Origin of the sequence: Vibrio proteolyticus NBRC 13287 (genome assembly GCF_000467125.1) — a bacterium.
Lineage (GTDB): Bacteria > Pseudomonadota > Gammaproteobacteria > Enterobacterales > Vibrionaceae > Vibrio > Vibrio proteolyticus.
Genome location: NZ_BATJ01000009.1, coordinates 57,672 through 173,014, shown reverse-complemented (window position 1 = coordinate 173,014; position 115,343 = coordinate 57,672). Strand labels below are relative to the sequence as shown.

The following is a 115,343-nucleotide window of genomic DNA, read 5'->3' as shown; positions in this document are numbered from 1 at the left end:
CATCGACTGCATCGCGGTCAGCATGCTCGCCAGTCTATGGTATTGCAGCGTGCCCGTACGCTGGCCGAGCGGCTAGGCAGTACGTTTGAACTGGGCGGCGTGGAGGAAACTCTGCTGGCTCAGGTGGCGGCGACCGCATTTCCGGATCGGGTCGCGCAAAGACGGCGTGATACCAGCCGCTATACACTTGCCAATGGCCATGGTGCAGAGCTGCGCGACGACGACCCTTTGGCCCGTCACGACTGGCTGGTGGTGATCGACCTGATGCGCGGTCAGAGCAGTACCAGTCAGATTTTTCTTGCCCTCGGAGCAGATATCATCGCGCTTGAGCAGCATCTGCCGGCGTTATTTAGTGAGCATGAGCAGGTGGAATGGGATGAGACGCGCGGTCGTCTGAGTGCCCAGGCTCAGACGAAGCTGGGCTCGCTGGTTGTGCGCACCCGTGAACTGCCCCAGCCCGGCGCGGAAAAAATGACCGAAGCTTTACTTAACTATGTTCGTCGCCACGGCCTTTCGGTATTAAATTGGACCGCCGAAGCCGAATCACTGTTGGCACGGGCCCGCTGCGCGGCTGAGTGGCTGCCGGAAGAGGCGTGGCCAGAGATGGATGAGGCGACATTATTGGCAGAGTTGGAGGCATGGCTTGAGCCCTACATGCAGGGTATCGCGTCACTAAAACAGTTGGCTTCACTACCGGTTGCATCTGCGCTGCAGGCGCGGCTGGGCTGGCCGCTCAATCAGCAGATTGATGAGTGGTTGCCGACGCACTGGTGTCTGCCGACCGGCAGTCACAAAGCGCTGCATTATCAACCTGGCCAGGCGCCGATGTTGTCCGTGCGGATGCAGGAAGTGTTCGGAGAACAGGACTCGCCCACGGTGGCCAAAGGACGTCAGCGAGTGGTGCTGGAACTGCTGTCACCGGCGCAACGTCCTTTACAACTGACTTCCGATCTGGCTGGCTTCTGGGCTGGCACATACAAGGAAGTCCAGAAAGAAATGAAGGGTCGCTACCCGAAACACGTCTGGCCGGATGATCCGGCGAGCCATGTAGCGACAACCAAAACCAAACGACAATTGAATTCATGACGACGAAGAAAACACCGGCTGCGAAAAAGCGCACCAACAAACCGACGGCTACCCGTAAATCCCGCAAACGTCCGCCGAAGAAGCCGGGAAAACATCGCTGGCTGAAAACCATCTGGAGCATCGGCTGGAAGCTGGCTCTGGCGGGGATCGCGGTGGCGATCTTTGTGGGGATTTACCTTGATACTATGGTTCGTCAACGGTTTGAAGGGCAGCTGTTCAGCCTGCCCACCGTAGTGTACGCCCGTATTCTGAACCTTGCTCCCGGTGATGACATCTCTTTACAAGAGGTCAGAAACGAGCTGGACGTACTCAACTACCGCAAAGTGCGCCAGCCGCACCACCCGGGTGAGTATTCGTCGTCGTCGAGCAAAATTGAGTTGATCCGTCGTCCGTTTGAGTTCTCTGACGGGCCGGAGCCGGAGCGTCATGTGATGCTGTCATTTGATGGCTCGGGCTTGCAGCGCATTCGCTCGCTGGAGCGCAATGGTGATTTAGGTTACCTGCGAGTTGAGCCGAAGATGCTTGGTATGCTGGAAAAAGAGGATGAGCAGCGCCTGTTCCTGCGTCGTGATCAGTTCCCGGAAGTGATGATTGATGCATTGCTGACCACCGAAGACCGCGACTTCTATCAGCATGACGGTGTGTCTCCGGTGGCGATCGCACGGGCCCTGGTGGCCAACCTGAGAGCGGGACGCACGGTGCAAGGCGGCAGTACCCTGACGCAGCAGTTGGCGAAAAACATCTTCCTGTCTCGTGACCGCACCTTGTGGCGTAAGCTGCAGGAAGCGTATATCGCGCTGATCATCGATTACCGCTACAGCAAAGATCGCATTCTGGAAGCTTACCTCAATGAAGTGTATCTGGGGCAAAGCGGTGGTGAGGCGATCCACGGTTTTGGTCTGGCATCACGCCTTTACTTTGGTCAGCCAATTCAGGAACTGCGCATTGATCAACTGGCGCTGTTGGTTGGCATGGTCAAAGGACCGTCTTATTACAATCCGGCCCGCTACCCGGAACGGGCAAAAGAGCGCCGAGATTTGGTGCTGCGTCTGATGATGCAACAAAACATTCTCACGGCGTCAGAATTTGAAGAAGCCGCTAGTCGCCCGCTGGATGTGCAAAAGAATCCGCGTATTGCCAGCCGTCAGCCCGCGTATTTCCAACAGCTGCAAATTGAGCTGAAAGACAAAGTCGGCTCAGCGTTCCAGTCTGATACTGGCCTGCGGGTGTTTACGTCACTGGATCCTGTCTCTCAGCATGAGCTGGAAAAAGCGATCGCGGCCAAAGTACCTCAACTGGAAAAAACGTCCGGCAAAGGGCTGGAAGCTGCGGCGATCGCTGTGGATCGTCACACTGGTGAGATCCGTGCCATGGTGGGCGGCAAACGCGTGGGGTACGACGGTTTCAACCGCGCGCTCAATGCCAGTCGTCAAATCGGTTCGTTGGCCAAACCCGCGGTGTACTTGACCGCGCTGGAGCAGCCGCAAAAATTCAATCTGGCCACGACACTGGAAGATAAGCCACTGACACTGAAAGGCAGCCAGGGTAACAGCTGGACGCCACGTAACTATGACCGCCAGTATCGGGGCGACGTGCCGTTGTATCTGGGCTTGGCGAAGTCACTTAATGTGCCGACGGTACGGTTGGGGATGCAACTGGGCATTCAGAATGTGATGGATACGTTTGAGAAACTGGGGGTGAATCGTGAAGAGATCCGACCGGTTCCATCCATGTTCCTGGGGTCGTTTTCACTCACGCCGTTTCAGGTGGCACAGATGTATCAGACTTTAACTAACTCAGGGCAAAAAGCGCCACTGTCGGCCCTGCGCTCGGTGTTGGATCTGGACGGCAATGTGCTGTACCAGTCGATCCCGCGGATGTCACAAACCGTTGACCAACAGGCGGCCTGGCTGACCACTTATGCGATGAAACGCGGCGTGCTGGAAGGCACTGGTCGCTACCTCAACAGCCAGTTTGGCTGGGCGGCTCTGGCCGGCAAAACCGGAACCAGCAACGACACCCGCGACAGTTGGTTTGTCGGCATCGACGGGCGTGAAGTAACCACTGTCTGGGTCGGACGCGATGATAACAAGTCAACCAAACTGACTGGATCAAGCGGTGCGCTGCGTGTGTATGCCGATTATCTGCAACATCGGATTCCGGAAAAACTGGTGTTGCCATGGCCACAAGGGATCAGCACTTTTGGCTTTGAACCAACCGGAAAAGGCGGCCTGGAGCTGAGTTGTGACGACAAATTCAAGTTACCGATGTGGGACGCCGACGGGGCGATGAAGAAAAGTTGTGAAAATCAACCGGCACAATGGCTGAAAAAGATATTCAGTTGGTAAAACGATCGAGTAATATCTAATCTATTCATACTCAAGGATATTTAGGGCTTCGATGTTGCGTCTTCCTTTTCTGTTTACTCTGATCCTGTTGGTCAGCTTTTCTGGCGTGGCGGCAACCGCCACGTCCGACGTCACTCAGCAAGGCGTGAAATCGCGGCCCAAAATTGCAGTGGTGCTGGCAGGTGGCGGGGCCAAAGGAGCAGCGCACATAGGGGTATTAAAAGCGCTGGAAGAGATGCACATTCCGGTGGACATTGTGACTGGCACCAGTATGGGGGCCTACGTTGGCGGCTTGTACGCCACCGGCATGAGCGCGGATGAGATCGAAAGTTTTCTCTATTCGGTTAACTGGAACGACGGCTACCGCGACCGGGTTGATCGCAGTGAGCGCCGGGTGCGTGATAAAGAGTATGAAGACCGATATCAACTGACCACGGATCTTGGCATTCGCTGGGGCGAAATCCGTGCCTCACGTGGGGTCGTTCAGGGACAGAATATGTTGCGTATTCTGCGTGAAACCACCGGTAATCTGCCGCCGTTTCAATCTTTTGATCAACTGGCGATCCCTTACCGCGCGGTGGCTACCGACATTCTGGAACTGCAACCTGTGGTGATGGACAAAGGTTATCTGACCGATGCCATGATGGCCAGTATGTCGGTCCCTGGAGCGTTGCCGCCTTACGAGGTCAACGGCCATATGCTGGTGGACGGTGGGGTCACCAACAACATGCCGGTCGACATCGCGCGTCAAATGGGCGCCGACATCATCATCGCGGTCGACATCAGCTCCGATTACAAGAGCGCGGATGATTTCACTAATTTCTTTACGGTCGCCGATCAGCTTTCTAATTATCTGGTCCGCCGCAGTACTCAGCAACAGGTCAAAAAGCTTGCTGACCAGGATGTACTGATCCAGCCGGATGTGGGCGGTTACAGTACCACCGATTTTTTCATCATGCCGGAAGCGTACAAACGTGGTTATAAGGCGGCTAATGATGCCAAGCAAGCCTTGTCTCGCCTGTCGTTGTCGACGGCGGATTATCAGAAATACCTCGACATCAAAGAGACCGTCCGGCGTGGACTGGTGTATATCGACGAAGTCAAACTCGACAAAATTTCGATCAATAACCAAACCCATTACACCGATAACTTGCTTGAAAACCGGCTGGCGCTGAAAGAGGGTAAGCAGTATTCGACCGAAGAACTGGAGCAGAGTGTACAGAACCTGTATGCGCTTGACCGTTTTGAGTTGGTCACCTACAAGTTTGATCAGCGCGACGGTGAAAATATCCTCAACGTGGATGTGAAAGAGAAATCCTGGGGGCCCAATTACATGGACTTCCGTTTCTTTCTCGAAGACGATTTTGATACCGAAAGCCAGTACTCTATTGGTGTCACCACCAATTTCACCAACCTCAACAGCAGCGGCGCTGAGCTGCGTCTGAATATGGACATGGGGTCGAACAAGCTGTTTGAGACGGAGTTGTATACGCCGCTGATGTCAGGGCAAAAACTCTTTGCCACTTTGAAAGGCCGCTACACCAATCAAGTGACCAATATCCCGATCGATGTGGAAGACCAAACCGTCAGTGATCGAGGACTGGACGCGGTCAAAGACTTCTTACCGGTGACTTACAAACAGTGGGTCGGAGAGGCGGCACTGGGCTACCAGCACCGTTTATGGAGTGAATTTAAAACCGGTGTACGTTATACCGATGGCGAGGCGGAAGTGTCCAATCTGGCCTCGTTTGGCAGCTTCGATTACCAGCGTACCGGCGTATTTTTCAACTATCGTATCGATACCCTGGATGACTTCAGCCTGCCCACCAAAGGGATCTATCTGGACTTAGACTATGTGGTTTCACACGCTTGGGTCGGAGACGGAACTTATGAAGAGGAAGGCACAACGTATGAAACCAATGTAAAGTTGATTGGGGCTAAAAGCGTGGGCCGTCATACTTTAGTGGGCAACGTGGATGCCGGTTTGATCGAGAGTCTCAATTCTGACACTCTGATTGAACCTCAGCAACTGGGCGGCTTCTTGCATCTGTCTGGCATTCCGCGCAACAGCCTCGCCGGAGAAAACAAACTTTACGGCAATATGATCTACCGTTATCGCTGGTTTGATAATGATTTTGGCCTGTTCAGTTCGCCCCTCTATCTGGGCGCGTCGCTGGAATACGGCGGCGTATGGTCTGAGTCCGGACTGTCGTTGTCTGAGTTGCCGATGTACTTGGCGGGCTCCGTGTTCGCCGGGATCGATTCTCCGATTGGCCCAATCATGTTTGGCTATGGTCGGACCGAACGCAACTATGATTCCATTTACCTGATCATCGGAACGACGTTCGATTGAGCAGGGAAGTAAAAAACGGGTGGCAGCCGGATCTCACCTGGTGGGATTCTTAGCAATAAAGCATGCAAAATCATAGAACTTTAGTCTTAAGTTGCTATGTTGGTCAAAATGATGAGATTTTAATTTATCGTTAATTTTGCTATTCTGTCGCCCACAGTTTGGCCTCTCTGGCGCTGTCTCTCAATCAAAAATTGAATGAAAGCATGGCAAGGAGAGCCAAGTTTCCAAGGATGTTCACTCCTCTTTTGTCTACTAAGAACAGTCATAAATGAGGAGGAACCGCAATGAGAGGAAAAAGTCGTGCTTGAAGCCTACCGTAAACACGTCGAAGAGCGTGCTGCCGAAGGAGTTGTCCCTAAACCCCTGGACGCAGAGCAAGTTGCTGGACTTGTAGAACTTCTGAAAAATCCCCCGCAAGGTGAAGAGGACTTCATCCTTGAACTACTGGAAAACCGAATCCCACCAGGTGTTGATGAAGCTGCTTACGTGAAAGCCGGTTTTCTGGCGGCGGTCACCAAAGGCGAAGTCTCTTCTCCTCTGGTCAGCCCGGAAAAAGCGGCGCAACTTCTGGGTACCATGCAGGGCGGTTACAATATTGAGCCGCTGATTTCCCTGCTGGACATCGACGCTCTGGCGCCGATCGCAGTGAAAGCCCTGTCACACACCCTGCTGATGTTTGATGCCTTCTACGATGTGGAAGAAAAGGCCAAAAACGGCAACGCATTTGCCCAACAAGTCCTGCAGTCTTGGGCCGATGCCGAATGGTTCTTGTCGAAACCAAAACTGGACGAAAAAATCACTCTGACCGTATTTAAAGTCACCGGTGAAACCAACACCGACGACCTGTCTCCGGCTCCGGATGCCTGGTCTCGTCCTGATATTCCAGTGCACGCTCTGGCGATGCTGAAAAACGAACGTGAAGGTATCGAACCGGATCAGCCAGGCACCATTGGTCCGATCAAACAGATTGAAGCGCTGAAAGAAAAAGGTCATCAACTGGTTTACGTCGGTGACGTCGTCGGTACTGGCTCATCGCGTAAATCGGCGACCAACTCTGTGTTGTGGTTTATGGGCGATGATATCCCATATGTCCCGAACAAACGCGCTGGCGGTTTTGTTCTGGGTGGTAAGATTGCACCTATCTTCTTCAACACCATGGAAGATGCGGGTGCGCTGCCTGTCGAGCTGGACGTATCGAAAATGAACATGGGTGACGTGATCGACGTATACCCATACGAAGGCAAAGTATGTAACCACGAAACGGGTGAAGTGCTGGCTGAATTCAAACTCAAGACCGACGTGTTGCTGGATGAAGTGCGCGCCGGCGGCCGTATTCCTCTGATCATCGGACGTGGTCTGACGGACAAAGCGCGTCAGTCGCTGGGTCTGGAAACCAGTGATGTGTTCCGTCTGCCTGCTCCGGTTGCAGACTCTGATGCCGGCTTTACGCTGGCGCAGAAAATGGTTGGCAAAGCGTGTGGCGTTGATGGCATCCGTCCGGGCACCTATTGTGAACCTAAAATGACCACGGTTGGTTCTCAGGACACCACCGGTCCGATGACTCGTGATGAACTGAAAGATTTGGCATGTCTGGGTTTCTCTGCGGATCTGGTGATGCAGTCGTTCTGTCACACCTCGGCTTACCCGAAACCGGTTGACGTCAACACTCACCACACGTTGCCTGATTTTATTATGAACCGTGGCGGTGTTTCACTGCGTCCGGGCGATGGCATCATCCACTCGTGGCTCAACCGCATGTTGCTGCCGGATACCGTTGGTACAGGTGGTGACTCGCACACCCGATTCCCTCTGGGGATTTCTTTCCCGGCAGGCTCTGGTCTGGTGGCGTTTGCAGCCGCAACCGGCGTGATGCCACTGGATATGCCAGAGTCGATTCTGGTGCGCTTTAAAGGCAAGCTGCAAGCCGGCATCACACTGCGTGATTTGGTGCACGCGATCCCGTACTACGGTATCAAGCAAGGTCTGCTCACTGTTGAGAAAGCGGGTAAGATCAACGAGTTCTCTGGTCGCATTCTGGAAATTGAAGGTCTGGAGCACCTGACGGTTGAACAAGCATTTGAGCTGTCTGACGCGTCGGCCGAGCGTTCTGCTGCGGGCTGTACCGTTAAACTGTCGGAAGAATCGATAGCCGAATACCTCAATTCCAACATCACCATGCTAAAGTGGATGATCTCGGAAGGTTACGGCGATCGTCGTACCATTGAGCGCCGCATCAAAGCAATGCAGGAATGGCTGGATAAGCCTGAGCTGATGGCAGCGGACAAAGACGCTGAATACGCGCACGTAATCGAAATCGATATGAATGAGATCAACGAGCCGATTCTGTGTGCGCCGAACGATCCGGACGACGCCCGTCTGCTGTCTGATGTACAGGGTACCCAAATCGACGAGGTGTTCATCGGTTCTTGTATGACGAACATTGGTCACTTCCGTGCGGCAGGGAAACTGCTGGACAACCACAAAGGTCAACTGGAAACCCGTTTGTGGGTGGCTCCGCCAACCAAGATGGATAAAGACCAGCTGATTGAAGAAGGTTACTACGGCATCTTCGGCCGCGCTGGGGTGCGCATTGAAACTCCGGGCTGTTCACTGTGTATGGGTAACCAGGCACGTGTGGCGGATAAAGCGACGGTTATGTCGACGTCAACGCGTAACTTCCCGAACCGTCTGGGAACCGGCGCGAATGTCTTCCTGGCGTCAGCGGAACTGTCAGCGGTAGGTGCCATTTTGGGGCGTATTCCGAATGTGGACGAGTACCTGCAATACGCAGAGAAGATTGATGCGACGGCTGCGGATACTTACCGTTACCTCAACTTCCACCTGATGGACACGTACACCAAGAAAGCGGAAGAAGTGATCTTCCAAGAGCCGGCGTAAGCCAGCGTGATGACGTGATGAGAAAGCCGCTGATTGTTTCAGCGGCTTTTTTTATCTGAGTCAGTTCATGGTTGGCTCGCCATGTGCCACACTGCTGCGACATTGCGTGCCGTCAGCTCGACGTTGCTCCGGGCCTGGGCCAGTGCGGTGGGTAAATCCACGGCGCCGTTAACTACAGAGAACAATGCATCAATGCCGTGTTGATGCACTACGTCACAATCGGCGGAGAGCGAACCGGCAATACCAATCACAGGCCGCTGGAAACGTTTGGCACAACGGGCGACCCCGATCGGTGTTTTACCGTGAATGGTCTGACTATCAATACGGCCCTCGCCGGTGATGACCAGATCGGCGTCTTTGACCACAGAAGCCAAGTTCACCGCTTCCATGACGATTTCGATGCCAGGACGCAGATGTGCGTTGAGCAGGCCCAACAGAGCGGCGCCAAGCCCACCTGCGGCGCCAGCGCCCGGGATGTGCTGGACATCTTTGCCTAACTGGCGGCGCATCACCCGCGCATAATACGCCAGGTTGTCATCGAGACGGGCGACCATCGCTGCGGTGGCCCCTTTTTGTGGACCGAACACTTGTGAGGCACCTTTGGGGCCGCACAGTGGGTTATCGACATCGCAGGCCACATCGAGTCGGACCTTCTTCAGGCGCGGATCCAGACCGCTGACATCAATGCGGACCAGTTTTTCCAGTTCACCACCGCCATGCCCCAGAGGTTGATCTTCGCCATCAAGCATCCGGATACCCAGCGCCTGTACCATACCGAGCCCGCCATCGTTGGTGGCGCTGCCACCAATACCGACAATAATGTGTTCAACACCGCGATCGAGTACCGCGGTGATCAGTTCGCCCGTGCCGTAGGAGGTCGTGAGCAGTGGGTTGCGCTGCGCGACGGGCACCAGGTGAAGGCCGGACGCGGCCGCCATTTCAATCACGGCGGTTTTGCCGTCACCGAGTAAGCCATAAAAGCCGTCTACCGGTGTACCCAGCGGTCCCGTCACCGTGTGTTGAACAATCTGACCACCGGTCGCATCCACCAGTGACTGCACGGTGCCTTCACCGCCGTCTGCCATGGGCAGTTTGACGTAATCCGCATCTGGCAGAATCTGACGAAATCCAGTTTCAATCGCACAGGCGACGTCCATCGCCGTCAGACTTTCTTTATAAGAATCAGGAGCAATTACAATTTTCATTTTCGACCTCACGGCTTAGACAAACAGACCAAAGACACCAAACATCATCACTGAGACAAATGCGATCATCAGACCGACCAGAGACTCATACGGGATCAGTTTGAGTCGCTCGCGGATATCCATATGTACCGCGCCGCCCGTCGCATGGAAAAAGCTGCCGTGTGGCATGTGATCCAGCACGGTTGCACCTGAATGAATCATCGCGGCACCGGCGAGCGCGGGGACGCCTAGCTCCAGAATCGTGTGGCTGAACACATTGGAAGCCACCGCGGTTCCTGCTGTGGTTGAAGCGGTAGCCAGCGACATCATGGCGCCCGAAATAGGGGCAAGTAAGTAGGACGGCAGACCAGAGGCGGTCAGCACGTCAATCAGGCCGCTCTTTAATCCGGAGTTGGCGATGATGCCTGCCAGGGTTCCTGTCCCCAGCAGCATCACGGCCACTGGCGCCATGCGGGTCAGGCCGGATACGGCGAAATGGTTGGTGTCATTGAAGCGCCCCATGACCAGCGCGCCAATCAGGCCACCAAGCGGCAGGGCGATCAGCGGATCAACATTGATCCCGGCAATCGGACGCAGCGCCAGCAGCGTTATGGCGATCAGTGGCGCCACGATGGCGGCGCCAAAGCCAGGCAGGCGCGCATGATCGACGGCGATGACTTCGTGCTCGGCTACTTTAGAGCCTTTATGGACCAGACGCTTGGCGATGATGTAGGCCAGCAGCATGCCGCACAGGCCTGGAATGACGCCCGCAGCCATCACTGAGGTCAAAGGAACGTTGAAAGCATCCGCCGCCGCGATTGCGTTTGGGTTCGGAGACATGACGTTGCCGGCTTTGCCGCCGCCAACCATTGCCAGCAGAATGGCGGTTTTGGAAATGTCGGCACGGCGGGCGATGGCCAGTGCAATCGGCGAGACGGTGATCACTGCCACATCAACAAACACGCCGACGGCGGTCAGGATCATGGTTGCCAGAGCCAGTGCCAACAGGGCGCGGGTTTCGCCGACTTTCTTGACGATGGTTTCCGCGATGGCGGTGGCGGCACCGGACTCGATCAGCACGCCGGCCAGTACACCGGCAGCCAAGATGCGCAACACGGCGGTCACGATACCCTGAGCTCCTCCTATCATTAGCGCGACCGTATCGGTCAGGGAGACCCCGCCAACGACGCCGCCAACCAAGGCCCCAATGATCATGCCGTAAGCAGGGGGAACTTTCTTTAAAATCAGCGCAATGGCGACCACAAGTGCGGCCAGGGCGCCTAATGTAGAGACTTCAGTCATGTTCTATTCCACACAGATTATAAGCGTTATTTTTTGAGCGAATATAAAGAGGGAAGCGTTGAACGTCTTTAGTCAGAATGCCAAAAAATGCCTGCCTGATGAGGCTTTGTTTTGTGCGCTTGCACAAAAAGATGAGTTCAGGCAAACAGTTTTAGCGACAGATAAAGCAATAAAATATCATCTAATTTATTGATATTTAATGAGGTTATTTGTGATGCCCTATCCAGTCGGTAGCGTAGAGTATTACGGTGAATGTGCAGTTGCTGACATGTCTGAGCGGCGTCACAATTTAGAGCAAAATACGCTGTTAAGGTTTTTGTCAGTATGCCTTTGGTGTCGTATTCTCGCAGCCGGTCATAGGGTTGGCGTAACTGCTGTGCTTTCCAGGGCGTCTGGAGCACATCATTCATCATAACCGGCAGTTTATGATCCTGATAGAAGAACACTTCTCCTGGCTGACCATGGATACTGCGCAGGGTGAGTTGCGCAGTATCAAAAGATTTTGCCAGACCATCAACGCCACTGAAGTAGTCCCCCAACGCCATTTGAATTGAAAAGTTGCCGGCACTTTTAATGCGTTTGAGCAGTTGATTGATACGACGGGTTTCTGCGCTTTTCGACCAACCCTCCTTGGTCAGAGTGATCGGCTTAAGCACCACGACCTGATTGTCTGATACCGACAGAATACCCACCAGATTATCGCGTTCGGGGTATTCCAGCAGATGCACCAATTGCTGCAGGTGTTCGAGCGATAAGGTGTGATCTTGTTCAGGCACCACATTGACAATGGCGGCCACTCGGGGTTGTGACAGATCCAGCCCGAGCCGCTCGGCGATCGAGACCAATTGAGCGTCATCAAGGCTGGAGCCTTGGATCAATTGCATCACCAGTTCTTCCCGGTGACGTTTATTCCATTCGATCTGCGACATCAGTGCTGCCTGTTCGACGATGAGTTCGGCGGTCATTTTGACCAGCTCACCATAATGGCGTACCTGCTCGGGGCTCCCCGATACGCCAATCACGCCGATCACTCGCTGATGGTAGAGGATCGGCAGGTTGATCCCGGGCTTCACCCCTTTGAGCTTGAGCGCGGTGGCGTGATCGATCTCCACGACCCGACATTCGGTGATCGCCAGGACGGCGCCCTCATGCTTGTGATGCAGGCGCTGACGATCTCCCGAGCCAATGATCCGCCCTTGATCGTCCATAACATTTACCGAGTGAGGGATAATCTTCATGGCACGTTCGACAATTTGGCGTGCAATCGTTTCGTTCAGCTGCATGGTTATAGTGGCGTGTTGAATCAGATCACTCGATAATAGCAGCAATCTACACCCCGCATCGACAGAGAAAAGATGGACTTCGTATTTAAGAAGAACGCCCTGGATGGCAGTTATTACTGCCAGTGTTCCATGGGACACGAAATTGTTGGCCGTTGGCTACAAGAAGAGATTGGTCACGAGATGGCCCGGATTGAACAGGTGATGGCCTTAGTGGCACAGGCCAGAACCGCGCCGGGTGGTGAGCACCGGCTGCTGGGACGGGAAATCAGCCTGCTGATCAGCGCCGATGAAGTGATCATAGAAGACAATGCACTGGCTCTGAGTGAGTCAGAAGTGCTTCCGGAAGAGTTTGAACTCTATGACAGCGAAAGTGTTGGCTGCTGTGGTTTGGAAGATTTTGAACAATTGATCCGTCAATGGCAGGCATTTATTCACGGCTAATTTGCACAGTCGTGGTGAAATGGGCACCGACTGCCTTATTTTTGGGAACGGGCTGCACCTTATTGGTGCGGCCTGTTTTGTTTTTTATCACTAGTAGATATCAAAGTTTATGTAAAACAAAGAGTTAAAAAGTTGGCACGCACCTTGGATTATTCCCTGCGTAAAGGGACTACAGCTGCAGAGAGGATGCGATGAAACTGATTAACGCGATTATCAAACCCTTCAAACTGGACGATGTGCGAGAAGCTCTGGCGGACGTTGGTATTGAAGGTATGACGGTATCGGAAGTGAAAGGCTTCGGCCGTCAAAAGGGGCACACAGAGCTCTACCGTGGTGCAGAATATCAAGTCGATTTTCTCCCCAAGGTCAAACTGGAGATCGCGACTCAGGCCGATAACGTCGACCGCGTGATTGAGGCCATCACTAAAGCCGCCCAGACCGGCAAAATCGGTGACGGGAAAATTTTTGTTTACGACCTCTCACAAGCGGTGCGGATCCGTACTGGCGAGATGGATGCGGAAGCACTTTAAGATTTCAAAGGATTGGAGAGTATCACTATGGAACTTGCAACAACGGTAACGGAGTTACGTTACGCACTGGACACGTTTTTCTTCCTGATTTCAGGGGCGTTAGTTATGTGGATGGCCGCTGGCTTTGCCATGCTTGAAGCGGGTCTGGTGCGTTCAAAGAACACCACAGAAATTCTGACTAAAAACTTTTGCTTATACGCGATTGCCTGCACTATGTACCTGATTGTCGGCTACAACATTATGTACGTCGACAATGGTGAAGGGGGCTGGCTACCATCACTGGGAACCTTAATTGGCACTCAGGCTGACGGCGCGGATCATTCTCTCGAGTCGGATTTTTTCTTCCAGGTTGTGTTCGTCGCAACAGCGATGTCGGTTGTCTCTGGCGCGGTGGCTGAACGCATGAAGCTGTGGACCTTCCTGGTGTTTTCAATGGTATTGACGGCGTTCATTTACCCGATTGAAGGCTACTGGACCTGGGGCGGCGGTTTCTTGTCTGAAGCGGGTTTTAGCGACTTTGCCGGTTCCGGAATTGTGCACATGGCGGGGGCGGCGGCGGCGCTGGCTGGGGTACTGCTGCTTGGCGCGCGTAAAGGTAAATATGGCAAAAACGGTGAGATCTACCCCATTCCGGGCTCAAACATGCCGTTGGCAACACTGGGTACGTTCATCCTGTGGTTTGGCTGGTTCGGTTTCAATGGCGGTTCTCAGCTGATGGTATCGGATTTTGAAAACGCGACCGCCGTCGGTCAGATATTCCTTAATACCAATGCCGCAGCGGCGGCGGGGTCGATTGCTGCTCTGCTGGTGTGCAAAACCACTTGGGGCAAAGCCGACCTGACGATGATTCTCAACGGTGCGTTGGCTGGCCTGGTGGCTATTACCGCGGATCCATTGTCACCAAGCCCGCTGTATTCAGTGGCAATCGGTGCGGTATCGGGTGCGCTGGTGGTCTTCAGTATCGTGGCGCTGGACAAGCTGAAAATCGACGATCCGGTGGGCGCCATTTCGGTGCACGGTGTGTGTGGTTTCTTCGGTCTGATGGTGGTGCCGCTAAGTAACGCGGATGCGAGCTTTGGTTCACAACTACTGGGTGCGGTCGTGATCTTTGCTTGGGTGTTCGGTACCAGCTTACTGGTGTGGGGCGTACTGAAAGCGACAGTGGGTATCCGTGTGTCGGAAGAGGAAGAGCTGGAAGGCATGGACATGCATGACTGTGGTGTCGGTGCGTATCCGGAGTTCGTCACAGCCAAGTAATGTTTAGTTACAAAATACTCAAAAAACCTGCCGACCGAGGCAGGTTTTTTTGTTTTGTGTCATTGTTTTCATCGGTTTCATGCATATAATAACGCAACTGATAAACGTTATCATTACGATGCAAAGGATTTTAGCAATGAAAAAACTGCTCGCTCTTTCAGCGCTGGCATGCGCTGTAACAGCACCGGCTGCGATGGCCGCTGAAGAAGTCAACGTCTACTCATACCGTCAGCCATTCCTGGTTGAACCTATGTTTAAAGAGTTCACCAAAGAAACCGGTATCAAAGTCAACGTGAAGTTTGCCAAGCAGGGCATTGCTGAAAAACTGGCTCAGGAAGGCGAATACAGCCCGGCTGATGTATTGTTGACTGTCGATATCAGCCGTTTGGCGGATCTGTCTAACCGCGGTCTGGTACAGCGTGTTGACAGCGACGTGATTGAAGCGAATGTACCGGCGCAGTACCAGGACAAAGAAAACCAGTGGTTTGCGCTGACGACTCGTACGCGCAGCGTGTATTCATCACGCGACCGTATGGGCAAACTGGGCGATGATTTCACTTACGAAGATCTGGCCAAGCCAGAATTCAAAGGCAAAATCTGTACTCGCAGTGGTAAGCACCCATACAATGTTTCTCTGGTATCGGCGATGATCGCTCACCACGGTGAAGCGGAGACTAAGACTTGGCTGGAAGGTGTGAAAGCCAACCTGGCGCGCAAACCTCAGGGCAACGATCGTGCTCAGGTAAAAGCGATCAAAGAAGGCCTGTGTGATGTGTCACTGGGTAACAGCTACTACCTGGGTAAAATGATCAACGATAAAGAGCAGAAAGCGTGGGCTGATGCGGTTTACATTAACTTCCCGAACCAGAACACCACAGGTACGCACGTAAATATTTCGGGTATGGCGATGGCTAAATACGCACCGAACCGTGAAAACGCGCTGAAGCTGATGGAATTTTTGACGGCTGACACAGCGCAGCACATGTACGCAGAAGTGAACTTCGAATACCCGGTTAAACCAGGTGTGAAACGTTCTGATCTGGTTGCATCGTGGGGCGATTTTAAAGCTGACACCATCTCCCTGGACGATATCGCTTCTCACCACGAAGCGGCAATTCGTCTTTTGGATGAGGTCAAGTTTGACCTTTAATTGAAATCAGGGGTATAACTGTACCCCTGATGATTAAAGGGACATGAGATGTATTTGCAACCGCATTTATGTGTCATCCAGCCTTGCTGTAATTAGGCGAATGAAAGAAAAGAACCTCTTATGGAAAACCAGTAGTGTGGGCTTAGCCCTGCTGCTGGTTTTGCCGATCTTAGCGATCTTCTACACCGCACTGGGCGACACGGATGATATTTTCTCACATCTGATATCGACCGTGATGCCCACCTATACCTTCAACACAGTCGCTCTGGCGCTCGGGGTGATGGCGTTGAGCCTGCTCTTCGGTATCCCAAGTGCCTGGCTGATGGCGATGTGCCGCATGCCGGGTGAGCGCGTGCTGCAGTGGGCGCTGGTGTTACCTCTGGCGATGCCAGCCTATATTGTCGGTTACATCTATACCGACTGGTTTGACTTTGCCGGACCAATCCAGATCTGGCTGCGTGACATCACGGGCTGGGGGCCAGGGGAATACTGGTTCCCGGATATCCGCACTTTGCCCGGTGCTATTTCCGTGCTGGCATTGGTTTTGTACCCGTATATTTATCTGTTGTGTCGCGCCGCCTTCATGGAGCAAAACGTCTCTTTGTTGCAGTCTGCCCGTTTGCTCAAGTGCTCACCGTGGGAAAGCTTTTGCCGTATTTCCATGCCGTTGGTGCGTCCGTCCATGGCGGTGGGCTTGTCATTGGTGGCGATGGAAACCATCGGTGATTTTGGTACGGTGAATTACTTTGCGGTCAACACCCTGACCACTGCGGTTTACGATACCTGGATGGGCATGTCGAGTCTGACCGCGGCTGCCAAAATTTCCGCTATTATGCTGGTGTTTGTGATTGCTTTGCTCAGCGCTGAGCGATACAGTCGGCGACGACAGAAGCTGTTCCAGAGTCAGTTCAGCAGTCATGAAGATTTTCGTTATACGCTGCATGGCTGGCGCAAGTGGCTGGCGGTGATCTGGTGCTGGGGCATTGTCAGTGCGGCATTCATTCTGCCACTTTTGCAGTTGTGCAGTTACGCATATACCTATTTTGCCCAGAGCTGGACTGCAGAGTTTCGCCAGTACGCGCTCAACAGCTTGCAGGTCTCAACACTGGCGGCGCTGGTGGGGGTGGCCGTGGCACTGGTGGTGAATTTCTTCCACCGCCTGCAGCCACAGCGGCTTAGTCTCGCCTCGATGCGCTTTTCATCGATGGGCTACGCAGTACCGGGTACGGTGCTGGCGATTGGTATCATGGTTCCGGTACTGGCGATGGATCATCTGGTCAACGACGTGGCCAAAGCGATGCAATGGGGACGGCCGGGGTTGATCTTCTCCGGCTCGATGTTTGCTCTGGTGTTTGCCATGGTGGTGCGTTTTGCCGCCGTGGCGATTGGCAGTATCGAAAGCAGCCTGAGCAAAGTCTCTCCGTCGCTGGATATGGCGTCACGGACCATGGGCTGCAACGCCAATCAGATGTTGCGCCGGGTGCACTTACCGCTGATACGCCGTGGTGCACTGATTGCGGCATTGTTGGTGTTCATGGAATCGATGAAAGAACTCAATGCGGCGTTGCTGCTGCGCCCCTTTAACTTTGAAACGCTGGCGACATACGTTTATAACTATGCGTCGGATGAGCATCTGGAGCTGGCAGCAATGCCGGCGGTACTTCTGGTTCTGGTGGGCCTCATCCCACTGGTTGTCGTAAACCGTTCACTGGAGCAACCTCACTGATGAGCTGTGCACTGTCGATTGAAAATCTTACCTGTAAGTACGAAGAGCAAACGGTTCTGGAGGCTTTGTCGCTCGATGTTTGTCATGGCGAGATCGTGTGTCTGCTCGGCGCCAGTGGTTGTGGTAAAACCACGCTGCTGAAAGCCATTGCGGGGCTGTTACCACTCAGTGCCGGTGTGATGAAACTCAATCAGAGCGTCATTGATGACGGACAAACCTGGCTGGCACCGGAAGCGCGCAATATCGGTATGATCTTTCAGGATTATGCGCTGTTTCCCCATCTGACGGTGGCGCAGAACATTGCGTTTGGCCTCAAAGGCAACAATGCGAAAATGCAGGCGGATAAAGTGTCGGAAATGCTGGGCTTAGTCCACTTGAGTGGTTACGAAGAACGGTATCCGCATCAGTTGTCCGGCGGCCAGCAACAACGGGTGGCCATAGCCCGCTCACTGGCTTACAAACCTGATCTATTGCTGCTTGATGAACCGTTTTCCAACATCGATACCCAGGTTCGTCATGAACTGATTGCGGAAATTCGCAAAATTTTCAAACAGCAGGGGGTGACGGCGATATTCGTAACCCACAGTCGTGAAGAGGCGTTTGCCTTTGCCGATAAGATGGCGGTGATGAATCACGGCGTGATCGAACAGTACGGTACGGCTGCAGAGCTGTACTATCAACCGTCAAGCAAGTTTGTGGCTGATTTTCTCGGCGGAGGCAGCTACCTGAAAGCGACTCGTTACTCGGACACTGAATTTGAAACTGAACTCGGTTTAATTGAAGCCACAGCGCAAACTGAGATCACCCCTGGCCAGGGGTGTGAGTTGCTGCTCAGACCACAGCACATCCAGGTGGCGCGTGCAGAAGAGAGCAGTATCCGGGTCGTGGAACAACAGTTCATGGGCGATCATTGCCGCTACGTGATTGACGTGAATGGCGGGAAACTGCTCGCAACGTCCTCCCAGCCGCTGGCAGTCGGAATGCCGGTTACGGTGAAAGTCGATACCCAGGGGGTGTTGGCATTCTGAACCCAACAGCCCGGAAAAACCGGGCTGTGTGGTTTGTTTAGCGCAGAGATAAAAACGCTTTCATCTGCGCCAGCACTGACTCGGCGCTGGCCTTGTCTTCCATTTCTGCGAAGATGCGCAGTAACGGTTCCGTGCCTGAGAAGCGGGCAATAACCCAGCCGCCGCAGCGAAAATATACTTTTGCGCCATCGTCATAACTGACGCGCTCTACCTCATAACCAAACTCAGGCAATAACTTGTCGACATAAATTTTGTTGTACAGCGCCTGTTTCTGATCAGGTTTAAAGGTGCAATCGCCTTCGGCGGTATAGGCGTATCCGTAACGCTGGTAAATTTCTCCCAACAGTTCAGACAGCTTCTTCCCGGTCACCGAGATCATTTCCACCAGCAGGCTGGAGGCAAACACGCCATCTTTGCCTTTGATGTGGCCACGAATGGTGAGTCCGCCTGAACTCTCACCGCCGATCAACGCGTCATCGGCTTCCATTTGAGAGCTGATATGCTTGAAACCGACCGGAACTTCAAAGCTGCGTTCACCATGGTCGGCGGCGATTTTATCCAGCAGGTGGGTGGTGGCGATGTTGCGTACTACAGAGCCTGACCAGCCTTTGTATTCCAGTAGATAGAAATACAACAGGATCAGCACTTCATTAGGGTGAATAAAGTTGCCTTTTTCGTCAATGATACCAAGGCGGTCAGCATCCCCATCGGTGCCAATACCAATATCGTAACCCTCTGCCGCGACCAGATGTTTCAGTCGGTAGAGCGTGGCAGCGCTGGGCGATGGCATCAGGCCACCAAAATCCGGATTCTTGCCATCGTTGATCACGTCGACATCGCAACGGCCGTTGATCAGCACGGTCTGCAGGGCGTTTTTGGCCACACCGAACATCGGGTCGATCAGCACCCGCAGATTGGCGTTTTTGATCGCTTCAATGTCGATGAAGTCGATGATCGAGTCCACAAATTCGTTCATCGGATTGATCGGCACGATATGCCCTTGTGCCACGGCGTGTTCAAACTCGCTGCTGCGTACATCCCCAGCACGCAATACGGCAACCTGTTGCTCGATTTTCTGTGTGATCACCTCATCGGCGTCCCGACCTCCGTCGATAAACACCTTGATGCCGTTGTAGTCTGCCGGGTTGTGCGAAGCGGTGATGCAGGCGGAATAAGCACATTGCATCTGCTTGGCTTTGAACATCACCACCGGAGTCGGCACAAATTTATTGATGAAGCTGACGGTGATCCCGTTACCAGCCAGCACTTCAGCAAACCAGCGTCCAGCCTTGTCGGACAAAAAACGCCGGTCGTAGCCGATAACAAAGCCCCGCTCAGCGACCTGCTCCTGATGAATGATGTTGGCCAGCGCCTGCGCGACCAGGCGTACATTGTCTTTGGTGAACTCTTCGCCGATAAAGGCGCGCCAGCCACCGGTTCCAAACTGAATCATGTTGCGTCCCTCACGCAAGCGGGCGCCCCAACAGCGCCCAGTATTATTAACCGAGTACCACAACCACCTGGTTGTCACTGCCTTGAGCCTGTGGCGGAATGCGGCCCTGAATTGGCGCCCCGTTGAGAGTGATCGACTTGACGCCTTTGCTGACATGATCAGGGTTCTCGACCTGAATATGGTAAGTGGCGCCGCGCCATTGACGTGTCACTTCAAAGCCTGGCCAGTCCGATGGAATACACGGGTCGACACTCAGACCAGTGAAGCCGCTCTGTACGCCGAGAATGTAGTTAGTGACAGCGAAATACGCCCAACCAGAGGTACCGGTCAGCCATGGGTGGTTGGCACGGCCGTGATCCTGATGGTCGCGGCCCATAATGAACTGCACATAGGAGTAGGGCTCTGCGATACGTTTTTCGATGATGTCATTCTGATTGTATGGATTGAGCGCGTCATAGAACTTCATCGCTCGGTCACCGCGTCCCAGCTTGGTTTCTGCCACCCATGCCCAAGGGTTCGGATGCGAGAAAATCGCGCCATTTTCTTTCACGCCCTGGTACACGCGGGTGACAAAGCCGATGTCATCATTCGGCGTCGAGAACGATGGGGCATTAAGGTGCAGACCGTAGGGCGAGAACAGGTGTTCATCCACCGCGTCCATGGCTTGTTCGCCCCGCTCCTGAGAAGCCAGCCCGGAGAGCACGGCTAAGGTGTTGGATTCCAGATGAACTCGGCCTTCCTGTTGCTGCGCGGTGCCAATCTTGTCTCCGTTCTTGGTCAGGCCACGGATGTACCAGCCACCTTCGTCGTCCCATAAGTGGGTTTCACATGCCTCACGAACGTTGGCCGCCATCTCAGTGTAAGTGTTTACGTCTTGGTCTTTGCCTAGGAACTTCGCCAGATCAATGAATTCCTGCAACGCCCAGAAATGCAGGAATGACACCATTGAAGACTCGCCACCGCCAAGGTTGAGACAGTCGTTCCAGTCGGCGCGCAGGCCTTTGCAGATTCCGGTTTGGCCCACGTATTCAGCGGAAAAATCCAGTGCGGCTTTCATGTGCTCGTACACGCTGGCTTCGCCGCCGTCAGCGTAAGGAATCATCTGGTCAAAGAACGACGTTTCACCGGTCTCCATCACGTATTTACAAATGGTCGGGATCAGCCACAGGTGATCGTCCGAGCAGGTGTCTTTGATGCCGTGGATCTTGTCTTCATCTGACGGTGTCGGGACCACTGTCGGCGATTTGGATGGGGCCACGTCTTCTTTCTCCGGATCGAACCAGTCTGGATCAAACAGGTGTAACCCGTAACCGGCTTTCACCTGACCACGCAACAAATCCACGATACGCTTGCGTGTCATCTCCGGGTTGGCATGCGGGACGGATATCGCGTCTTGCGCGGTATCGCGGTAACCCAGCCCCGTGCGCCCACCGACTTCAATAAAAGAAGCAAACCGCGACCAAACCACACAGGTTTCTGCCTGATACAGCGTCCAGGCGTTGATCATGGTATCAAGCCCTTGGTTAGGCGACTTCACCTGAAACTTAGCGCAGCGCTCGTCCCAGTGAGCTTTGATCGCCGCAAATGCGGCATCGATGTTCGCAACGTCTTGGTAATGTTCACGCAGACGCTCGCCGTTGCCTTTTCCTATTCCCAGAATGTAAGCAAAACGGATCTCTTCACCCGGCTGGAGAGTGAATTGCTTGTGCAATGAGCCACAATGGTTGTAGCAGGTTTGGGCGCTGTTGGAACAGCGGCCTTGTTCCACCGCCAGTGGGTTGGCTTCGTCGCGGTACAGACCGAGGAAGCGGTCGCGCTGACCGTCATACGAATCCGGATCAAACGTCGACGCCAGATAGTAAAAGCCCTCAAAATCGTCGGTGTTGTAATAGAGGTCGTATTCGATCAATCCCGGGCGGTACGCGGTGCCGGCGGAGTACAGTGACATCTGATGATTCTGGTTGTCGGACTGAATGTGGCTGAACGAAAACTCCACAAACGAAAACGCACTGATGGTGCGCACCTGATCAGAGGTGTTTTTAATCACGACGTCCCAGATTTCCGCGTCTTCGCCTTTGGGTACAAACAGGGTTTTACGGGCATGAATGCCGTTGTAGTCGCACTGGAATTTGGAGTATGAGAGGCCGTGACGTATCTGATACTGCGCCTCGTCGAGACTTTTGGCGACCGGTTGCCAGGAGATCGACCAGTAATCGCCACTGTCATCATCACGCAGATACACATAGTGTCCGGGACGGTCAAAGGTGGCGTTTGGGCGGAATTTGGTTACCCGGTTGTATTCCGGTGAGTTATAGAACGAATAACCGCCTGCGTTGTGAGAGATCACGGTACAGAATTTTTCGGTGCCCAGATAGTTGGTCCAGGGTGCCGGAACATCCGGGCGGGTAATGACGTATTCACGATTGTCATTATCGAAATAGCCGTATTTCATTGTATTTTCCTTTTGCCTGAGCCGCCTGATGGCGGCTGCTCAATGCGAGTAAAACGGGTGAGTGTACGCACTCGAAGCGATGTCGTTACTTCCACGGAGTTCGGTAGCCGATGCTTTGCTTGTCCAGCAATGGAAGATGGCCTTTAAGCCGCGACAGATAGTCTTGCCAGTCGCGCTGGGGTTTGTCGGTCCAGCAGGCTTCGGCCAGTGCGGTCAGACGCGGAAACAACATGTAATCCATGCGTGGCTGGTCGATAACCAATTCACACCACAGTGCACACTGAATGCCCAGGATACGTTTGCGGAGCGGATCGCTGTCCGGGATGTCTGCCAGCGGTTCATACTGATAGGCGGTTTGCAGTGGGATGACCGCTGCCCAGTCAACCCCGGGCTCTTCCGGTGCGTAATCCTGTGCCATATCCAGGTAGGTCGATTGACCGGGTTGCAGAATGACGTCAAACCCTTGTTTGGCGCAGTTCAACGCGGCATCTTCGCTCAGCCATGAATAAATCACGGTGTCCTTGCTGACTTTGTCGCCGTGCTGTGCTTCTTCCCAGCCCACCATGCGTTTGCCAAGCGATTTGAGCTTCTGCTCGGCATAGCGCAGCAAATGGCCCTGTAGCTCTTTGGCATCGCGGTAGCCGTGTTGCTCCATCAGTGCCTGACATTTCGGACTGTCTACCCAGACCCCGTTTGGCACTTCATCTGCGCCAATGTGTACCCAGGGGGATGGGAACAACTGCGCGACTTCTTCCAGTACCTGGTCGAGAAACTGATAGGTGCCGGGCAGGGCAGGGTTGAGCACGTTGTCGTTGTAATGCTGTATGCTGCGGTATTGACTGCGGTCCGCCTCATCTACCAGCAGCTCAGGCAGGGCTTTGATTGCGGCGCGGCAGTGACCAGGGACATCAATTTCAGGGATCACGGTGATTCCGCGCTCGGCGGCGTACGCGACCACCTGACGGATCTCATCCTGGCTGTAAAACCCGCCGACTCGTTGGGTCAACTGGTTGAACTGAGGCTGCAGAACCTCGTTCTGACCCCGCCAGGCGCCGAGCCTGGTCAGCTCTGGAAACGCTGTGATCTCGAGGCGCCAACCTTCATCGTCGGTCAGATGCCAGTGAAAAGTGTTGAACTTGTAGTGAGCCAGTTGATTGATGAGACGTTTGACCCGCTGCGTCGGTGCAAAATGACGTGCGCAGTCCAGCATCATGCCGCGGTAGCGAAAGCGTGGTGTGTCTTTGATTTTGACGTACGGCACTCTGGTGCAGTCCGGCTGGGTTTGCACCAGTTGCAACAAGGTGGCACTGGCATGAACAAAGCCACTGGCAGAGCCAGCTTCGAGCAGAATGCCCGTCGAGCCGACCGTCAACTGATATTCCGCTTCGTCCAGCGTCGGATTGGTGCGATATACCAGGTCGCCTTTACCGATGGGACTGAGCGACAGATCATGTAAACGGGTGAGTTCCTCTTGTAACCAGACTGCGGCGTTTTCCGCTAAGCGAGACTGAACCGTGATTTGGCTGTTGCTGGCGAGGGGATAATAGCCTTCAAATTGCTCAACGTTGTTCGGCCTTGGCAGCAGCGCCAATGTGGCGGTGTCTGTTTCTGGTATCTGGCTGCGCTCCCGGTAGGGAGTGGCCAGTGCGAGCGGGGTGACCGTCACCGGATAGTGCTGATCGCCCACACACAGCAACGCATCTTTCAGCCCATCGGTGTAAAAACGCAGCGGAGCGGTGTTGATACTGAATTCGCAGTAAAAGTGCTGGTTGGCGGGCAAAGTTTGGACAGCGGGTGTCAGCGTGCAGAAGCTGCCGATCTGTTCGATACTGCCCGGCGCGACGCTATCGGGCAGAATGAAGCGATCCACAATAAATTGCAGCGTCCAGTGATGCAGGTCCTGATCACTGAGATTGTGCAGGGTCAGACCAAAACGGCAGTACTGTTTGTGCTCTGACAGCACTGCCAGGTCCACTCGATAATTCATACGTAACGTCCTAATAGAGGTTATGCTCGGGTTTACCGGCCATCATCAGTGCGCCTTCAATTGCGTCGGCTTGTGGCGCGACAATCCATTGCTGAACGGGCGGCGACAGCCAGGCCAGAATCCGTTCAGCGATGCTGCCCATCAGGCAAATGCGCACGGCCCCTTTGCGGTTGAGAGCCATGAGATACATTTCAATGTCGGCGGCGGTTTGTTTGAGCATATCGATAGCCAGCTCATCGCTTTGGCCTGCGTATTGAAAAATGGCTGGGGAAAACTGACCGTAATCACGTGGCAGAGCGGCTTTCGACCACTCAACGATTTGATCGATGTCCTGATCAAACTGCGCCATGACGTGATCGCACAATGGTGTTTTGGGCCGGATACCGTCTTCTGCCAACAACACTTGCTGGATAAGCCGGAGTCCCATGACGGCCCCGCCGCCCTGATCGGAAATGGGAAACTCCCGCCCTCCGACCACGGTCTGCTCACCGTTGTGTAACAGGATGCCGCACGAACCGGTGCCGGCGATCATGATGGCCCCGCTGTCACCTTTGTGTGCGCCCAGGCAAGCCCCGTACGCGTCGGTGTTGAGTGTCAGGCTGGCAAACGGGTGAGAAGCGGCCATCAGAGCATGCCAGGATGCCCGGTGTTCGGCGCCCGCCAGTGCCAGGCCAACGTGCATTGCAGGAAAATCGCTTGGTGTAAGGCCACCTTGGCGCGCCGCCTGAGTGATGGCCTGCGTGATCGATGTCATGGCAACGTCCACGCCGAGCATGATGTTGGCGCTACCGCTTTTGGCTTCGCCGATCAGGTGGCCGGCCGCATCGCGGATACGTGCACGGCACGAGGTGCCTCCACCATCGATCCCAACCCAGTATGTTGTCATGCTTGTTGCTCCTGTTGTGGTGTGTTTAGGTCAACTAATTGGCTGATGATTGCCAGCAGGTACCAAGCGCCATGCGGAATCCATTGCTCGCCCCAGCGCCAGTTCTGCAGCAGGTCATCTTTTTGTCCCGGCGGATTGAAGGCAATGTCCTGTTCATCGTCAAACCCGGCGGTGATGCCGTTGCAGAGCCCACCTTTGGCGTTATAAAAACCATACGCGGGCAGATAGTCAGGATTATTACGTCCGTGTCCGTCGAGCATGCACATGTCATACGGGTTCAGACCGACAATCCAGTTGAGCGCGTTGTGCGCCAGTGAACGCATCTGCTGGTCGAGTGGGGCCGCCAGAAAAGGTTGAGCGCGCAGCGCCATGACTGCGAGCGAGGCGAGGCGGGCGTTTTCTCCCTGCCACCAATAACCGCTTTCGTTGCGATGCGCGACAAAGAAGGCGCTGCGTTTGTCGCCGTCCACCGGTTTCACATACTGACGCGGATAGCCAAACGGGTTGTTTACTTCCTCGCTGATGGTGTGCTCAAACTGACAGGCCTGTTGAACGGTTTGCCGGATTGGCTGTTGATATTGACGGTCGTCCTCGATAGCAAGGTATTCACACAGCGCCAATACCGGAAGGCCCGCTTCTGCCGCGTGAAAGTAAGGGCGACTGCCATCGTGATTGGCGGACCAGAAGTGGTGGAAACGTGCGTCACTGAGCTGACGCGCGGCTAATCGCTGTGCCCACTCGCGGCTCTGTGCGAGGTAACGGTGGTCTGAGGTGGTGCGGTAAAGCTCGACTGCGGCAAGCAACGCACAGTATTCATCAATGATGTTTTCCGTACCGTCGTTGAGGTAGTCAAGGTTGTGCTCTTTGAGGTGCCAGTAGCCGCGCTCGGCCCGTTCAAGGTAGTCTGTCTGACGGTATTCGCTATGGGTATCAAGACGTGCCGCAGCCGCCAGTGCCGCCACTGCCACACCGCCGCCCTGACGGAAACCGGCCTGAAAATCGTCTGATTTATGCCCAAGCTGAGTCGCGTAGGCACAGATCTCGCGCTGTTCGATGTCTTTGCTCCACTTGTCAAAAACCGTCATGTAGAAAAAGCCGTTCGGATTTTGCATTCGCACCAGAAAGTCGGCACCAAACAGCGCTTCGTCGATCAGCCGAGTGCGAGAGAAGGGAGCGACATCGACTTGTCCGTTCAGCAGTTCCAGCCCTTTAAGCATGTTCCACACCACCATTGGGATCTGCTGAGGGTTGAGGTAGTTGGCGTACGACAAGTGACTTAAATATTTGCTGACATCGCCGGAAGCGTCGTACCAACCACCGTGCACATCGACAGTGGATGATGTGCCCAGCAGCGGTACTTGCTTATCCTGGGCATCAAAAATGCCGCTACAGCGCTGTGACTTAAAGTAGTGTAAGACGTCGGAGAACGTTTGTTGCATCAGTAACGCGTGACCAATTTCAAATACGGCAGAACGGCTCTCTCCTACGCGCAGGTAATACTGTCCCGGTGCCGTTATGCCGGAGAAATCAATCTGATAGAAATTGCCCTGATGCCAGTTGTCTACACTGCCGGTCGCGTGCAACGGACACTGCTGCACCGTTTGATGCGTGTGGGCATCAAGCAAAACTGCAGTCGTTTCAGGCAGGCTGGCCTGCCGAGTCATCAGAATGGCCTGTTTCGGGCCGTGCATTTCGTAACCAATGTGGTTGGTCAAAAGCTGCATGCAAAATCTCCGCTAATCTGGGTTATCGCGGCGGCCAGGTGACCCCGGTCCGCTGGAGCTTAGTTTTCGTATAAATAACAACGCACAAAGTGGTTGTCGGACAATTGCGTGACCGCAGGCAGTTTTTCGCGACACTTATCGCTGACGTGCAGGCAGCGCCCGGCAAATGGACAACCGACCGAGTCGGGGGTCCAGAGCGGGATTTCACCTTTGTTGCCTTTGAGCTTTTCGTGGATCGATTTGCTCGGATCCGGCACCGCAGACACCAACAACTGGGTGTAAGGGTGCTGCGGCGCATGGATGATCTCTTCCGTGTCTCCCCATTCGACCATATGGCCGACGTACATCACCGCCAGATCTTCGGCAATGTAGCGCGCGGTGGCGATGTCATGAGTGATGTAAAGCAGCGACATCTGCTTTTCAAATTTCATCTCTTCCATCAGGTTGAGCACCCCGGCCCGGATCGATACGTCCAGCATTGACGTGGGTTCATCGGCCAACACGACTTCTGCGCCGACGGCGATGTTGCGCGCAAGATTAACCCGCTGACGTTGTCCGCCGGACAGCTGGTGCGGGTATTTGGCGGCGGTTTCTTTGGGTGGGATCAGGCCAACTTGTTCCAGCAAATCATGCACCCGCTCCTCGAGCTCTTTTTTGTTGCCTGGCTTGATCTTTTTGTGGATCAGTAATGGGCGGGCGATGTGGTGGAAAATATTGTGCGTGGGGTTCAGCGAGCCAAACGGATCCTGCCACACCATTTGCACTCCTTCGCGGTAGTGCATCAGATCGGCCTTGGCACTGATGGTTTGGATGTCACGCCCTCGGTACTCAATCGCGCCTGAGGTCGGGGCATACATTTTGGCGATCATCTTAGCAGTGGTGGATTTGCCCGAACCGGACTCACCTACCACGGACAAGCCGCGGCTTTTGTACATTTTGAATGACACGTCGTTGATCGCCCGCATCATAGGTTGTTTGAGGGCGTTGCTGTTGATGGGAAAATCTTTCACTAAGTTTTTCCCTTCGATCAGTAACTCACCAAATTCATTGCTCATAATTGTCTCCGGAAATCGTAATACGGCTGCTGGTGGTGGTTGATCTAGAGTTTCGTATGAGCAATTGGCTCACCGTACAGGTGGCAATTGGAGAAACGGCTAGGCTCAATCTGACGCAGTGTAGTCGGCACACGCGTACAGGCTTCATGCACCCGATCGCAACGGGCCTGAAAGCGACAACCTTGTGGAATATCCAGCAGGTTCAATGGGTTACCCGGAATACCGGTCAGTTTGGTTTTCGGCCCCGTCAACGGCGGGAACGAGCTACCCAGTCCTTTGGTGTAAGGGTGATACGGGCTTTCCAGAATTTGTTTGGATGGTGCGATTTCGATCAGTTCACCGGAGTACATGATGCCAATGCGATCGGAGAACTCGACCATCAGTGACAGATCGTGGGTGATGAATAGGATCGAGAAGCCGAACTCTTCTTTGAGCGCATAGATCTTTTGCAGGATTTCACGTTGGACCACCACATCAAGGGCGGTGGTCGGTTCATCCATGATGATCATTTTCGGATTGAGTGCCAGGGCGATCGCGATCACCAGACGCTGGCGCATTCCGCCGGAAAACTGGTGCGGGTAGTCGGTCAGGCGGCTTGGGTGGATATCGACGATTTCCAGCAGGCCTTCCGCCCGGCGTCTGGCTTGTTCTCGGGTCATGTCGGTATGGCGCATGATCACATCGCAGAACTGCTCTTCCATCGTCAGTACCGGGTTGAGCGCGTTCATTGCACTTTGAAAGACCATCGACATTTCGCTCCAACGAAACGATTGCATGCGCTGATCGCTGTATTGCAGGATGTCTTCGCCGTTGAAGATCACCTGACCGCCGGTAATGAATGCGGGTGGCTTGTGCAGGCGCATCAGGGAAAAGGCGACGGTCGATTTTCCGCAGCCGGACTCGCCAGCCAGGCCAAACACTTCACCCGGTGCGAGGTCAAAGCTGACGTTATTGCAAGCGCGTACGTCCCCCGCATCGGTAATGTAGTCCACGCAAAGGTTGCGGATTGATATCAGTGGTGCAGTCATCGTTATTTGTCTCCGCTCCAAAGTGCATTTTGTGGGGGTAATTCAGGTTCACGTTGCTGATGATCTTGCTTGGCCAGTTTTTTCCAGCGCTTCATGCCTTTATGTGAACGCAGTTGCGGGTTGGCGATTTCGTCTACCGCGAAGTTGAGCAGTGCCAGACCTGTCACCAACAAGGTCAGTGCCATACACGGGGCCAGCAGTTCCCACCACGCGCCGATTAACATCGACGATGAGGTCTGAACGTTGTAGAGCATGATGCCCCAACTGACGGTGTTCGGGTCACCCAGGCCCAGGAAAGACAGGGTGGCTTCCATCATGATGGCGTACATCACTGAGCCGATGAAGCTGGCACCGACAATCGAAATCAGGTTGGGCAGAATCTCGACAAAGATGATGCGCCACGAGGATTCACCCAGAACTTCGGCGGCTTTGACAAACTCTTTTTCGCGCAGTGCCAGTGTCTGCGAGCGAATCACCCGCGCGCCCCAGGCCCAGGACATGCAGCCAATCACCAGAGTAATCGTCAAGGGGCCGGCTTCGCCAATAAAGGCGGCAACCACAAACAGCAATGGATACTGAGGGATCACCAGCATGATGTTCATTGCGGCGGTCAGCACATCGTCGACCCGCCCGCCAAAGTAACCAGCGGAGACGCCGATCACCGTGGCAAGAATACAGACGGTGATACCGGCGCCAAAACCGACAGCCAGAGACACGCGTGCGCCGTAGGCGACCTGAGACCACACATCACGGCCCATGCGGCTAGTGCCGAGGAGGTGATCGGCTTTTTTCGACATGCTCAGGGTGCGCCGGTCAGTGGCGAGGTTTTCGGCAACCCAGCCATCGGGTGAAGCCTGAGCGGCTTTGACCACAAAGCCCGGGTATTCGTGCGGGTTGCCGGTGCGTTTGTCCGGCGCGTGTTTGGTCAGCAGTGGCGCCGCCAGCGCGATCAACAGAAACAGCCCGATAATGATGGTTCCGGTCAGGGCCATCGGGTTACGCCAGATGAGTTTCAGAAGATCTTTCATGATTACTTGCCTCCTTTGCGCAGGCGTGGGTCGAGCACGACATACAGCATGTCGGCCACCAGGTTAAAGAACAGCATAAACAGGGTCATGATCAGCAGTTGTCCCTGCAGTACCTGATAGTCACGCGCGTTGATGGCGTTGAACAGCACCGAACCAAGGCCCGGGTAGTTAAAGATGATTTCGATGATCAATTGACCGCCAATCGCCATCCCGAGTGACATCGACAGAGCGGTGACACTAGGTAGCAGGGCATTACGCGCTGCGTAGTTGAACACCACGCGGTTTTCGCTCAGGCCTTTGCCTTTCGCCATGGTGATGTAGTCTTCGGCCAGCAGGTTGATCATGTTGTTGCGCATGTTGACCAGGAAGCCACCAATTTGCACGATGGCCGCACAGAACAAAGGCAACACGGCGTGGTACGTGACGTCTTTGATGAATGCCCAGTCTGTCCAGTCTGGCGTTGTGCCGGCGGTGTAAGCGTAGCCGGTCGGAAACCATTTCAGGCCGATGGCGAAGATAAACATGGCCAGCATGGCGATCACCACCTGAGGAACCGCTTGTAGAATTAACATCCCCGGCGTGACAAACGCATCGTATTTACTGCCGCGTTTCCAGGCGGCGAAAATACCGAGTATGGAACCAATGGAGAACGACAGCACCACCGCCGTCCCGGCCAAAAACAGTGACCAGCCGAACGCGCCGCCGAGCAGCGTATTCACAGACAGCGGATAGAATTGAATGGAAGTTCCCAGCTCCCAGCTGAGAATGTTTTGCATGTAGGCAAAATATTGCATCCAAATTGGACCATCGACGAAGCCCAGTAGTTGTTTCATCGCTTCGATGCGCTCCGGCGTCACCTGGACTGATGCGTTGGCAAACATCATGGTCACCGGATCTCCGGGCATGGCCCGCGGAATAATAAAATTCAATGTCGCTGCGACCAGCAGCGCAATGGTATAGAACGACAAACGTCTTAAAAAGTAACCCATAACTCACACCTTACTCACCCAGATAGTTTCCCTGCTTCTGGTTTCAGGTCGCTCCCAGCGAAATTCAGAGCGAACAATCCCCTGACGACGGGCGCCACTAACTTACTGCCTGTGTTGGGGATTTTTATAGGCGGCGTACGGATGCACGCCGCATAGACTGACGTCTGGTTATTTGACTGGTTTCAGATCCAGTACGTGCAGCAGACGCTCAGGGATACCAGCCCAGATGTTTGGACGGCCCTTCGGATTTTCCTCGTTCCACCAGCCGGTGAAACGGGTGGTGTTGTACTGATACATATATGCCCCAGACATCACAGGAATGGTCACCTGGTCATTCGCGATGATGTCTTGAATGCCGTGGGCGATATCCAGCTGTTTGTTCTTATCGGCTGTTTTGTAGAAACTGTTCAGCAGACCATCCAGCTTGTCGTTTTTGTAGAAGTGCATCGCGAAGCGAGGCATACCGTCACCTTGCTGCAGTGCGGAGTTGTACGCACTGTTCCAGTAAGTGTACGGGTCTGCACCGTGGAAATAGTTGGTGTACGCTACGTCATAGGTGCCTTCCAGCATCGCCTGGTTGTACACCGAGAAGTCTGGTGTACGCGCTTTGGCTTTGATGCCGACTTCAGCCAGTTGCTCCACTGCCAGTTGAACGGTGTTATTGAAGTCCGTCCAGCCGTTTGGCGACTGAATCAGTAACTCGAACGATTTGCCCGATGGTGTTTCGACAAAACCGTCACCATTGGTGTCTTTGAAGCCTGCTTGGCTAAGCAGCTTCTTCGAACCTTGTGGATCGTAGGAGTTAAATTTCTTGAACTTGGTGTGGACGGCTTCGTTCGACCAGCTTTCGAACGCGTAACCCAACCCTGATGCAAAGTCGTTCACCGTACCGCCGCCGTAGAACGCAATATCGATGATGGTCTGACGATCCAATGCCATTGAGAAAGCACGACGGAAATCTACGTTAGTCAGCGCTTCGCGTTTGGCAGGATCCGGGTCTTTAAAGTTGACCATGAAGGCCTGAGTGCCTGATGGCGGATACCAGTAGTGGTGATTCGGGCTGGCTGCTGCGTAGGTGCGGTCGATATCCGGGATGAACGACGAGGTCCAGTCCAGCTCACTGTTGACGACTTTACCCAGAAACTGGTCATTGTTGGCAATCTGAGGGACGCGCAGACAGTCGACTTCCAGGTTATCGTTGTCCCAGTAGTGTGGGTTGCGGCACTGAATGTACAGTTGCGAAGTGAAGGTGTCGATTTCTGTGAACGGGCCTGAACCGACCGGATTTTCATTGGTGAATGTGGCCGGATCTTTCACGTCTTTCCAGATGTGCTGCGGCACAACCGGTACCTTCGATATTTCGTAAGGAACATTGGAGTTGGCTTCAGTCAGGGTGAATTTCACCTGATAGTCATTCACTTTTTCTACGCTGGCGACCCAGGAGTTAATGCCGCTCTGATCCAACTCAGGTTTCTCTTTCACCAGGTTGAATGAGAACACCACGTCATCCGCGCTGAACGGTTTGCCGTCAGACCATTGTACGCCTTTACGAATATCAAACGTCACGCTTTTCAGATCGTCGGCCATCTTAAAGTTTTCCGCCAAACGGAAAACCGGGGTATTGCCGTGCATTTCATTGAACACCACCAGAGGTTCGTAAAGAAAGTCGGTTGTGGTGTGCAAGTTGGTTGCACCTAAATACGGGTTAAAGTTACGGACAAACGTCGTAAACTCTTTCGGGTGAATTGTCAGTTCACTGCGCTCCGCTGCGTTGGCGACCGAGGCAAAGCCCGTGGTTGCCGTCGCAATAATCGCGGTGGCGAGTGCTGTTTTTTTAATATTGGCAAGCATAGCTGTTCCTTACTATTTGCTTTCATTTCACTGTTGGATTCGAACGCCATCCCACGATGGCCATTCTGCAAAACCTACCTCATTGGGCGCCGACATTCCGGAGGAGAACATCAGCATGAGTGGCCTGTAGGCCTTGGCTGAGAGTAAGAAAACACCCTGACAAGAAAATTATCAATTTCCTTTCCCGTTAAAACCGTTAAAACATGGCGTTGACCCGTCGAAAACGTTAAAACAGTGCCGTTTGGTATAAAATATCACCAAATTTTGTCTTTGAACTCAGTCGCAACTCTTTGATATAGTCTTGTGGTAAGTTAGTGTTTACTTACATTGTTTTTGTCTTATATCAATGGTTTGTATTAGCTTGTCTATTAATGAGATCTCACTCACTGGCCTCAAAAGGTGTTAATTTACGTTAGGAAATTAAATCTGCCGTTCTGTTGTGATTCGCTTCGCAATATCCGGCAAAGGTTTCGAGCTGCGGTGAAATTAAGTGCGTGTTGTCGATTTTAGCGTGTCCGTAGCGCGTTGAACAACCGGATATCGAGGTGTTTATTTGTGATGAGAAATAATAGCGGCAGCAGGTTTTAGTCACAGTTTTGCTAAGGTGGATGGCGATGGTCAGGCGTCGTCTGGGACAAAGAAAGCCCGCCATGTCGGCGGGCTAGAGATTGAGGGCTTAGCTGGACAGCAGGTGCTGGAGCCGGTCACGTAAGGTTTCGATGTGGCTGCGATCCGGGCTTTGTTCCTGACAGTGCTCCAGAATGTAATCCAGTGAGCTGAGTACCGTGCGCCAGCGCGGTGTTTTCGGCAATGTTTCAATCCGCAGGTATTTGTCTAACGTCCGGGTTTGAAGGGTTGAGCGGTCCAGATACACACGCCAGAGCCCACTTTGCTCAGCAAAGGCGAATTTGTTTTCACCGGTCACTCGTTCCCAGTAATCCAGTGCACAGGTCATGGCATCGACCAGGATTTCACGCATGATTTCCTGCTTGGACAGATTCTCTCCGGAAACTTTATCGGCCAGGCGGGTGAACTCGCCACCCAGCTCTTTCAGTTGCTGTAGCTTGGCTCGGTCACCTTCAAACGCGTAGCTTGAGAGTGCTTCTATGGCGGTCTCCAGATTGTGGATCCGCGCGATGTTGACACCGCCGCCGACGTTAAAGATGTAAATGTATTTGAGGCCAGAGGCTTCCGGTAAGCGCAGAATGTCAGCCGAGACATGTTGACGGACGTCTTCCACGTAAATATCGATGGTGCCGCAGTAATGATCCTGAGCGATCTCGGTGTATTTGGGGGCCAGCAGTTCGTCACTTTGGGAGCGTTTGAGCTGTTCCTGAGTGCGTTTAAACAGCTTGGCGGCGGCGTCGTTGGCAAAACGGATCTTACCGTCTTCGCGTACGCAAATGATGGCTTCCGGCGCCGACTCAAGCTGCTCCAGCAAGCGGCCCTGTGTTTCCAGTAGGCTGGCTTCGACCATTGCCCGTTTTTTCAGCTCTTGTTGCAACAAACCGTTTTCAACCCGGCGCATTTCCGCTTTACTGGCGGTCAGGTGCGCGTCTATCCGTGCCGCCAGCTCCTGTTTATTGAACGGTTTCGACAGATAGTCGTTGGCACCGGCGTCAAAGCCGCGCAGTTTATCGTCGGCCTGATTCAGTGCCGTGAGCATGATGATGGGCAGTGCTGCGTGATCGTATTGCTCACGCAGTTTCTCACACACCTGGTAACCGCTCAGTCCTGGCATCATGATGTCGAGCAGCAACAGCGCTGGTTTTTCTTTCTCGATCAGATCCAGTGCTTCGTAACCGTCTTTGGCGCTGCGTACCCGGTAGCCTTCCAGGCGCAGAAAGCTGTCCAGCACTCGGACGTTGACCGGTTCGTCATCGGCGATCAACAGCAACGGTCCATCCGGGTTCTCCGGCAGAGTACCTGGCTCGGGCAAATCCAGCTCTGGATTGTCCGGTACTTTAAAGTGTGCGGCGCCAGCGTGGCTGACCTCCGCGATTTGTTCTGGCGAGGCCAGCGGCAGGGTAAAGCTGAACGTCGTGCCGACCATCGGCTGGCTGCTGACGTACAGAGCACCATCCATCAGTTCGATGAGCTGGCGACTGATCGACAGCCCCAGCCCTGCGCCTTGTCGGTAGCGACTGGCGTCATTGCCCGCCTGAATCAGCGGCTCGAAAATGTGTTCCAGCTGTTCGGCCGGTATGCCCTGGCCAGTGTCGACCACCTGAACGCGAACATTGTCGTCCACAATGCTGGATGAGATAACAATTTTGCCCTCGCTGGTGTACTTGATGGCATTGCCGACCAGGTTATACAACACTTGTTCCAGTCGTTGCGGGTCGGCGCTGACCCAGATATGACTGTCTTGAACCTGATTGATGATGCGTATCGACTTGTTGCCCAGCAGATGGGCTGACAACTCCAGCACCAAACGGGTAGAACTGGCCAGATCGACGGCGGTCGTGTGTATGTCCAGGCTGCCGTAACGCATTTTGTGATAGTCCAGCAAATCGTCGACCAGATTCGCCAGACGCTGACCACTGCTGATGATAATATCGAGCTGGTATTTATGATCGGCCGTGATGGGACCATTGGCTCCGGACGACAAGGCTTCGGCGATACCCACCATGCCATGCAGTGGTGTACGCAATTCATGGGATGTGGTGGCAAGGAACTCATCTTTCAGTTTGTTGGCCAACTGCAACTCATGGTTCTGCTTTTTGATCAGGTGCAGGTTGTCTTCCAGCTCGCGATTTTGCTTCTTGATCAATTGAATCTTGTCGCGGATCGAGCGCTGCATGCGTTCAAAACTGACTGCCAGCCGGCCAATTTCATCTTTGCGTTCGGTGTTGATCATGGTGACGTCCAGATCGCCGGCAGAGACTTTTTCAGCAGCCCAGGTCAGTTTGAGCAGTGGCGAAGTAATGAAATTGGACAGGTAGTGTGAGGCAACCACCACCAGCAGCAAGGCGCTCATCATCGCAACCACAAACACCGTTTCCAACTGGTTGACCCGGGCAAACGCCACTTTCTCAGGCACTTCAACCACTAATGCCCAGTTGAGCCCTTTGATTGAAATCGGCGCGTAAGCCGCGATTTCGTTTTCGCCATCGGTGTTGGTATAGGTTCCGACTGCGGACTGACCACGCAAGGCCAGATCAATCACTTCGACACTCTTATTAACTTCATCCTGCTGATACGCCAGCGTGCGGCTGATGTGGTCATCACCGACCAACAGCGTACGCATGTCGTTGTTCGGTTTGTCGGCGATCAGCTTGGTGATACCGTTACTTGGCAAACGGAACAGAGCGTAGCTGTGCAGATAGCCCTGTTGAATAATCGGGGCGCCCAGCCAGGCCACTGGCTGACCGTCACGAGCAGAGAAGTCAGAGAACACCACCGGCGTAAAATCTTCGTTATTCTTGCGCTTTTCACTCACCAGTTCTTGCAATTGGTGAAATGTCTGGCCGAGATTGTCATCCTTAAAAACACCGCTGAGCAGGTTCGTGCCGTAATAGCCATATTTGTAGATGGAATAGGTGACGTTGCCATCGCGATCGACCAGCAAAATATCATCGAAGTCTGAACGCTTGAGCAGTTCCAGATAGGCCCAGTGGTAGCGTTTGTGCAGCAGGCGATAGCGCTCGCTGCCGTTAAAGTTACTCGATTGTGGCAAAATGGAGGTCTGAACCTGATCGCCTGAGCCGGGAATGTAACGTTGCTGGGCGTGTTGACGCGCTTGCTCAATATCTATGCCCAGGTTCTGGAACGCATTGACCAAACCGTAGAAACGCCCGCCACTGGCGTACGCCAGTTCAGAGCGAACGAAGCCCATCACTTCCGATTCTTTGGCATTGAGATAATCAATGACCTGCTGTTGTTTGCTGTCCCGGACGGAGAGGAGGTGAGAGGTACTCTGCTCCTGCAGATCTTTACTGTGCGATTGGAGAAAGAACAGGGCGGTGATGGTGAGTGGCGTGATGCTCAACACCAGAAACGCCAGCATCAGGGTATTTTGCAGGCGTTTGAATCTTTGTTTACGATACAACCTGAACATATGTCACTTTTATAGGTGAGGCGAAGACGTCAGTCACGTCAAAGCTGAATGAAAAAACAGAAACCTAAAGTGACGAAACTAACGAGTTTTTTTACTTTGACAAGTAAGTCCACCTCAAAGCGTGTGCACCAACGCAGTTTTTCCTCTTCCGGGGACGAAAATGCCCGGTTTCAGGTGAGAAACCGGGCTGGAATGGTTATTTTTGTGCGTGATAAATCGCGAACTTGGTGGTCTTATTTAGCGTCTCGCAATTACCGAAAGCCTGCTCAATGAGCGGCGGATATTTGAGGAAGCTATTGGCGACAATATAGAGCTGGCCGTTTGAGGTCTGATGCTGAGGGGCATCGGCCAGCAGGGTTTCGGTCGCGCTGTAACTGGTATCCAGCCCCGCATGAAAAGGGGGGTTACTGACAATATAGCGGTAATCACGCGCCGTATCCGAATAGACGTCGGAGGCAAACACACGACCTTCCAGTTGGTTGGCTTGGAGTGTGGCCTGACTGGATGCCACGGCCAACGCACTGATGTCACACATTTCCAGTTCAATGTCCGGGTTCAGTTTGGCCATTACGGCCCCGAGGACACCGGCACCACAACCGAAATCAAGTACTTTGCCGTTCAGGGACGGTAAAGTATCCAGCAACAGCTGACTGCCAATATCAAACTCACCGTGGCTGAACACACCCGGCAGGCTACGAATGGTTAGGGAGTGCTGCTGGTATTGGACCTGATAACTTTTAAACCAGGCGTCTAGCTGAAACGCGGCAGGCATCTCCAAGCACTGACCCCAGTAAAACGAGCAGCGCCGGGCAGAATCATATTTGTTGATTGGACCATAGGGCTTGAACATTTTTTCAATGCTTTTCACGCCGCTGCGGTTTTCTCCCACCACTACGATTTCGGTTTCCGGGCCCAGTTTGGCCAGCAGCATAGCCAGCAGAAAGTCGGCCTCCGCTTTGGCTTTCGGCCAGTAGAGCAGGATCATGTCAGCTCCGGTTTCTGCGGTCAGTTCAGCACCAAAGTAGCTGTTGAGCTGTTCGTAGGCACGGATTTGGCGATAAAAACCATAGTTGGTGGTAAAGACACTGACCGACGCGCAATGCTGACGCAATTCCAGCGCAAACAAATCTTCGACTTCGCCGGCCACCAACACGTGTTTACCTTCGAAGTACGCCAGTTGTCGCTGGGCGATTTGGCTGGGGGCAATATAAGCTGACATGAATGATCCCGGAAAAAAATGACGGCAGATTCTCTCACAATCTGCCGTCGGCTTGAAGTCGTATGACTCAGCTGTTGTCCTGTTGGTCGAGGAAGTCTTTGAACTCCTCATCATAGATGTTAAACAGCACCATGGTGATGGCGAAGATCAGTGGACCGTAGATCAGGCCAATCAGCCCAAACAGATGGATGCCGCCCAGCAGAGAGAAGAAAATCAGCAAGGTGCTCATTCCGGCGCTGCCTTGCATCAAAAGCGGGCGCAGCAGGTTGTCGATTGAACCGACAATGGCAATGCTCCACACCGCCAGGAAGATAGCCCAGGTTGTGTCCCCGGTCAAAAACAGGTACGCGGTCGCCGGTATCCAGATCAACGCGGTGCCGACCACCGGAATGAACGATGCGAAGCCCATCATGGTGCCCCAGAACAATCCCGGAAAACCAGCCAGCCACATGCCGATGCCACCCGCCAGCCCTTGGGCGATGGCGGTCAGAAACGAGCCCATCACTGCAGACTTGGACACTTGTTCTATCTCATCCAGCAGTTTGTCTTCCTGGCTACGCGACAGCGGCAGGATATGACGAATGGAGCTGATGATATGCTCGCGATCACGCAGCAGAAAGAACAGCACAAACAGCATCAGGAAAAAGTTCATCAGGAAGTTAGTGGCGTCGCCGAGTATTTTGGCGCTGATCCCGACCAGATTGGTGCCGAGGGATGTGGCCAGTTGGGCGGCTTTCTGGGCAATTTCCTGAGGTTTGATGGCATCAAATGGCAGGTAATTGTTGATGACTGATAATCCTTTCACCACCCAGGGGTGTTGAAAGATCTCCTGGATTCCGCCGCCGGTGACCCAGGCGTAAAGGTTTTGTGAAAACAGCGAGCCTTGCTGCACGATGGCGGCAAACACAAACAGCAGCGGGATGACGATGATAAAGGTGAGGATCACACAGGAGATCAAAGCCGCGATGTTACGGTGATTCGGCATTCTGGCTTCCAGTCCGTTGTGGATTGGTATCATCAGCATCGAAATGATGAACGCCATTACAATCGAGTTGATATAAGGTTCTACCAGCAGGTAACAGGCGATTCCGGCGGCCACCAGGGCGACGACCAACACCCAGTGGCTGGAGGTTATTTTCACTTTTTCTGACACAGACGTTGTCCATTTATCACGCGTTATGGGAGTATAATGACGTTAAAACCTAGTGTTATCAATGGAGAAATGTTGCGATGGGCTGCTGTAGTGATGATAAAAATTGCGCTGGACAACGTAAAAAGCGTCGCCCTTTTCCTTGGTTTGGTGCCATTCTGGTTCTGCTGGCGGTGCTGGTGGTATTGAACTGGCAAGGATAATAAAAAGGCTGCATATCAATGCAGCCTTGTTGATGGGAGCTGAGTGTCAGCGATTACGCTTCCTGCGCCAGAACGGCAAAGCAGCGGTCGGCCGCTTCCAGGGTGGCGTCGATCTCTTTCGGGCCGTGCGCCAGAGAGGTGAAGCTGGCTTCAAATGCAGACGGCGCCAGATAAACCCCGTGGTCGAGCATCAGGTGGAAGAAACGTTTGAAGCGATCGATGTCACATTTGGTGACGTCTTCATAACAAGTGATGGTATCTTGATCGGTAAAGAAGAAACCGAACATGCCGCCAACCTGGTTGACCACCAAAGGAATGCCGTGTTTGTCGGCCAGCGCCTTGAAGCCTTCTGCCAGTTGTTTGGTTTTCGACGCGAGACGTTTTTCATTGCCTTCTTCTTTTAGCAGCGACAGACTGGCAAAGCCGGCGGCCATAGCAACCGGGTTGCCTGACAGCGTGCCTGCCTGATAAACCGGACCAGTCGGTGCGATGTACTGCATCACGTCTTTGCGTCCTCCAAACGCCCCGACAGGCATTCCGCCACCGATCACTTTACCCAGAGTCGTCAGATCCGGTTTGATGTCGTAGTAGGCCTGAGCGCCGCCCAGTGCGACACGGAAGCCGGTCATCACTTCATCAAAAATCAGCAGTGCGCCTTCTTCATCACAAATTTGACGCAGTCCTTGGTGGAAGCCTTCAACCGGCGGGATACAGTTCATGTTGCCGGCGACCGGTTCAACGATGATACAGGCGATTTCGTCTTGGTTGGCCTCAAACAGTGCGCGCACGGAGTCCAGATCATTAAAAGTGGCGGTCAGCGTGTACTTGGCAAAATCTGCCGGAACACCCGGTGAGCTTGGCTGACCGAGCGTCAGGGCACCCGAGCCGGCTTTCACCAGTAGGCTATCAGCGTGGCCGTGATAGCAGCCTTCGAACTTGATGATTTTATCGCGGCCGGTAAAGCCACGAGCCAGACGTATCGCACTCATGGTCGCTTCTGTACCGGAGTTCACCATACGAACCTGTTCCATGGAAGGCACCAGCTCTGATACCAGCTCTGCCATGGTGACTTCCATCTCCGTTGGTGCGCCGAAGCTCAGACCGCGTTGTGCGGCTTGAATCACGGCGTCACGGATCACGGCGTGGTTATGGCCAAGAATCATGGGGCCCCATGAACCGACGTAATCGATATACGCTTTACCATCAGCATCAAAAATCAAAGGGCCGTCGGCACGTTCGATAAAAATCGGTGAACCACCGACGCCGTTGAACGCGCGTACCGGTGAGTTGACGCCGCCAGGAATGGTTTCCTGCGCCTTCTGATACAGTTCTGCTGATTTGGTCATTGGAATATCCTCTTTTGATTGCTCGGACCAAGTTGGCGGGCATTGTAACGCTACCCGAGCGAACTAGAAACGCCTGACGCCACATTCTAATCACTTTTTGTGCGTAATCTGAGCGTGACTCAGTGTAAAGTTGCGAATTGCGCGATAGTAGTGGCGAATACTTGAACGCTAAGGTCAGGTATTGGATAATCAACTATTATCGAAATATAGAGATAGACCCGCAGATGGCCGTCAGGCCCTCGCCAGCGGGCTCTGACACGAGTGAGAGAGGTCGTCGTGAGCGAAGTAAATGTACCATTGTCCTTTTCTGATGCAGCGGCAACGCGCGTAAAAGCGCTGATTGCTGAAGAAGAGAATCCGGAACTGAAGTTACGTGTATACATTACCGGTGGTGGTTGTAGCGGCTTCCAGTACGGCTTCACCTTTGACGAAAGCGTCAATGAAGGCGATACGACTATTGTTAACAGCGGTGTGACCTTAGTGGTTGACCCGATGAGTCTGCAATACCTGATCGGGGGTGTGGTGGATTACACTGAAGGTCTGGAAGGATCGCGCTTTTTTGTCAACAACCCGAATGCAACCACAACCTGTGGCTGTGGAGCGTCGTTCAGCGTGTAAATCACAGTAGCCACTTGTTGAGTGACGGGTAGGGGACACTGCCCGGCTCTGTGTGCCTGATTGTACGCGGGGCTGAATAATTCTAAAAAAGGTACTCACATAAGGATGTTGTATGCCTGGAATCAACAACGGTGGCTATTGGTCTCAGAAACCATGGCTGGTTTCTGCTGCCTTGGTTTTTTTTCTTTGCCTGTGGCTCGGGCTCGGTTCTCTCTGGGCGCAGGATGATGTCGACACTTCAGAGCAAGTCCAAACCATTCCACTGGCAAAAGTGGTCTATCAGACCTTTCATGCCACGCCCACTCATAAAATCATCAATCTTTATGGCCGCACTGCGCCCGATCGCCAGGCGACACTGGGAGCAGAGATTGCCGGAAAAATTGTCTCACTGGCGCTGAGAAAAGGCAGCCGGGTGGAACAAGGTCAAGTGATCGCACACATCGATCCGGCGGATCTGGATATTCAGTTCAGCCGCGCGCTGGCGATGCTGAAAGTGCGCGAAAAAGAATTCAATGCCGCCCGAGCGCTGAAAAACCGTGGCTTGCAGGGGGAAGTGGCGTTTGCCACGGCTGAAGCGCAACTGGCTGAAGCGAAGGCGATGGCCAGCAATGCCCGATTGGCGCTGCGTAATACCCAGGTACGGGCACCCTTTGCCGGTATTATCGACCAATTGCTGATTGAAACTGGCGATTTTGTTGCGGTGGGCGATCCGGTGGCGACCCTCATCGATCTCGACAAAGTGGTGATCGAAGCGGACGTCAGTGAACGTCATATTCAATATTTGCAGCCCGGCCAAGCAGCTCAGATACGCTTTATCGATGGGGAAAACCTCACGGGCCGTTTGCGTTACGTGTCTCGGGTGTCATCACCGGCCACCAATACGTTTCCGATCGAAATTGAAATCGACAACCCTGAGCAGCGTATCCCGGCCGGGGTCAGTGCAGAAGTGGCGATTAGCCTCAACGATCAACTGGCGGTGAAAGTCACGCCGGCGATGCTGGCGCTCGACGAAGCGGGTAACCTTGGGGTTAAAACCTTGCAAGATAACGTGGTGCATTTTGTTCCGATTCAGTTGGTGAAAGCCGAACAGGATGGCGTCTGGCTAGCAGGTCTCGGTGAAGTAGTGGATATCATCACGGTGGGACAAGGGTTTGTTCGCGACGGTGATCAGGTTATTGCTACGCCGCAACCCCGCTCTGATCAGAGCTGAAGGAGAGAGTATGTACTCACTGATTGATGCTGCTCTGTCGCGTACTCGGACCATGCTGACGCTGCTGGTGTTCATACTGGTGGCCGGTGTCATCACCTATCTGACTATCCCCAAAGAGTCGAGTCCGGACATTACTATTCCTATCATCTACGTATCGGTCACTCATCAGGGGATTTCACCGACCGATGCCGAGCGTCTGTTGGTACGCCCGATTGAACAGGAGCTGCGTTCAATCGAAGGAGTAAAAGAGATGACCGCCACGGCTGCCGAAGGTCATGCGTCGGTGATGCTGGAATTCAACGTCGGTGTGGATCTGACTAAGGCAATGGCGGATGTGCGCGAAGCGGTGGATTTGGCCAAGCCCAAGTTACCGGCCGACAGCGATGAGCCCACCGTGAATGAAGTCACGCTGGCTTCAGAAGAGCCGGTGTTGTCGGTGGTGCTGTATGGCACCGTACCAGAGCGGACCATTGTTCAGATTGCCCGCCAGTTACGCGACAAACTGGAAAGTTATCGCCAGGTGCTGGAAGTTGACATTGCCGGCGATCGTGAAGACATCGTCGAAATTGTGGTCGACCCGCTGCTGATGGAAAGTTATGGTTTGGATCAGGGGGATATTTACAACCTGATAGCCCTGAATAACCGGGTCGTTGCTGCCGGTTTTGTCGATACTGGTTACGGGCGTTTCTCGGTGAAAGTTCCGTCGGTATTCGATTCTTTGAAAGACGTGCTGGAGCTGCCGGTCAAAGTGGATGGCAAACAGGTGATCACCTTTGCTGATGTGGCGACGGTGCGGCGCTCATTCCGCGATCCGGAAAGTTTTGCCCGTCTGGACGGCGAGCCAGCGGTGGTGCTGGACGTGAAAAAGCGCGCCGGCGAGAACATCATTGAGACGGTTGAATTGGTCAAAGCCGTGATTGCGCAGGGGCGTGAGCAGGCAGAATGGCCGTCTAATTTATTGGTGAAATACACCTGGGATCAGTCGGATGATGTCCGTCTGATGCTCAACGACCTGCAAAACAACATTTTGTCGGCGATTATTCTGGTGGTGGTGGTGATCATCGCCATCCTTGGGGTACGCACTGCGCTGCTGGTCGGGGTGTCGATTCCGGGGTCATTTCTGACCGGCTTGCTGGTGTTGTCTGTGTTCGGGCTGACCGTCAACATTGTGGTGCTGTTTTCGCTGATCATGGCGGTCGGTATGCTGGTGGACGGGGCGATTGTGGTGACTGAGTTCGCTGATCGGCGAATGCAGGAAGGAGTGGACCGTACTCAAGCCTACCGCGATGCCGCCAAGCGCATGGCCTGGCCCATCACCGCCTCCACTGCGACCACGCTGGCCGCGTTCGCTCCGTTGTTGTTTTGGCCGGATATCACCGGTGAGTTTATGAAATACCTGCCATTGACGCTGATTGCTACGCTCAGTGCGTCATTGGCGATGGCGCTGTTGTTTGTTCCGGTATTGGGAAGTCTGATTGGCAAACCCCAGCACGCCACCACAGAAAGCCGACAGCAAATGGTGGCGCTGCATGACGGCGATTTTACTCAGGCAACCGGTCTGACCCGGCTCTATTACCTGACCCTATCGGTAGCCATCCGCCATCCGTTGAAAATTCTGCTTGCGGCGATCGTGATGGCGATAGGGGTGGGTTTTGCCTACTCGAAAGCCGGTTTAGGGGCGGAATTTTTCCCGGAAGTGGATCCTCCGTTTTTTAACGTGAAAGTGCGCTCTTACGGCGATCTCTCCATTCGGGAGCAGGATGCGATCATGCGTGACATTGAGCAGGTCATGCTTGGTCACGACGAATTTGAGAGTGTTTATACCCGCACCGGGGGCGACGATGAAATTGGCCAGATCCAGATCAAACCGGTTGACTGGCAGTATCGGCGTAAAGTCAAAGCGATTATCGACGAGCTGAAACAGCAGACGGATCAGATACCCGGTGTGGAGATCGAGTATAAGTTTCCCGACGCTGGTCCGCCGGTGGAGCACGATTTGGTGATCGAAATGAGCGCGCGCGATCTGGATAAACTCGATACCGCGGCCAAGCAGGTGCGTCACTGGGCAGACAATAACCCTGCACTGACTAACGTGAGTGATTCCTCTAGCAAAGATGGCATTGACTGGCAGATTGACATCCGTCGCGATGACGCCTCGCGTTTTGCTGCTGACGCCACCCTGGTTGGTAACACGGTTCAGTTTGTGACCAACGGTCTGCGCATTGGTGACTACCTGCCGGATGATGCCGATGAGGAAGTGGATATTCTGGTGCGTTATCCGGAAGACAAGCGTGATATTGGCCGTTTTGATCAACTGCGGGTGAAAACCCCGGCTGGTCTGGTGCCCATCACCAATTTTGCCAGCATTGTCCCGGAGCACAAACAGCACACCATCAAACGTGTCGACGGCCAACGGGTGATCAACATCAAGGCAGACATGGTTGAAGGTTACAATCTGGCGTTGGAGCTGCCGAAAGTCGAACAGGCGTTGAGTGAGCTGGGGCTGGCCTCTGGGGTGACGTTTAAAATTCGTGGCCAGAATGAAGAGCAGGAACATTCCTCGGCCTTTTTGCAACAAGCGTTTTTGGTTGCTCTGGTGGTGATGGCACTGATCCTGATCACTCAGTTCAACAGTTTCTATCAGGCATTTTTGATCCTGAGTGCGGTGCTGTTTTCCACCGTTGGGGTTTTCCTGGGGCTGCTGATTTTCCAGAAACCGTTTGGCATTATTATGTCCGGGATTGGGGTGATTGCGCTGGCGGGGATTGTGGTCAACAACAATATCGTATTGATCGACACCTATAACCAGATGCTCAGTCGTGGGCTGGACAAACGCGAGGCGATTTTGCGTACCGGCGTGCAGCGCTTACGGCCTGTGCTGCTGACAACGGTGACAACCATCCTCGGTCTGCTGCCGATGGTGCTGGAGATGAACATTGACCTGATCAATCAGAAAATAGAGTTCGGCGCTCCCAGCACCCAGTGGTGGTCGCAACTGGCGACGGCGGTGGCGGGTGGGCTGGCGTTTGCGACGTTGCTGACGTTAGTGCTGACGCCTTGTCTGCTGATGCTCGGCCGCAGTCCGGTTCAGCAAGCGATGCCTAGTACGGAGCTTAGCGAATAAAAAAGCCCGCAACAGCGGGCTTCGTTCAGTTATTGGCGTACAGTAACTGGCTGTAGCGTTCAAGCTTTTCCAACCGGTTTTTTGCGTTGGCGATGAAGGTCGTCTTCGCTTGTCCGGTGAGTGATTTAGCCTGAGGCAACTTGACCGTACGGGCATTCTGATGGACGCCGTTGACCAAAAATTCGTAGTGCAGGTGAGGACCAGTAACCCGCCCGGTGCCACCCAGCGTACCAATGGTCTGGCCCTGCTTGACCCGCTGACCTGTTTTGACCAGACGTTTGGTCAGGTGCAGATACTTGGTCATGTAAGTGCTGTTGTGGCGGATGAACACGTAGTTGCCGTTAAACTGGTTGTAGCTGGATTTTTCCACCACACCGCTGCCCGCTGCCCAGATTGGCGTGCCAACCGGAGCGGCGTAATCGGTTCCGCGGTGCGGACGAACCCGGCCCGTGACCGGATGGAGGCGACGCGGATTGAAATTCGAAGAAACGCGACGAAAATCCAGTGGCGCACGCAAGAAGGCTTTTTTCATTGCCCGGCCATTCTCATCGTAATAATCGCCGGTTTTGTCATCCAGGATCGCTTTAAAGGTGTCGCCCTGGTTGGTAAAGATCGAGGCAATGATTTTTCCACGCCCAATCACTTCGCCTTCCACGACTTTCTCTTGATAGAGAATACGGAAATTGTCGCCCTTACGGATATCGAGAGCAAAGTCGATATCCCAGCTGTAGATACCGGCCAGTTCCATGATTTGGTTGGGCGTTAACCCGGCGCTGATCCCCGCATTCCAGAAGTTGGAGGTGATGTCGGCTTCGGCGTAATTGTATTGGTAATAGACTTCTTTGGTGTCCAGTCGGCTCAGGTAGCCCGAATCGGATTTGGTGATGACAAAGTTTTCGTATGAGCTGATCGGACGTTTGATCTGCAACAGTTCATTGTTCTGATCGAAACCAAACAGCAAGACATCACCCGGGCGTAAGCGGGTCAATTGCTTTTCGATTTCTTCACTGCTGGTGGTGAGCTCGTACAATGTCCGGGAAGATAAACCGACGCGCTGGAACACCAACGCTGCACTTTCTCCGGAGCCAACGGTGTGTTTTTGCCAGCGCAGCGCAGCCGTCGGCGTCATCACGCTGCCTGGGGCGAGCGCTTCAGCGTCTATCGTCAGCGGATAATGGCGTCCGACTTCAAGTGTGCCTTCATCACTACGCAGGTCTTGAGGATCGGGTAAAAACAGTGCAATGACCATCAAAGCACTGAAACAGGCAATTAATGCTCGGTGCATCCATGGAAGTCGAGCGAAGATAGACAACATCTTAAAGTTCGTTCTGCAATTAATTAAAGAAAATAGTGGGCTCTTTAGTCTAACTGGTTTCAAAAAGCATCGCTATTCAAGTAATATGTCGAACTAATAAATTTTTGCCAAATCTGTGGGAGTGAACAAGAATGGCGAGTATTGAAGCAGCGCTGGCCGAAATTAAGCGTGGTGTGGAAGAGCTGATTCCAGAAGAAGAGCTGATTGAAAAACTGAAAGAGGGTCGTCCTCTGCGTATCAAATTAGGTGCCGATCCAACCGCACCTGACATCCACCTTGGTCACACTGTGATCCTGAATAAACTGCGTGCATTTCAGGAACTTGGTCATGATGTTACATTCCTGATTGGTGATTTTACCGGTATGGTCGGCGATCCGACTGGCAAAAATACCACACGTCCGCCGCTGACGCGCGAAGATGTGCTGCGTAACGCTGAAACCTACAAGCAACAAGTGTTTAAGATTCTGGATCCGGCTAAAACCAAGATTCAGTTTAACTCTGACTGGCTGTCGGAGCTGGGCGCAGAAGGCATGATCCGTCTTGCCGCTAACCAGACGGTTGCTCGTATGCTGGAACGTGACGACTTTAAAAAGCGTTACGCGGGTGGCCAGCCGATTGCAATTCACGAGTTCATGTACCCACTGCTGCAAGGATACGATTCTGTGGCGATGGAAACGGATGTAGAGCTTGGTGGTACTGACCAGAAGTTCAACCTGTTGATGGGGCGTGAGCTGCAAAAATCTCATGGTCAGAAGCCTCAAGTGGTACTGATGATGCCTCTGCTGGTGGGGCTGGACGGTGAGAAGAAAATGTCCAAGTCTGCCAACAACTACATCGGCATCAGTGAAGCGCCGAGTGAGATGTTCGGTAAGATCATGTCGATTTCCGATGATCTGATGTGGAGCTACTACGAATTACTGTCGTTCCGTCCGCTGGATGAAATTACTCAGTTTAAATCAGATGTGGAAGCAGGTAAAAACCCTCGTGATATCAAGATTCTGCTGGCGAAAGAGATCATTGCTCGTTTCCACAGCGACGCCGACGCCGACGCCGCAGAGCAGGAGTTCATCAACCGCTTCCAGAAAGGCGCTATCCCGGACGAAATGCCAGAGTTTGGCTTTGATGCGGGCCTGCCAGTATCGAACCTGCTGAAAGAAGCGGGGCTGTGTGCATCAACGTCTGAAGCGATGCGTATGGTCAAGCAAGGTGCGGCGAAGATCGACGGTGAGAAAGTGGCGGACGCGAAGTTTGAGCCGGCAAGCGGGACGTACGTATTCCAGGTCGGCAAGCGTAAATTTGCCCGTGTAACTATCAGCTGATGCGTAACTTACCGAAGCAAAAACGCCCGACACGGGCGTTTTTTGTGTCTGTTTCCCTTTGAAAGCGATGGCAAACCGAGTTTGATTTGCTATCATAGCGCGGTTGCCACTGGGGCAACGTTTTTGGAGACCACTATGAACAATACCGACCATCCCCCTAGTATGAAGGGAGAAAAATAACCCGCTTCGGTATTGGCGCTCTCCGTCCCTGCCTAAGTGGTAGGGAGCTTGTTTTCCTCTCTCTGTTTTTCTCCATGTCTTACTAGAAGATAAATCGCGGATTTCCGCCGGCCTGTGTGTGCCTGCCGGAAAAACGTTGTTTATCGATGGTCGTTACCAATTGCCAATCGGGAGATTCGCCATGACGGTAATGAGCGACACTTGTACACAAAACACCACACCGTTCTCCAACGCGGAGATCAGTGCGGCTCGTAATGCTTTTTTGCAGTACGACCAACAAAAACAAATTCATTTACTCACTGTGATGCCGATTGAAGAAGCCGTAGGTATTCTCAATCACTGCTCTGTGGCTTACGTGCAACAGCTGATCAATCAACTGGAGCAGGAAGGCTTTGATAAGCAAGCGCGTCATTTCGCCCATCAAATGGGGTTTATCTATTCTGAGGTGGAGCCGACGAATGACTATCTGAGTACCGGGGTGCTTGAGCATGTTAAACATCGGATAGGTTGGATCATTGCACTGGCGCTGCTCGGAATTGTCTCCGGGCTGATCATTTCTCACTATGAGGATACGCTCAGTCAGCTGGTATTACTGGCGATTTATATGCCAGTCATCGCGGCGGCAGGCGGTAATACAGGCAGCCAGGCAGCGACGTTAGTGATTCGGGCGCTGGCAACCGGAGAGCTGAAAAAACGCCAGTGGTTGGCGGTTTGCTGGAAAGAGAGTCGGGTCGCGGTGTGCATTGCCCTGGCGATTGCTTTGGTGATCGTGGCGCGGATTCTGATCTTCAGTGATCCTGCGTCGGCTGGTGGCTTTAACATGCATCTAATTGCCGCTGCCATCGCGGTGGCGCTGTTTATTCAGGTGACGATATCGACCACGCTGGGCGGGCTGCTGCCCATCCTCGCCCGGGCGTTTAAGCTGGATCCGGCGGTATTGGTCAGCCCGGTGCTGGCGTCGGTGGTCGATATCTCAGGAATGTGGATTTACTTCACGGTCGTGAATTACTTCCTTCACTTAGCCTGACTGTAGTTGATCACATCCTGGTAAAACAGGGTTTCGAACTGAGTGATCGGCGGGACGACGGGTTGGTTGTCGTCCCTACGGACCGGATGGTAGTCACTGACAAACTGAACGAAAATCGCATTCGGTTTGCCGTTTTTGTCCAGACCGTACCCCGCCATATTGTAGCTGCCATACAGTGAGCCGCTTTTGGCAATCATCTGTCCTTTGATTGGTGCCTTACGCATGCTGCGACGGTAATGCAGGGTGCCGGATTCACCCGCTTTCGGCATCATATCGATAATGTGCAGTTTGTGATCATTGTTGTAGATATAACGCAGTACCGCCGCCATGTCGTGCGCGGTAAAACGGTTATTGCGTGATAACCCTGAGCCATCTGCCAACTGAGCGTGTTTAAGATCGATGCCGGTGTGTGCGAAGATGATTTGCTTGATCGCCGCGGTGCCGTTTTTGAAACTGCCGGGCTGGATGAAAAACTGGGCACCCAGCGACTTGGTCAGGCTGTCAGCGATCAGGTTATCGGATTTTTTCAGCATCTCATCCAGCAGCTGTGGTAACGGCGCTGAGTAGTGCACCGCCAGTGTTTTCTGCAATGGCGCGTTCGGGCGGCCGACTTTCACTTTGCCATCCAGTTTTATCCCGAGGCGATTGAGCTCGGTGTAGATCATGCGTGTGGCATACAGACGTGTATCCTGAACCGCGAACTTGAGTGGCAGAGGTTGCTTTCTGGACACCAGGCAGCCTCGTAATTGATAGTGGTTGTCCGGGTGCGTCAGCAGTTCAAGGTCGCACTGCGCCGCTTTTTGCCCGGCTCGGGTGACGGTTTTGACACTGGTGGACACATAAACCGGATATTGCTCTGGCACATAGACGCGGGTTTTGCCGTTGTCCTGCGTATATATTGAGGCTTGAATACAGTTTTCGTCCAGAGTGATCGCACTGGCTGGCGCGCTGTAACACACCCCCAGAATGTCCCAGGGCCAGCCGATGGCGCGCTCGTAGCCACTGAACGCTGAGTCGTCCAGCCAGATGTCACCTGTGATACGGGTGAGTTTTTGTTGCTTAGCCGCCGACAGCATATTCGCCAAGTCTTTGGTGGTCAGCGTCGGGTCACCTGAAAATTGAAACACTAAATCATTACCGGCTTTGGCCAGTGTGGTCTGGTAATGAAATTGATCACCCAGTTCCAGCTTGGCCGCCAGTGCTGTCACCAGCTTAAGTGTACTGGCTGGCGGAAAAAACTGGTCGCTGTTGTTGGTTAGTGTCAGACCGTTATTGCCCTGCAAATCTTCCACCAACAGACTACTGCGGCTGCCTTGCGGAAGTTTATCAACTGGGGCGTATTTGTCTGCAATTGCCTGGCCGGCCAGCAGAGTGGAAACAAGCAGAAGCGCGTAGTTAAGCGTACGTGTCATGGAATCGGGCCTTCATCAGGTCGTATCAATGGGATTCAGTAGCTCTAAGTATAAAGAGCCATTGGGCGTGAAACCAGTCGGATAGTTTGTCAGATGTTAGACGGCGGTCAATTCTAACCTCAGGAAACGAAAAAACCCGGCCGAAGCCGGGTTTGAAATTGCTTTACGAGTGAATACTCGTCAACACATTAGAATGTGTATTTCAGGCCTAGACGTACAGAGTCTTCTGCGTCTTGTACTTTACCGTTGTTGTCGGTGTAAGCATCGTCTAGCTGGTTGAATTTGTAAGCAACGTAAGCGTTCAGGTGCTTGTTGAAGTCGTACGCACCAGTCAGCTCGAAGAAGTCAGAGATGTCGTCGTTTTCAACTTGACGGTTCTGGTAAGCACCGATGATGCTGAAGTTGTTTTCGAACTTGTATTTCGCAGCGAACTCGTAGCCGTCGAAATCGTTGTCGTCGTCTAGATCACCAGTAGTGTAAGTGAAACCAGTGTAGAAACCGCCGTTAGTGTAGTTGATACCAGCGATAACTTGGTCTGCGTCACCGTTGTTGTTTTCACCAGCTGCGTAACCCAGACCTAGGCCCAGACCGAATGGCAGGTTATAGATAGCAGATACGCCGTAGCCGTCTGAATCGTCTTCTTCACCAGCGATAACGCTTGCTTTAACAGTCAGAGCGTCGAATTGACCAGTGTAAGCGATAGTGTTGTTGATTTGCTCGTTACCAGCGTAGATGAATGCTTTCTGATCACCAGTGTAAGTCGCGATGTCTGACATGTCAGAGATCTGAACACCAGCAGTGTTTTGACGACCGAAAGATACTGCGCCGTAAGTGCCCATCAGACCAACGTAAGCGTAACGCTGTTGGAATTTGCTGTCGTCGTTTGCGCTCTTAGTAGTTTGCTCAGCTTCGTAGAAACCAAAACCGCTTAGAGTATCAGTGATTTGAGTAGTACCACCAACGTTCAGACGTACACGGCTCTTGTCAGCCATAGTACCGTCGATGTCTGAACCATCTTCGTTACCGTTGAAGTCGCCACGGAATTCAGCGCGGCCGCCTAGGAAAAGGTTTGCACCGTCTGCAGAGTAGATAGCGTTAGTGTTGTCGCCGCCGTTTACTGCTGGGCTGAAATCTGTTGCTGCGCTTGCGCCGCCTGCCACTGCTGCTAGAGCTAGAGCGATCAGAGTCTTGTTCATCTTATTAAGTCCTAATTTACTGTCCATAAATAGTTTTTTATGAAGGGGAGAGCGAAAAAGTACTCGTCCACCTTACGTTATCAGACAGATGTGAAACCCTAAGCAAAGACCTTTTACTGTCAGCAGGCACACATCGCCATCAGATACGTGGCCTATGTTGTAACGCTAAAGTTCCTTATGTCGTTAGTAAAATGATATAAATCTGACTATTGAACGGTGTTTTATTTAAAGGTAAAAAACATCAAGCTTATGAAATTTAAGAAAAAAATACCATTACTGATGGTTATAAAAATACACGGTTTTTTATTTTTTTTTATTTTTTTAACTGACGTATGGCGTTCTTTATGTGATTGATTAGGTTGTTTTTTATTCCAGAATCGCTGCGGCCCTGAGCGTTAAGTGTGAAGTGGGTCACGGTCTGTGAATTATGATGATCTCCGCTCAGAGTTTGTTTACACTAGAGGAAATCTTTAATCATTCTGACTACCTGATCGATAAGACTGGGTGGTTTTGTTTTGTCCAAAGCCTGCTTTGGCATAGAGGTACGAAATGGAAAAAGTCCCAATGACTCTCCGTGGCGAGAAACTGCTGCGTGAAGAACTCGATCGTCTACTTAAGCTTCGCCCACAAATCTCTGAAGCAATTGCAGAAGCTCGCGAGCTGGGTGACCTGAAAGAGAATGCGGAATACCACGCTGCGCGTGAAGAGCAGGGCATCTGCGAAGCGCAAATCCGCGATATCGAGTACAAATTGTCTGTGGCTCAGGTTATTGACGTCACAAAAATGGAAAACACCGGTAAAGTCATTTTTGGCGCGACGGTGACGCTGATCGATGTGGATACGGAAGAAGAGAAGAAGTACACCATCGTCGGTGATGACGAAGCGGAGATTAAAAGCGGCCGTATTTCCGTCAGTTCACCAATGGCACGTGGTTTGATTGGTAAAATGGAAGGCGACGAAGTCAGCATCACGACACCGGGTGGCACCAAAGACTACGATATCGATAAGGTTGAGTACCTCTGATACTCCTTTGTTCAGAGATGAAAAAAGGTCGCGTTTGCGACCTTTTTCTCTTTCTAGCCGAAGCCAGTTGGGATTATTTGCGCGGCAGTTCGATTTTGCGCGCTTCGCTTTGGCGATACAGGACCAGGGTCTTACCGATTACCTGGACTTTTTCTGCGCCAGTTTCGCGAACCACGGCGTCAACAATCAGGTTCTTTGTCTCACGATCTTCAGAAGCGACTTTGACTTTGATCAGCTCATGGTGGTCCAGAGCGATTTCGATTTCCGCCAGAACAGCTTCAGTAAGTCCGTTTGCGCCCATCAGCACAACCGGTTTAAGGTTGTGTGCCAGGCCCTTTAGATGCTGCTTTTGTTTGGTGCTTAGGTTCATTACGCGGCCAATTTTATTTACTATTAGGGTTGAAAAATACCATTTTAACGCCATCTATCCATGAAGACTATATTTTCTACCATACTTTCTTTATTAGGGTAGAGGCTTGTTAGTTAGGAATTGAATGAGTAAACAGAAGCATTCGGCAAGCTCTGGCCGTTGGTTGAAAGAGCATTTTGATGATAAATACGTCAACGAAGCCAAGAAGAAAGGCTATCGCTCACGTGCTATCTTCAAAATTGAAGAGATTCAGAATAAAGACAAGCTGTTGAAATCGGGCATGACCGTGGTTGACCTCGGTGCGGCTCCGGGTGGATGGTCTCAGTATGCGGCGGGGATCGTTGGTGAAGAAGGTCAGGTGATTGCCTGTGACATTCTGCCAATGGACTCAATTGCAGGAGTCGCGTTTCTGCAGGGCGATTTTCGTGAAGAATCTGTCCTGGACGCGCTGCTTGAACGAATCCAGCCTGACATGGTTGACGTAGTAATGTCTGATATGGCGCCGAATATGGCCGGTAACCTGTCGGTCGACCAGCCAAGAGCGATGTACCTGGTCGAGCTTGCGCTCGATATGTGTCGACAAGTTCTGGCGCCTAATGGTAGCTTTGTGGTGAAAGTCTTCCAGGGGGAAGGATTTGACCAGTACGTAAAAGACGTGCGGGATATGTTCAGGGCCGTCAAAATCCGTAAACCGGATTCTTCCCGGGCAAGATCGCGTGAAGTTTACATCGTAGCAACCGGTTACAAAGGGTAACCATTTCGCTGCCCGTGGCAAAAGTTAACACTATAGCTACAGGTTACAAACTGTAGTACCCTACCTTTAATTACAATTAGTTATCGCGAGGCTGACACCTTGAGTGACATGGCAAAAAATTTAATTCTGTGGCTCGTCATCGCTGTAGTATTGATGTCGGTATTCCAGAGCTTCGGTCCTGGTGACAGTAACGGCAGAACAGTAGATTACACCACATTTGTGCAGGAAGTTGGCCAAGGCCAGATCCAGGAAGCAACCTTTAAAGAGCGAGAGATTTCATTCACTCGTCGTGGTGGTAGCGCGCGTTACGTGACTTATATGCCTGTGTACGACCAGAAACTGCTGGACGATCTGATCAACCAGAACGTGAAAGTACAAGGCACACCTCCAGAAGAACAAAGTTTACTCGGAACCATCTTTATTTCGTGGTTCCCGATGATCCTGCTAATCGGTGTGTGGATTTTCTTCATGCGTCAGATGCAGGGCGGCGGCGGCAAAGGCGCGATGTCGTTTGGTAAGAGCAAGGCTCGCATGATGAGTGAAGAGCAGATCAAAACCACTTTTAACGACGTTGCTGGCTGTGATGAAGCCAAAGAAGATGTGAAAGAGCTGGTCGATTACCTGCGAGATCCGAGCCGTTTCCAGAAACTGGGTGGTAAGATCCCAACGGGTGTTCTGATGGTCGGCCCTCCGGGCACGGGTAAAACTTTGCTGGCAAAAGCCATTGCCGGTGAAGCGAAAGTGCCGTTCTTTACGATTTCGGGTTCTGACTTTGTCGAAATGTTCGTCGGCGTTGGTGCATCACGGGTACGTGATATGTTCGACCAGGCTAAGAAAGCCGCCCCTTGTATTATCTTTATCGATGAGATTGATGCCGTCGGTCGTCAGCGTGGTGCTGGTGTGGGCGGTGGTCACGATGAACGTGAGCAAACGCTCAACCAGATGCTGGTTGAAATGGATGGTTTCGAAGGCAACGAAGGTATCATCGTGATTGCGGCGACAAACCGTCCGGATGTACTGGATCCGGCGTTGTTGCGTCCTGGCCGATTTGACCGTCAAGTCGTTGTGGGCCTGCCAGATGTACGTGGCCGTGAGCAAATCCTGAAAGTGCACATGCGTAAAGTTCCTCTGGCTGGTGACGTTGAACCGTCTCTGATTGCCCGTGGTACACCTGGCTTCTCGGGTGCCGATTTGGCAAACCTGGTGAACGAAGCGGCGCTGTTTGCTGCACGTGGTAACAAGCGTAACGTTTCCATGGTTGAGTTCGAACTGGCAAAAGACAAAATCATGATGGGCGCCGAGCGCCGTTCAATGGTGATGTCGGAAGAGGTTAAAGAGTCTACTGCGTACCATGAAGCGGGCCACGCGATCGTCGGTCGTCTGGTGCCTGAACACGATCCTGTTTATAAAGTGTCGATCATTCCTCGTGGCCGTGCCTTGGGTGTAACCATGTACCTGCCTGAGCAAGACCGCATCAGCATGTCGCGTCAGCATCTGGAGTCGATGATTTCCAGCTTGTATGGCGGCCGTTTGGCGGAAGAGCTGATTTATGGTCCGGCCAAAGTATCGACCGGTGCCTCGAACGATATCGAACGTGCAACGGACATCGCTCGTAAGATGGTCACACAATGGGGCTTCTCGGAAAAACTGGGTCCTCTGTTGTACGCTGAAGACGAAGGCGAGGTATTCTTGGGTCGCAGCGTGACGCAGACTAAGCATATGTCAGATGACACCGCCAAACTGATTGACGACGAAGTGCGCAGTATCATTGATCGCAACTATGATCGGGCGAAGCGTATCCTGGAAGAAAACATGGATATCATGCACTCGATGAAAGACGCGTTGATGAAATATGAAACCATCGATGCAGGTCAGATTGATGATTTGATGGCGCGCAAAGATGAGATTCGTGAGCCAGCTGGCTGGGCGGATCAGGAGCGAGCCAAGGCTGAAAAACAGCCGGAAGAGAAAGCTGAGCCTGCCGCAGAAAAAGCCCAGCAGGACAGCGCACCGTCTGAAGACAAAGATACCGAATAATTTTAGTCTACTGATCAAACCCCGAGGCAACTCGGGGTTTTTGTATTTAAAATGAAAATCTCAGCAAATAATAAAACGCTCGATTTGAGCCGTCCTCAGGTAATGGGGATTCTTAATGTGACCCCGGACTCGTTTTCTGACGGGGGCCAATTTAACTCGATTGACTCCGCATTAGAACGCGTCAGGCGCATGATCGATGCCGGTGTCACCATCATCGATATTGGTGGTGAGTCTACCCGCCCCGGGGCGCCGGAAGTGACACTGGAAGATGAACTGGAGCGGGTGATTCCGGTGATCCGTGCCATTCGTCAGCAATACGATGTCTGGATCTCAGTCGATACCAGTAAAGCGGAAGTGATGCGCCAGGCCGTTGCGGCTGGGGCCGATTTAATTAACGATATCCGGGCATTACGAGAGCCAGGTGCTCTGGAGGTCGCGGCGCAGGCTCAGGTACCTGTTTGTCTGATGCACATGCAGGGGCAACCACGCACCATGCAAGCTCACCCTCACTACGAAGATGTGCTGAGTGAAGTGGCGGCGTTTCTTGAGGAACGCGTGGCGGCATGTGAAGCGGCAGGGATCAAAAAAGAGCAATTAATTCTGGATCCCGGATTTGGCTTTGGCAAAACCGTTGAACATAATTATCATCTACTGGCGCACCTTGAAGAGTTTCATAAGTTTGGTTTGCCTATTCTGGCGGGAATGTCACGCAAATCGATGATCTTCAAGTTGCTGGACAAGCAACCGGCGGACTGCATGGTGAGCAGTGTGACTTGTGCCAGCATTGCCGCGATGAAAGGGGCACATATCATTCGTGTCCATGATTTCGAAGAGACGCTGGAAGCGATGCGGGTTGTCGAGGCAACTTTGAGCAATCGCTAAGATTCACAGCACAATAATAATGAAGGAAACCGTATGTCTGATAAAAGACGCTATTTCGGTACGGACGGCGTACGTGGCAAGGTAGGTCAATACCCGATCACGCCGGATTTTGTACTTAAGCTTGGTTGGGCTGCCGGCCGTGTACTGGCTAAACAAGGCACGAAAAAAGTTATCATTGGTAAAGATACCCGTATCTCGGGATACATGCTGGAATCCGCTCTGGAAGCGGGCCTGGCAGCGGCGGGGCTGAAAGCCATTTTTACCGGCCCGATGCCGACGCCGGCTGTGGCGTATCTGACCCAGACATTCCGTGCGGAAGCTGGTATTGTCATCTCTGCATCGCACAACCCGTATTACGACAACGGGATTAAATTTTTCTCCTCTGAAGGCACTAAGTTACCCGATGACGTTGAGCTGGCGATCGAAGAAGAGCTGGACAAAGACATTGAGTGTGTGGAGTCGGCGATGCTGGGTAAAGCGGCGCGCCTGAATGACGCTGCTGGCCGTTACATTGAGTTTTGTAAGAGTACCTTTCCGTCTCAATTGAGTCTGGAAAAACTGAAAATCGTCGTCGATTGTGCGCATGGCGCCACGTATCATATTGCTCCGAGTGTGTTTACGGAGCTGGGTGCGGACATCGTCACCATGGGCGTTGAACCCAATGGCACCAACATCAACGATCAGGTAGGGGCTACTGATGTGAAAGCCCTGCAGCAACGTGTTGTGGCTGAAGGGGCGGATCTGGGGCTGGCGTTCGATGGTGATGGCGATCGCATCATCATGGTCGATCATCTGGGCAACAAAGTGGATGGTGACCAGATCGCATACATCATTGCACGCGATGCGCTGCGCCGTGGCGAGCTCAAAGGTGGGGTTGTTGGTACGCTGATGACTAATCTGGGAATGGAAAACGGCTTGAAGCAGCTCGGCATTCCGTTTGTCCGCGCTGCCGTGGGCGATCGTTATGTGATGGAGCAGTTGCAGGAAAAAGGCTGGAAGATCGGCGCGGAAAATTCCGGACACGTTATTTTACTGGATAAAGTCACCACTGGTGACGCGATTGTGGCTGCGTTGCAGGTGCTGGCTTCGGTCGTTGGCAGCGACATGACCTTGCATGAGCTGTCTCAGGGAATGACCCTGTATCCTCAAGTGCTGGAGAATGTCCGTTTTGCTGGCGACTCCAACCCATTGGAAGCGGCAGCGGTCATCGCTGCGGTGGAACAAGTGGAAAACGAATTGGGTGATAAAGGCCGAGTTCTGCTGCGTAAATCCGGTACCGAGCCGCTGATCCGTGTGATGGTGGAAGGGGAAGATGCTGAGCTGGTGAAGGCGTCGGCTCTGAAGATTGCCGCTGCGGTCAAGGCCAGTTGCTGACGGTAAAAGGTTGACGTTAAGCGAGAGCGTCCTTTAAGAAGGAGAGCGACTCGGGAGACAAAAGGGTAACTGATTGCTGCTTTTGCCCTTTTTTTGACCGTTTGACCGAAGAGTTAAGCTTTTTTGTCAATTTCCTCTTGTCAGATAACATGGCTTTCGCTAGTATTGCTCCGCCTTCGGTAGTGGAGGCCGCTAGCCTTGTTCCGGAATCTTTCCAGAGCGGCGCTGGCTCAACAATTTGGAACATAGGTGGAAATATGTTTACAGTTCTACTTGTGATTTACCTGTTGGCAGCGCTTGGTGTAATTGGCCTGGTGTTGATTCAGCAAGGTAAAGGCGCAGATATGGGAGCCTCATTCGGTGCTGGCGCTTCAAACACAGTGTTTGGTGCAAGCGGCTCTGGTAACTTCCTAACCCGAATGACTGCAATTTTTGCAACCGTATTCTTTGTCATCAGCTTGGTACTGGGTAACATGTCTACCCATAAAGTTGAATCTCAGTTTGCTGACCCAAGTCAAGGTCAGGTTATTGAGAAGAAAGTTGATGATGCAGCGAGTGATGTACCGGCTAAGCCGAGTGACGAAATCCCTCAATAAGCTGCAAAGTTTGATGCCGAGATGGTGAAATTGGTAGACACGCTAGCATGAGGTGCTAGTGCCTTAGGTGTGAGGGTTCGAGTCCCTCTCTCGGCACCATTATTTACAAACTTGTAAATCACCTTGTTGAGCGTATAATGCACAGCAAGTCGGACGCGGGGTGGAGCAGCTTGGTAGCTCGTCGGGCTCATAACCCGAAGGTCGTCGGTTCAAATCCGGCCCCCGCAACCAAATCCTTTCACGGATTCGTGGACAAGTTTGCACAGTGTCGAATGCGCACTGTGAGTTAAATACACTAGTATTTAACGTATCAGGGTCCAGCAACAAAAAACCCCGACTTTCGGGGTTTTTTGTTATCTGAATTTCTGCACGTTCGGAATTCAGGTGTTGCTTGGAATTGAAATTGGGCTCTGAGCCCTTTTTTTGTTTCTGGAGTGGTTTAAATGACTGGCTTAGAAAGACAACTTACTGAAATGCTTGACGCGCCTGTCGCAGCCTCAGGCTACGAGTTGGTTGGATTAGAATTTATTCGCGCAGGCGAACATTCAACGTTACGTATTTACATCGACCATGAAAATGGCATTAACGTAGACGACTGTGCAGAAGTTAGCCATCAGGTTAGCGCTGTGCTGGACGTTGAAGATCCAATTTCAGTGGCTTATAACCTGGAAGTGTCCTCTCCTGGTCTGGAAAGACCACTATTTAAAGCAGCACACTACGAACAGTTTATTGGTCACGAGGTAAACATCGTTTTGAAAATGCCCGTTGGCAACCGCCGCAAATGGAAGGGAGTGATCCACTCTGTTGATGGTGAAATCGTGTCTGTCACCGTAGACGGGGCAGAAGAACAGTTTGCTTTGAGCAACATTTCTAAAGCGAACCTTATCCCTAAATTTTAGGTCCCTAAAAATAAAAGCTTAGAGGCTAGAAAAATGAGTAAAGAGATTTTAGCGGTAGTTGAAGCGGTTTCGAACGAAAAAGCAGTTCCTCGTGAGCGTATTTTCGAAGCACTGGAAATCGCGTTGGCAACATCGACCAAAAAGAAATACGAAATCGAAATTGACGTTCGTGTTGCTATCGACCGTAAAACCGGTGAATTCGACACCTTCCGCCGCTGGATGGTGGTAGAGGAAGTAGAAAGCCCAACCAAAGAAATTTCGCTGGAAGCGGCCCGCTATGATGATGATTCGGTTGAGCTGGGTGATTACATCGAAGACGAAATCGACTCCGTGACGTTTGACCGTATTACCACTCAAACGGCGAAACAGGTGATCGTACAGAAAGTTCGTGAAGCTGAACGCGCTCAAATTGTTGAACAGTTCATCGACAACGAAGGCGATCTGGTCACTGGCGTGGTGAAAAAAGTGAACCGCGACACCATCATTTTAGATCTGGGCAGCAATGCGGAAGCGGTAATCCTGCGTGATGACCAACTGCCACGTGAAAACTTCCGTCCGGGCGACCGTGTTCGTGGTCTGTTGTACAAAGTCGCACCAGAAGCACGTGGTTTCCAGCTGTTCATCACTCGTTCTAAACCTGAGATGCTGGCTGAGCTGTTCCGTGTGGAAGTGCCTGAAATTGCTGAAGAGATCATTGAGCTGAAAGGCGCTGCACGTGATCCAGGCTCTCGCGCCAAAATCGCAGTCAAAACCAATGACCGACGTATTGACCCGGTCGGTGCGTGTGTGGGTATGCGCGGTGCGCGTGTTCAGGCTGTCTCTGGTGAACTGGGTGGTGAGCGTATCGATATCGTGCTGTGGGACGACAACCCAGCGCAATTTGTGATTAATGCGATGGCGCCGGCTGACGTTGCGTCGATCATCGTTGATGAAGATGCACACGCGATGGACATCGCGGTGGAAGCTGACAACCTGGCACAGGCGATTGGCCGTAACGGTCAGAACGTCCGTCTGGCGTCTCAACTGACAGGTTGGGAACTGAACGTGATGACCGTTGAAGATCTGCAGAAGAAACACGCAGAAGAGTCTCAGGCGTCGATTGAAAACTTCATGAAGTACCTGGATATCGAGCAGGACTTCGCTGAGCTTCTGGTTGAGGAAGGTTTCTCAACGCTGGAAGAAGTGGCGTACGTTCCGGTGAATGAACTGCTTGAAGTGGAAGGTCTGGATGAAGATCTGATTGAAGAGCTGCGTACACGTGCAAAAGATGCACTGACGACGATAGCTCTGGCACAGGAAGAGTCTTTTGAAGGCCTGGAGCCAGCGGACGATCTGCTGGGTCTGGAAGGTCTGGAACGCGAAATGGCGTTTAAACTGGCAGCCAAAGGTGTGGTAACACTGGAAGATCTGGCTGATCAGGGAATTGATGATCTTGAAGGTATTGAAGGTCTTACCGAAGAACGTGCAGGTGAATTGATCATGGCTGCTCGTAACATTTGTTGGTTCGGTGAAGATGCATAATTAATTCAGCAAGGGGAGAAAGCGGCATGACACAAAGAACAGTTAAAGCACTGAGTGAAGAAATTGGTACGCCAGTTGACCGCTTATTAGAACAACTTGCTGATGCTGGCATGAACAAAGCGAGTGAAGATGTAGTGTCTGACGATGAGAAGCAGAAACTACTTACTCACCTTAAAAAAGAGCACGGAGACACGTCAGGTGAATCCGGCCCGACTCGCTTAACATTGCAACGTAAAACCCGCAGTACACTGAGCGTGAACGCGGGCGGTGGTAAAAGTAAGAATGTTCAGGTTGAAGTGCGCAAAAAACGTACGTATGTTAAGCGCAGTACAATCGAAGATGAAGCGCAACGCGAAGCAGAAGAAGCTGCGATGCGTGAAGCTGAAGAACTAGCGAAACGTGAAGCCGAAGAGCAGGCGAAACGTGACGCTGAAGCGAAACGTGAAGCGGAAGAAGCGGCTAAACGTGACGCGGAAGAAAAAGCGAAACGCGAGGCTGAAGAGAAAGCCAAACGTGACGCTGAAGAGAAAGCGAAGCGTGAGTCAGATAAAGGAAGTGAACTCACTGCTGAAGAGAAATCCAAGCAAGAAGCAGCGCGAAAAGAAGCTGAAGAGCTGAAGCGTCGTCGGGAAGAAGAAGCCAAGCGTAAGGCTGAAGAGGAGAGTCAGCGCCAGCTGGAAGAAGCGCGCGAATTGGCTCAGAAGAACGAAGAGCGTTGGTCTGCTGCAGAAAAGAAAAAGGGTGATATGGAAAATACAGATTACCATGTAACGACTTCACAATACGCACGTGAAGCCGAAGATGAAGCAGATCGTAAAGTAGAAGGCAGCGGTCGCCGTAAGAGCAACAAGAAAATGTCTTCGAAGAGCGACTCTCAAGAGCGTGGCGCACGTAACCAGCGTGGCGGTAAAGGCGGTCGTAAAGGCAAGCTGAGCAAGCCAGCGAAACCAGCTTCAATGCAGCACGGTTTCGACAAAACGGCCACCGTTGCGAAGTCAGATGTTATGATTGGTGAAACCATCATTCTGTCTGAACTGGCGAACAAGATGTCGGTGAAAGCGACTGAAGTCATCAAAGTGATGATGAAAATGGGCGCAATGGCCACGATCAACCAGGTAATTGACCAGGAAACAGCACAACTTGTTGCTGAAGAAATGGGTCACAGAGTTATCCTGCGTAAAGAGAACGAACTGGAAGAAGCGGTTCTGTCTGATCGTGACAGCGATGCCGAGTCTGTACCACGTGCACCCGTTGTGACCATCATGGGTCACGTTGACCACGGTAAGACGTCGACTCTGGACTACATCCGTCGTGCGCACGTAGCGTCAGGCGAAGCCGGTGGTATTACTCAGCACATTGGTGCTTACCACGTTGAAACGCCAAACGGCATGATTACCTTCCTGGATACTCCTGGACACGCCGCGTTTACCGCTATGCGTGCTCGTGGTGCTCAGGCAACGGATATCGTTGTTCTGGTCGTGGCAGCAGACGATGGCGTAATGCCTCAGACAAAAGAAGCGATCCAGCACGCGAAAGCGGCCGGTGTGCCTCTGATTGTTGCCGTGAACAAGATCGACAAAGAAGAAGCGAACCCAGACAACGTTAAGAACGAGCTGGCTCAGTACGATGTTATTCCGGAAGAGTGGGGCGGTGAGAACATGTTTGTTCACATCTCTGCAAAACAGGGAACCAACATCGAGCAACTGCTGGAAACCATCCTACTGCAAGCGGAAGTTCTGGAACTGACGGCTGTGAAAGAAGGCATGGCATCAGGCGTGGTGGTGGAATCTCGTCTGGATAAAGGTCGTGGTCCGGTTGCTACCGTTCTGGTTCAGTCTGGTACACTGCACAAGGGCGACATCGTTCTGTGTGGTCAGGAATATGGCCGTGTTCGTGCAATGCGTGATGAAGTGGGTAACGAAGTTACTGAAGCGGGCCCGTCGATTCCTGTTGAGATCCTGGGTCTGTCGGGTGTACCGGCGGCAGGTGATGAAGCGACAGTTGTCCGTGATGAACGTAAAGCGCGTGAAGTCGCGAACTACCGTCAAGGTAAATTCCGTGAAGTGAAACTGGCTCGTCAACAGAAAGCGAAACTGGAGAACATGTTCTCTAATATGGCGGCGGGTGATGTTGCTGAACTGAACATCGTTCTGAAAGCAGACGTACAAGGTTCGGTTGAAGCCATCGCTGACTCGTTGGTGAAACTGTCTACTGATGAAGTGAAAGTCAACATCGTTGGTTCTGGTGTTGGTGGTATCACAGAAACGGACGCAGTACTGGCTGCAGCGTCTAACGCTATCGTTCTTGGCTTTAACGTTCGTGCGGATGCCTCTGCGCGTCGTACCATCGAAACTGAGAACCTGGATCTGCGTTACTACTCAATCATCTACCAGCTGATTGACGAAGTGAAGCAGGCCATGAGCGGCATGCTGGCACCTGAGTTCAAACAAGAGATCATTGGTCTGGCTGAAGTTCGTGACGTATTTAAGTCACCGAAACTGGGTGCCGTTGCGGGCTGTATGGTTACTGAAGGTGTCATCAAGCGTAACAACCCGATCCGCGTACTGCGTGATAACGTGGTTATCTATGAAGGTGAGCTGGAATCACTGCGCCGCTTTAAAGATGACGTTGCCGAAGTGAAGAATGGTTACGAATGTGGTATCGGCGTTAAGAACTACAATGATGTTCGCGTTGGTGACCAAATCGAAGTATTCGAAATTGTTGAAGTGAAGCGTACTATCGATTAATTGACTTATGTTGCCAACACAATGGCAATGATCGGTTGTTGAATACGCCATGGGGGGCTGGGTTAACCATCCCCCCATTCTTTCTAGATAAGAGAAAAGTTATGTCAAAAGAATTTAGTCGTACGCAGCGTGTTGCACAGCAGCTGCAAAAAGAACTGGCCATGATCCTGCAACGTGAAGTCCGTGACTCTCGTCTGGGGATGGTGACCATCTCTGATGTTGAGGTGTCCCGCGATCTGGCTTACGCCAAAGTGTTCGTGACGTTCCTGTGTGTGGGCGAGCAAACCCCGGAATCGTGTCTGGCCGCTTTGCGTGAGCACGAAGTGCATATCCGCATGATGCTGGGTAAACGCATTCGTCTGCGTCTGACTCCGGAGATCCGTTTCCACTACGACAATACTCTGGTTGAAGGCATGCGCATGTCGAACCTGGTCACGGAAGTGGTCAGTGAAGATAAGCGCAAGCAGAAAGATTCTGGTCGTGAGGACGAAGAATAATGGCTCGTCGTCGCAAAGGCCGTCCGGTCAATGGTGTTGTCCTGTTGGATAAACCGACCGGCATCTCCTCAAATGATGCGTTGCAGAAAGTAAAGCGCATCTATTTTGCTGAGAAAGCAGGGCACACGGGGGCACTGGATCCCTTAGCGACGGGCATGCTGCCTATTTGTCTTGGGGAAGCAACCAAGTTTTCACAATTCCTGCTTGATTCCGATAAACGCTACCGTGTTATCGCCAAACTGGGTGAACGGACCAACACCTCTGATTCGGATGGTGAGGTCGTTGAAACCAGACCGGTCAATGTCGATCTGGATACACTACAAGCTTGTATCGACAAGTTCCGTGGTACCACGGATCAGGTTCCATCCATGTTCTCCGCGCTTAAACATCAGGGCAAACCTCTGTATGAATACGCGCGTCAGGGCATCGACGTACCGCGTGAAGCGCGTAAAATCACCGTTTACGAGATCGTACTGCATCGCTTTGAGGGGGATGAAGTCGAGATGGAAGTGCATTGTTCAAAAGGCACCTACATCCGTACCATCGTTGATGATCTGGGTGAGATGCTTGGTTGTGGGGCACACGTGACGATGCTGCGCCGCACCGGAGTGGCCAAATACCCTTATGAACGCATGGTAACGCTCGAGCAGTTGAATGCGTTGCTTGAGCAAGCACAGCGTGATGATATTGCACCTCGCGAGTTGCTTGATCCGTTGTTGTTGCCCATGGATACTGCCGTGCAGGATCTGCCCGAAGTGAATTTGGTGCCAGAGCTGACCGATATGGTTCAGCATGGTCAGCCAGTACAGGTTTTTGGGGCACCGCTTGAAGGCGTAGTGCGCCTGACCAGCGGGGATGACAAGCTGTTTATCGGTGTCGGTGAGATGAACGATGACGGTAAAATCGCGCCCAAACGCTTAGTGGTGTTTCGCGACGAATCGCTGACAGAGTAATAAAAAAACCGAAGCCCAGGCTTCGGTTTTTTATCGCTGTTACTCGAGGATCACACCTTGCTGTAGCAGCAGGCTTCTCAACTGCTCAGCCCGTTTGCGGTTGACACCAAAATCAGAATACCCGAGCCGGGATTCAGAGCGCACCATCAGTTGTTGCTGACGGATCCGCAGTTCGAGATCATCCACAAAACGCATGATGCGAGTAGTGCATTCGATCCGCAGGTAATCGGCTTGACGCTCAGCCGTTTTGGCACCGGGCAGCATCAGAGCGGCACGTTCGACGTCATCCAGTGTTGCATTGTCAGTTAAGGTAAAAGGCGTCAGATGAAAGGCTTCCCGGGTGTCTTCTGTAGACACACAGTTGGGTTTGTTACCACAAGGTTGAGCGGTTCGGTCCTGCATGGGGGCTACTCCGTGCGTGCAAGCGGTTAAGCTCACGAGACTCAGGCTGATAAACGCGATGAGTTTCATGACAACATCCTAAAAATAAATAACTTTTTATTATAGGGGCAGAAATGAAAAAGGATCCACAGAGTGGATCCTTTTGTGCGTTTATTTACTCAGATTTCCAGGTAGTCGAGGATGCCATCGGCGGCCTTACGCCCTTCATCAATTGCCGTGACCACCAGATCGGAGCCGCGGACCGCATCCCCACCGGCAAAAATCTTCGGATTGCTGGTCTGATATTGAAACGTCTGTTGCGTGGAGGTTTTGATGCGTCCCCACTGATCCAGCGCGACGTCGAATGGTTCTAACCACGCCATCTGGTGCGGCTGGAAACCAAAAGCCATGATCACTGCGTCTGCTTTGAGCACGTGCTCACTGCCTTCGACCGGTTCAGGACGGCGGCGCCCGGCGGCATCGGGTTCACCCAGCGCGGTTTTGACGACTTTTACACCGCACACCTGGCCGCTGGCATCGACTTCAATGCCGAGTGGTTGCAAGTTGAACATGAACTTGACGCCTTCTTCTTTGGCGTTTTTCACTTCTCGGCGCGAGCCCGGCATATTGGCCTCGTCCCGGCGATACGCACAGACGACTTTGGATGCGCCCTGACGAACCGAGGTGCGCACGCAGTCCATCGCAGTATCACCGCCACCCAAAACCACCACACTTTTGCCGGCCATGTCGATAAACGGCTGATCGTGGGTCAGTTCCATCACTTTATACGTGTTGGAAATCAGAAACGGCAGAGCGTCGTAGACGCCCGGAGCGTTTTCGTTGTCTAAACCGGCACGCATGTATTGATAGGTACCGACGCCAAGGAACACCGCATCGTACTCGTCCAGCAGTTCTTGCATCTGGACATCCTTTCCGACTTCAACGTTGAGGCGGAACTCCACGCCCATTTCACTGAAAACGCGACGGCGATTTTCCATCACCCCTTTTTCCAGTTTGAACGATGGGATACCAAAGGTCAGCAAGCCACCGATTTCCGGATAGCGATCGAACACCACAGGTTTGACACCATTGCGCACCAACACGTCTGCCGCGGCCAGACCGGCAGGGCCGGCGCCAATGATGGCGACTTTCTTGTCGGTCCACTCCACGTTGGACATGTCCGGTTTCCAGCCCATCTCGAACGCTTTGTCGGTGATGTATTTTTCAATATTGCCGATGGTGACCGCGCCGAAATCGTCATTCAGGGTACAGGACCCTTCGCACAAACGATCCTGTGGGCATACACGACCACACACTTCCGGCAGACTGTTTGTCTGGTGAGACAACTCGACTGCCTCGAGGATGCGGCCCTCATTGGCCAGTTTCAGCCATTGAGGAATGTAGTTGTGAACCGGGCATTTCCATTCACAATACGGATTACCGCAATCCAGACAGCGATCCGCCTGAGCGGTGGCCTGCTGTTTGGTAAACGGTTCATAAATTTCAACAAATTCTATCTTGCGTGTCTTGATCGGCTTCTTCGCAGGGTCCACGCGTTGAACATCGATAAATTGGTATACGTTCTGGCTCATAAATCTGGCTCCTTCCAATTCTTATTGTGCTTGAACGCGCAGTTCTGCGGCGCTGCGGCTCTGGTGGCCGAGCAGGGTATTGAGATCCGCAGCTTGCGGTTTCACCAGGTAGAACTTCGGAATCCATTCGTCAAAGTCTGCCAGGATACGTTCAGCGTGCACTGAACCGGTCTCTTCCAGATGCTCGGCAATCAGTCCGCGCAGGTGCTCCTGATGGATATACAGATCCGCCAGTGACAGCGCTTCGACCGATTCATTATTGACCCGGCCGGCAAAGTCGTCATTTTCGTCCAGTACGTACGCAAATCCCCCCGTCATACCCGCGCCGAAGTTCACTCCGGTGGCTCCCAGGATAGCGACAATACCGCCAGTCATGTATTCGCACGCGTTGTCACCGGCTCCTTCAATCACTGCGATAGTGCCTGAATTGCGGACTCCGAAACGCTCACCGGCCTTACCCGCCGCAAACAATTTACCGCCGGTTGCGCCATACAGACAGGTGTTGCCGATGATGGTCGCTTCGTTGCACTGGAAGGCCGTGCCAAGGTGTGGCTTGATCACCACTTTACCGCCAGCCATGCCTTTACCGACATAGTCATTGGCGTCGCCAGTCAGGTACAGTTCCACGCCACCGGCGTTCCATACACCGAACGACTGACCTGCGGTTCCGTTAAGGTGGATCTTGATCGGGGTGGCCGCCATGCCCTGGTTGCCATAACGTTGAGCGATTTCGCCCGACACGCGCGCTCCGACTGAGCGATCGGTATTGATCACGTCGTAGTAGAAGCTGGCTGAGTGCTGCGCTTCAATCGCCGCCATGGCATCGTCAACAATTCTCTGGTTGAGGATGGCTTTGTCGAATGGTGCGTTCGGCTCGGTCCAGAACAGGGGATGCCCCTCGGCGGAGGCCGGCGCTTCCAGAATACCGGACAAATCCAGTTTGCTCTGTTTGGCGGTCATGCCTTCTACCGCTTGCAGTAAGTCGGTGCGGCCAATCAGATCCGTCAGCTTTTCCACCCCCAGTTCCGCGAGCAATCCGCGCACTTCCTCGGCCAGTCCGGTGAAATAGTTGATGACCATTTCCGGCAAGCCTTTGAAGTACTCTTTGCGCAGTGTCTCGTCTTGAGTCGCGACCCCGGTCGCACAGTTGTTCAGGTGACAGATACGTAGGAACTTACAGCCCATCGCTACCATAGGGGCGGTACCAAACCCAAAGCTCTCAGCACCCAGAATGGCGGCTTTGACGACGTCTAATCCGGTTTTCAGGCCACCGTCAACCTGCAAGCGGATTTTGTGGCGCAGACCATTGGCAACCAGCGCTTGTTGGGTTTCAGCCAGGCCCAGTTCCCAAGGGCTACCGGCGTATTTTACTGAGGTTAACGGACTGGCTGCGGTGCCGCCGTCGTAACCCGAGATAGTTATCAAATCGGCGTACGCTTTGGCAACACCGGTTGCTATTGTGCCAACCCCGGGTTCGGAGACCAGTTTCACCGACACCAGCGCCTTCGGGTTCACTTGCTTCAGATCGAAGATCAGCTGAGCTAAATCTTCAATCGAGTAAATATCGTGATGCGGAGGAGGAGAGATTAACGTCACCCCTTGCACCGAGTAACGCAGCTTGGCGATTTCTGCCGTGACTTTATGCCCGGGCAACTGACCACCTTCGCCGGGTTTGGCTCCTTGCGCCACTTTGATTTGCAGTACGTCCGCATTGGTCAGATAGTGAGGCGTCACACCAAATCGGCCAGAGGCCACCTGCTTGATGCGCGAGTTGCGTTCGGTGCCGAAACGGCGGGGATCTTCGCCGCCTTCGCCTGAGTTTGAATAACCGCCGAGGCGGTTCATCGCGGTCGCCAGCGCTTCATGCGCTTCCGGGCTGAGTGCGCCGATCGACATCGCTGCTGAATCAAAGCGTTTGCATAGATCTGTCACAGGTTCAATTTGCGTCAGCGGCAGTGGCTGCGCTGCTTTTTTCAATTGCATCAGGTCACGCAGCATCGCGACCGGACGCTGGTTCACCTGCTTAGCAAAACTCTGGTAATCCGTTGCTTGACCGGTTTTAACCGCCGTTTGCAGTGTACCGACCACGTCCGGGTTGTAGGCGTGATATTCGCCGCCATGGACGTACTTCAACAGTCCGCCGTGATCAATCGATTTGCGCTTCGCCCAGGCTTTCCGTGACAGGTTGAACAGGTCCTGCTGAAAATCTTCGAAGTTTGCCCCCTGGATACGAGTGGTGACGCCGCGGAAACAGAGGTCGACCACATCCCGATGCAGGCCGACGGCTTCGAACAGCTGCGAGCAGCGATAGGAAGCAATGGTCGAAATGCCCATCTTGGACATGATCTTATACAGGCCTTTATTGATGCCGTACTGATAATTTTGCATCACGTCGCGATAGCTTTTGTCGATCGCGCCGTCATCGATCACTTTGCCCAGCGCTTCATAAGCTAGGTACGGATAGACTGCGGTAGCGCCGAAACCGAGCAGAACGGCAAATTGATGAGGGTCGCGCGCGGAAGCGGTTTCGATGATGATGTTGGCATCACAGCGCAGGTTGGCTTCAACCAGACGTGTCTGAACAGCGCCAACCGCCATCGCCGCCGGGATTGGCAATTTACCTTTAACCAGTGCACGGTCCGACAGTACCACCAGTACCGTGCCGTCACGAACCACCTGCTCGGCTTCATCACACACATCCAGCAGCGCCTGCTTCAGGTCTTTTTGCTGCGGATCGTAATTGATGTCGAGGATGGTATTGCGGTAATGCTTGTCACTCAGTTCCAGCAGTTGTTGCATGTCTGAGTACAGCAGCACTGGGGAGTCGAAGGTCACCCGATAGGCGTGACCATCCGTCTCGCAAAACACGTTCATCTCCTGACCGATACTAGTTGCCAGTGACATGACGTGTTTTTCCCGCAGCGGGTCGATCGGCGGGTTCGTCACCTGAGCGAACTTCTGACGAAAATAGTCCGTTACCAGCCGCTCTTTGGACGACAGCACGGCCATGGGCGTATCGTCGCCCATAGAGCCGACCGCCTCCTGGCTCATGTCTCCCAACACGCGCAACACTTGATCCACTTCCTCATTGGTCATGGCAAACTGCTTCTGATAGGTTTTGAGCCGATTTTCGTCAAAGCTGCGTTCGCCGACCTGATCGTCCGGGAGAGCGGCAAACGGAGTCAGTTTGTGAACGTTGTTTTCCATCCACTCGCGGTAGGGGTGGCGACCTTTGAGGTCGTTATCGATTTCACTGGATTGCCACAGTTTGCCTTTACGGGTATCCACAACCAGCAGTTCGCCCGGACCGACGCGGCCTTTTTCCGCTACTTCGTCTGGCGCGTAATCCCAGATGCCCACTTCAGAGGCGAGGGTGATCAGTTTGTCTTTGGTGATCACGTAGCGCGCCGGGCGCAGGCCGTTGCGGTCGAGATTACAGGCGGCATAGCGGCCATCAGACAGTACGATACCCGCCGGGCCATCCCAGGGTTCCATGTGTTTGGAGTTAAAATCGTAGAAGGCGCGCAGATCGGCATCCATATCCGGGTGGTTTTGCCACGCGGGCGGCACGAGCATGCGCATTGCGCGGAAGATGTCCATCCCGCCAGCGAGGAACAGATCAAGCATGTTGTCCAGGCTGGATGAATCTGAGCCCGTTTCATTGACAAACGGGGCCGCGGTCTGCAAGTCCGGCAGCAGCGGGGAAGCAAACTTGTACGCCCGGGCACGAGCCCACTGGCGGTTGCCTTCAATGGTGTTGATTTCCCCGTTGTGCGCTAGATAGCGGAACGGCTGAGCCAGCGGCCAACGAGGCTGCGTATTGGTTGAAAAGCGCTGGTGGAACAAACAGATGGCCGACTCCATACGCAGATCCGCCAGATCCAGATAGAAACGGGGCAGGTCAGCTGGCATGCACAGGCCTTTGTAGACCATCACTTGTGTTGACAGGCTACAGATATAGAAATCACGGTCATCGGTCAGCTGTTTTTCAATCCGGCGACGGGCAATGTACAAGCGACGTTCAATGTCGCGTTCACGCCAACCGGCCGGCGCGGAGATAAATACCTGTTGGATATCGGGCAGTGAGTTGACGGCGATAGGACCGAGTACGTCGGGATTGGTCGGCACTTCGCGCCAGCCTGACACGGTCAGGGTTTCCTGAGCCAGTTCTTTATTGATGATGTCTTTGGCAGACTGGGCTTTCACCGGATCCTGACTGAAGAAAATCATACCAATCGCGTACTGCTTACCCAGTTTAAACTGGTGCTCTTCGGCGATAAGGCGTAAGTAGGAGTCGGGTTTTTGTAACAGAAGGCCACAACCATCACCGGTCTTTCCGTCAGCGGCGATACCGCCCCGGTGGGTCATGCGATCAAGTGCTGAGATTGCGGTACGAACCAGCTTATGGCTTGTTTCACCTTCCATGTGTGCGATCAAGCCAAATCCACAGTTGTCTTTTTCAAGACTTGGATCATATAGAGCCATTGCAATTCTCCCTTTGCTTCCTGCCATCCTGGCAGAGAAATGACTAACTATGCATCTAAATTGTTGTATTTGTTTTTTTATGCAATAAAAACGTCGTTAAAACTTAACAAGATTGGGTGTTTTTCTTTTCACCGAATTCACAACCTATAGCTTGTTGTGAAAAAGGTCAAGTTTTTAGTGAAAAATCGCGCTGACGACGCTTTTACCACGTAAATCACCATATAACCCCTTTTATATCAATAGGATAGATTTTTGATTGTTACATTTTTGCAACATATTTGAGTGGTCGGAATAAAAAAGACCAGCATGTGATGCTGGTCAAATAAAAATGTTTGGAAGGAATCGTTGTAACGCCGGGGTTTCATGGATAAGCATGCTGTTTATCCAATCACCCGGCGATGGTGGTTAGGCGGACAGCATCAGGGAATCGGCTCTTGCCTCCAGGTTGCTGGTGCCCATCAGGTAAGTGTCAATGGCGCGCGCGCATTCACGACCTTCATTAATACAGCGTACGACCAGAGACTGACCTGTGCGCATATCACCTGCGGCGAAGACGCCTTCTTGGTTGGTGGCAAAATCTAGCGTGGCCACATTACCGCGATCATCGAGCGCGATATCCAGTTGAGCCAGCACACCGGTAGGTTCCGGATGCAAAAAGCCCATGGCCAGGAAAGCCATGTCACAAGGGATCACGCGTTCGCTGCCTTCCACTTCTTTAAAGCTGGGGCGCTCACCGGGTTTTGCCTCTTCCCAGACGATGTCGGCCAGGCGCAGACCTGTGACTTCACCTTTGTCGTTACCGATGAAGGCTTTGGTCAGGATATTCCAGTGACGATCGACGCCTTCTTCATGAGAGGTCGAGGTGCGCAGGATCATCGGGTATTGTGGCCAGGGCATATTGGTTGGACGTTTCTCCGGTGGAATCGGCATGATTTCAACCTGAGTAACGCTAGCGGCACCGTGACGATTTGACGTACCCACACAGTCAGATCCCGTATCACCACCACCGATGACAACAACGTGTTTCCCTGCGGCGTGAATCTCTTCCCCTTTGAGAGCCATGTTGTTCGCGCGGCGATTATTTTGTCCGAGGAACTGCATCGCAAAGTACACGCCTTTTAGCTCGCGTCCCGGCACAGGAAGATCACGAGGAACGGTTGACCCGCCGGTCAGTAGCACCACATCGTATTCCTGACGCAGTTGCTGGGCGTTAATATCGACACCCACGTGTTGATTGACTTTAAACTCAACGCCAGCTTCTGCCATTAAGTTGATTTTACGATCAATCACGTCCATACCCAGTTTGAAATCAGGGATCCCAAAACGCAGTAAGCCGCCCACTTTTTCATCACGTTCAAATACCGTCACCGTATGGCCTGCGCTGTTTAGCTGCTCAGCGGCGGCCAGGCCCGCCGGGCCAGAGCCGATGATTGCTACGGTTTTACCTGTGCGAGAACGTGGCGTTTTCGGTTTGGCGTACCCTTCACGATACGCCGTTTCAACGATGGTTTTCTCGATGTTACAGATGGTGATGGGATCCTGGTTGATCCCGAGGACACACGCACTTTCACACGGCGCCGGACACACTCGACCGGTAAACTCCGGGAAGTTGTTGGTGGAGCTGAGAATGTTCCAGGCTTCTTCCCAGCTATCACGATACACCGCATCGTTAAATTCCGGAATGATGTTGCCAATCGGGCAGCCGTTATGACAAAACGGCACACCACAATCCATACAGCGAGAAGCCTGAGTGTTGATTTTGTTACCAAACTCCTCGTTGAGAACAAACTCTTTGTTATTCTTGATGCGTTCTTGCGGGTCGATCTTCTGTGGCAGTTCACGACCATGCTCTAAAAATCCAGTAGGCTTACCCATTACACGGCCTCCGCTTGAGTTGCATTTCCTTGAGACTGCGCTTCAGCTTTCCGCTTTTGCAGTACCGCTTTATAGTCGCGCGGCATCACTTTTACTAACGAAGCCAGGCTGGCTTCAAAGTTGTCCAGGAAAGACTGAGCGACTTCACTTCCTGTGAATTCAACATGCTTGGTGAGCATGTTGAGTAAGAGTTCGCGATCTTCTTGCTCAATAGGATCCAGGTCCACCAGTTCTGGGTTCAGTTTCGACTCAAAGTCGCCGGACTTATCCCATACGTAAGCGACACCGCCACTCATACCGGCAGCGAAGTTACGACCCGTTGAGCCCAGAATGATCGCTGCGCCGCCCGTCATGTATTCACAGCCGTGATCTCCGACCCCTTCAACCACGACTTTGGCACCCGAGTTACGCACACAGAAACGTTCCCCCGCCATGCCGCGAATAAACGATTCACCTGAGGTCGCGCCGTAGAAACAGACGTTACCCACTACGATGTTGTCTTCGGCCACAATGCTAGAGTTCGCATCTGGGTAGAGTACTAAGGTACCGCCAGACAACCCTTTACCCCAGTAGTCGTTCGCATCGCCTTCGACGTCGAACTGAACACCTTTCGCCAGGAAGGCACCGAAGGACTGACCGGCTGAGCCTTTGAACTTCACCGTCATCGGTTGAGGCAGCCCTTGGTCTTTGTATACTTTTGAAATTTCGTTCGACAGCATGGTACCGACAGAACGGTCAGTGTTAACGATAGGGAACTCTGCATCCACTGCCTGGCCTTTTTCTAGCGCTGGAATTGCGGCCTGAATCAGCTTACGGTCTAGCACAGCTTCAAGGTTGTGGTTCTGCTGCGTTTGGTTGTGGATACCGTCTGATTCACGTGGCTGCTCAATGTGAAGAACAGGAGACAGATCGAGGTTTTGGTATTTCCAGTGCGAAACGTCTTGGCGAACTTTCAGTTTCTGGCCCTGGCCGACCATTTCGTCGATAGTGCGGAAACCCAGCTCCGCCATGATTTCACGCAGACCTTGCGCCATATACTGGAAGAAAGTCACCACATCTTCGACGCGGCCATCAAAGCGCTCGCGCAGCGTTTTGTTCTGTGTGGCGATACCAACCGGGCAGGTGTTTTTATGACACTTACGCATCATGATACAACCTTCAACCACCAATGCGGCGGTGGCGACCCCCCATTCCTCTGCACCGAGCAGGGTAGCGACTGCCAGGTCGCGCGGGGTTTTCATCTGACCATCCGCCTGAACGACGATACGGTTACGCAGGCCGTTTTTCAGCAGCGTCTGGTGGGTTTCTGCCAAGCCGAGTTCCCAAGGAAGGCCGGTATGGCGAATGGAAGACATGGGTGACGCGCCGGTACCGCCGTCGAAACCTGCGATCAGCACGACGTCGGCTTTGGCTTTCGCGACACCGGAAGCGATAGTACCAACACCGGCTTCCGACACCAGTTTCACGTTAACGCGACCGGCACGGTTAGCGTTTTTCAAGTCGTAGATCAACTGAGCCAAATCTTCGATGGAATAGATATCGTGGTGCGGCGGAGGTGAGATGAGACCGACTCCCGGCGTTGAGTGACGCGTCGCGCCGATCCAATCATCGACTTTATCGCCAGGCAGCTGACCACCTTCACCAGGTTTCGCGCCTTGCGCCATTTTGATTTGCAGCTCATCGGCATTGGTGAGGTAGTAAGAGGTCACACCGAAACGGCCTGACGCCACCTGTTTAATGGCTGAGCGTTCCCAGTCACCATTGTCTTTGCGCTCAAAGCGCATCGGATCTTCACCACCTTCACCTGAGTTCGACTTAGCGCCGAGGCGGTTCATCGCAACCGCTAGTGTGGAGTGCGCTTCATAAGAGATCGAACCGAATGACATCGCACCGGTGGCAAAGCGTTTGACGATGCTCTCAATAGGCTCTACTTCGTCGATAGAGACAGCGCTGGCTGGGTTTTTGATGAACTCAAGTTGGCTACGGAGCGTTACTGCGTTGTCGCCTTGTTTATCGACGGCGCTCGCGTACTGTTTGAACTGAGCGTAATCTTTGTTACGTGTTGATTGTTGCAACAGAGAAATCGTTTCTGGATTGAACAGGTGCTTTTCACCACGTTGTTTCCATTGGTAAACCCCACCCACGTCGAGCATTTGAATTGGGATTTCGCGTTGAGGGTAGCCGATGCGGTGACGGATCAGCACTTCTTTGGCGATGTCGTCCAGAGTGAGCCCCTGGATACGAGAAACTGTGCCTGTGAAGTATTTGTCGACCACCGATTTGTGGATGCCCAAGGCTTCGAAGATTTGCGCGCCGTGGTACGACTGCAGGGTAGAGATGCCCATCTTCGAGAAGATCTTCAACAGGCCGCCATTGATCGCTTTGCGATAGTTATTGAACAGATCGCGTGGGTTCGCGTCTGGATCTAACTTTTTCGTGCGTTGCAGATCTATGATGGTTTCAATCACCAAGTAAGGGTTCACGGCATTGGCGCCGTAACCAATCAGAGTAGCAAAGTGGTGCGTTTCACGGGCGTCACCGGTTTCGACCACAATGTCACACTTCGCACGCAGGCCTTTGCGGATCAGGTGGTGATGCACCGCACCGACCGCCAGCATGGCTGGGATTGCGGCGTGGTTTGAGTTCACGGCACGGTCGGTCAGCAAGATGATGGAGTAACCATCAATTACTGCGTCTTCTGCGTATTGGCAGATGCGTTTGAGCGCCCGCTCAAGTTTGCCTTGATCTTCGCTGGCCTGAAAGACGATATCCAGTGTTTTGGCTTGCAGATGCTCGTTGTCGATTGCACGCAGTTTCTCCAGCTCAGAGTTTGCCAGCACCGGCGATTCCAGCTCAACTTTCTGACAGTGAAGCGGTGTTTCCGTCAGCAGGTTTTGGTCTTTCCCTAAGTAAGTGTTGAGCGACATCACCATGCGCTCGCGGATTGGATCGATCGGCGGGTTGGTGACCTGAGCAAACAGCTGCTTAAAGTAGTTAGACAGATGCTGAGACTGATGCGACAGCACCGCCAGCGGCCAGTCCGCGCCCATGGCAGAGAGCGGCTCTTTGCCGTCTTGAGCCATCGGCACAATCAGTTCGTTGACTTCTTCGCTGCTGACCCCAAACGCTTGTTGGCGGTGAAGCAGCCGCTCCGGAGACGGTTGGCTGAACTGGTTGCTCGCATCGGGGAGCTTGTGCAGGTTCAGCAGGTTCTCAGCTACCCACTGCTCGTATGGCTGAGCGGTGGCGATGGTGTCTTTCACTTCTTCGTCAGAAATGATGCGACCTTGCTCTAAATCGGCAACGAAGATACGTCCGGGCTGCAGGCGACCACGAAATTCCACGTTCTCAGGAGCAATGTCCACCACGCCAGATTCAGATGCCATTACCAGGAAGTTATCTTTGGTCACGGTGTAGCGAGACGGGCGCAGACCGTTACGGTCGAGGGTGGCCCCCACTTGAACGCCGTCGGTGAAACAGACGGAAGCCGGGCCATCCCACGGTTCCATAATATTGGCGTGGTACTGGTAGAACGCACGACGCTTAGGATCCATGGTTTTGTTTTCTTGCCAGGCTTCTGGGATCAACATCATCAGAGCGTGTGGCAGGCTACGACCAGACAGTACCAGGAGCTCCAGTGCCATATCGAAGTTGGATGAATCTGAGCTGCCTTCCTGACAGATCGGCAGCAACATGTCGATCTCGGCCTGGCTGAACAGCTCCGATTCGAGGATCGCCTCGCGCGCTTTCATCCAGTTGAGATTACCGCGCACAGTGTTGATTTCACCGTTGTGGGCAATGTAACGGAAAGGCTGTGCCAGGCGCCATTTCGGGAAGGTATTGGTAGAGAAGCGAGAGTGAACCAATGCCAGCGCTGTCACCATGGTCGGGTTTTGCAGATCGAGGAAATACTGTGGGACCTGCTCTGTGGTCAACTGACCTTTGTAGACCAGAGTCTTGTACGACATCGAATTGATGTAGAATCCGTCGCCAATGTTCGACACGCTTTCCAGACAGACTCGTACGGTGTAGTTACGCAGGACGTATAATTTGCGTTCCAGCTCTTGTGGCGAAGTGCCCGGTCCGCCGGTGACAAACACATGCTCGAACTGAGGTTCGGTACTGAGCGGATCCGCGCCGATCATAGTGTTGTCGGTCGGCAGAACCCGGTAACCGATGATTTCCAAATCCAGTCGTTTGGCATTGCGTTCCAAAATGTCGCGACATTGTTCGCGTTGGTATTCGTCTTTCGGGAACAGCACGACGCCCACGCCATACCGCTCGAAAGAAGGCAGTTTGATGCCCAGCTTGACGGCTTCTTCTAATAGGAATTCATGGGGTTTCTGCAATAAAATGCCCGCACCGTCGCCGCTGCAAGGGTCACAGCCCTGACCACCGCGGTGCTCCATCCGTGCCAGCATATCCAGTGCCTGAGTGACGACTTCGTGCGATTTGCGGTTTTTCAGATGAGCGACAAAACCGATACCACACGCGTCATGCTCCAGTTCTGGAGTGTAGAGGCCTTGTGATTTCTGCTCTCTATCTACCATAGATACATCCTTCCAGTTTAGTGGAGACGCGACAATACTGAGCCGTTCACTCAGTCTGTACGTCTGTTCCTTTATTTTTTGATTCTGAGTCCGCCAAGGTGGCAACTCCGAGTCCATTCCGTCTCTCGCTGAAGATATGTTGCGAGAAAAACATTCCTTGGTGATATCCGTATTTTGAGTGTCACTTTTTCAGTGATTTATATCGGAGGGGGACGAATAACACCGATTTTCTGCGTTTGATTGTGTAATTAAAAATACAAAAAAAAGCACAAAACGTAATTATCCTACAATTTTGTGACGGGCCTTGGCAATCAAAACTGAAGCCTGTTTGATGGTTTTTCATACGCCGTAATGAATTTTTAAATTAACAAATGCGCAACAATAATCAAATTTGGCTTTGGAAAGTGCATGTTTATTGATTTCTACCAGGGTGTGCTTGTTTTAAACACTCTAAGATGAGTGGTTTTCTTTTGCATTTGTGTAATTAAATTACGTAATTGCGTGAGCGCAGTTTTCTTTGAGGTAATCGATGCAGCTACATGAACTGGTCAATACGATTGGCCAGGATTTGACCCGACGCTATGGCGAGAAAGTACACAAATTGACGTTGCACGGCGGGTTTAACTGTCCAAATCGGGATGGCACGATTGGACGAGGCGGGTGTACGTTTTGCAATGTGGCCTCATTCGCTGATGAACAGGCACAGCAAAAAAGCATCGGTGATCAGTTAACCGAGCGGGCGGGTGAAGTCAATCGAGCTAAAAAGTACCTGGCGTATTTTCAGGCTTACACCAGCACTTATGCGGAAGTGCAGACACTGCGCAAGATGTATGAACAGGCGTTACAGGCAGCGGATATTGTGGGCTTGTGCGTCGGGACCCGGCCGGACTGCGTGCCGGAGGTGGTACTGACGTTGTTGTCGGAATATGTTTCTCAGGGGCGGGAAGTCTGGCTGGAGTTGGGGTTGCAGACCGCCAACGACGCCACGCTCAAATGCATCAATCGTGGGCATGATTTTGCCTGCTACGCAGATATTGCCCAGCGTGCGCGTGCATTGGGGATCAAAGTCTGTACTCATTTGATCGTTGGGCTGCCAAAAGAGAACAAAACGGACAATCTGGCCACGCTGCGTCAGGTGTTGGCCGTTGGTACGGATGGGATTAAGTTGCACGGGTTACATATTGTTGAGGGCAGCACCATGGCGAAAGCCTGGCGAGCGGGGCGGTTACCTGTCCTGAGCCTGGAAACGTATGTTGATATTGCTTGTGACATGATACGCATGACACCACCTCAAGTGGTGTTCCACCGGGTTAGCTCGGCGGCGCGGCGGCCGACATTACTGGCGCCGTTGTGGTGTGAGAATCGCTGGCTGGCGATGACGGAAATTGGCCGTCGGCTGGATCGTGACGGCGCACAAGGATCATTGCTTGGTCAGCCGTTTATATACACAAAACCATCAATTGGTGCAGATCCACAGACAAGAACCTGATATCTTTCTAATCTTTAGTAAACCAAAGGATTAATTCGAGGGTAGATGGAACAGCTCTTTAGCGGGTTTTGGAATCTCATCTCACAGCATGGCGCATGGTTGGCCGTGCTGTTGGCGAGTGTTTTGATCCTGACATACATCTACACTCGGGCGCAAAAGCATCTTGAGTCTTTACTGCAGGATTCTCCTGCAGCATTGTTGCTGATTGACGCCAGTAGCGGGCGGTTATTGTTGTCCAACCGACCAGCCATGCAACTGTTGGGAATCCGCTTGGTCGGCAACCATTATTTCCTGCCTGCGGATGTCTCACAACACTATCTGCTGTCGATGCTCAATCAATTCAGCTCTCGGCGTTTCAGCGACCATAGCGAGCTCTGGCCGACATCATCCCATTCTAAAGTGAAAGTGTCGTTGTGTGGCAGCAAAACGCTCTACCGTGGCAAATTCGTGTGGTTGATCTACGCGACGCCTCATTGTCAAACCGACAAGGATCGCCAGCAGGAAATGCAATCCTTGTCGATCGCCAACAGCGCGATGAATTCTCTGTCGGAACTGATCTTCGTCAAAGACAATCAGGGTAAGCTGATTTCGGCCAACCGGGCATTTGAACGTTTCTGGAAAGGTCGTGAAAGCGAGGGGGGCATCACCTCTGACGGAGCGATTAAAGGTCGTTCCAGTGTTCGTCGTTGGACCGTAACTCCCGATGGGCGCAGTTGTCTGCTTGAAACCCACCTCAGCTTGCTGTTGTCGCCGCGTGGCGAACGGATTGGCGTATTGGGCATCAGTCATGATGTGACCGACTGGCACAACATGCAAAAGAACCTGCGTGATGAGATGGAGAAGCGCCGGGACACCGAAGTGGCGCTGGCTCAGCGTGACACCATTTTGCAGAACATTCTCGAATCGAGCCCGGACGCCATCGGTATCTTCAATGAAAATATGGTCTATCAGGCCTGCAACCAGCCGTTTGTTCAGGCACTCGGATTGTCGTCGGTGGATGAACTGCTAGGGAAAAGGTTGGATGAAGTAGTCCCGGAGGGCATTCATGGCCGATTTAAAGAATCGGATCGTCAGGTCATGGAAGAGGGTAAATCCTTGCGGATGCTGGACCGAGTCGCGCGTACCGATGGTGGTTACACGTGGTACGACGTGGTGAAGTCACCGTACAAGGATCCGATGTCGGGCACTAATGGCGTGCTGATCATGGCGCGTGATGTCTCAGAGCGCTATCTGGCTGAGCAGAAACTGGCGGAGGCCAATCAGGAGCTGGCACGACTAAGCTTTGTCGATAGCCTGACCCAAATCGCCAACCGGCGCAAATTCGATGAACAGCTCAACACTTTATGGCACCTGCACGTGCGTGAAAAGCAGCCTCTGACCGTGATGCTGTGCGACATTGATGACTTTAAAGGCTACAACGATCATTATGGACATCAGCAAGGAGACGATGCCTTGGTGGAAGTGGCTGGCGCCTTTGCCCGGGTGTTGTCACGCAGCAGTGATTGCGTTGCGCGATACGGCGGGGAAGAGTTTGGATTCTTACTGCCCAACACCACCCAAGAGGGCGCGCTGAAAGTGGCCCAGAAGATCCATGCGGAAATTGCCGCGTTGGCGATTGAGCACAGTGATTCCCCCACCTCCGGAAAGGTCACCGTCAGTATCGGACTGGTATCGTACCTGCCGACGCCGCAGGATCGCCCGGAGGATCTGATCGCCATGGCTGACAGTGCGCTCTATCAGGCCAAAGCGCAGGGACGCAATCAAACCTGCGTTTATCACACATCTCAACATTGAAGCGCTGAGCCTTCAGGTTTCCCTTACCTGACGTCAGCAAAATCAGTAGACTAACTCTATCCGGAACGCGCTGACAAATTCGCCTTTTCTCTGAGTGGCGCCCCGGCGGTCAAGTGGCATGGAGCATTGCATGAAACCCATCAAGAATCTGGCTCAGTATTATGTTGATCTTTTGGTCAAGCTGGGCATTCTCCGATTTTCTATATTACTCGCACTGGCGCTGGTGGCACTGGCGGTGGTGGTGCAGGTTGGGATCACCTTGGTCCTTAATGGCCGGGTGGACGACATTGATATTGTTCGCTCGGTGTTTTTCGGCCTGTTGATCACGCCCTGGGCGGTGTACTTTCTTTCTGTGGTGGTGGATCAACTGGAAGAATCCCGTCAGCGCCTGTCTAAACTGGTCTCTAAGTTAAAAGACATGCGCTCACGTGACCAGGAGTTGAACCACAAGCTGCAGCAGAACATTGCGAAGTTGAACCTGGAGATCGAAGAGCGTATTAAAGCCGAAGAAGCGCGTGAAGAAGCGATGAAAGATCTGGAAAATGAGGTCTATCAGCGGGAGCGCACTCAGTTAGAGCTGGCAGAACGTACCGCGTTACTGCGTTCCTTCATCGATGCTTCCCCCGATTTGATTTACTACCGTAATGCTGAAGGCATTTTCTCAGGTTGCAACCGTGCGATGGAAGAGCTGACCGGCAAGCGGGAAAGTGAGCTGGTTGGTTTGACGCCCTGGGATGTCTACCGCAAAGAGGTGGCACAGCCGATAGTGGATACCGACCAGCAGGTGTTCGCCAACAACCGTGCGATTACTTACGAGCAGTGGCTCGAGTATCCGGATGGCCGGCGTAACTACTTTGAAATCCGAAAAGTGCCGTTTTACAGCAAAGATGGCCGCCATCTTGGCCTGGTGGGTTTTGGACGTGATATCACCGAGCGCAAGCGTCATGAAGAGTCACTCGAAAAAGCCAGCCGGGATAAAACCACTTTTATCTCCACCATCAGTCATGAGTTGCGCACGCCGCTCAACGGAATTGTCGGCTTGAGCCGGATGCTGCTCGATACGCCACTCACGCCGGAGCAGCGCAACCACATGCAGACGATCAACGTCAGTGCGATCACCTTGGGTAATATTTTCAACGATATCATTGATATGGATAAGTTCGATCGGCGTAAATTGGAGCTCTACCCGGCGCCGCTGAACTTTGAAGAGTTTGTTGTGGAAATGGAGAGTATTTCGGCGTTGATGGCTGAGCAAAAAGGGCTGAGGTTTGATCTCGAACGCCTCAGCGAACTGCCGGCGGCGATCGAAGTGGACGCCACCCGTCTGCGCCAGGTGTTGTGGAATTTGATCAGCAACGCGATGAAGTTCACCAAAGAAGGCGGGGTGGTGATGACGGTCAGTGCTGACGTAGACAATGGGCACGCCAACATCACCATGGAAGTCGAAGACAGCGGGATTGGCATTCCGGAAGCTGAGCTGGATAAGATTTTTGCCATGTATTATCAGGTGAAATCTGGCAAGGACAATCTGCACGCAGTCGGGACGGGGATTGGCCTGGCGGTGTCTAAACAGCTGATTAACATGATGGATGGTGACATCAACGTCAGCAGTGAAGAAGGCTTTGGTAGCACATTTACGGTGACGATCCGTGTACCGTTGGCGGACATTTCGCTGCCGGAGCAAAGCGCGCAGAGCGAACGCAAAGAGCTGAACATCTTCATGGTGGAAGACATTGAACTGAACATTACTGTGGCGCGCTCGTTACTGGAGAGTATGGGGCACGAAGTATCGGTGGCGATGACCGGGGAAGAAGCGATCGAGATGTTTGATCCTGAACTCTATGATCTGGTGTTCCTCGATATTCAGTTACCAGATATGACCGGATTCGATGTAGCAGCGTTTTTCCGTAACACTTACAAAGATCTGCCGCCGCTGGTGGCCTTGACGGCGAATGTACTCAAAAACAAAGCCGAGTACCTGCAAAAAGGCATGGACGATGCCATCAGTAAACCGTTGTCGGTAACCGCTGTTCAGGAAGTGATCGCGAAATTCACTTCAGACGAGCCGGCATTGGTGGTATCGGCGCCTGAAGTTACAGTGGAGACGACTGAGAGCAGTGATTTGTGCTGCCGGGTACTCGATCTGGATATGTTGGAGTCGTATGTTGATATTGTTGGGTCGCAACCGGTACTCGACAGCATCGATATGTTTGAAAACATGATGCCGGAGTATATTGAAGTACTCGACTCCAATATGACGGCCAAGCATCAAGACGGAATCGTGTCGGAAGCGCATAAAATTAAAGGTGCAGCGGGTTCTATCGGTTTGAAACACATTCAGAGTATCGCGCAGAAAGCGCAGTCGCCAGACATGCCTGCGTGGTGGGAAAACATCGATGACTGGGTTGAAGAGATAAAAAATGAGTATCTGAACGATATCCAGATACTAAGAAGTTGGTTAGAGCAGAGGGGAGAAAAATGAAAAAGTTAGCCGTGGCTTGTCTGACGAGCGTGTTGTTGTGGGGATGCAGCGCTCATCCAGTAGCGTGGGAGCAATCGAATGTGGCGACCATTGCCAATATTGCAGTGTCACTCAAAAGCACATTGTGGCTGAACAAAATGCCGACAGTGGAAGAAGAAACTGACCAGGTGCTGCACGGGGCGTTGTACCTCAGCTCAGATCAGTCTATGCCGGCGGATCTGGATGCCGAAGTTCTGATCATCAAGCAAGGAGACAACACCTGGCAGATCGATGCCAAGCAACTGGAAGTCCGGACTCAAAGTGAAAACCGTTGGGAAGTGGTGTTTGCTGAGCCTGTCGGCGTCAATGACCGTGCGCGCGTCGATGTGGCATTGCGTTTATCGGAAGGAGCAAAGACGCAGTGGCTGATCGAGAAAAACGTGAAAATTGATGTGGTGTATTGATGCGCCAAGAAGCAAAAAGGCTTGCCATTTGGCAAGCCTTTGTCGTTGTTAGGGAAGGGAATTACTCTTCCAGGTCGCCGCAGAAGCGGTAGCCTTCACCGTGAATGGTGGCAATAATTTCTGGTGTACCAGAGACCGACTCAAAGTGTTTACGGATACGACGGATGGTCACATCGACGGTCCGGTCGTGCGGCTTAAGTTCACGTCCGGTCATTTTCTTCAGCAGGTCCGCACGGGTTTGAATTTTGCCCGGGTTTTCGCAGAAGTGCAGCAGAGCACGGAACTCAGAACGTGGCAGCTTGTAGCCATCGCCATCTGGGCTAACCAGTGAGCGGCTGTTGATATCCAGTACCCAACCGTTGAACTTGTATTTGTCGACACTGCGCTTTTCTTCGTGCGTGGCATTGGCGCTCATCGAGCGGCTCAACAGGTTGCGTGCACGAATGGTCAGCTCGCGTGGATTGAACGGTTTGGTAATGTAATCGTCGGCACCAATTTCAAGGCCCAGGATTTTATCCACTTCGTTATCACGGCCAGTCAGGAACATCAGGGCGATGTTCGCTTGTTCACGCAGTTCGCGTGCCAACAACAGGCCATTTTTACCAGGCAGGTTGATGTCCATGATCACCAGGTTCACCTGATTATCAGACAGCACCTGGTGCATCTCTTCACCGTCACTGGCCTCAAAAACAGCGTATCCCTCTGCTTCAAAAATACTCTTAAGAGTGTTACGAGTTACTTGCTCATCTTCTACGATAAGAATTTGCGGGGTTTGCATTGGCGGTACCTAAATTTGTGAAAAAATTGTACTAATAGAATAAATTCTAGGCAAAAAGTGACATACAGGTAAATTGCTTTCGATAATAAACCAAAGTCTTCTAAAAAAATACAGCCTTCAGTTGCCCGCCATCCGTGGTGTCACGTCCTGAAAAAAGGTCTCCAACCTTGTTGTAATCCTACTGTTCTGAGGCGGATTCTATAATGTTAACAGCATGCTAACAATGACAGAATGTTAATTCCATTCACTTTGTTGATTTATATCAAGAGTTCACATGTAACAAATATTAATAGTAATACTTGAATGTAAAATTACTACAGATATGAAGATTGATACCAAAATGTGGCAAGCGTATCGCGAGCCTTTTTTCCGTTTTTCTCGAGAGTTGACGTGTCGGGAGTTTGCGATCATTACCGCATGGAACCCGCGCAGCCAACTGATGTCAAACGAATATAACCGTATAAAAAATAATGCGTTAGAGCGCCGACTTCGGCATTATTCATACGTGTCGGTGTCGGTGTCGGTGTTGGTCGGAGACGCACAGTTTTGCTGGGCGGAGGAGAGTTTCGCCGCAGCACTGCCGCTGGTCAAGGCGCTCTCTCTGGGAAGAGAATTTGCCCAGAATGCCATCTATTATGTGCGTGATGGTGAGCTGCTGTTGTTCTCGTGCCAGGGGACGCAAAAGGAACATTTAGGAGCACTGACAAGCCGTTGTTGTGAGTGAAAACCGTACAAGGAATACGAGAATGTCATGGAGGAAACAATGAAAGACATAACCCCCGATATCTGCGATAAATATGAATCACAGGTAACACTGATTCATCTACCGTTACAAAATTACGGGCGTCGACACGCCTTTTGGGGTGAAATTGCCACGGTTCGCTGCTACCACGATAACTCGAAAGTACGAGAAATGCTTGAGCAGGACGGGCACGGCAAAGTGTTGGTGGTGGACGGACATGGCTCCTGCCAACATGCACTTTTGGGTGACCAACTGGCCATCAAAGCGATCGAAAATGGCTGGGAAGGCGTGATCGTGTATGGCGCGGTGCGCGATGTGGGGATGCTGGCGGAAATGGAACTGGGCGTGAAAGCGTTAGGCGCCAACCCGTTCAAAACGGAAAAACGTGGTGCAGGTGATATCAATGTCACGTTAACCATCCAAAATCAGATGATTCAGCCTGGGGATTACATCTATGCCGACTGGAACGGAGTTTTAACGTCGAAAGATAAACTTGATGTCTGATCTGGTGATTAGAAGCGAAAACCCAATCCGACTTCGACCCCTTGCTGCCACTGTTGATAATCAACGGTGGCGTGCAAATCGAGGTTTTCTGTCAGCCTGACTCGGCTGGAGACTTCCGCGGACAACTGAGTATCGATCACCTGACTGTTGGTTTCTTCCTTGAACTTATGGGAATGCAGGGTGCTTTTCACCGATACCCGATCGTTAAACTGATAACTGACCCCACTCATAAAACCGCTTTGACTGATGTCGTTGGAGTTATCGATGCGGGCACCAACGTACAGATCGATCTTATCAAACAGGTTATAGGAATAACCGCTATCAATTGTCCAGCTGTCGAAACCGGACGGATCTTTTTCTGTCGAAATAAACAGGCGGTGCGGGGATTGATTGAGTTGCGACGGAAGTGGCGGTAACTCTGTCGCTGCAACGAAAGAACTAAAAAACAACAGCATGATCATGATGCACTTGTTCATAAAGCTCTCCCTGCTTTTCATTTGTTAGTTCCACTGCGTAAAGCTAATTAAAGCATAAATTACTTCAACGTCTACTCAGAATCATATAGCGAATAGTTATTACTATATGCGTTGGCTGGTGATTATTCGAGCGCCAATGCATAACATTTGGATCAAGTGCAAAGAATGGAAAAGCTCGGTTTGGCTGAAAAGATTGCAACTTATAGTTGACTCAGGGTGTTTAAATGCGGTAAGACTAAAAACACGCAAACACATAAACAATGTATAACGACGTTCAACCATGATTCTCAACAGCCATACCGTAATGACCACCACCATTATTATTACCGACACCACCGATGTTGGGGCAGGCTGCTGAGCGAAAGAAATTCAAAAAAAGGCCTGTATCCCACCAGATACAGGCCTTTTTTTATACCGATTTTTCAATATTTGGAGAGGAAGGGATGCGAGTATTAAAGTTTGGCGGTTCATCATTAGCCGATGCTGACCGTTTTCTGCGTGCTGCAGACATCATCGCAAACAATGCACAACAGGAAGAAGTGGCCGTCGTTTTGTCGGCGCCAGGAAAAACCACCAACAAGCTGGTCGCGGTCATCGAGGGCGCGTTGCGCAACGGTGAAGCGGATCTGCAGATTGCCGAGCTGGAAGATTCGTTCCGCGATTTGTTCCAGGACATCAAGCAGGTGCTGCCTGCGTTGGACGGCCACGCATTTGATCATCAGGTCAAAACCTCACTGTCTCAGCTGCGCCAGTTTGTTCATGGCATCAGTTTACTGGGCATGTGCCCGGACAATGTCAATGCGCGCATTATCAGTAAAGGCGAACGCGTCTCCATTCAACTGATGAAGGCGGTACTGGAAGCCAAAGGTCAGCCAGCCAGCCTGATTGACCCGGTTCACTACCTGCTGGCGCGTGGCGATCATCTGGAAGCCATGGTGGATGTCGACCTCTCCACTCACAATTTCCGTCAGCAGCCTTTGCCGCAAGGCCACGTTAACATCATGCCGGGTTTTACCGCGGGAAATGAAAAAGGTGAGCTGGTGACGCTGGGCCGCAACGGGTCGGATTACTCGGCGGCGGTATTGGCCGCGTGTCTGCGTGCGGACTGCTGCGAAATCTGGACTGACGTAGATGGCGTCTATAATTGTGATCCCCGTTTGGTGGATGACGCGCGCTTACTGAAATCGCTCAGCTATCAGGAAGCGATGGAATTGTCCTACTTTGGCGCGTCGGTACTGCACCCGAAAACCATTGCCCCGATTGCTCAGTTCCATATTCCCTGTCTGATCAAAAACAGTTTCAACCCACAGGGCGCCGGCACGCTGATCGGCCAGGATACCGGGGAAGACAATCTGGCAATCAAAGGCATCACCACCTTGAACGACCTGACCATGGTCAACGTTTCTGGTCCGGGCATGAAAGGCATGGTCGGCATGGCCAGTCGTGTGTTTGGCGCCATGTCCTCTGCCGGTGTGTCGATTGTGCTGATCACCCAATCTTCGTCTGAATACAGCATCAGCTTTTGTATTGAAGCGCAGGATAAGCAACTGGCGCAGCGCGCGCTCAGCGACGCTTTTGAGCTGGAGCTGAAAGACGGCCTGTTAGAGCCGGTCGACTTTATCGATAACGTATCCATTGTCACGCTGGTCGGGGATGGAATGCGCACGTCTCGCGGCGTTGCCTCTCGTTTCTTCTCATCTCTGGCGGAAGTCAACGTCAACATCGTAGCGATTGCCCAGGGATCGTCGGAACGTGCCATTTCTGCCGTGATCCCGGAAGATAAGATCTCGGAAGCGGTCAAAGCGTGTCACGAGAACCTGTTCAACTCCAAACACTTCCTTGATGTGTTTGTGGTCGGCGTTGGCGGCGTGGGCGGCGAGCTGGTGGATCAGATCGAGCGACAACAAGCCAAGCTGCAGGAGAAAGGCATCGTCATTCGCGTGTGTGGTCTGGCCAACAGCAAAGGGCTGTTACTCGACAGCGAAGGGCTGCCGCTGGAGCACTGGCGCGATCGGATGAACAGCGCGACAGAAGAGTTCAGCCTGGCGCGTCTGATTGCGTTGGTGCAGCGTAATCACATCATCAACCCGGTGTTGGTCGACTGCACGTCAAGTGAAGCGATTGCAAACCAGTACACAGATTTCCTTGCTGCCGGTTTCCACGTGGTGACGCCCAACAAAAAAGCCAACACCGCCAGCATGGCTTACTACCATCAGTTACGCGATGTGGCACGCAGCTCGCGTCGTAAGCTGATGTATGAGACGACAGTAGGAGCAGGGCTACCTGTGATTGAGAACCTGCAAAACCTGATTTCTGCCGGCGATGAACTGGAACGCTTTAGCGGCATTTTGTCGGGCTCATTGTCGTACATTTTTGGTAAGCTGGATGAAGGTATGACGCTTAGTCAGGCGACGCAAATTGCCAAAGACAACGGTTTTACTGAGCCGGATCCCCGCGATGATTTGTCGGGTATGGATGTCGCGCGTAAACTGCTGATCCTGGCACGTGAAGCGGGCATGGCTCTGGAGCTGGAAGACGTGATCGTCGATCAGGCGCTGCCACCGGGTTTTGATGATTCCGGTTCAGTGGACGAGTTCATGGCTCGTCTGCCCGACGCGGATGCGTACTTCAGTGACTTGTCGGCCAAAGCCAAAGTTGATGGCAAAGTATTGCGTTACGTCGGTGAAATCAGCAACGGCCAGTGTCGCGTCAGTATGGCGGCGGTCGATGATAACGATCCTATGTTCAAAATTAAAGATGGTGAAAATGCGCTGGCCTTCTACAGCCGTTACTACAACCCTATTCCTTTGGTGTTGCGAGGTTACGGTGCCGGTACAGAGGTCACTGCGGCTGGGGTATTTGCGGACGTAATGCGGACGTTGGGATGGAAATTAGGGGTTTAACGGAATGAGTAGTGAGATGGATGTTGTCGTTTACGCACCGGCTTCAATCGGCAACGTCAGCGTAGGATTTGATGTGTTGGGGGCCGCGGTGTCCCCGATAGATGGCACCTTGCTCGGGGACCGGGTTGCTGTCAGCGCAGGCTCAGAGGCATTCAGCCTGCAAACCGCAGGTCGCTTTGTAGCGAAATTGCCGGACAACCCCAAAGACAATATTGTGTACGATTGCTGGCGAGTCTTTGCTCGTGAGCTGGATAAAAAAGGCGTCAGCCTGAAACCGGTCGCCATGACGCTGGAAAAGAACATGCCAATCGGTTCAGGGCTGGGGTCGAGTGCCTGCTCGATTGTTGCGGCGCTGGATGCGCTAAACCGCTTTCACGCTGAGCCGCTCAATGAGACCGAGCTGCTGGCGCTGATGGGCGAAATGGAAGGGCAGATTTCCGGCGGGGTACATTACGACAACGTCGCACCTTGCTATCTGGGTGGTGTGCAACTGATGTTGGAAGAGCTGGGGATCATCAGTCAGTCAGTGCCCTGTTTCGATGACTGGTACTGGGTGATGGCTTATCCGGGGATCAAGGTTTCCACCGCGGAGGCACGTGAGATCTTGCCGTCTCAGTACCGTCGTCAGGATATCATCGCTCACGGCCGTCATCTGGCGGGGTTCATTCATGCCTGCCATTCCGGTCAGCCTGAGCTCGCCGCGAAGATGATCAAAGACGTGATCGCGGAACCGTATCGTGAGAAACTGCTGCCAGGCTTTGCCAACGCGCGCCAATATGCGGCATCCGCTGGTGCGCTGGCGACTGGTATTTCCGGCAGTGGTCCGACCCTGTTCAGTATCTGCAAAGAGAAAGACGTCGCCGAACGGGTTGCCCGCTGGCTGGAACAGCATTACGTACAGAATGAAGAAGGATTCGTCCACATTTGTCGTCTCGACAAGCAGGGCTCAAAAGTAACAGGAAGTGAGCTATGAAGCTTTACAACATAAAAGAAAATGATGAACAAGTCTCCTTTGGCCAAGCCGTTCGCCAAGGATTAGGCCGTAATCAAGGGCTATTTTTCCCGTCACAACTGCCTCAGTTTGACGATATTGATGCGCTGCTGGCGGACGATTTTGTCACTCGCAGCACCAAGATTCTGTCGGCGTTGATCGGTGATGAGCTGAGTGAAGAACAGGTCAATGCCATGGTCGACGCAGCATTTCAGTTTCCGGCGCCGATCAAAGCGGTCAAAGACGGTGTGTACGCATTAGAGCTGTTCCACGGTCCGACACTGGCGTTTAAAGACTTCGGCGGCCGCTTCATGGCGCAGTCACTGGCGGCGGTGTCCAATGGGGGTAAGATCACCATCCTGACGGCGACGTCAGGTGACACCGGTGCTGCGGTGGCGCACGCATTTTACGGTATGGAAGACATCAATGTGGTGATTCTGTATCCGAAAGGTAAAATCAGCCCGCTGCAGGAGAAACTGTTCTGTACGCTAGGGAAAAACATCCACACCGTCGCGATTGACGGCGATTTCGATGCTTGCCAGGCCCTGGTGAAGCAAGCGTTTGACGATGCAGAGCTGCGCGAAGAAATCGGTCTGAACTCCGCTAACTCGATCAACATCAGCCGTTTGATGGCACAGATTTGTTACTATTTTGAAGCGGTGGCGCAGATGAGCAAAGCTGAACGTGAGAATCTGGTGGTGTCGGTACCTAGCGGTAACTTTGGTAACCTGACGGCCGGTTTGCTAGCCAAAGCGCTGGGTTTGCCGATCAAACGTTTCATTGCAGCGACCAATGCGAACGATACCGTGCCACGTTATCTGCAAACCGGTCAGTGGGATCCGAAGCCGACCGTGGCGACGACCTCGAATGCGATGGACGTCAGCCAGCCAAACAACTGGCCGCGTATTGAAGAGTTGTGTCGGGTGAAAGAGTGGGGCCTGGAAACGCTGGGTAAAGGCGCAGTATCTGATGCACAGAGTGCAGAGTCGGTGAAAACGCTGTTTGAGCAAGGCTACTTATGTGAGCCACACGGTGCGATTGCCTACCGTGTGTTGGACGAGCAACTGCAAGCGGGTGAAACGGGTCTGTTCCTGTGTACCGCGCACCCCGCCAAATTCAAAGAAGTGGTCGATGAGATCCTCGCGTCCGACATGGAGTTGCCCGCACCGCTTGCTAAGCACGCGGCCATGGCGCTGCTGTCTGAAGATCTTGATAACGACTTTGACGCGCTAAAAGCGGTCTTACGTCGCGTGCAGAACTGATCCACGTTCAAGGCAATAAAAAGGTCGCTCAGGCGACCTTTTTTATTGCCTTGAAGGCGTCAGCGATTGAGGGCAAAGGTTGGCAGTGACAAGTGCCAACGGATGGCGCCAAGTCGAATCAGCAGAGTTGACAGCACACCGGACATGAAGGCGGTGTTGCTGTCATAGCCCATCGCCAGCGCGGTAGTGTGGAAAATGCCCCCGATAATACAGGCTGTCGCATACACCTCACTGCGCAGCACCATTGGCACTTCGCGTGCCAGTACATCACGGATAATGCCCCCACCACAGCCCGTGATCACGCCCATGATGATGCCAACCAGAGCCGAATCCTGATAGGCCATGGTTTTTTCGACCCCGATACCCACAAACACCGCCAGACCAATGGCATCGCACACGGGTAAAATCCACCAGGGCAGCCGTTTAGGACGGCGGACGATCAACATGGTCAGTAAGCAGGTGATCAGAATCACCCACAAATAGTTGGTGTCTTTGATCCAAAAGACTGGCGTCGCTCCGAGCGCCATGTCGCGGATGGTGCCACCGCCAATGGCGGTCACACTGCCCAACACCGCCACGCCAAACGGATCCATTTTCAGCCGCCCGGCAAGCAGAACACCAGAAATTGCGAATACCGCGGTACCGAACAGATCGGTGAAATAAAGCAGCATGGAATCCATGTTACTCACCATTGCTATTGATAGAAGGAACAGAAAATAGGGCTGGCATTCTACGCATTCCGCCTGACTCCCGTTAGCGCTTTTGTCTGACAGAGTCGAATCGATCACACACTTGTCGGATCGCATTGAGGGTTCGTGGTGTGGGGCGGTTGAGCCAGTCGGCGTTCAGTGCCCAGATGTGTTGATTCTGGACTGCGGGCAACTGCGCCGCCCACTCTTGCCACATGTTCCCGTTTTCAATCGCGTGCTCAGAGGTAAAAATGACCTCGGGCTTGGCGACGATCACCTGTTCCAGCCCGACCTGAGGGTAGGGGGTTGCGCTGCGTTCAAAGACGTTCTCTCCGCCACAGAAGCGAAACACTTCGCTTGGCCAGCTGCCCTGAGCCAATGTGATGATTGGCTTTTCACTCAACTGATAGAAGTAACGTACAGGCGTTGCCGTCTGATAACGCTGTTTTAATTCCGCAAGCTGCTGGCGAAAGTGAGTGGCGGCGGCTTTACCCACTTGAGGGTCTGCGCTGAACTCGCTCAGCTGCTCAATGTTGCGGGCGATGTCTTCCAGTGTATGGGTCTGTGAATAATAGATGCGTAAACCAAATTGCTTGAGCTTGTCGAGTTCGCGCTGTGGGTTGCCGGCAGGCCAGGCGATGATCAAATCGGGTTTGAGCGCGATGATACGCTCGATTTTTATCCCCTGGTAATTGGAGACATGTTCGAGTCTGGCGACCTGCGCTGGGTAATCGCTGTGCGCACTGACGGCGATCAGTTGGTCACACAATCCGGCTGCGCAGGCCAGCTCCGTTGCGTGTGGAGCGAGTGCGATCACACGCTGTGCTGGTTTGGCCGCCAGCGAAGTCGACAACAGTAAAAGGGCGCTCAGCGCCAGCAGTTTGTGCATTTAGAATCCCTGATAGATAATGGCCAGGATCACACTTTCGGTCACGATCCAGATCAGAATGCGCCAGGCAATAAATTTCTGCAATTGGGCGAGGTGAATGGCCGCGGGCGCGATTCGGCCACCAATTTTGGCCCGTACCGCTTTACGTCCATCGTAGATGGCCGGTCCGCCAAGCGCCAGCTCCAGCTTTGAACCGAGTGATGTCAACAGCCAGCCCGGTCCGGGTAGCGGCCAACTGACACTTTGAGCGCGCATGGTTTGGAAGGTCGACAGACCGCGTTGTCCAGGCACGACGAGCAGTGCCAGCAGGCGCAATGGGACAAAATCGAGCACGGCCACCAGGCGAATCGCCGGTAAGCCAAACGGCGAAAAGGTTGCGCGGGACGGAGACCAGGCGCGTGCCAGTTCTACCGCCAGGCGGTACAGCAGAGCACCCGCTCCGCCGCCGAGTGCGTACCAGAACAGCACACCGACCACATTGCGGCCATAGCCGAGGATCAGAGTTTCAGCCCCAGCTTTACCCAACCCAAGGGCGGACAAGGTACGGGTTTCGCGGTTGAGGAACGGTTGTAAAGTGGAGCGTGCCTGGGCTTTTTCGTCTTTGGCCAGGGCAGGTAACAGTTCGTGGGTGAGTTTGTCATAGCTGCGCCAGTCCAATGCCAGTATCAGCAGCGCCAACTCATACAACTGAGGTTGCCAGACTAACGGTTTTAATGCCCACAGTACCAGCCAGGTTGGCAGCAACATGAGTAGCAGAGCGAGTGAGCCCGAGATCACGCTTTGTGTGTGGCTGTGCGGTGTATTGACTTTGTCGGCCAGCAAGTGAGCAAAACGGCGCCACAAGTTAGCCGGATGGGCATCGCGGGGGATTGGCAGTAGATAATGACACAACAATGCGCCCCACATCACCAGGAGCGCGCCGTTGCTATATAGCGAGTTGAATAAATCTTCCATGATTTAGATGGTGAATTACTTCAGCAGCTCCACCATCTTGATCACCATGGCTGAGGAGCTTTTCGCCGCCAGCGGCAAGAACTCTTCAAAACTCATTGGCGACTCTTTGTCTGCCACGTCAGAAATGGCACGCACAACCACAAACGGGACGCCAAACTGGTGACAGGTCTGAGCAATGGCTGACGCTTCCATTTCAACGGCGATCACTGTCGGAAAATGTTGGCGAATGAAAGCCTGGCGCTGCGCGGTGCAAACGAAAGCATCGCCCGTACAAATCAGACCGCGTACCGCGTGTTTGTCTTCCATTTGCTCCAGCGCACGTTCCGCGATGTTCATCAATTGAGCATCGGCCTGGAAAGCCGCAGGCTGGCCTGCCATTTGACCCATTTCATAGCCAAAAGCGGTCACGTCGGCATCGTGGTGACGCACTTCGCTTGAAATGACCACATCACCCAGATTCAGGCTTGAGTCGAATCCGCCGGCGGAACCTGTATTGATCACGACATCCGGTTGGAACTGGTCCAATAAAATGGTGGTACCGACGGCGGCCGCGACTTTGCCGATGCCCGACTGCAGTACGACCACTTCGACGCCGTTCAACTGGCCAGAATAAAAGGTGCAGCCCGCTTTGCTCATTTCCTGGCGGTTACTGATTGCGTCTTTTAGAATCGCGACTTCTTGTTCCATCGCGCCGATGATGCCGATTTTCATGCTGGTTCTCTTGATATGAAATTGAAAAAACAGGATTGAAACAAAGTGTACCATGAATCGGATCACTGCCAATACGCAATCTGTCGGGTGGGTGGAAAACCGGTTGCTAAGCGATATCGATTCCCCTATAATTCGCGCTCCTCGTGTCGGCTGAATCAGAGATTGGCTGACACAAATATAAACTTAACTCTTTAGGAGAGAATTATGTCTCTGAATGCAGAAACTAAAGCAGCAATCGTTGCAGAATACGCACAAGGCGAAGGCGACACTGGTTCACCAGAAGTACAAGTAGCACTACTGACTGCTTCTATTAACCACCTACAAGGTCACTTCAAAGCGCACAAAGGCGATCACCACAGCCGTCGTGGTCTGCTACGCATGGTTTCTCGTCGTCGTAAACTACTAGATTACCTGAAAGGTAAAGATCTAGGACGTTACCAAGACCTAATCAAACGTCTAGGCCTACGTCGCTAATCAGTGGCTGCATAGCACAGTTTGTACGAAAAAGGGGCGTCAGCCCCTTTTTTGTTGGCTAAATTTAGCCAAACCGCATTTATCCCGTTATACTACGCACGGCAAAATCCAAACGTTGGATTTTCTCTTACATACTCAGGCATTACAGTCAACCTCGTCGACCAAAAGGTCGCGACTATTAAAAGCTGCCTCGAGCCCGCTAGACGGCTTTTACTAGTCGCGATTCGTAATGCTCTGAGCCTAAACACATTCAATCTAAGCACAGCTTAGAGCAAGGAATAATAATGTTCGAAAAACCAGTTGTTAAAACGTTCCAGTACGGCAACCACACGGTGACTCTGGAAACGGGCGTGATTGCACGTCAAGCTACAGCTGCGGTTATGGTCACTATGGATGACACCGCAGTTTTCGTTTCTGTTGTTGGTAAAAAAGAAGCAGTGGAAGGTCAAGACTTCTTCCCACTGACTGTAAACTACCAAGAGCGTACTTACGCGGCAGGTAAAATCCCAGGCGGTTTCTTCAAGCGTGAAGGTCGTCCTTCTGAAGGCGAAACATTGACAGCTCGTCTGATTGACCGTCCAATCCGTCCGCTATTCCCAGACGCGTTCAAAAACGAAGTTCAGGTTATCGCGACTGTAATGTCAGTAAACCCTGACGTTCAGCCAGACATCGTCACCATGATCGGTACTTCTGCGGCTCTGGCTATTTCTGGTATCCCGTTCAACGGCCCAATCGGTGCCGCGCGCGTAGGTCATATCGATGGTCAGTTGGTTCTGAACCCAAGCAACACTGAGTTGGACGCGTCTAAACTTGATCTGGTGGTTGCAGGTACCGAATCTGCAGTACTGATGGTTGAGTCTGAAGCGGATAACCTGACTGAAGAAGAAATGCTGGCAGCGGTTGTTTACGGTCACGATCAACAACAAGTGGTGATCAACGCGATCAACGAGTTCAAAGCAGAAGTGGCGACACCAGCGTGGGATTGGGTTGCACCTGAAGAGAACACAACGCTGACCAACAAGATTGCTGAGCTGGCAGAAGCGAAGCTGGTTGAAGCTTACCAAATCACAGAGAAGATGGCTCGCTACGACCGCATTCATGCAATTGCTGCGGAAGTAAATGAGGTACTGCTTGCTGAAGACCCTGAAGCAAACACCAAAGAAATCCACACTATTTTCCATGACCTGGAAAAGACTGTAGTACGTCGCAGCATCATCGCTGGTAACCCGCGTATTGACGGTCGTGAGAAAGACATGGTTCGTGCGCTAGACGTACGCACTGGCGTTCTTCCTCGTACACACGGCTCTGCGCTGTTCACGCGTGGTGAAACTCAGGCAATCGTGACGGCGACTCTGGGCACTCAGCGTGATGCTCAAATCATCGATGAGCTAACGGGTGAACGTAAAGATCACTTCCTGCTGCACTACAACTTCCCTCCTTACTGTGTGGGTGAGACAGGCTTTGTTGGTTCTCCTAAGCGTCGTGAAATCGGCCACGGTAAACTGGCGAAGCGTGGTATTGCTGCGGTAATGCCGTCTGTAGATGAATTCCCATACACGGTACGTGTGGTTTCTGAAATCACTGAATCGAACGGTTCTTCGTCTATGGCATCGGTTTGTGGTACGTCTCTGGCGTTGATGGACGCAGGTGTGCCTATCAAGGCATCTGTTGCGGGTATCGCGATGGGTCTGGTGAAAGAAGGCGACGATTTCGTTGTACTTTCTGACATTCTGGGTGATGAAGACCATCTGGGTGACATGGACTTTAAAGTAGCAGGCACCAGCACCGGTATCACTGCACTGCAAATGGACATCAAGATCGAAGGCATCACCAAAGAGATCATGCAAATTGCGCTTAACCAGGCACAAGGCGCACGTAAGCACATCCTGTCAGTCATGGATGAAGCGATTTCAGGTGCTCGTGACGATATTTCTGAGTTTGCGCCACGCATTCACACCATGAAGATCAGCTCTGAGAAGATCAAAGACGTGATCGGTAAAGGTGGTGCGGTTATCCGTCAGCTGACGGAAGAAACGGGCACAACCATTGAAATCGAAGACGATGGCACCATCAAGATTGCTGCAACCGAAGGTGCGGCAGCTCAAGAAGCGATCCGTCGTATTGAAGAGATCACTGCGGAAGTGGAAGTGGGCCGTATCTATACAGGTAAAGTCGCGCGTCTGGCTGACTTCGGTGCATTCGTTACTGTACTGCCGGGTAAAGATGGCCTGGTACACATTTCTCAAATCGCCGACAAGCGTGTTGAGAAAGTATCGGATTACCTGTCTGAGGGTCAGGAAGTTCAGGTGAAAGTACTGGAAATCGACCGTCAGGGCCGTGTACGTCTGAGCATGAAAGAAGCGGTTGAGAAACCTGCGGCAGAAGAAAACTCAGCGCCGGAAGCACCAGAAGCCGAGTAATTGAGTCATCTGTTTTTCGCTTAGCTTTTACGGGATTTTCACCCACAAAGCATAAAGCATGCTATAAAGGGAGCATATTGCTCCCTTTTTTATATGCGGAAAGTCCGGTCCTTATTCTGATCGGCGAACAGGAGTCTCTACTTGTGAAATGGTTTCAAACCGCTAGCTTAAGCATTTTTCTTTTGGTGATCTCTGGCTGTGCCTCGGTCGGAAATAGCAGCACAGACCAGTGGCTTTATCCTCCCATGGCCATCGCATTACAACCCAACCTTCAACAACAAGTCCAGATTGCGCGTTTGACGCAACTGCTGCAACGCCCGGATCTGAGTGATGAAATCCGAGCAAAAATGTTTTTTGAGCGCGGTAACTACTACGACAGCGTTGGTCTGCGCGACTTGGCTCGGGTCGACTTTGAGCAGTCACTGGCATTAAACCCTGTCCAGCCGGATGTGTTTAATCTCCTCGGGGTGTACTTCACCGAGCGCGGTGAGTTTGACAGTGCTTACGATGCCTTCGATTCCACTTTGGAGCTCGACCCTGGCAATACTTATGCACAGCGCAATCGCGCTATTGCACTGTACTACGGAGACCGGGTGGACTTAGCGCTGGAAGATATGCAAAAGCAATATCAGGTCAGTCAGGCCGATCCGTTCAGTGCCTTGTGGCTGTATATCATCGAGTCCGATCTTGACGCTGAGAAAGCGCGCAAGGATTTACAGGCTCGTTACCAAAACCGCAATCAGGAGTGGGGCTGGGTATTGGTGGCCGTCGTCCTGCGCGATGTGTCCGATGAGCAAGCCTTGCGCGCCATCATCAGTGAAACTCGTGACAACACCTTGTTGGCACAGCGACTGACGGAAACGTATTTTTACATGGCCAAACGCAATCAGCAGGAAGGGGATTACGCATCGGCAATCTCACTCTACAAGTTGGCACTGTCGTTTAATGTCTATGAATACGTCGAACATCGCTATTCGTTTCTCGAGCTGGAACGTATTTTCAATGACGTTCGCGACGAGCAGCAGGCCAAGGCCGAACAAGCGGCGTCTCAGTCTTAAGTTGCAAATCCAATACGCATCAGCCGCTCGTTCGAGCGGCTTTTTTATTGCCTGTTGAGCTGTTCGTCGCTAGAATAGTTAGCTTGGCTAACTAATTGGAACACGGAATGAGTCTGGAACAGAGCCTGGAGCTGACCGAGCGTTTTGCGGCAAAAATATGGCGTAAATACGCTAAGGAAGACCCGATTGCGCAGCTGAGTTTTAATGAGTACGACTATCTGAAAGTGGTTCAGACCGCGCATGAGCCGATACGTCTGACCGATTTGGCGGCGGAACTTGAGGTCACGAAGCCCTCCGCCACCAATATGGTCAAACGCCTGGAAAGAAAAGGCCTGGTAGCCCGGGTGCCATGCCCGACGGACGCGCGTTCTAAACGTGTGGTATTGACCGCACTGGCTCTGGAGAGCCTCTCGAATGAAGCTCAGGTCTACTCGGTCTGGGCCAAACGGGTATCCGAGCGGCTGAACCATGCAGAGGCCCGGCAACTCGAACAATTATTGATGAAAGCCATGCGTTAACGCTTAGGCCGTGACAAGGCGGCCCTGGTCTATTTAGTTAGCCTGGCTAATTTTTTGTGGTGAAAGTTATGAATCAGTCCATTTACCGCCAGTTCTGGCGCTACACCATTCCGACCGTGGCAGCAATGCTGGTGAACGGTCTGTATCAGGTTGTAGACGGCATTTTCATTGGGCGTTATGTCGGGGCTGACGGCCTGGCCGGGATTAATGTGGCCTGGCCGGTGATCGGTTCTATTCTTGGTATTGGTATGCTGGTTGGGGTTGGCACCGGGGCACTGGCGTCGATTAAGCAGGGGCAACAAGCGCTGGATGAAGCAAAATCGATCCTCGCGACCGGGTTGATGCTGCTGGTGGCGCTGACGCCGCTGGTTGCCGGTATTTTATGGGCTTATTCCGATCGCTTTCTGCTCTGGCAGGGAGCGGAAGGGCGCGTGTTTGAGCTTGGGCTGCAGTATTTGCATATTCTGATCGTCGCGTGTGTGTTTACGCTTGGATCGATCGCCATGCCGTTTCTGCTGCGCAATGATGACAGCCCCAATCTGGCCACCTTATTGATGGTGATGGGGGCGGTGGTGAACATCGTGCTGGACTACGTGTTCATTGTCTGGCTGAAATGGGAACTGACCGGCGCTGCGCTGGCCACCGGGATTGCACAGTTGTTGGTGACCTCGCTTGGGCTGGCGTATTTTTTCTCATCGCGAGCTAAGCTGCGTCTGACCCGTGCTGATTTTCGCCTGCGTTGGTCGGCGATTCCGTCGATTTTTACTATCGGCACCTCCAGCTTCTTTATGTACGCGTACGGCTCAGTGATGGTAGCGCTGCACAACAGTTTACTCACTCAGTACGGTAGTGCTGCGCTGGTCGGGGCATACGCGATCCTTGGCTACATTGTGACGGTCTACTACCTGGTGGCGGAAGGCATTGCCAACGGGATGCAGCCCTTGGTCAGCTACAATCACGGGGCGGGGAACCGCGACAATATCCGCAAATTGCTCAACGTGGCAATGTGCAGTGCGGTGTTAGGCGGCGTGGTGTCTGTATTACTGCTGAATCTGTTTCCTGGCGTGGTGGTATCGGTGTTCAACGACAGCGATCAGAGTCTGATTGTCAGCACCATCACGGCGTTGAGACTGCACATGTTTGCCTTGTTCCTGGACGGTTTTTTGGTGGTGGCGGCGGCTTATTATCAGGCGATTCATCGGGGAGGCAAAGCGATGTTTGTGATGATAGGTAATATGCTGATCCAACTGCCGTTTCTTTATGTCATGCCGAAGTTGTTCGGGATTACCGGGGTGTGGATTGCGTTCCCGTTGTCGAACATTGCGCTGAGTCTGGTGGTGGCGGTGATGCTGTACAAAGATGTGCGTAAGATGCTGCTGCCCAATCTCAAACCACTCAACGCGTAAATCACAACAGGCTCTGGTATACAGAGCCTGTTGTCGTTCAGGGTTATAAATTGCGCACTTCCAAACCGGCCAGTTGATGCCAGTAGCCATTACACTGGCGGTCAGCCAGAGGCTCGGGATGTTCGCCGTGTTCATTTGCCTGGAACCGATCCAGTTGAGTAAAGGTGTCGAGCCCCAGCGGACTGAGGCGAACCACATCCACCAGTCCTTGCATCGCGGGTAAGTCATTATGCAGGTTGTAACAGTAGCCTGACTGAGTCTGAATACCGTTCAGATTGAACACCGCTTGCCCTTCCTGGCTGCGCACCTGAATGCCAGTCGGGTAATGGATACAGCAGGTTTCGCAATCATCTTTGGCCCGGTTTTCTGCACGAGCGGTGAAACAGCGTGCCGAGTAGGCCAGTGGCAGATAACCGTGGCCGAAAACTTCAATCTCAAACTGACCGCGAATGCCCAATTGCTCGCATTGGCTGAGGGTGTGGTTGAGCCATTCACGCGACAGTTCCACCGGCATGCACCAGCGGATCATTCCCTGGCGAAGAAACAGTCGCAGTGTCTGCGCATTGTAGGCATTGACCGCCGGACCAACCACGAACGGCACCCTTTGCTCACTCGCCAGCTGGATGGCTGAGACGTCGTTGGCTTCGATGGCGAAGTCACCGTTGTCGATGTACTTTTTCATCACGTTGACTTCACTCGGCGCTTCAAGCAAAGCCATGGTCGACAACACGACCTGTTTCCCGCTCTCAGATAATGCTTTCGCGAGCGCCAGCCAGTTGGCTGGCTTCATTTCCCGTCGTTTGGAGCAGACGGATTCGCCGAGATAGACGATGTCCGCTGTGCTGCTGGCAGCCTGATGGTAAAACTGCTCCACATCCTGCTTAGGCCAGAAATAGAGCAGAGGGCCGAGGGCGTATTTCATGGAATGTTGCATCGTTTTTCCTTACTGCCATTTGCGATGATAGGCACCGAGTGTGGTTTGAGTGCCTTCGGAAACGTTCGCCAGTGCTGCGTTCCAGGCGCTATCGACTTGATATGCCTGCGGATCGGCCTGAAAGCGATCGATGGCGGCGCGCCAGGTACGGGTGACCTGTTCGACGTAGGCCGGGCTGCGTTGACGCCCTTCAATTTTGACGGAAGCGACGTTAGCGGCAAACAGTTCTGGTAACAAAGAGAGTGTGTTCAGACTGGTCGGCTCTTCCAGCGCATGATAGCGTTTGGTTTCACCGCAGATATCCGCATCAAAGCGTCCTTTACACAAGGTAGGATAACCGGCGTTTTCGCCGGCGCCGTAGCGGTCGATGAGGATATTGTTGAGCCGGGATTCCAGTCCGTCGCTGGTTTCCTGCCAGCGGACATAGCGCGCTGGCGAACACGCACCGACGGTGTTGGGGGATTCACCGGTCAGGTAGGAGGAGAGATAGCAGCGCCCCTCAGACATGATGCACAGGCTGCCAAAAGCAAATACTTCCAGCTCGACCTCTTCGCTGATGTTACGCGAGAGCTGCTTCACCTGATGAATGGATAGTACCCGCGGCAGGACGACGCGTTTGACCTTAAAATTGCGCTGATAGAATTCGATGGCCGGAACATTGGTGGCAGAGGCCTGTACTGACAAATGCAATTCCAGGTGCGGATAGCGCGTGGCGGCGTATTCCAACAGCGCAATGTCGGCTACGATCAATGCATCCACGCCAATCGCCGCCGCCCGATCTACCGCATCGGTCCAGCGCTGGAAGCCGTCCGGATGAGCAAACGTGTTCAGCGCAACGTGTATTTTCCTGCCATGGTCGTGGGTGTACTGCACCGCTTTATCCAGCTTCTTACCGGTAAAGTTCAGGCCCGCGAAGTGACGCGCATTGGTGTCATCTTTAAAGCCGATATACACCGCATCGGCGCCACAGTCGATTGCGGTTTTCAGGGCGGGCAGGTTGCCGGCCGGGCATAAGAGTTCCATCGTTTCATACCAAACTTTGTCTCAAAGTGGCGGGCATTTTATGAAGGATAATCAAGCGCGGATTTGATGTAAGGCAGGTTTACTTCAGTTTTTTATCAAATACTTATTTGGAGTTAGTTCTTGTGGCGACGGTTCTGGGCGAACAGCTCTTCCACTTCGTGTTTCGGTTGTGGGCGGTAGAAATGAAAGCCCTGAATGGAATTGCAGTTGAGATTGGACAGTAAGGTTGCCTGCTGCTGAGTTTCAACCCCTTCGGCGACCACAGTCAGATTGAGGGATTTGCCCAGATTGATGATATTTTCAATCACAGTGACCTGCTTAGGCAGGGTATCGATGTCACTGATAAAGGCGCGATCGATTTTGAGTTCATCGAGTGGAAAACGTGCCAGATACGACAGCGACGAGTAGCCGGTTCCAAAATCATCGATCGACAGACCAAAGCCGAGTTTCTTGATGGCATTGAGCATTTGCAGAGTGTGTTCGCTGTCACTCATGACCGCACTTTCCGTCAGCTCAAAAGTAATGCAGGCCGGATCCAGCTCGGTGGTACGCAATAACTTTTCCATGAAGTCGATCAGTTTCGGGTTGCCGAACTGCTCCGGCGACAAATTGATGGCCACCCGTCCAGGTAAAATCCCCTGCAGTTTCCAGCGTTTGACAGTAGCGAAGACATCGCGCATTACCACGCGGCCAAGGTGCTCAATCAAGCCGGCGCGCTCCGCCACCGGAATGAAAGCACCCGGAGAAATATACCCTTCCACCGGATGTTTCCAGCGCACCAGCGCTTCGGCGCCGTTGATGCTGAAATCGCGCGCATTCACTTTGGGCTGGTACCACACCTCGAGACCATTTTGTTGCAGTGCTTTTTGCAGTTCGATCTCGAGCCACAGACGCATGCGGGCTTCTTTGTTCATCTGATCGTTGAAACGGATCAGGCGATTGCGACCGCGATCTTTGGCCTCATACATCGCCGTATCGGCATTTTGCAGCAGGATGCGTGCATCGTTGCCGTCGCCCGGATACGCAACACTGCCGATGGAGCAAGCAAGACGTTTGCTGAAATGATGCAGGTCGAATGGCTGATTGATCAGTGAAATGATGCGCTCGGAGAGCATCTCAGCCATGCGATTGTTGTCCGGTTCGGGAATGATGATGCCGAATTCATCACCGCCAAGATGGCCAAGGACTGCGTGCTGAGGCAGCAAACGCTTCAGGCGGGAGGAGACCTCTTTGATCACTTTGTCACCAATGTGATGACCGAGTGAGTCATTGATGTTTTTGAAATTGTCGATATCCAGATAAAGCATGATCAGCGGTGTGTCATTCTGGATAAACTGCTCAAGACGTTTGGTGAAACCGAAGCGGTTAAACAGGCCGGTTAACGAGTCGGTATGGGCGTTTTCACTCTTGGCGAGCGATAATGGCTTCGGCTGTTCGTCGGCGTCCTGGATCAGCACCAGTTGCGTGTTGCTGCCGAGCAGAGTGGCGGCATCGGCATGCAACTGCACCTTGCGTTCAAAGCCGCATTTCGGTCCTGTCAGACACACCAGCGGCGCTTCCGCAAGTAACAGCCCCAACGGCGTATTAAAAACCGTTTTGGTTTTCTCATCGATAAACAACGTTGACAGTTCTTCTCCGAGCAGCTCGTTGTTGGTGTTGAAGCCGAGCAGTCTTACCGCCGCCGGGTTGGCGGACAAAATGCAGTCGTCTTCGACCAGCAGAATACCGTCGGGCAACAGAGTGGTCAGAGTGGAAAAGCGTGTTTCGGACTCTTCCAGCGAGCGGATCAGAAGTTGTTTTTCTGAGGTGTCGATGGCATGAAACAGAATATGACGGACAGTGCCGTTGTCATCGACGGGGGTCAGGCAGAATTGCAGGCTGGTTTCGAGGTCGATTTCACTGAGGGTGATTTCGGACTCAATGGTTTCGCCCTGAAATGCCCGTTCGTAATACGGTCTGAGATGATGATAGAACTGCGCACCCAATACTTGGGCATCGCTCATCCCGACCAACTCTTCACTGTTGAGTCCGGCAATGTCGCAGTAGCGATCGTTAACCACGGCGTACTTATGCTGATTGTCCAAAATCGCAAAGAAAAACGGGCTATGGGCCGTTATTTTGGCAAACCAGTGCTTTAATTGTTGCGCAGGCATGTAGTACTACCGACTCCCAAAGAGCTGTTTCATTCACATGGATTGTAATGTTTGTTGATGATATTCACTATAACTGTGATTCACGCTAGATCAAGCATCACAGCTAGATACGGGTTTATTGATACACAACAGGAACCGACGTTATCACATCCATTATGATGAGGAATTCTCACAACAAAGTAACGGATAACGCTCGTGATTAACAAGATTCGTACTCAATTAGTTCAAAATGCAGCGTCAATTTTGCGATCTCCAGTCCACTTATTACCTCCAATCGTACAAAAAAAAGCCTTATTAGAGGGACTTAAAACCGTATTTAAAGAATCCCTCGAAGAGGGGGATTTTGATTTTCTGGAAGATAAATGGTTGAAAGTAGAGATAAAAGATATGCTACTTTGTTGGTATGTCAGCTATCAGAATGAGCGTCTGATGGTGGCTGATGGTGCGGTGGAGCATGACGTCAGCTTTTCTGCTAACCTGAATGATTTGGTGTTGATCGCCGGGCGGAAAGAAGATCCTGATACCCTGTTTTTTCAGCGGCGTTTGTCAATTGAGGGAGACACGGAGCTGGGACTGGAAGTCAAGAATCTGATGGACAGCGTCGATCTGGATTTATTACCCAGAACGCTGCAAATTTTACTCGAACAACTGGCCGATTTTGTGCAAAAGGGCTTACAATCCCCGATAACACAAAATGAGGTAATGAATGCTTATTCGAACTGAAGCTCCGGCAGACATCCTGGCGATCGATCGCTTGTTGAAATCTGCGTTTGACACCGATGCCGAAGCGCAATTGGTGATGTCTTTGCGTGAAAACAGCCGTCTGACGCTGTCTCTGGTCGCGTGCAGCGATGAGGGCGAAGTGATTGGTCATGTGATGTTTACGCCGGTGACGCTCAATGGGGAAGACCTCAATTGGCAAGGGCTGGCGCCGTTGGCGGTGGCTAAGGCGCATCGTGGTCAGGGGATCGCGTCTGCCCTGATTAAAGAGGGTTTTGAGTCTCTGCTGATGTTTGGTTATCCGGTATGTGTGGTGCTGGGCAATCCGGATTACTATCAGCGTTTCGGCTTTCAACCCGCTGAACAATACCAGATGCGCTGCCCATGGGATGTGCCGGTTGGCGCTTTTCAGATATGTGAGTTGGCCGAGGGCATGCTGAATAACCGCAGTGGCCTGATAGAATACAGCCCGGAATTTACGCAATAGCCCGGTGCGGGTCGAAAAGGGGCTCAAGCCCCTTTTTTGTTATCTCCATCCATGTAAAGCCCAATGACAGGGAAAGGCACAAGGTTTGTGACTTTTTCCCCATTAATTTGATAGGATGAGCGCCTCACATCAGGTAACACGACTATGTCCAACACCGAGACTCAATATTTATCCGAAATGGGAATCCAGTACTGGCAGTTGACGCATCCAGAGCGGCTGACGGGCTACCAGGCTACTCAGGTGGATTTACCCGAATCCTGTCAGCTGCTGCTGGTCGCCCCCTCATGCCCGCGAGGCGAGACCGCCGCCATGTTTGCGCGTGTGTTGAAAAGCATCAAGCTTGAGTTGGGACAGGCGCGGCATATTCTGCCTGACGATTTTAGCGCTATCAGTGAGCAACATCTGAAATGGATCTGGTTTGCCGGATGTGATGTTCAGGCGGGCATTGATGCTCACGTCCTTCATACTCCGATGTTGAGCGACATTGATGGCAATAACACGCTACGCCGTGCGCTGTGGCAGCAAATTTGTTCTTATCAGTAAATTATCATGACCCAAACTCGCTTAATGCCGTTAGCCGTTCAGCACCTTGACGCGGTGTATCGGATCGAAACCCAAGCTCATACACACCCTTGGTCACACAATTTGATCCGCGATATTAACAGCCGTGGAGGCCGCCATCATGTACTGCTGGCCGAAGAACAGGTCGTCGGCTACTTTTACGCACAAAATATTGTCGGTGAAGTCACGCTGCTTAACCTTGCCGTTGATCCGGCCTGTCAGGGACAAGGCTACGGTAAAATGCTGCTGGACGGGTTTCTTGAGTTGTGTCAGCAACTGAGCGCCGACAGTGCCTGGTTGGAAGTGCGCGAGAGCAATCAACGAGCCTATCAGTTATACGACCTAGCGGGTTTCCATGAAGTAGATCGGCGCCGCAACTACTACCCAACGCAATCCGGTCACGAAGATGCGATCATCATGAGCTATCTGTTTTTCTGACCGTCGCCATCCAAAGTTGCCCCGAGCAGCAATATAAGCGAAAATACCGCGCAAAATTAAATCGCATTGCTAACTGACGGCCCGGCGCCGGCTTTTTTCACCCAGTTAGCCCAAGAGAAGACCATTTCCATGTCAAACGCATTTTTGAGTGAAGTGTCCAAACGTCGTACGTTTGCGATCATTTCTCACCCGGACGCGGGTAAAACCACCATTACTGAAAAAGTTCTGTTATTCGGACGTGCCATTCAGACCGCCGGTACGGTTAAAGGCCGAGGCTCGGCTCAACATGCCAAATCTGACTGGATGGAAATGGAGAAGGAACGGGGGATTTCGGTTACCACATCGGTGATGCAGTTCCCGTACAACGAGTGCCTGGTGAACCTATTGGATACGCCAGGACACGAAGATTTCTCGGAAGACACCTACCGTACGTTGACGGCGGTAGACTCTTGTTTGATGGTGATCGATGCCGCGAAAGGTGTTGAGGACCGGACCCGTAAACTGATGGAAGTTACTCGTCTGCGTGATACGCCGATCGTGACGTTTATGAACAAACTGGACCGCGATATTCGTGATCCAATGGAGCTTCTGGACGAAGTCGAAAGCGAACTGAACATCGCGTGTGCGCCGGTGTCGTGGCCGATTGGTTGCGGTAAAGAGTTCAAAGGTGTGTACCACATTCACCGTGATGAAACGATTCTGTACACCACAGGTCAGGGGCACACGATCCAGGAACAGCGCATTGTGAAAGGCCTGGACAACCCTGAATTGGATGAGGCCATCGGTGCCGAACTGGCGGAGCAGTTACGTGAAGAGCTGGAGCTGGTTCTGGGAGCGTCGCATGAATTTGATCGCGAACTGTTTCTGAGCGGCGAGCTGACCCCGGTTTTCTTCGGTACGGCACTGGGTAACTTCGGTGTGGACCACATGCTGGATGGTCTGACTGAATGGGCGCCGGCCCCTCTGGCGCGTCAGGCAAATGAGCGTGAAGTAGAAGCGAACGAAGAGAAGTTCTCTGGCTTTGTGTTTAAGATTCAGGCCAACATGGACCCGAAACACCGTGACCGAATTGCGTTCATGCGCATCGTATCGGGCACCTACACTCAGGGCATGAAAATGAACCACGTGCGACTGGGTAAGCAGATCAACATTTCCGATGCTGTGACCTTCATGGCCGGCGATCGCTCCCGGGCGGAGAACGCTTATGCCGGCGATATCATCGGTCTGCACAACCACGGTACTATTCAGATTGGTGATACCTTCACGCAAGGGGAAGCACTGAAATTTGCGGGTATTCCTAACTTTGCTCCAGAGCTGTTCCGTCGCATTCGCCTGAAAGATCCACTCAAGCAGAAACAGTTGCTTAAAGGTTTGGTGCAACTGTCGGAAGAGGGGGCAGTACAGGTGTTCCGTCCGCTGCAAAACAACGATTTGATCGTGGGCGCGGTGGGGGTACTGCAGTTTGATGTTGTGGTGGCGCGCTTAAAAGCGGAGTACAACGTTGAAGCTATCTATGAAGGCGTAAATGTGGCCACGGCACGTTGGGTTGAGTGTGACGACGCGAAGACTCTGGAAGAGTTTCAACGTAAGAACCAGGCGAACCTGGCGCTTGATGGCGGCGATAACCTGAGTTACATCGCACCGACGATGGTGAACCTGAACCTGGCTCAGGAACGTTTCCCGGACGTCCAGTTCCGAGCGACTCGCGAACACTGAGCATGACATCCCGGCCTGTGGACCGGGATTTGGACACTAAAAAAGGTGATGCCATGGGCATCACCTTTTTATCGTTTTCAGTTTGAGGTTACTTCTTTTTCTTCGCCACTTTCTTTTTGGTGCCGGTTGCTTTTTTCGTCGCCGCCTTTTTCTTATCGTCTTTTTTCTTTTTCTTAAACACCGGCTTCTTGTGTTTAGGACGCAGCTCTTTGATGAAACGCTCTTTGATGTCTTCTTTCACGTAGCGGGCAACCCGGTCCATCATGGGTTGGTCGTGTGCTTCGACCAGAGAAACCGCATTGCCTTTTTTCCCGGCGCGGGCCGTACGACCGATGCGGTGCAGATAAACATCGGCACTGCGCGGCATATCGTAGTTGATCACGTGGCTGACGTCGGGCAGATCGATACCACGCGCTGCAACGTCGGTGGCGAGCAGGACATTGACGTCACCGTTACGAAAACGGCTGATGGCGTTATTCCGGCGATCTTGTGGCATCTCACCCTGAATCCAGGCACATGGGATCTGGGCGCTCTCCAGTTCAGCACGTAGTTCTGCCAGACGTTCGCGGGTTTTGAGAAACACGATAGTGCGTTCTGCTTGCTCGGTAATGATGGTTTTCAGCAGCGCCAGTTTGTGCTCCATGTCGTCGGCACGGTGATACCACTGGGCAATCTTCTTGCGTTCGCGACGTGACGGCTCGGCGTCCACTTCGGCCGGCTCTTTGAGCAGATCCGCGGTAAAGCCTTCCACCCCTTTGCCTTCCAGTGTGGCGGAGAACAGTAGCGTCTGTTTGCGCCAGCGACACTCAGAGGACAGCCGGTCGACGGTTGGGCCAAAGCCCATATCGAGCATGCGGTCGGCCTCGTCCAGGATCAGCCATTCGATCGCGCGACAGTCGAAACGCTCAGCCTCAATGTATTCCATCAGACGCCCGGGGGTCGCGACCACGATGTCTTGTGTGGTCGCCAGAATGTCCGCATGTTCCTGATACTGAACACCACCGGTGATGGTAAAAATGTTCAGCTTGGTGTGCTTGGCCAGCGCACGGGCCTGATCGGCCACCTGCATCGCCAGTTCGCGGGTCGGCGTCAGGATCAGCACCCGGGCCGGTCCTGGTTTTCGGCGCGGAAAATCGCTCAAAAATTGCAGTGCCGGTAGGACAAAGGCGGCGGTTTTTCCGGTACCGGTTGGTGCTGACGCCAGAATGTCGCGACCTTCCAGTGCTTCAGGAATGGCTTGGGCCTGAATCTGGGTTGGACGGGAGTAGCCCATCTCTTCGATGGCCGTCAATAGATTCGGATCAAGATCGAGGTCGGCAAAAGTTTTGATCACTGTGGTGTCTCCGCGAGCCATTCGGCGCTATTGAGTGAATTTAAAGGGCGCATAGTATAAAGCCATTGCTAAGTAGGGTCACAGGTTATTTCTACATCTTCAAATAAAATTCTCGCGTCAGTTCGATAAAGGCCTGGCTGTAATCCAAATTTTCCCGGATGGTTAACTCGCTCACCTGACAAGGTACGGCGGAGCGAGCCAGTTCGAACAGTAAGCGGTGGACCGGTTTGGTGTCTGACGGTCTGACCCGACATAAGCGGGTGACAAACCAGCCGGATTGTTCGGCTTGACGGATAAATGCCTCGCCTTCGCTGTCGGGCAGAACGAAACTGGCACATCCGTTTGGCGTCAGCAATTCAGCGCAGCGTGCGATCAACGCCTGATGGGAGAGACGGTCAGTATGACGAGCGGTGGCGCGCTGTTGGTGCTGTGACTGCTCGCCGCTGTTGAAGTACGGAGGATTGCACACGATGGCGTCGAAGTTGCCGGTTAGCGGCATCGACAGAATGTCGCCTTCGAGTATCTCAATCCGTGCCTGCCAGGCTGAGTTGGTGACGTTGTGCTGCGCTGCGGCAATGGCGTTGGGCTCAATGTCCACCGCCGTCACATGCGCATGCGGTTGTCGCTGGGCACACATCAGCGCCAGTAGCCCGGTGCCCGTGCCGATATCCAGTATGCGTTCAGCGGGTTCGATGTCAGCCCAGGCTCCGAGCATCACGCCGTCTGTGCTGACCGGCATGCCAGACTGACCGCCCTCTATCGAGAACTGTTTGAACGAAAATCCTTTAGTTTTTAATGGCGTGGCTTTCATTTTTTATTTTGCTACCGATCGGTTATTAAGTATTTACAACTATTGTTAATAAAATGTTTGGTGAATTGTTCTATTCTTTGATGGAAAAATGCGCACTTAAGATGGCGTATAATATTGGTTTTTTGATTTTTGTTAGTATAACTGACTGCTTTTTTACTTTTGTAATAAATTAATATAGTGTTTTTTTATCACGGGTTGCGAATTGATGATGCATTCGTCATTATTCGCACCCCGGATCTCTGGATTCGCTCGCATCAATTAGGTGCGTGGATGCATACACAACAACATATTTGACTATAACGATAAGGGCTATCTGTGAAGCAGACTTTAAAACTAACAGATATTGTTGCAATCGGCTTTATGCTGTTTGCGTTTTTCCTGGGTGCCGGAAACATCATTTTCCCACCATTTGCAGGGCAACTTGCGGGTGACAACCTTTTACCGGCAATGACAGGTTTCCTACTGACGGCGGTCGGACTGCCTTTGATCACCATTATTGCCATCGCACTGGCGGGTGGTACATGGGAACACATGACCAAAGATTTGCCCAAGCGTGCAGCGACCATTATGGCGGTGCTGATTTTCATCATTATCGGGCCAGCATTTGCGGCGCCGCGCACCGGACTGGTGGCGTACGAAATGGCGGTTAAGCCATTTATGCTTGACGCCGGTCAGTTCCAGCTAACGGCTTTTTCTATCATTTTCTTCATCGTAGCGATGGTGTTTGCCTGGTTCCAGGGACGACTGATCGACATGATTGGTAAAGTTCTGACCCCGGTACTGTTTCTTGGATTGATCGCGCTGGCCGTTGGCGTATTTATGAATCCTCAAGGGGACATCGTGGCGGCGCAGGGAGAATACCTGACCCATCCTCTGCAGAAAGGCTTCCTGGAAGGTTACAACACCATGGACACGTTCGCCTCACTGATGTTTGGTGTACTGATGGTGGATGCGCTGCGCGGCAAAGGCATTACCGAACGCGCTGCCACTACTAAGTACCTGATCAGTGCTGCCTTCATTGCTGCCGCTGGACTGGCGTTTGTCTACATTTCGCTGTTCTACCTGGGCGCAACCAGCTCGGTTGTCGCTGCCGGAGCTGACAATGGCGGTGTGGTGCTGAGTCAATATGTTCAGGCGCTGTTTGGCTCTTACGGTCAAATCGTTCTGTCGGTCATCGTGCTGCTGGCGTGTCTGACAACCGCGATCGGCCTGATCTCGGCGTGTTCGGATTACTTCAGTTCGCTGACGCCGCTGTCGTACAAAACCTGGGTTATTATCAACGGCGTTGCGTGCGCAGTGGTAGCCAACGTGGGTCTGTCACAATTGATTTCTCTGTCGGTGCCAGTGTTGTTTGCGCTTTATCCGGTGGCGATCGCGCTGGTGGCACTGACTTTCCTGCGCAAGAAGTTGCCTAACCCGAAAATGGCGTACCGTACGGTGATGCTGGTTTCTCTGCTGTTTGCAGCCATCGATGGGGCCAAAGTGGCGGGCATGGATGTCTCGATGCTTAACATGCTGCCATTATTCGATGTGGGAATGGCCTGGCTGTTGCCAACCGCACTGTCGATTGTGTGTGTCTTCTTTATCGGTTCGAGTGAAAAAGAGCAACTGGCCGACGACATGGCCTAATCCAATCAGCGGTTGAATATCAAAGGCCGGCGCTATAGCGCCGGCCTTTTCTATAGCGATTAGCGAACTCTAATTTTTCCTGTATCTTCATCACATTTTTCAGTAGAATTCTTCGGTTAAATTCTACACGAAAGTGCAAAGCAAACATGTTTGAAATCAATCCTATTAAAAACCGTCTCCAGGACGTGTCTGAGCGCACGAATGTCCTGAGGGGGTATCTTTGACTATGACGCCAAAAAAGAGCGTCTAGAAGAAGTCAACGCAGAATTAGAACAACCGGATGTCTGGAACGAACCTGAACGTGCGCAAGCATTGGGTAAGGAACGTGCTTCTCTGGAAGCGGTTGTGGAAACCATTGAGCAACTGGAGCAGGGCGTCGACGACGTGGAAGGGCTGCTTGAGCTGGCGGTGGAAGCCGACGATCAGGAAACGTTTGACGAAATCGAACCTGAATTGGCTGAGCTGGAAGAAAAACTGGCACTGCTCGAGTTTCGTCGTATGTTCGCTGGCGATCATGACAGCTCGGATTGTTATATTGACCTGCAAGCGGGCTCCGGTGGTACTGAGGCGCAGGACTGGACGAACATGATGCTGCGGATGTATCTGCGCTGGGCTGAAGCCAAAGGCTTCAAAGCCGAAGTGATCGAAGTTTCCGAAGGTGAGGTGGCGGGTCTGAAATCGGCAACGGTCCGTATTTCGGGTGAATACGCGTACGGTTGGCTAAGAACGGAAACCGGTGTGCACCGGTTGGTGCGTAAATCACCGTTCGACTCCGGCGGTCGTCGTCACACTTCATTTGCGTCTGCGTTTGTTTATCCAGAGGTTGATGAAAACATCGATATCGATATTAATCCGGCGGATCTGCGTATCGACGTGTACCGTGCGTCGGGCGCGGGTGGTCAGCACGTCAACACCACGGAATCTGCGGTACGGATTACCCACCTTCCGACCAATACTGTGGTGCAGTGTCAGAATGACCGTTCGCAGCATAAGAACAAAGATCAGGCGATGAAACAGCTGCGCGCTAAGCTGTTTGAACTCGAGTTGCAAAAGCAGAATGCGGAAAAACAAGCCAACGAAGACGCCAAATCCGACATCGGTTGGGGCAGTCAGATCCGTTCTTACGTACTGGATGATTCCCGCATTAAAGACCTCCGTACCGGCGTTGAAAACCGCAACACTCAAGCGGTGCTTGATGGCGATCTGGACAAATTCATTGAAGCTAGCCTGAAATCAGGTTTGTAAGCTTTTCACCGACTAACGACAGGATACATCGAAAAATGACTGATGCTGTTCAAAACGAAACTGTACTAGAAGAAAACAAACTGATTGCTGAACGCCGCGCGAAACTGGATGAGATCCGAAAGAGCTGCAAAGCAAACGGTCACCCAAACGACTTCCGTCGTGACAGCCTGGCGGGCGATCTGCAAAAAGAGTTCGGTGAAAAGAGCAAAGAAGAGCTGGAAGCGTTGAACCACGTAGTGGCGATCGCAGGTCGTATCATGGCGAAGCGTGGTCCATTCCTGGTCATTCAGGAAACTTCTGGCCGCATTCAGGCTTACGCCTCGAAAGATGTTCAGAAAGCTCTGAAAGAGCAGTAC

At 52.6% G+C, this 115,343-nt stretch carries 86 protein-coding genes, 2 tRNA genes and 1 other annotated feature (2 of these 89 cut by a window edge); of the genes, 51 read left to right on the top strand and 37 right to left on the bottom strand.

Annotated features, from left to right (window positions below; genetic code table 11):
• The 4 genes from hrpB to acnB form a co-directional block, all read left to right on the top strand.
• A protein-coding gene (hrpB, locus tag VPR01S_RS12655; protein WP_021705730.1) for an ATP-dependent helicase HrpB crosses the window boundary here: on the top strand, positions 1-1,086 show its 3' end. It extends 1,371 nt beyond the left edge of the window; the window shows 1,086 of its 2,457 coding nt (coding positions 1,372-2,457); its start codon lies off the left edge, out of view; the stop codon is at positions 1,084-1,086.
• Positions 1,083-3,434, top strand: coding sequence for a penicillin-binding protein 1B (mrcB, locus tag VPR01S_RS12650; RefSeq protein ID WP_021705729.1), 2,352 nt, complete (start codon positions 1,083-1,085; stop codon positions 3,432-3,434). Before hrpB ends, mrcB begins: the two co-directional genes overlap by 4 nt.
• Before the next feature lie 52 nt (positions 3,435-3,486).
• Positions 3,487-5,787: a patatin-like phospholipase family protein gene (locus tag VPR01S_RS12645; protein WP_021705728.1), complete on the top strand. Its 2,301-nt coding sequence runs from the start codon at positions 3,487-3,489 to the stop codon at positions 5,785-5,787.
• 300 nt (positions 5,788-6,087) lie between these two features.
• Complete coding sequence (acnB, locus tag VPR01S_RS12640) at positions 6,088-8,685, top strand: bifunctional aconitate hydratase 2/2-methylisocitrate dehydratase (protein WP_021705727.1); 2,598 nt, start codon at positions 6,088-6,090, stop codon at positions 8,683-8,685.
• 65 nt (positions 8,686-8,750) lie between these two features.
• Here the strand turns inward: acnB and VPR01S_RS12635 are convergent, their stop codons facing one another.
• From VPR01S_RS12635 to VPR01S_RS12625, 3 genes are all read right to left on the bottom strand, one after another.
• Complete coding sequence (locus VPR01S_RS12635) at positions 8,751-9,890, bottom strand: glycerate kinase (RefSeq protein WP_021705726.1); 1,140 nt, start codon at positions 9,888-9,890, stop codon at positions 8,751-8,753.
• 15 nt (positions 9,891-9,905) lie between these two features.
• Positions 9,906-11,171 carry a GntP family permease gene (locus tag VPR01S_RS12630; protein WP_021705725.1) on the bottom strand — a complete coding sequence of 422 codons (1,266 nt, stop codon included), beginning with the start codon at positions 11,169-11,171 and terminating at the stop codon, positions 9,906-9,908.
• Between the two features lie 137 nt (positions 11,172-11,308).
• The gene (locus tag VPR01S_RS12625; protein WP_021705724.1) at positions 11,309-12,454 is read right to left on the bottom strand and encodes a sugar diacid recognition domain-containing protein; all 1,146 of its coding nucleotides are present in this window, start codon (positions 12,452-12,454) and stop codon (positions 11,309-11,311) included.
• Between the two features lie 72 nt (positions 12,455-12,526).
• On the opposite strand from VPR01S_RS12625, the gene VPR01S_RS12620 reads away from it, so the two are divergent.
• The 6 genes from VPR01S_RS12620 (at position 12,527) to VPR01S_RS12595 (ending at position 18,586) form a co-directional block, all read left to right on the top strand.
• Positions 12,527-12,895 carry a YacL family protein gene (locus VPR01S_RS12620; protein ID WP_021705723.1) on the top strand — a complete coding sequence of 123 codons (369 nt, stop codon included), beginning with the start codon at positions 12,527-12,529 and terminating at the stop codon, positions 12,893-12,895.
• Positions 12,896-13,086: 191 nt separating this feature from the next.
• A complete protein-coding gene (locus tag VPR01S_RS12615) occupies positions 13,087-13,425 on the top strand; it encodes a P-II family nitrogen regulator (protein ID WP_021705722.1) in 339 nt (112 codons plus the stop codon).
• 27 nt (positions 13,426-13,452) lie between these two features.
• Positions 13,453-14,682 (top strand): ammonium transporter, encoded by a 1,230-nt coding sequence (locus VPR01S_RS12610; protein WP_021705721.1) that lies wholly within the window; start codon positions 13,453-13,455, stop codon positions 14,680-14,682.
• A gap of 136 nt (positions 14,683-14,818) precedes the next feature.
• Entirely contained in the window at positions 14,819-15,832 is a 1,014-nt protein-coding gene (locus tag VPR01S_RS12605) for a Fe(3+) ABC transporter substrate-binding protein (protein ID WP_021705720.1), read from the top strand.
• A 100-nt stretch (positions 15,833-15,932) separates the two neighbouring features.
• Positions 15,933-17,558, top strand: a complete 1,626-nt coding sequence (locus tag VPR01S_RS12600) for an ABC transporter permease (RefSeq protein WP_021705719.1) — start codon at positions 15,933-15,935, stop codon at positions 17,556-17,558.
• On the top strand, positions 17,558-18,586 hold the full coding sequence (locus tag VPR01S_RS12595; protein WP_021705718.1) for an ABC transporter ATP-binding protein: 1,029 nt from the start codon (positions 17,558-17,560) through the stop codon (positions 18,584-18,586). Before VPR01S_RS12600 ends, VPR01S_RS12595 begins: the two co-directional genes overlap by 1 nt.
• Positions 18,587-18,623: 37 nt before the next feature.
• Here the strand turns inward: VPR01S_RS12595 and VPR01S_RS12590 are convergent, their stop codons facing one another.
• The 13 genes from VPR01S_RS12590 to VPR01S_RS12530 form a co-directional block, all read right to left on the bottom strand.
• Complete coding sequence (locus tag VPR01S_RS12590) at positions 18,624-20,039, bottom strand: phosphoglucomutase/phosphomannomutase family protein (RefSeq protein ID WP_040902715.1); 1,416 nt, start codon at positions 20,037-20,039, stop codon at positions 18,624-18,626.
• Positions 20,040-20,085: 46 nt separating this feature from the next.
• Positions 20,086-22,491, bottom strand: coding sequence for a glycoside hydrolase family 94 protein (locus tag VPR01S_RS12585; RefSeq protein WP_021705716.1), 2,406 nt, complete (start codon positions 22,489-22,491; stop codon positions 20,086-20,088).
• A gap of 85 nt (positions 22,492-22,576) precedes the next feature.
• Positions 22,577-24,478 (bottom strand): beta-N-acetylhexosaminidase, encoded by a 1,902-nt coding sequence (locus VPR01S_RS12580; RefSeq protein ID WP_021705715.1) that lies wholly within the window; start codon positions 24,476-24,478, stop codon positions 22,577-22,579.
• Between the two features lie 10 nt (positions 24,479-24,488).
• Entirely contained in the window at positions 24,489-25,364 is an 876-nt protein-coding gene (locus VPR01S_RS12575) for a glucosamine kinase nucleotide-binding domain-containing protein (RefSeq protein WP_021705714.1), read from the bottom strand.
• A complete protein-coding gene (locus VPR01S_RS12570) occupies positions 25,361-27,088 on the bottom strand; it encodes a glycoside hydrolase family 9 protein (protein ID WP_021705713.1) in 1,728 nt (575 codons plus the stop codon). Before VPR01S_RS12570 ends, VPR01S_RS12575 begins: the two co-directional genes overlap by 4 nt.
• Before the next feature lie 59 nt (positions 27,089-27,147).
• A complete protein-coding gene (locus VPR01S_RS12565) occupies positions 27,148-28,143 on the bottom strand; it encodes an ABC transporter ATP-binding protein (protein ID WP_021705712.1) in 996 nt (331 codons plus the stop codon).
• Between the two features lie 44 nt (positions 28,144-28,187).
• Complete coding sequence (locus tag VPR01S_RS12560) at positions 28,188-29,171, bottom strand: ABC transporter ATP-binding protein (RefSeq protein ID WP_021705711.1); 984 nt, start codon at positions 29,169-29,171, stop codon at positions 28,188-28,190.
• 2 nt (positions 29,172-29,173) lie between these two features.
• Positions 29,174-30,199, bottom strand: a complete 1,026-nt coding sequence (locus tag VPR01S_RS12555; protein ID WP_021705710.1) for an ABC transporter permease — start codon at positions 30,197-30,199, stop codon at positions 29,174-29,176.
• A gap of 2 nt (positions 30,200-30,201) precedes the next feature.
• Positions 30,202-31,188, bottom strand: a complete 987-nt coding sequence (locus VPR01S_RS12550; RefSeq protein WP_021705709.1) for an ABC transporter permease — start codon at positions 31,186-31,188, stop codon at positions 30,202-30,204.
• Positions 31,189-31,356: 168 nt separating this feature from the next.
• A complete protein-coding gene (locus VPR01S_RS12545) occupies positions 31,357-33,039 on the bottom strand; it encodes an ABC transporter substrate-binding protein (RefSeq protein ID WP_021705708.1) in 1,683 nt (560 codons plus the stop codon).
• A gap of 676 nt (positions 33,040-33,715) precedes the next feature.
• Entirely contained in the window at positions 33,716-37,099 is a 3,384-nt protein-coding gene (locus VPR01S_RS12540) for a hybrid sensor histidine kinase/response regulator (RefSeq protein WP_021705707.1), read from the bottom strand.
• Positions 37,100-37,295: 196 nt separating this feature from the next.
• On the bottom strand, positions 37,296-38,318 hold the full coding sequence (rsmC, locus tag VPR01S_RS12535) for a 16S rRNA (guanine(1207)-N(2))-methyltransferase RsmC (protein WP_021705706.1): 1,023 nt from the start codon (positions 38,316-38,318) through the stop codon (positions 37,296-37,298).
• A gap of 67 nt (positions 38,319-38,385) precedes the next feature.
• The gene (locus VPR01S_RS12530) at positions 38,386-39,471 is read right to left on the bottom strand and encodes an AI-2E family transporter (RefSeq protein WP_021705705.1); all 1,086 of its coding nucleotides are present in this window, start codon (positions 39,469-39,471) and stop codon (positions 38,386-38,388) included.
• 77 nt (positions 39,472-39,548) lie between these two features.
• On the opposite strand from VPR01S_RS12530, the gene VPR01S_RS23150 reads away from it, so the two are divergent.
• Positions 39,549-39,671 carry a hypothetical protein gene (locus VPR01S_RS23150; RefSeq protein WP_272924751.1) on the top strand — a complete coding sequence of 41 codons (123 nt, stop codon included), beginning with the start codon at positions 39,549-39,551 and terminating at the stop codon, positions 39,669-39,671.
• Between the two features lie 53 nt (positions 39,672-39,724).
• On the opposite strand, the gene hemL is transcribed toward VPR01S_RS23150, so the two are convergent.
• Complete coding sequence (gene hemL / locus VPR01S_RS12525) at positions 39,725-41,017, bottom strand: glutamate-1-semialdehyde 2,1-aminomutase (protein ID WP_021705704.1); 1,293 nt, start codon at positions 41,015-41,017, stop codon at positions 39,725-39,727.
• Positions 41,018-41,293: 276 nt separating this feature from the next.
• On the opposite strand from hemL, the gene erpA reads away from it, so the two are divergent.
• The 3 genes from erpA to VPR01S_RS12510 all read left to right on the top strand — a co-directional run bounded on the left by erpA (position 41,294) and on the right by VPR01S_RS12510 (position 45,969).
• The gene (erpA, locus tag VPR01S_RS12520; protein WP_021705703.1) at positions 41,294-41,635 is read left to right on the top strand and encodes an iron-sulfur cluster insertion protein ErpA; all 342 of its coding nucleotides are present in this window, start codon (positions 41,294-41,296) and stop codon (positions 41,633-41,635) included.
• A 112-nt stretch (positions 41,636-41,747) separates the two neighbouring features.
• Entirely contained in the window at positions 41,748-42,845 is a 1,098-nt protein-coding gene (locus VPR01S_RS12515; protein ID WP_021705702.1) for an efflux RND transporter periplasmic adaptor subunit, read from the top strand.
• 10 nt (positions 42,846-42,855) lie between these two features.
• The gene (locus VPR01S_RS12510) at positions 42,856-45,969 is read left to right on the top strand and encodes an efflux RND transporter permease subunit (protein WP_021705701.1); all 3,114 of its coding nucleotides are present in this window, start codon (positions 42,856-42,858) and stop codon (positions 45,967-45,969) included.
• Positions 45,970-45,994: 25 nt separating this feature from the next.
• On the opposite strand, the gene shyC is transcribed toward VPR01S_RS12510, so the two are convergent.
• Positions 45,995-47,284, bottom strand: a complete 1,290-nt coding sequence (gene shyC, locus VPR01S_RS12505; protein ID WP_040902711.1) for a peptidoglycan DD-endopeptidase ShyC — start codon at positions 47,282-47,284, stop codon at positions 45,995-45,997.
• Between the two features lie 131 nt (positions 47,285-47,415).
• Here shyC and tyrS point away from each other — a divergent pair, with 131 nt between their 5' ends.
• Together tyrS and VPR01S_RS12495 are read left to right on the top strand one after the other, a co-directional pair.
• The gene (gene tyrS, locus VPR01S_RS12500) at positions 47,416-48,603 is read left to right on the top strand and encodes a tyrosine--tRNA ligase (protein ID WP_021705699.1); all 1,188 of its coding nucleotides are present in this window, start codon (positions 47,416-47,418) and stop codon (positions 48,601-48,603) included.
• A 361-nt stretch (positions 48,604-48,964) separates the two neighbouring features.
• A complete protein-coding gene (locus tag VPR01S_RS12495; RefSeq protein WP_021705698.1) occupies positions 48,965-49,810 on the top strand; it encodes a magnesium transporter in 846 nt (281 codons plus the stop codon).
• Here the strand turns inward: VPR01S_RS12495 and dacB are convergent.
• Together dacB and VPR01S_RS12485 are read right to left on the bottom strand one after the other, a co-directional pair.
• Complete coding sequence (gene dacB / locus VPR01S_RS12490) at positions 49,798-51,222, bottom strand: serine-type D-Ala-D-Ala carboxypeptidase (RefSeq protein WP_021705697.1); 1,425 nt, start codon at positions 51,220-51,222, stop codon at positions 49,798-49,800. The genes VPR01S_RS12495 and dacB overlap by 13 nt on opposite strands.
• Before the next feature lie 188 nt (positions 51,223-51,410).
• Positions 51,411-52,418: a porin gene (locus VPR01S_RS12485; protein WP_040902709.1), complete on the bottom strand. Its 1,008-nt coding sequence runs from the start codon at positions 52,416-52,418 to the stop codon at positions 51,411-51,413.
• 549 nt (positions 52,419-52,967) lie between these two features.
• Here VPR01S_RS12485 and greA point away from each other — a divergent pair.
• Positions 52,968-53,441: a transcription elongation factor GreA gene (gene greA, locus VPR01S_RS12480; protein WP_021705695.1), complete on the top strand. Its 474-nt coding sequence runs from the start codon at positions 52,968-52,970 to the stop codon at positions 53,439-53,441.
• Between the two features lie 73 nt (positions 53,442-53,514).
• Here the strand turns inward: greA and yhbY are convergent, their stop codons facing one another.
• Complete coding sequence (gene yhbY / locus VPR01S_RS12475) at positions 53,515-53,811, bottom strand: ribosome assembly RNA-binding protein YhbY (protein WP_040902731.1); 297 nt, start codon at positions 53,809-53,811, stop codon at positions 53,515-53,517.
• Positions 53,812-53,935: 124 nt separating this feature from the next.
• Between yhbY and rlmE the strand changes: the two genes are divergently transcribed.
• From rlmE to truB, 12 genes are all read left to right on the top strand, one after another.
• Positions 53,936-54,565, top strand: a complete 630-nt coding sequence (gene rlmE / locus VPR01S_RS12470) for a 23S rRNA (uridine(2552)-2'-O)-methyltransferase RlmE (protein WP_021705693.1) — start codon at positions 53,936-53,938, stop codon at positions 54,563-54,565.
• Between the two features lie 99 nt (positions 54,566-54,664).
• Positions 54,665-56,602 (top strand): ATP-dependent zinc metalloprotease FtsH, encoded by a 1,938-nt coding sequence (gene ftsH, locus VPR01S_RS12465; protein WP_040902707.1) that lies wholly within the window; start codon positions 54,665-54,667, stop codon positions 56,600-56,602.
• 51 nt (positions 56,603-56,653) lie between these two features.
• Positions 56,654-57,484 carry a dihydropteroate synthase gene (folP, locus tag VPR01S_RS12460; RefSeq protein WP_021705691.1) on the top strand — a complete coding sequence of 277 codons (831 nt, stop codon included), beginning with the start codon at positions 56,654-56,656 and terminating at the stop codon, positions 57,482-57,484.
• A gap of 33 nt (positions 57,485-57,517) precedes the next feature.
• Entirely contained in the window at positions 57,518-58,858 is a 1,341-nt protein-coding gene (gene glmM / locus VPR01S_RS12455) for a phosphoglucosamine mutase (RefSeq protein ID WP_021705690.1), read from the top strand.
• A 257-nt stretch (positions 58,859-59,115) separates the two neighbouring features.
• Positions 59,116-59,454, top strand: coding sequence for a preprotein translocase subunit SecG (gene secG / locus VPR01S_RS12445; protein ID WP_021705689.1), 339 nt, complete (start codon positions 59,116-59,118; stop codon positions 59,452-59,454).
• A gap of 15 nt (positions 59,455-59,469) precedes the next feature.
• Positions 59,470-59,553, top strand: a tRNA-Leu gene (locus tag VPR01S_RS12440).
• Between the two features lie 55 nt (positions 59,554-59,608).
• Positions 59,609-59,685, top strand: a tRNA-Met gene (locus tag VPR01S_RS12435).
• Between the two features lie 212 nt (positions 59,686-59,897).
• On the top strand, positions 59,898-60,353 hold the full coding sequence (gene rimP, locus VPR01S_RS12430) for a ribosome maturation factor RimP (RefSeq protein WP_021705688.1): 456 nt from the start codon (positions 59,898-59,900) through the stop codon (positions 60,351-60,353).
• 33 nt (positions 60,354-60,386) lie between these two features.
• Positions 60,387-61,874, top strand: coding sequence for a transcription termination factor NusA (gene nusA, locus VPR01S_RS12425; RefSeq protein WP_021705687.1), 1,488 nt, complete (start codon positions 60,387-60,389; stop codon positions 61,872-61,874).
• 26 nt (positions 61,875-61,900) lie between these two features.
• Positions 61,901-64,621 (top strand): translation initiation factor IF-2, encoded by a 2,721-nt coding sequence (infB, locus tag VPR01S_RS12420; protein ID WP_021705686.1) that lies wholly within the window; start codon positions 61,901-61,903, stop codon positions 64,619-64,621.
• A 101-nt stretch (positions 64,622-64,722) separates the two neighbouring features.
• On the top strand, positions 64,723-65,118 hold the full coding sequence (gene rbfA / locus VPR01S_RS12415) for a 30S ribosome-binding factor RbfA (protein WP_021705685.1): 396 nt from the start codon (positions 64,723-64,725) through the stop codon (positions 65,116-65,118).
• Positions 65,118-66,071, top strand: a complete 954-nt coding sequence (gene truB / locus VPR01S_RS12410; protein WP_021705684.1) for a tRNA pseudouridine(55) synthase TruB — start codon at positions 65,118-65,120, stop codon at positions 66,069-66,071. Before rbfA ends, truB begins: the two co-directional genes overlap by 1 nt.
• Before the next feature lie 39 nt (positions 66,072-66,110).
• On the opposite strand, the gene VPR01S_RS12405 is transcribed toward truB, so the two are convergent.
• The 5 genes from VPR01S_RS12405 to gltB (VPR01S_RS12385) all read right to left on the bottom strand — a co-directional run bounded on the left by VPR01S_RS12405 (position 66,111) and on the right by gltB (VPR01S_RS12385) (position 78,954).
• Complete coding sequence (locus VPR01S_RS12405; protein WP_040902703.1) at positions 66,111-66,542, bottom strand: DUF1499 domain-containing protein; 432 nt, start codon at positions 66,540-66,542, stop codon at positions 66,111-66,113.
• An 89-nt stretch (positions 66,543-66,631) separates the two neighbouring features.
• Positions 66,632-68,044 (bottom strand): FAD-dependent oxidoreductase, encoded by a 1,413-nt coding sequence (locus VPR01S_RS12400; protein WP_021705682.1) that lies wholly within the window; start codon positions 68,042-68,044, stop codon positions 66,632-66,634.
• Between the two features lie 21 nt (positions 68,045-68,065).
• On the bottom strand, positions 68,066-72,529 hold the full coding sequence (gene gltB, locus VPR01S_RS12395) for a glutamate synthase large subunit (RefSeq protein WP_021705681.1): 4,464 nt from the start codon (positions 72,527-72,529) through the stop codon (positions 68,066-68,068).
• Positions 72,530-72,934: 405 nt separating this feature from the next.
• Positions 72,935-74,404, bottom strand: coding sequence for a glutamate synthase subunit beta (locus VPR01S_RS12390; RefSeq protein WP_021705680.1), 1,470 nt, complete (start codon positions 74,402-74,404; stop codon positions 72,935-72,937).
• On the bottom strand, positions 74,404-78,954 hold the full coding sequence (gltB, locus tag VPR01S_RS12385; RefSeq protein WP_021705679.1) for a glutamate synthase large subunit: 4,551 nt from the start codon (positions 78,952-78,954) through the stop codon (positions 74,404-74,406). The genes VPR01S_RS12390 and gltB (VPR01S_RS12385) overlap by 1 nt, the downstream gene beginning before the upstream one ends.
• 529 nt (positions 78,955-79,483) lie before the next feature.
• On the opposite strand from gltB (VPR01S_RS12385), the gene mnmL reads away from it, so the two are divergent.
• The 4 genes from mnmL to VPR01S_RS12365 all read left to right on the top strand — a co-directional run bounded on the left by mnmL (position 79,484) and on the right by VPR01S_RS12365 (position 85,162).
• A complete protein-coding gene (gene mnmL / locus VPR01S_RS12380) occupies positions 79,484-80,443 on the top strand; it encodes a tRNA modification radical SAM protein MnmL/YtqA (RefSeq protein WP_021705678.1) in 960 nt (319 codons plus the stop codon).
• Between the two features lie 45 nt (positions 80,444-80,488).
• Positions 80,489-82,237, top strand: coding sequence for a diguanylate cyclase domain-containing protein (locus VPR01S_RS12375; RefSeq protein ID WP_021705677.1), 1,749 nt, complete (start codon positions 80,489-80,491; stop codon positions 82,235-82,237).
• Positions 82,238-82,367: 130 nt separating this feature from the next.
• On the top strand, positions 82,368-84,719 hold the full coding sequence (arcB, locus tag VPR01S_RS12370) for an aerobic respiration two-component sensor histidine kinase ArcB (RefSeq protein ID WP_021705676.1): 2,352 nt from the start codon (positions 82,368-82,370) through the stop codon (positions 84,717-84,719).
• Positions 84,716-85,162: a putative periplasmic lipoprotein gene (locus tag VPR01S_RS12365; protein ID WP_021705675.1), complete on the top strand. Its 447-nt coding sequence runs from the start codon at positions 84,716-84,718 to the stop codon at positions 85,160-85,162. Before arcB ends, VPR01S_RS12365 begins: the two co-directional genes overlap by 4 nt.
• Positions 85,163-85,223: 61 nt before the next feature.
• Here the strand turns inward: VPR01S_RS12365 and arcA are convergent, their stop codons facing one another.
• Positions 85,224-85,940, bottom strand: a complete 717-nt coding sequence (arcA, locus tag VPR01S_RS12360) for a two-component system response regulator ArcA (protein ID WP_021705674.1) — start codon at positions 85,938-85,940, stop codon at positions 85,224-85,226.
• 322 nt (positions 85,941-86,262) lie between these two features.
• Between arcA and VPR01S_RS12355 the strand changes: the two genes are divergently transcribed.
• A complete protein-coding gene (locus VPR01S_RS12355; protein WP_021705673.1) occupies positions 86,263-86,664 on the top strand; it encodes a DUF3293 domain-containing protein in 402 nt (133 codons plus the stop codon).
• Between the two features lie 39 nt (positions 86,665-86,703).
• On the top strand, positions 86,704-87,186 hold the full coding sequence (locus VPR01S_RS12350; RefSeq protein WP_021705672.1) for a putative 4-hydroxy-4-methyl-2-oxoglutarate aldolase: 483 nt from the start codon (positions 86,704-86,706) through the stop codon (positions 87,184-87,186).
• Positions 87,187-87,194: 8 nt separating this feature from the next.
• Here the strand turns inward: VPR01S_RS12350 and VPR01S_RS12345 are convergent, their stop codons facing one another.
• On the bottom strand, positions 87,195-87,662 hold the full coding sequence (locus tag VPR01S_RS12345; RefSeq protein ID WP_021705671.1) for a hypothetical protein: 468 nt from the start codon (positions 87,660-87,662) through the stop codon (positions 87,195-87,197).
• A gap of 293 nt (positions 87,663-87,955) precedes the next feature.
• Positions 87,956-88,074, top strand: a sequence feature (Thr leader region).
• A 31-nt stretch (positions 88,075-88,105) separates the two neighbouring features.
• Here VPR01S_RS12345 and thrA point away from each other — a divergent pair.
• The 3 genes from thrA to thrC are packed head-to-tail and all read left to right on the top strand — an operon-like array spanning position 88,106 to position 92,818.
• Positions 88,106-90,565: a bifunctional aspartate kinase/homoserine dehydrogenase I gene (thrA, locus tag VPR01S_RS12340; RefSeq protein ID WP_021705670.1), complete on the top strand. Its 2,460-nt coding sequence runs from the start codon at positions 88,106-88,108 to the stop codon at positions 90,563-90,565.
• Positions 90,566-90,581: 16 nt separating this feature from the next.
• Positions 90,582-91,538, top strand: coding sequence for a homoserine kinase (gene thrB / locus VPR01S_RS12335; RefSeq protein WP_021705669.1), 957 nt, complete (start codon positions 90,582-90,584; stop codon positions 91,536-91,538).
• Complete coding sequence (thrC, locus tag VPR01S_RS12330; RefSeq protein ID WP_021705668.1) at positions 91,535-92,818, top strand: threonine synthase; 1,284 nt, start codon at positions 91,535-91,537, stop codon at positions 92,816-92,818. Before thrB ends, thrC begins: the two co-directional genes overlap by 4 nt.
• A gap of 59 nt (positions 92,819-92,877) precedes the next feature.
• Here thrC and VPR01S_RS12325 read toward each other — a convergent pair whose 3' ends face one another.
• From VPR01S_RS12325 to mtnN, 4 genes are all read right to left on the bottom strand, one after another.
• Positions 92,878-93,498, bottom strand: a complete 621-nt coding sequence (locus VPR01S_RS12325) for a TRIC cation channel family protein (protein ID WP_021705667.1) — start codon at positions 93,496-93,498, stop codon at positions 92,878-92,880.
• Positions 93,499-93,571: 73 nt separating this feature from the next.
• A complete protein-coding gene (gene btuF, locus VPR01S_RS12320) occupies positions 93,572-94,396 on the bottom strand; it encodes a vitamin B12 ABC transporter substrate-binding protein BtuF (RefSeq protein ID WP_021705666.1) in 825 nt (274 codons plus the stop codon).
• A complete protein-coding gene (locus tag VPR01S_RS12315) occupies positions 94,397-95,350 on the bottom strand; it encodes a cobalamin biosynthesis family protein (RefSeq protein WP_021705665.1) in 954 nt (317 codons plus the stop codon).
• Positions 95,351-95,365: 15 nt separating this feature from the next.
• Entirely contained in the window at positions 95,366-96,061 is a 696-nt protein-coding gene (gene mtnN / locus VPR01S_RS12310) for a 5'-methylthioadenosine/S-adenosylhomocysteine nucleosidase (protein ID WP_021705664.1), read from the bottom strand.
• A gap of 204 nt (positions 96,062-96,265) precedes the next feature.
• On the opposite strand from mtnN, the gene rpsO reads away from it, so the two are divergent.
• The 5 genes from rpsO (at position 96,266) to VPR01S_RS12285 (ending at position 101,937) form a co-directional block, all read left to right on the top strand.
• A complete protein-coding gene (rpsO, locus tag VPR01S_RS12305) occupies positions 96,266-96,535 on the top strand; it encodes a 30S ribosomal protein S15 (RefSeq protein ID WP_021705663.1) in 270 nt (89 codons plus the stop codon).
• Between the two features lie 284 nt (positions 96,536-96,819).
• Positions 96,820-98,955 (top strand): polyribonucleotide nucleotidyltransferase, encoded by a 2,136-nt coding sequence (gene pnp, locus VPR01S_RS12300; protein WP_021705662.1) that lies wholly within the window; start codon positions 96,820-96,822, stop codon positions 98,953-98,955.
• Between the two features lie 143 nt (positions 98,956-99,098).
• Entirely contained in the window at positions 99,099-100,013 is a 915-nt protein-coding gene (gene nlpI / locus VPR01S_RS12295) for a lipoprotein NlpI (protein ID WP_021705661.1), read from the top strand.
• Between the two features lie 107 nt (positions 100,014-100,120).
• A complete protein-coding gene (locus VPR01S_RS12290; RefSeq protein ID WP_021705660.1) occupies positions 100,121-100,531 on the top strand; it encodes a MarR family winged helix-turn-helix transcriptional regulator in 411 nt (136 codons plus the stop codon).
• 68 nt (positions 100,532-100,599) lie between these two features.
• Positions 100,600-101,937 carry an MATE family efflux transporter gene (locus VPR01S_RS12285; RefSeq protein ID WP_021705659.1) on the top strand — a complete coding sequence of 446 codons (1,338 nt, stop codon included), beginning with the start codon at positions 100,600-100,602 and terminating at the stop codon, positions 101,935-101,937.
• A 43-nt stretch (positions 101,938-101,980) separates the two neighbouring features.
• Here the strand turns inward: VPR01S_RS12285 and VPR01S_RS12280 are convergent, their stop codons facing one another.
• The 3 genes from VPR01S_RS12280 to VPR01S_RS12270 form a co-directional block, all read right to left on the bottom strand.
• Positions 101,981-102,859, bottom strand: coding sequence for a U32 family peptidase (locus VPR01S_RS12280; RefSeq protein WP_040902728.1), 879 nt, complete (start codon positions 102,857-102,859; stop codon positions 101,981-101,983).
• Between the two features lie 21 nt (positions 102,860-102,880).
• Positions 102,881-103,894 (bottom strand): ubiquinone anaerobic biosynthesis protein UbiU, encoded by a 1,014-nt coding sequence (gene ubiU, locus VPR01S_RS12275; RefSeq protein ID WP_021705657.1) that lies wholly within the window; start codon positions 103,892-103,894, stop codon positions 102,881-102,883.
• Positions 103,895-104,007: 113 nt separating this feature from the next.
• Positions 104,008-106,047: a sensor domain-containing protein gene (locus VPR01S_RS12270; protein WP_021705656.1), complete on the bottom strand. Its 2,040-nt coding sequence runs from the start codon at positions 106,045-106,047 to the stop codon at positions 104,008-104,010.
• A 195-nt stretch (positions 106,048-106,242) separates the two neighbouring features.
• On the opposite strand from VPR01S_RS12270, the gene ubiT reads away from it, so the two are divergent.
• From ubiT to prfC, 5 genes are all read left to right on the top strand, one after another.
• The gene (gene ubiT, locus VPR01S_RS12265) at positions 106,243-106,770 is read left to right on the top strand and encodes a ubiquinone anaerobic biosynthesis accessory factor UbiT (RefSeq protein WP_021705655.1); all 528 of its coding nucleotides are present in this window, start codon (positions 106,243-106,245) and stop codon (positions 106,768-106,770) included.
• Positions 106,754-107,254: a GNAT family N-acetyltransferase gene (locus tag VPR01S_RS12260; RefSeq protein WP_021705654.1), complete on the top strand. Its 501-nt coding sequence runs from the start codon at positions 106,754-106,756 to the stop codon at positions 107,252-107,254. Before ubiT ends, VPR01S_RS12260 begins: the two co-directional genes overlap by 17 nt.
• 144 nt (positions 107,255-107,398) lie before the next feature.
• Positions 107,399-107,797 (top strand): DNA polymerase III subunit psi, encoded by a 399-nt coding sequence (locus VPR01S_RS12255; RefSeq protein ID WP_021705653.1) that lies wholly within the window; start codon positions 107,399-107,401, stop codon positions 107,795-107,797.
• 3 nt (positions 107,798-107,800) lie between these two features.
• The gene (gene rimI / locus VPR01S_RS12250) at positions 107,801-108,253 is read left to right on the top strand and encodes a ribosomal protein S18-alanine N-acetyltransferase (RefSeq protein WP_425585314.1); all 453 of its coding nucleotides are present in this window, start codon (positions 107,801-107,803) and stop codon (positions 108,251-108,253) included.
• Positions 108,254-108,382: 129 nt separating this feature from the next.
• Complete coding sequence (gene prfC / locus VPR01S_RS12245; RefSeq protein ID WP_021705651.1) at positions 108,383-109,969, top strand: peptide chain release factor 3; 1,587 nt, start codon at positions 108,383-108,385, stop codon at positions 109,967-109,969.
• Positions 109,970-110,057: 88 nt separating this feature from the next.
• On the opposite strand, the gene srmB is transcribed toward prfC, so the two are convergent.
• Both srmB and VPR01S_RS12235 read right to left on the bottom strand, forming a co-directional pair.
• Positions 110,058-111,302, bottom strand: a complete 1,245-nt coding sequence (srmB, locus tag VPR01S_RS12240) for an ATP-dependent RNA helicase SrmB (RefSeq protein ID WP_040902727.1) — start codon at positions 111,300-111,302, stop codon at positions 110,058-110,060.
• Positions 111,303-111,393: 91 nt separating this feature from the next.
• A complete protein-coding gene (locus VPR01S_RS12235) occupies positions 111,394-112,113 on the bottom strand; it encodes a tRNA1(Val) (adenine(37)-N6)-methyltransferase (RefSeq protein WP_021705649.1) in 720 nt (239 codons plus the stop codon).
• A 315-nt stretch (positions 112,114-112,428) separates the two neighbouring features.
• Here VPR01S_RS12235 and brnQ point away from each other — a divergent pair, with 315 nt between their 5' ends.
• The 3 genes from brnQ to lysS all read left to right on the top strand — a co-directional run.
• A complete protein-coding gene (gene brnQ / locus VPR01S_RS12230) occupies positions 112,429-113,742 on the top strand; it encodes a branched-chain amino acid transport system II carrier protein (protein WP_021705648.1) in 1,314 nt (437 codons plus the stop codon).
• Positions 113,743-113,888: 146 nt separating this feature from the next.
• Positions 113,889-114,987, top strand: a protein-coding gene (gene prfB, locus VPR01S_RS12225) for a peptide chain release factor 2 (protein ID WP_156008732.1) whose coding sequence is annotated in 2 segments (ribosomal slippage) — positions 113,889-113,963 and positions 113,965-114,987 — 1,098 coding nt in all. Because the reading frame shifts where the segments join, the coding sequence is not laid out codon by codon here.
• 35 nt (positions 114,988-115,022) lie between these two features.
• Positions 115,023-115,343, top strand: partial view of a lysine--tRNA ligase gene (gene lysS, locus VPR01S_RS12220; protein ID WP_021705646.1) — the start only. 1,197 nt of this gene lie beyond the right edge of the window; the window shows 321 of its 1,518 coding nt (coding positions 1-321); it begins with the start codon at positions 115,023-115,025; the stop codon falls past the right edge of the window.

Coding starts and splice junctions, on each gene's coding strand:
- mrcB (WP_021705729.1), top strand. CDS start 1,083: ATGACGACGAAGAAAACACCGGCTGCGAAAAAGCGCACCAACAAACCG.
- VPR01S_RS12645 (WP_021705728.1), top strand. CDS start 3,487: ATGTTGCGTCTTCCTTTTCTGTTTACTCTGATCCTGTTGGTCAGCTTT.
- VPR01S_RS12635 (WP_021705726.1), bottom strand. CDS start 9,890: ATGAAAATTGTAATTGCTCCTGATTCTTATAAAGAAAGTCTGACGGCG.
- VPR01S_RS12630 (WP_021705725.1), bottom strand. CDS start 11,171: ATGACTGAAGTCTCTACATTAGGCGCCCTGGCCGCACTTGTGGTCGCC.
- VPR01S_RS12625 (WP_021705724.1), bottom strand. CDS start 12,454: ATGCAGCTGAACGAAACGATTGCACGCCAAATTGTCGAACGTGCCATG.
- VPR01S_RS12620 (WP_021705723.1), top strand. CDS start 12,527: ATGGACTTCGTATTTAAGAAGAACGCCCTGGATGGCAGTTATTACTGC.
- VPR01S_RS12615 (WP_021705722.1), top strand. CDS start 13,087: ATGAAACTGATTAACGCGATTATCAAACCCTTCAAACTGGACGATGTG.
- VPR01S_RS12610 (WP_021705721.1), top strand. CDS start 13,453: ATGGAACTTGCAACAACGGTAACGGAGTTACGTTACGCACTGGACACG.
- VPR01S_RS12605 (WP_021705720.1), top strand. CDS start 14,819: ATGAAAAAACTGCTCGCTCTTTCAGCGCTGGCATGCGCTGTAACAGCA.
- VPR01S_RS12600 (WP_021705719.1), top strand. CDS start 15,933: ATGAAAGAAAAGAACCTCTTATGGAAAACCAGTAGTGTGGGCTTAGCC.
- VPR01S_RS12595 (WP_021705718.1), top strand. CDS start 17,558: ATGAGCTGTGCACTGTCGATTGAAAATCTTACCTGTAAGTACGAAGAG.
- VPR01S_RS12590 (WP_040902715.1), bottom strand. CDS start 20,039: ATGATTCAGTTTGGAACCGGTGGCTGGCGCGCCTTTATCGGCGAAGAG.
- VPR01S_RS12585 (WP_021705716.1), bottom strand. CDS start 22,491: ATGAAATACGGCTATTTCGATAATGACAATCGTGAATACGTCATTACC.
- VPR01S_RS12580 (WP_021705715.1), bottom strand. CDS start 24,478: ATGAATTATCGAGTGGACCTGGCAGTGCTGTCAGAGCACAAACAGTAC.
- VPR01S_RS12575 (WP_021705714.1), bottom strand. CDS start 25,364: ATGACAACATACTGGGTTGGGATCGATGGTGGAGGCACCTCGTGCCGT.
- VPR01S_RS12570 (WP_021705713.1), bottom strand. CDS start 27,088: ATGCAGCTTTTGACCAACCACATTGGTTACGAAATGCACGGCCCGAAA.
- VPR01S_RS12565 (WP_021705712.1), bottom strand. CDS start 28,143: ATGAGCAATGAATTTGGTGAGTTACTGATCGAAGGGAAAAACTTAGTG.
- VPR01S_RS12560 (WP_021705711.1), bottom strand. CDS start 29,171: ATGACTGCACCACTGATATCAATCCGCAACCTTTGCGTGGACTACATT.
- VPR01S_RS12555 (WP_021705710.1), bottom strand. CDS start 30,199: ATGAAAGATCTTCTGAAACTCATCTGGCGTAACCCGATGGCCCTGACC.
- VPR01S_RS12550 (WP_021705709.1), bottom strand. CDS start 31,188: ATGGGTTACTTTTTAAGACGTTTGTCGTTCTATACCATTGCGCTGCTG.
- VPR01S_RS12545 (WP_021705708.1), bottom strand. CDS start 33,039: ATGCTTGCCAATATTAAAAAAACAGCACTCGCCACCGCGATTATTGCG.
- VPR01S_RS12540 (WP_021705707.1), bottom strand. CDS start 37,099: ATGTTCAGGTTGTATCGTAAACAAAGATTCAAACGCCTGCAAAATACC.
- rsmC (WP_021705706.1), bottom strand. CDS start 38,318: ATGTCAGCTTATATTGCCCCCAGCCAAATCGCCCAGCGACAACTGGCG.
- VPR01S_RS23150 (WP_272924751.1), top strand. CDS start 39,549: ATGGGCTGCTGTAGTGATGATAAAAATTGCGCTGGACAACGTAAAAAG.
- hemL (WP_021705704.1), bottom strand. CDS start 41,017: ATGACCAAATCAGCAGAACTGTATCAGAAGGCGCAGGAAACCATTCCT.
- VPR01S_RS12515 (WP_021705702.1), top strand. CDS start 41,748: ATGCCTGGAATCAACAACGGTGGCTATTGGTCTCAGAAACCATGGCTG.
- VPR01S_RS12510 (WP_021705701.1), top strand. CDS start 42,856: ATGTACTCACTGATTGATGCTGCTCTGTCGCGTACTCGGACCATGCTG.
- shyC (WP_040902711.1), bottom strand. CDS start 47,284: ATGTTGTCTATCTTCGCTCGACTTCCATGGATGCACCGAGCATTAATT.
- tyrS (WP_021705699.1), top strand. CDS start 47,416: ATGGCGAGTATTGAAGCAGCGCTGGCCGAAATTAAGCGTGGTGTGGAA.
- VPR01S_RS12495 (WP_021705698.1), top strand. CDS start 48,965: ATGACGGTAATGAGCGACACTTGTACACAAAACACCACACCGTTCTCC.
- dacB (WP_021705697.1), bottom strand. CDS start 51,222: ATGACACGTACGCTTAACTACGCGCTTCTGCTTGTTTCCACTCTGCTG.
- VPR01S_RS12485 (WP_040902709.1), bottom strand. CDS start 52,418: ATGAACAAGACTCTGATCGCTCTAGCTCTAGCAGCAGTGGCAGGCGGC.
- greA (WP_021705695.1), top strand. CDS start 52,968: ATGGAAAAAGTCCCAATGACTCTCCGTGGCGAGAAACTGCTGCGTGAA.
- yhbY (WP_040902731.1), bottom strand. CDS start 53,811: ATGAACCTAAGCACCAAACAAAAGCAGCATCTAAAGGGCCTGGCACAC.
- rlmE (WP_021705693.1), top strand. CDS start 53,936: ATGAGTAAACAGAAGCATTCGGCAAGCTCTGGCCGTTGGTTGAAAGAG.
- folP (WP_021705691.1), top strand. CDS start 56,654: ATGAAAATCTCAGCAAATAATAAAACGCTCGATTTGAGCCGTCCTCAG.
- glmM (WP_021705690.1), top strand. CDS start 57,518: ATGTCTGATAAAAGACGCTATTTCGGTACGGACGGCGTACGTGGCAAG.
- secG (WP_021705689.1), top strand. CDS start 59,116: ATGTTTACAGTTCTACTTGTGATTTACCTGTTGGCAGCGCTTGGTGTA.
- rimP (WP_021705688.1), top strand. CDS start 59,898: ATGACTGGCTTAGAAAGACAACTTACTGAAATGCTTGACGCGCCTGTC.
- nusA (WP_021705687.1), top strand. CDS start 60,387: ATGAGTAAAGAGATTTTAGCGGTAGTTGAAGCGGTTTCGAACGAAAAA.
- infB (WP_021705686.1), top strand. CDS start 61,901: ATGACACAAAGAACAGTTAAAGCACTGAGTGAAGAAATTGGTACGCCA.
- rbfA (WP_021705685.1), top strand. CDS start 64,723: ATGTCAAAAGAATTTAGTCGTACGCAGCGTGTTGCACAGCAGCTGCAA.
- truB (WP_021705684.1), top strand. CDS start 65,118: ATGGCTCGTCGTCGCAAAGGCCGTCCGGTCAATGGTGTTGTCCTGTTG.
- VPR01S_RS12405 (WP_040902703.1), bottom strand. CDS start 66,542: ATGAAACTCATCGCGTTTATCAGCCTGAGTCTCGTGAGCTTAACCGCT.
- VPR01S_RS12400 (WP_021705682.1), bottom strand. CDS start 68,044: ATGAGCCAGAACGTATACCAATTTATCGATGTTCAACGCGTGGACCCT.
- gltB (WP_021705681.1), bottom strand. CDS start 72,529: ATGGCTCTATATGATCCAAGTCTTGAAAAAGACAACTGTGGATTTGGC.
- VPR01S_RS12390 (WP_021705680.1), bottom strand. CDS start 74,404: ATGGGTAAGCCTACTGGATTTTTAGAGCATGGTCGTGAACTGCCACAG.
- gltB (WP_021705679.1), bottom strand. CDS start 78,954: ATGGTAGATAGAGAGCAGAAATCACAAGGCCTCTACACTCCAGAACTG.
- mnmL (WP_021705678.1), top strand. CDS start 79,484: ATGCAGCTACATGAACTGGTCAATACGATTGGCCAGGATTTGACCCGA.
- VPR01S_RS12375 (WP_021705677.1), top strand. CDS start 80,489: ATGGAACAGCTCTTTAGCGGGTTTTGGAATCTCATCTCACAGCATGGC.
- arcB (WP_021705676.1), top strand. CDS start 82,368: ATGAAACCCATCAAGAATCTGGCTCAGTATTATGTTGATCTTTTGGTC.
- VPR01S_RS12365 (WP_021705675.1), top strand. CDS start 84,716: ATGAAAAAGTTAGCCGTGGCTTGTCTGACGAGCGTGTTGTTGTGGGGA.
- arcA (WP_021705674.1), bottom strand. CDS start 85,940: ATGCAAACCCCGCAAATTCTTATCGTAGAAGATGAGCAAGTAACTCGT.
- VPR01S_RS12355 (WP_021705673.1), top strand. CDS start 86,263: ATGAAGATTGATACCAAAATGTGGCAAGCGTATCGCGAGCCTTTTTTC.
- VPR01S_RS12350 (WP_021705672.1), top strand. CDS start 86,704: ATGAAAGACATAACCCCCGATATCTGCGATAAATATGAATCACAGGTA.
- VPR01S_RS12345 (WP_021705671.1), bottom strand. CDS start 87,662: ATGAACAAGTGCATCATGATCATGCTGTTGTTTTTTAGTTCTTTCGTT.
- thrA (WP_021705670.1), top strand. CDS start 88,106: ATGCGAGTATTAAAGTTTGGCGGTTCATCATTAGCCGATGCTGACCGT.
- thrB (WP_021705669.1), top strand. CDS start 90,582: ATGGATGTTGTCGTTTACGCACCGGCTTCAATCGGCAACGTCAGCGTA.
- thrC (WP_021705668.1), top strand. CDS start 91,535: ATGAAGCTTTACAACATAAAAGAAAATGATGAACAAGTCTCCTTTGGC.
- VPR01S_RS12325 (WP_021705667.1), bottom strand. CDS start 93,498: ATGGATTCCATGCTGCTTTATTTCACCGATCTGTTCGGTACCGCGGTA.
- btuF (WP_021705666.1), bottom strand. CDS start 94,396: ATGCACAAACTGCTGGCGCTGAGCGCCCTTTTACTGTTGTCGACTTCG.
- VPR01S_RS12315 (WP_021705665.1), bottom strand. CDS start 95,350: ATGGAAGATTTATTCAACTCGCTATATAGCAACGGCGCGCTCCTGGTG.
- mtnN (WP_021705664.1), bottom strand. CDS start 96,061: ATGAAAATCGGCATCATCGGCGCGATGGAACAAGAAGTCGCGATTCTA.
- rpsO (WP_021705663.1), top strand. CDS start 96,266: ATGTCTCTGAATGCAGAAACTAAAGCAGCAATCGTTGCAGAATACGCA.
- pnp (WP_021705662.1), top strand. CDS start 96,820: ATGTTCGAAAAACCAGTTGTTAAAACGTTCCAGTACGGCAACCACACG.
- VPR01S_RS12290 (WP_021705660.1), top strand. CDS start 100,121: ATGAGTCTGGAACAGAGCCTGGAGCTGACCGAGCGTTTTGCGGCAAAA.
- VPR01S_RS12285 (WP_021705659.1), top strand. CDS start 100,600: ATGAATCAGTCCATTTACCGCCAGTTCTGGCGCTACACCATTCCGACC.
- VPR01S_RS12280 (WP_040902728.1), bottom strand. CDS start 102,859: ATGAAATACGCCCTCGGCCCTCTGCTCTATTTCTGGCCTAAGCAGGAT.
- ubiU (WP_021705657.1), bottom strand. CDS start 103,894: ATGGAACTCTTATGCCCGGCCGGCAACCTGCCCGCCCTGAAAACCGCA.
- VPR01S_RS12270 (WP_021705656.1), bottom strand. CDS start 106,047: ATGCCTGCGCAACAATTAAAGCACTGGTTTGCCAAAATAACGGCCCAT.
- VPR01S_RS12260 (WP_021705654.1), top strand. CDS start 106,754: ATGCTTATTCGAACTGAAGCTCCGGCAGACATCCTGGCGATCGATCGC.
- VPR01S_RS12255 (WP_021705653.1), top strand. CDS start 107,399: ATGTCCAACACCGAGACTCAATATTTATCCGAAATGGGAATCCAGTAC.
- prfC (WP_021705651.1), top strand. CDS start 108,383: ATGTCAAACGCATTTTTGAGTGAAGTGTCCAAACGTCGTACGTTTGCG.
- VPR01S_RS12235 (WP_021705649.1), bottom strand. CDS start 112,113: ATGAAAGCCACGCCATTAAAAACTAAAGGATTTTCGTTCAAACAGTTC.